Source organism: Stieleria tagensis (genome assembly GCF_024129865.1).
GTDB classification, from domain to species: domain Bacteria; phylum Planctomycetota; class Planctomycetia; order Pirellulales; family Pirellulaceae; genus Stieleria; species Stieleria tagensis.
Genome location: NZ_JAMYFE010000027.1, coordinates 57,672 through 173,014, shown reverse-complemented (window position 1 = coordinate 173,014; position 115,343 = coordinate 57,672). Strand labels below are relative to the sequence as shown.

Here is a 115,343-nt window from a genome sequence, read left to right as displayed (position 1 = left end):
TATGCGATCGCGGGTTGTGATCCGCATCGGATGGGGCTGGGACCGGTCTATGCGACCGCGAAACTGCTACGTCAGACAGGACTGTCGATGAACGATTTTGACTTGATCGAACTCAACGAGGCTTTTGCGGCCCAAGTGATCGCCTGCGAGCGGGCGGCCGAATCAGCCAGCTTCGCCAAGAAGGAGTTGGACCGCGATCGTCCGCTGGGAGAATTTTCTCGCCAGCGAATGAACGAACACGGCGGGGCGATCGCACTGGGACATCCGGTGGGCACAACGGGGACCCGACTGATTTTGACACTGCTGCGCGGACTGCGCCAGAGCGGCAAGCGCCGTGGGCTGGCGACGTTGTGTGTCGGCGGTGGACAAGGCGTTGCAATGGTGGTGGAAACCGACCTGGAGGAATGAAACGATGAACGCGCAAAACTACAAGAACTTTACTTTTGAATGCGACGACAATGGCGTGATTCGCGTGGTGCTGGACGTTCCCGGCCGACCGATGAATGTGCTGGATCATTCGGTGATGACCGAACTGGATCAGATCGTGACCGAATTGGAACATCGACGCGACGCGACGGTGGTCGTGTTTCAAAGTGGCAAAGAAAGTGGGTTCCTCGCAGGCGCCGACGTCGAATCGATCGGTGACATCCAGTCTGATCAGCAAGCGGAGCAGTTACTACTGCAAGGTCAACGTCTGTTCGCCCGAATCGAGCAGTTGCCGATGCTGACGTTGGTGTTGATCCATGGTCCCTGTTTGGGCGGCGGACTGGAACTCTCGCTGGCCTGTGACTACCGCGTTGCCCGCAACAATAGCAGCACACAGACCGGATTGCCGGAAATCAAACTGGGCGTGATCCCAGGCTGGGGAGGCACTCAGCGATTGCCGAAAACGGTTGGCATCCGCAATGCGTTGGACATGATCCTAACGGGCAAGCACCTGTCGGCGCGCGCGGCACTAAAGGTGGGCTTGATCGACCGCGCGATCGCACCAGAGCATTGGAATGACGAAGTTCGCGAGTTGATCCACCAATTGGCTAGCACCGGGTCACTGTCGCGAGCTGGTGGAGGCCGATGGATGCGGTGGTTGGAATCGACGCTGCCGCTGCGGGCATTGATCTTCTCGATGGCTCGTAAGCAGATCATCAAAAAAGCGGTTCACTATCCGGCACTCGAATCCGCGATCGACGCGGTCCAAGACGGCTTTCGCAGCGACGTGGATGGTTACGAAACCGAACGAAGACAGTTCAGTCGACTGATCAACACACCGACTTGCCGTCACTTACTGCGTCTGTTCTTTTCCCGGCAACGTGCCAGAGACCTGACGACTTGGTCCAGTGGCGTGACCGACGTCATTCACCAGGATCCGATCCGCAAGCTGGGTGTGATCGGCGCGGGGGCGATGGGGGCAGGTATCGGTCAAGTCGCAGCGACACGTGGTTACCGGGTGTTTCTAAAAGAAATTGATGCCGGCGCAGCTCAAGCCGGACGCGACCGAATCGACGAGATGGTCCACCAATACGGGACACGAAAGGGATGGAACGAAGTCCGACGGGGTGAGCTGCGAAACTTGATTTCGGTTAGCGACGAAAACGCCTCGCTGGCCAGTTCAGATTGCGTTGTCGAAGCAGTCGTGGAGCGAATGGATGTCAAGAAACAAGTGTTGAGTGAGACCGAGCGAACGATCAGTCACACCGCAATTTTGGCAACCAATACATCCTCATTGTCGGTCAGCCGAATGGCCACCGCACTTGAACGGCCAGAAAATTTTGCCGGGCTGCACTTTTTTAATCCTGTCTATCGGATGGAGTTGGTGGAAGTCGTCCGCGGAGAACAGAGCAGCGAAACGACGATCGCCAAACTGGTGTCGTTCGTCAAAGCTTTAGGAAAGACACCGATCGTCACATCGGATTCACCAGGATTTTTGGTCAACCGGATTCTGTTCCCCTACCTGGGCGAGGCCGTGATCATGTTGCGTGAGGGGTTCAACGTCGCCGAGATTGACCGCGAAGTCCGTCGCTATGGCATGCCGATGGGGCCGTTGGAACTGCTGGATCATGTCGGTTTGGACGTTGCTTTGCACGTCGCGGAAACCATGCGGTCGGTTCTGACCGGGGTCGACGAAGTGATTGAGACGCTCAAGCCGATGGTGTTGCAAAAACAGACCGGTACTAAATCGAAGCTGGGTTTCTACGACTACAGCGGTCGACGAAAGACACCTCGAGCGACGTTGGAAATTGTGGGGCATCTGAAACACGTCCCCGCTGGCGGCGAATTCCTGGCCGATGGCATGACTGATATTCAGCGACGATTGATTTATCCGATGTTGGCCGAAGCGATTCGCTGTGACGAAGAATCGGTGGTCGATCATCCCTGGGCGATTGATTTGGGAATGGTTTTGGGGACCGGATTTGCGCCCCACCGCGGCGGCCCGCTAAGTGTCGTCGATGCGATCGGCGCCGAGACGGTGTTGGAGAATCTAAATCGATTGCACAAGAGCTATGGCGAGCGATTTGCTCCGCCCAAAGAGCTGCAAGACCTGGCGGTCTCGAAGACGGACAGTGGTTTCTATAAAGGAGCGATGCAATGAGTATTGAAATCGATCAAAGCCCTGAAAAACCGGTTGAGTCATTTGCCGAGATCGCGTTGCGATTGGGTGGGGCATCGGCTGATGAAGCCGCACGAACGGGCGTCATCGACACGGCGGACGACCAGGTCGAGGATCTGTTCGCCCAGCAACACCAAACGGTCAACAGCCCGGTCCATGTCGCGGTTTGGGACAGCCGTGTTCCGACCGAGCTGTTCTCGCCTCAACCCTCGCTACCAAGTGAGAAAGTGGTCGGCGTGATCGATCGCTCGTTGGACATCGTTCGCACCCATCGCGATGCAGGCACGCTGCTGAATGACCAATCAAAGATCAGCGACGAAGTGCTGCGCGACTTGGGTGATGCCGGCTATTGGGGGCTGTTGGTCGCCGAACGCTATGGCGGCAGCGGCGCAACGATGCGTGATTTTGCCCGGATGATCACGCAGATGGCAACGTTGGATCCGACGGTCGCGGGACTGGCGTCTGTGCACGGTTGCATCGGCGCAGTGGATCCGGTTCGTGCCTTTGGTAGCGAAGACCAGAAGCAACGCTTTTTACCGGGTTTGGCTGACGGCAGTCGATTGTCCGCATTTGCGTTGACGGAACCCGGTGCCGGCAGCGATTTGACGGCGCTCAAAACGACAGCGGTGCTGGACGGAGACGAATACGTCGTCAACGGCGAAAAACTGTTCATTACCAATGCTACGTTTGGGCGGACGATCGGGTTGGTTTGCAAGATCGATGACGTACCAAGCGTGCTGATTGTCGAGCTGCCAGAACAGGAAACCGAATCCTTTCAAATCAATCGCTATAAAATCTACGCACTGGCACGGGCTCATAACCACGGGTTGGTTTTCAAAAACTTTCGCGTGCCGGCGGCCAACCGATTGATTCCTCCGCGGGGTGACGGGCTGACGATTGCTTACCATGGGTTGAACCTTGGCCGCGTGTCACTGTGCGCCAATGCGGCTGGAGCGATGCGGATGATGTTATCGGAAATGCTGCCCTGGGCCGCTTATCGAGAGACCTATGGACAACCGATCGAACATCGCGAATTGGTTCGGCGGCGAATCGGGCATCTCGCCGGGCTGATCGTCGGCTGTGACGCGCTGACACATTGGTGCGCCAGCTTGCTGGACCAAGGCTATCGCGGCGAGATGGAATGCATCATTGCCAAAATTTTCGGTAGCGAATCGCAGAAGGAAGCGGCGATCGAGTTGTTCATGAAAACCCACGGCGGCCGATCGTTTTTGGCTGGCCATTTATTTGGCGACAACGTGCATGACTTTTTAGCGCCCTGCATCTATGAAGGCGAAGGCGAGATGCTGGGCATGGCGTTTTTCAAATCGTTGGTCAAGCAACACGGCAAACAATTTTTTGAACCGATCGGCCGCACGCTGCATCAACAGGGGATCAAACACCCGAATTTGGCAAATCCCGCGCACCTGTGGGCGCTGCGGGGACCGATGACTGACTATGCCAAATGGTACGGCAAACGAATGCTGGTCGGTTCCCATTGGACGACCACGTCTCGGGTGGCGCGCTCGGCGACGGATCAGCTGAATCAACACGTGGAGTTTGCACAACAATATTTGTCGGCAAGCGGATTCCGTATCAGCGGTACCATGCGGACGTACCAACTGAAACTGGCCGACCGTCAATGTCGGATGTCAGCTCTGTCGCTGCAAATTCAGAACGCAGTCACGATGTTGGTCACGGCGCTTTATGCGGGTCACCAAAACGATCCGATCACACGCGCTGCCGCTGATACCGTTTGCCGCGAATTGAAGCGGCGGATCGTGGGTGATCAGCCCAGTGACGCGGATTTCCGCCAAGTCACCGAGTTGGGTCAGCAAATTGCCGAGCATGGTTGGAACGAATTGAACGGGCTGTCGCCAGGTGCGATTTTGCAGCCTTACAAATAGAACGCGAACGGGTGAAAAGAAAATGGAAACAACCGCGTCAACACATACCCCAACGGTTGGTTGTGTCACTGCGGCGGTCGCTCCGTCGAAGCAATCAAACCAACGCAGCGCCGTCGTGGCGTTGGGCGGTGGCGGTGCAAGAGGTTTGGCGCATTTAGGCGTCATGGAGGCGATCGGCGGGTCGGGAGTTCGAACCGAGCGAATCGTGGGTGTCAGCATCGGCAGTTTGATGGGCGGACTTTGTGCCGTCGATTCAGACATCATGCGGGTGCAGGCCAAAGCGATCGGACTGCTGTACTCGCCGGTCTTTTCAGACAAATGCCGTCAACTGATGGGAACGGCATCACAAGTTTCGTCGCGGCGTTCGGCCAACGGACAGGCCGCGCGCGGTGGGGAATGGTTCACGCAGTGGTACGGGCGATTGGAACAGATCATGCGTCATGGGCACCGGTTGAGTCGGATGATCCGTGGTCCATCGATCTTGTCCAACGAAATCCTGTGCGAGGCAATCGATTGTTTGATTCCCGATATCGATTTACAAGACACCGCGATCCCATTGAACGTGGTTGCGGCGGATTTAGTGAGTGGACATCGAGTGGTATTGGAGCGTGGTTCACTCCGAACAGCCATTTTGGCGTCCGCGGCGATCCCAGGTTTCTTTCCTCCGGTCCCATGGGGCGACATGCTGTTGTGCGACATTGGCGTGTTGGACGCGATGCCGATGTCAACGGCCAGTTCTTATGCCAGCGATCTGACGATTGGTGTCGATGTCGGCGGCACGTTGCAGCGCACCGAGACATTTGGCACAGCGTTCGAAGTGATGATGCGGATGGAGGAGATCGGGGAACGACTGTGTCGTCGGCACGCTCGCAAGTACGCCGACATCTTTGTGCGACCCGACGTCGGTCACAGGACCTGGTACGACTTTACCGCCCCGGAAAACTTGATCGCGGCCGGCCGACAAGCAGGCGAACAAAGTATCCGTGCATTCTTTCAACACATGAAATAGAGTGTGGTGCTGATTCAGACTACGCAGATACGGTCGAGAAATTCTCGCTGATCACGCCAGAATCTCGCTGGCGACGGTACCTGCAACATCGGTCAAGCGAAAATCCCGACCGGCGTAGGGGTAGGTTAAACGCGTGTGATCGATGCCCATCAGGTGTAACAGTGTCGCGTGCAAATCATGAACATGCATTTTGTTCTCGACGGCATAATAACCGTACTCGTCGGTCGCTCCATATTGGATTCCCGTCTTCACGCCGGCACCGGCCATCCACATCGTGAACCCTTCGGGGTTATGGTCGCGACCGTTACGCCCCGCACCCTGGCAGGTCGGTGTGCGACCAAATTCTCCTCCCCACAACACCAGCGTTTCGTCCAACAATCCGCGTGACTTCAGGTCTCGCAACAGACCCGCAATTGGCTTGTCGACTTCGGCTGCGTTTTGTTCGTGGCCCTTTTTCAAATTGCCGTGTTGATCCCATTGGACTTCGGAATTGCTGTGTGTGACCTGAACAAATCGCACACCCCGTTCAAGAAAACGTCGCGCCATCAAACACTGCCTACCAAAATCTGCGGTCGGCTTCTGATCAAGACCGTATGCCCGCTGGGTTTGCTGCGTTTCTTGACCGAGTTCCAATGCCTCGGGCATTTCGGTTTGCATTCGAAAGGCCAATTCAAACGATTCAATTCTGGCTTCCAGTTCCGCATTGGGACCAGTGGTGTCCAAAAAGGAAGTGTTCATCTGTTGAAGGTGATCCAACAGTCCGCGCTGCTGGCGGCGCCCCAACAAAGCGCTTTGCATGTATCGAACACGAGCCTGTTCCGACGATTGGCTGGCGTTGCCCAACGGGACCCCTGCGTGGTTTGCCGGCAGGAAACTGGCACCCCAATTTTTGGTGCCCCCATGAGCAAGCGTCGGACAAATCGTTAGAAAGGCTGGAAGATTCTGGTTTTCGGTTCCAAGACCATAGGACACCCAAGCACCCATACTCGGTCGCACAAAAACGTCACTGCCGGTATGGATTTTCATACAAGCACCACCATGCGCGGGATTGGATCCGTGCAACGAATTCAAGATGCACAGATCGTCGACGCACTGAGCGACGTTTGGAAACAGTTCGCTGACGGCGATCCCGCTTTCCCCATGCCGTTGGAATTTCCAAGGTGACCCCAACAGGTCGCTGGTAGGCGCAAATTGCACACGAGGCTTTTCAAAGGGTAGCGGTTTGCCGTCGTCCTTTTGCAATTGGGGCTTGTAGTCAAACGTGTCCATGTGCGATGGCCCGCCTTTCATGAACAAAAACAAAACTCGTTTCGCGCGTGCTGGAAAATGGGGCGGCGGATTGCTTTGGCCAGGTCCGCTAGCCTGGGCGGATGGATCGGACAGCAGCGATGCCAGTGCAAGCGAACCGAATCCAAGACTGGAGTTCTGCAATAGCTGTCTTCTTGAAAGGTGCATTCACAAGCCTATCGAATGTACAGGAACTCACTGGACGTGATGTGTGCTTGGCACAACATCTGCCAAGCACGAAGAAGATGATCATCGACAGAATCGTTAACGCGGGGATTGGCGTCAGACGCATCGCTACTTGCGTTATTGGTCGGAACATCCTCGACAAACTGCTGCGCCAATTGAGCCTCCTGCGGCGTCGGCAGTCGTCCATAAACCGTTTGAAAAAGGTCCACCAGGCGTTCACGAGAATTTGAATGGCGCTCGAGTAACCGTTTGGCCAGCTGTTCGGATTGCTGGACGACGAAGGGAGAGTTCATCAAAAACAAGGCCTGAGTCGCGATCGTGCTGGTCGGCCGATTTCCCGTCAACACACTCGCATCGTTGTAGTCGAATAGGCGAAACATGTCGAACAAATGATTGCGGATGATCGGTACATAAATCGAGCGCCGTGTTGATGCATAGGTCGACTTGTCTTCGGAGGTGTGATTGAAAACATAGGATCGATTCTCAAGTTCCAGAGTTTTGCCGCCTGATGTGCGATCCAACCGCCCGCTGACTGCCAAGATTCCGTCACGAATGGCCTCGGCATCCAAACGTTGCAGATTGAATCGCCAATAAAGCTGGTTGTTCGGGTCCCGTTGGTGTGCCTCGGCATTGAACTGACTGTTCTGTTGATAGGTGTGCGACATCAGAATCAGACGGTGCATGGCTTTCACGGACCAGCCGTCGGAAACAAACCGCGATGCCAACCAATCGAGCAACAGCGGGTGCGTCGGCGGGGTTCCTTGAATTCCAAAATTGTCGACGGTCGAGACAAGTCCGCGCCCGAAATGACCGTGCCAAATTCGATTGACCATCACCCGTGCGGTCAACGGATGTTTGCCGTCTGTCAGCCAACGAGCGAATTGCAACCGTCCACTTTCGTCGTTGGCAATCGATGGCGGCTGGGCGGAAACAAGCACTTTGGGAAAGCTGCGTGGAACCAGTTCACCGAGCGTCAGATGGCTGCCCCGCAAGTGAATCGGAACATCCGTCACCTGTCCCTCCTGCACACCCATCGCGGAAGGTCGTTCTGGAACAGAGTCCTGAAGCGCTTTGAGTTCGCTGCGTTGATGGTCGAGCGTCTGTTTCGTGGAATCGTCGAAGTGGGATTCGCGCTGATCCAGTTTGAGGTCACGGAATTCAGACGATAATTTTTCGGTCGCTTCGGCAACCAGCTGATCGATCTGTTGTTGTTTCGCTTTCAACGCAGCGGAATGCTGCTCGAATGCAACCGATTCGGCTGGCGTTTCCACATAATTTTCATGCCACTTGGCGACCGTGGCATAGCTGTCCATGGTCTGCGTACTTTTGAAGATCCCGGCCAACCCGTAATAGTCGCTGTGGCTGACAGGATCAAATTTGTGCGTGTGACAACGTGCGCACCCGAGCGTCAAGCCCAGGATGCTGCGACCGACGGTATCGATCTGTTCGTCGATGATGTCCATTTCCATTTTGGTTTCATCTTTCTCGGCGAGGACCTTGGGGCCGAGTACCAAGAAACCGGTTGCGATCAATCGTTGGTGGCGCAATTGGAAATCGTCACCCGAATCCAGCAAGTCACCGGCGAGTTGTTCGACGATGAATTGATCGTACGGTTTGTCTTGATTGAACGCATCGATGACATAGTCGCGATAACGCCAAGCGTTTCCATGGGCGACATTTTCATCTAAACCGTTCGAATCCGCGTAGCGGGCAACGTCCAACCAATGTCGTCCCCAACGTTCGCCATACGCGGATGATGCAAGCAAGCGGTCGACGACTGTTTCAAAAGCGGCTTCGGAGGAATCTTGCAAAAAGTCATCGATCTCTGAAGCCGTGGGCGGCAAACCTGTCAAATCAAACGTGACTCGGCGTAGAAGCACCCGTTTTTCCGCCGGCGGTGATCGTTGCAGCCCTTTTGATTCCAATCGCTGTGCTACGAACGCGTCGATTGGGTTGGCCACCAACGCCGCTGACAACGGTGAGTCCGACGACTGCGGGCCCGCTGCCTGAGAGAAATTAACCGTTGGCGGCTGTGGTGTTTGCACCGGACGAAACGACCAGTGCTCGCGACCTTGCTGGTAGTCGACTTCGCTGGAAGATCGGACCGACGAAATCGAATCGCTCGCTGGGTGGTGGGCGCCCTGACTGACCCACGTCTGTAGATCATTGATCTGTTGTTGCGAGAGTCGGTAATCGGGCGGCATTTGCAATGTGTTGTCGCGGTAGCCAACCGCAGTCACCAACAGACTGCTGGACGGTTTCCCGGGCACCAGCGCAGGCCCCGCAAGGCCGCCTTGCAGCATTGAGTCCAGACGATCCACGCGCAGTTCCGATTCCTGAGCGTCAGCCCCATGACACTCGTAACAATGTTCAGCCAGCAGCGGACGAATTTTGTTTTCGAAAAACCGAATCTGCTGGGCGTCGGATGCACTCGTGCCGGTGGAGTTCGTGCCGGTGGGTTTGGCTAGATCATCCCCGGCCACCACGGCGGACGTGGCAATCGAGATTGATACCAAGAATGCAGCCGCAATCTGGACAAAGCATGCCATGGCAGGGTGGAGGGCAAGCAGGGAGGAAGGGAGGCGGGGGTAACACAGCGGTGTCAGTCGCCACGTGTTACTCGGTCCATTCTAAACCATCTGAACCCTGCGGTGAGGTTGCTTTGGCGTCCGCTGGCGAGAAATTAACGCGTCGAAGGTGCCCCCAGAGAACGATTGAGGGGGTTGGAAGGCCAAGCGGCATGCCAAGAAAATTTCTTGCTAGACGTGCGCCTGCTCAAAATGGAATATAGTCGCAGCGAAACAAGAGCACTGCGCCACCAGCACTGGGGCACCCGCAGTGATGTATTTTCACGGTGCGAAAGACGCTACCAAGAACACTCACAGCCTGAGGGCGTTTGATGCACTCCAATGAACTCTTAGTCACGTTCACCAGCGCCGCTGCGCTGGGAGTCTGCTTGTTTGCGTTGGCATACTACCTGCGTGTCTCTGCGATCGCTGTTCTCTTGATCGGTGGTGTTTTGGCAGGACCACAAGGGATCGGGTTGGTGCATCCCGATTCGCTGGGTGATGGACTGGGGACGCTGATCTCGCTGGCCGTCGCGATCATCTTGTTCGAGGGTGGATTGACGCTGGATTTGAAGGGCTATCGTTCGGCCAGCAAAGAAATCATCAGCGTTCTAACGATCGGTGTGGTCGTAACGTGGTTGGGTTCGGCGGCATTGCTGCGGATGATGTTTGGGTTTGAGATCGCGTTCTGTTTGCTCGCCGCGAGCCTGATCATCGTGACCGGGCCGACCGTGATCGGGCCCTTGCTGCATCGCATTCGCGTTCGCGAAAAATTGGGACACATCTTGCACTGGGAGGGCGTCTTGATCGATCCGATCGGCGTCTTCATTGCGCTGCTGTGCTACGAATTTTATCTCAGCACCGACGGTACCCACCAGTCGGTGTTGACTGATTTCTTGCTGCGATTTGCAACCGGGGGGGCGATCGGCGTCGCATTCGGATTCCTATTGGACTTTGTGCTGCGACGGGAGTTGATTCGCAAACAACACACCAACAACTTTGTCGTCGCGATGGCAATGCTGAATTTTGCGATCGCGCATTTGGTGATCGCCGAGAGCGGGTTGTTGAGCGTGACGATCGCTGGATTGGTTTTAGGAAGCCGCAATACACCTCAATTGCGAGAAATTGTCACCTACAAAGTCGAGCTCAAAGATTTCCTGATCGGGCTGTTGTTTGTCTTATTGGCAGCCAACCTCGATCTGATGCCTTTCTTTGACTTCGGCTGGCGATTGGTTGCCGTCGTCGCGGGGATCATGTTGCTGATCCGACCGATCAATATTTTTCTTTCGATGCGTTCGAGTTCACTTAGTCGGAACGAGAAACTGTTCCTCAGCTGGATTGCTCCGCGAGGAATCGTTGCGGCGTCGATGGCATCGGTCTTTACGCTGGAGTTGAAACAGCGTGGGATCGTCAACGCCGGCTTTTTGGAAACGTTCACGTATTCGGTGATCGTGGGCACCGTGATTGTGCAAGGATTCTCGGCCGGATTGGTCGCCAGACGCTTGGGAGTGGTGCGTCCTGTATCAACTGGCTGGGTCATTGTGGGCGCCAATTTGATCGGCCGTCAGGTCGCCCAGTTCTTTGCTGACCACGGCGTGGAGGTTGTCTTGATCGACACCAACGCTCGGGAAGTTCGGAGTGCACAACGCGCCGGATTGGTCGCGATCAGTGAGGATGCGATGTTGTTGAATCCAAAGAGTCACGTGGAACTGTTTGGCTGTGGGAATTTGCTCGCATTGACGCCCAATGCGGACCTGAATCGAATGCTCTGCCAGCGTTGGTCTGAAATACTAGAAGGCAGTGTGTACCGTTGGGAGCAAACGGGACACGAGACACAGGAAAACCGACACCTATTCGTTGGGCAGCGAATCTGGGACACACTTCCGCTGAACCGCTGGATGCAACCCAACACCACCGCGTCGCCGCTGCGAGTGATGCGATCCGGACTTGGAAAGCCGCCACGACCAATCGATGTCATGATGACAGCCCGCGGTGAAGGGGTTTTTCCGGGAACCCCAGCAGAGTTGCAGGACGAGGATCAGCAATGGCTGGTTTACGATGCACAGCACAGTGGGCACACGATCGCATTGCCATTGGTACCGAAAAACGTACTTTTCAGCAGTCAAACCGACCTGAAAGAGCTTTATCGCGAAATGCTGGTTCATCTCCAGCGTCAGCTACCCAACATCGATCCGGATCGACTGGTGACGGAGATGTGGAAGCGAGAAGAGGACTACACCAGTCTGCTGGGGCACGGAATTGCACTGCCACATGCCTGGACCAATCAAGTCACCCAAGCCACACTGGTGGTTGCCCGTCCAGAAAATGCGATTTGTTGCCCGCTGACAGATTGTCCGATTGATATTGTTTTTATGTTGCTCAGTCCGCTTGGACAGCCAGACGAACATTTGCGACACCTTTCGTACATTGCACGTTTGGTGGGGACGGAATCGAAGCGTGCCGGCTTGCAACAGGCAACTGATTCGAACGAGTTGTACCACACGATTGCAGCTAGCTAGCACAGACGTTCGGGCAGCCTGCAAAAACCTACCCGTGGATTGGTTGTAGAAATAGACTCATGAACAAATCTTCCGATACCTATCCGGATTGGTTTTTGTGGATCGCCAGCAAAGGTTTGGCCGGTTTTTTGCTGGTGATGTTGGGAATCGTCGTCGTTGTGGGTGCGGCAGCTTACTATCTGGACCGGCGTCTGGATGCCATCGAAGACAACCTGGTGGTCAATCCGCCGCGTGAGTACCAAGCCCCAGATTTGGCCGCGCACACGGTGTCGGATTTTGACATGGCGGATGTCGTACAACAGGCCACGGTTTACGTTCCGATCTACTCACACGTTTACCACAACGGGGGACGACCGTTTCTGTTGGAATCCACACTCAGCGTTCGCAACGCCGACGCCCGGCGGCCGATCTATTTGAATTCGGTTCGCTACTACAACACGTCCGGCGAGCTTGCCAAGACCTATGTCGAACAGGTGATCAAACTGGCCCCATTGGAAACGATCGAATTTCTGGTGGAACAGCATGACACCAGCGGCGGTTCAGGCGCTAATTTCATGGTCCAATGGCTGGCGACTGAGCCGATAGAAGATCCGATTATCGAAGCGGTGATGTTCGGCACGGCCGGCGCCCAGGCGATCGCATTTCGATCCCCGGGAACGCCGCTACAGCACGCCGCCCAATGATTCGATGGCTTGATGAATCACCGACGCACTTTTGTCGAGCGCCAGTTGTTCGCTGTTGTCGAGCGTCATTGGAATCGCACTGAGAACGCCGTCGCCACCGAGCAAATGCGGCATCGAGATCGTTAAATCGGCAAACTCTCCCACTTCGCTGATCCGGGAACAGACCGTCATGATCGCGCGCTGGTCATGCAGCAAAACGTCCACAATCCGTGCCAGCGCGCTACCGATGCCAAAATAGGTCGCGCCCTTGCCTTCGATGATCTGGTAGGCCGCGCCTCGCACCTGTCGGTCAATCTGCTGCTTGGTATCGGACCCCAGTTCGATTCCACAGACTTGGCTGTACTCGTCTAGCGGTAATCCTGCAATCGTTGCCAGCGACCACGTCAGCACTTCGGAATCCCCATGCTCGCCAATCACGTGAGCGTGGACATGGCGTGAATCGACTCCAAAATGCTGCCCCAACAGTGTGCGAAAGCGTGCGGTGTCCAGCGTCGTACCAGATCCGAGCACACGATGCGTGGGGACCCCGCATTCGGCGGCGATGCAAGTGGTGACGTGTGTCATGATGTCGACGGGATTGGATGCAACCAACAAGATAGCGTCCGGCGCATGACGAACGACTTGGGGGATGACCTCGCGAAATACATCCGCGTTCCGCTGTAGCAATTCCAACCGGGTCTCGCCAGGTTTTTGCCCGACTCCGCAGGACAGGATGACGACGCGACTGCCAGCCACATCGCCGTAGTCGCCAGCTCGAATCGTCAATGGACTCGCAAACGGCACGGCGTGCCCGATGTCACTGGCCTCGGCAACCGCTCGAGACTTCTTGTAGTCCACCATTACGATCTCCCGACCGATCCCCTGCATCACCATCGCATAGGCCGCGGTCGATCCGACCATGCCGCTGCCAATCACACTGACTTTCATTTTCGATTCCTTGAGAGCAACGCTGAACGGAGAGTAACGCACGAGCGTCCTGTCCCCACACCGGGTGAATCGCAAGCTGGAAGCTTACGCCACGAATCATTGACCCGAGATCTAATCCGGTTGATTCCAGCTTGCTGCGACGTTACGTCCTGGTGAAACAACGCCCGCAACCACTTGCAGTTTTGTGTGGATGCGATTGAATGAACAGACGACCTGTGGAACAAACCGAATCATACCGATTGGGAACAAAACGATGAAGCATTCTTTCCGTCTGGCAATCAGACCCGCTTTGATCGGCATTGTCTTGTCCACTATTGGTGGTGTGGGGCTGAATCAACCCTCCATCGCCCAGCAACCGAAGCCAACAGCCGAGATCGATCCTCCGCCCGTTCCGGCCGATATCAACGCAAACTTCAAAGACCCCGAATTAGATGTCGCCCAATGGCTGGGGCGGTTCGAAGTGGAAAGTCGCGAAGTTTATGCGGCGCGTGAACAGGTTTTAAAGGCCTGTGAGATTCAACCAGGCGAATCCATCGCTGACATCGGGGCGGGAACGGGATTCTATAGCCGACTGTTCGCCCGCCAGACCGGATGGGACGGCTGGGTTTACAGTGTTGATATCTCGACGAAATTTCTACAGCACATCGCCAAACGCGCCACGGACGATGGGATTGAAAACCTGACGACCGTGTTGGGCACAGACGTCTCGGTACGCTTGCCCACTGAATCGGTGGACCTGGTTTTCATCTGCGACACCTATCACCATTTTGAAAGTCCGACGCTCTCATTGGCATCGATTTATCGGGCTTTGAAACCCGGTGGACGAATGGTTCTGATCGATTTTGAACGAATTCCTGGACAGTCTCGAGAATTCATTTTAGGACATGTCCGCGCCGGCAAAGATGTTTTTCGACAGGAGATTGAAGCGGCTGGATTTGAATGGGTCGACGAAGTCAAACTGGATTCGTTTGAGGAAAACTATCTGCTTCGGTTTCGCAAACCCGATGCCGTACTGGAAGTGCCGCCAGGTGATTTGGGTGACCTGATCCGACTCGGCGAAGAACTGGTTCAAAACACCAATGTTCATCCACTGACCACGCCTTGGATCGGAAATTCATTGAACTGTACTTCGTGCCATTTGGATGCCGGCAAACACCGCCACGCTGCTTCGTTCATCGCTGTCGCCGCCGCCTACCCCGCCTGGTCACCACGTGAAAACCAAGTGATCACGCTTGAATCACGAATTTCTAACTGCTTCCTTCGCAGCCAGAATGGCACACGTCCACCCGAGGGCAGCCAAGTTTGCGTCGCCATTGCGTCGTACATCACGTGGTTGTCAGAGGGAACAGCGATCAAGATGAATCCAAACGTCCCACTGGGACCGAACCATGTTCCCCAGTTGAAGCCAGCCGAGAATGAACCGAGCTTGTCGCGTGGCGAGATTTTGTATGCCGATCGCTGCGCAGACTGCCATGGTGACGATGGCGGTGGCGGAGACGACGGCCCGGCAGTCTGGGGAGCCGACTCATTTAATGACGGTGCCGGACTTTCAAAAACAAACAAGATGGCGTCGTGGTTAAAAGTCGCCATGCCACTGGATGACACCGATTTGAGCGACCAAGAGGCCTATGACATTGCCGCCTATGTGAACTCACACCCGCGTCCCAAGTTCACTGACCCAAACGAATCCGCGAAGAAAAAGTAATCGCAAACCAGACGCAGCGCTTGGGTTGTCATCGTCCCCATTCCATGGAAAAGCTACTGTTCAGTATCCCTGCATTTTCAACCGACTGAACCCTGGCGGGATCAGCCACGATCGCGGTCGAACGATTGGCGCGTCACTCGTCGTATTGAACAGTGATCCATTTCCATTGCGTTAAATCCGCCAAATCGACATCGGTGCTTTCAAGTCCGAATCCGCTGTTGCCTACCCCGCCAAACGGAACATGTGGTTCCTCTTGAATCGTTGCCCCGTTGATGTGAACCATCCCGGCCTGCACCTGCTGGGCAAATTGCATTGCCGACTGCAGATCCGACGTGAAAATCGACGCGCACAAGCCATAGGGCGACGCATTGGCCAGTCGTAATGCTTCGTGGACGGAATCAATCGGGTACACCGCGGTCACCGGGCCAAACGTTTCCTCGCCAAACAGCGTGGCGTCTTCACTGACATCGGTCAGCACCGTCGGTTGATAGCGGTGGCCTTCCCAATCACCGCCGACTCGTAGGGCGGCACCCTTTGTGACAGCGTCATTGACGTGCTGTTGGATGCGATTGCGTTGCCGTGAACTGATAATCGGACCAATCATCGTCTTTGGGTCGCGTAGATCACCGCGCCCCAATCCACTCGCGGCGGCACACAGTCGATCGACGAAGGTGTCGTACACGGGGCGTTCGACATAGATCCGACTGGATGCCATACAGATCTGGCCTTGGTACAAGAACGACCCCAGCACACTGGCGGATAGGGCCTTGTCCAAATCAGCGTCTTTGAGCACGACCAAGGGATTCTTGCCGCCCATTTCAAGTGTCACGCGTTTGCCGTGTTGACCGCACAGCGCATGAATCCGATTGCCGACGGTCGTTGATCCGGTGAACCCGACCAGCTTGACGTCAGGGTGACTGACCAGTGTGTCGCCAATTTCGTATCCATTGCCGGTGATCACGTTGAAGGCGCCGTCTGGGATCCCCGCATCGGAAAACAGTTTTGCAATCCGCAACGTGGTCAACGGTGCCAACTCGGACGGCAACAGAACCACAGTGTTACCGGTTGCCAGCGGCATTGCGGAATGTTTGATGCCTTTGATCAAGGGCACGTTAAACGGCGTGATCCCGGCAATCACCCCCAATGGTTGCCGGGTGCTGATGCTGATTCGTCCTGGCACGTTGGTGGGAAGTGTCTTGCCGGACAACTGTCGTGTGGCTCCCGCCGCAGCACGTAGCAAACCGACCGAAGTCGAGATTTCTTTGCGCGCCTTGCTGATCGGCGAACCGACTTCGTCAATTAACAATGCCACAAATTCATCCGACTGTGCGATCAACAGTTCGGCGGCGCGGATCAACCAGCCCTCGCGGTCCGATGGTAGAGAGTTTCGGTAGGATTCAAACGCGGTCTGTGCGGCACAAACCGCCGAATCGACATCCTGAGCGTTCGCTTTGCTGAGCGTCGCATAGAGAGAGTCGTCGATAGGATTCAGATCGTCAAACCACTCGCCTGATGATGCCGGGACTGACTGACCACCAATCCAAAGCAGATGTGGATCGCTGTTCATGCATCATCCAGTTTGGCAAAACGAACAACGCGTGTGTCTTTTTCCAGGCCACTGGGGGTAGCGATCAAACCATACAAATCCGGACGACGTGATTGCAGCCACCGCCGGCCCGTGCTGGACGCTTGGATGCTGGGATCCAATGTGGCGACCACAATCTGGTCGTCGGCTTTCCAAGTTTCCGCGAGTGTTTCGCCGTAGGGATCCAGGATCATCGAATTCCCCGTGCGCACTTCGTCGTCGTCCACACCCACTCCGTTACTGAAAATCAGAAACAAGCCGTTATCGTGAGCGCGGGCTGGCAACCACCGCCGCAACCATTCACGGCCCTTGGGACCGCGAAACTCCGCCTCGATGGTCTCGGGATCTTCCTGTCGGCGGTGCCACAACTCCGGATCGATCTTGCCCATACAACCAGGACTCGGTGAATCACAACCGCCGGTTTGATGCGGTGCGAGCAGAATTTCTGCACCCATCAAAGCGTTCATGCGCGCATTTTCACCAATGTTGTTGTCATAACAAATCAGCACTCCGACCCGCGCACCTTGGGGGATATCAAACACGGTGTATTGATTTCCCGATGCCAGATGCGGGCTGATGAAACAATGCAATTTACGATGCACTGCAAATTGGCCATCGGGCATCGCAACGACGTAACTGTTGTAGAGCTGGCCGTCGTCAGCCAACTCGATCAGACCGGCGCCGATCGTCATCTGGTGCTGCTTGGCTAGATCAAGCAGTGCGGCGGTCATCGCCCCACCTTGGATCGGTTCGGCCAATTCGCGAACCTGTTGCTCGCACAAATTGCGGACATGCCAATAACCGGTCAGACACATTTCTGGAAACACCGCTAAATCAACGTCGCGCTGTGCAGCTTGGCCGACCAACTGCTGCACACGCTGCAGGTTAAATGCTTTGTCACCCGGGCGGTGCGTGAACTGTATCGCAGCGACGGTCAATGGATTCATGGCTGAACGCTAAACGAAAGGGTGGAAAGCAATGGTGGAAGGGGAATTCTCCGGTGTCTGCCAGTGCCTAGCTGACGGTCGGATAGGTCCAGGGTGCGCGGTAATCGCGTTTTAGCAACGCGGTGGCTTGGGGATCATCAATGATCTGTTCCGCATCCCCATCCCAACGAACGCTGCGTCCGAGTTTCAATGACAGCATGCCCAGTAAACTGAGCGTCGTGGCTTGGTGGCCGATTTGGATATCGGCAACCGGTCGGCGGCCGGATTCAATCGACTGCAAAAAATCTGCCCACAACTCTTTCATGTTGTGACCGTCCGGTTCTTGCAGCTGAGCGTCTTGATGAACCACCGGCTTTTTATCATCGTCCGGGTAGAACGTCCAACCGTCGCGCCAGCCCATGTGAAATGTGCCTTTGGATCCATAAAAATTGCAACCGACGGTCGAGCGCTCGGGGCCTTTACCGCCAAACCGACGGTGCTCCCAAACGGCGTTAAAGTCGTCAAAGTGATAGGTCGCGATCTGGCTGTCCGGGGCGTCCGTGGTTTGCTCGTTGTCGTTCAAAACCGCTTTCCCACGTACCGGACGACCACCGGTCGAGTACACGCTGTGCGGTGATTGTTGATCGGACCACCAAAGCATTTGATCCAACCAATGAACGCCCCAATCACCCAATGTTCCGTTGGCAAAATCCAGATAGTTTCGAAACCCGCCGGGATGAATCCGGCGATTGTAAGGCCGCAGTGGCGCCGGGCCGCAGTACATGTCCCAGTCTAAATTCTCGGGCGGCTCGCTGTTGCGGGTTGGTTTTTCGGTGCCGCCGCTACTGTGCACGAACATTTTGACCAAACCAATGTCGCCTGCGCCGCCCTCCTTCAGAAACTTCATTCCGGAAACATGATGTGGTCCAATGCGTCGATGCAGGCCAACTTGAACAACCCGGTTGGCTGCTCGGGACGCCGCGACAATCGCCTGGCTTTCGCCGATCGTGTGTCCGGTGGGTTTTTCGATAAACAGATGGGCGCCCGATTCGATCGCCGCCAACGCGTTGAGCGCGTGCCAATGATCGGGCGTCGCGATGATCGCAATCTCCACCTGCTCTTTCTCAAACAGTTCGCGATAATCCGAATAGGCATGCGGTTGGTCGCCACAGAGATCCAGGACCTCTTCGCCGGCAATTTCCAATTTGTCGCTGTCGACATCACACAGGGCAACGACCTTGGTTTGCCCTGCGGCCAAGGCTTCGCGCAGGATATTCATCCCCCACCAACCGGTGCCGATCAGCGCGGTTCGATATTTTTTGTCTTTGGAAGCCGCATGGATTTTCCCGGCGGAAACAAGTGCCGTGGCCGCTGCGGTGCCGGCCAAAAACGTTCGACGTTGAACTGTCATTGGAAATCGATCCAAAAGGCTTGGTAGAAAATGAACTACAAAAACGACGCCATCTTACTTGCGACAATCCACACAGGCGACGTCACCATCGATACTGCGACAGTACACCCGGCCATTGGATAACACAGGTGCGGTCCAGCACTTTCCGTCCAGGACTTTGCCGCTGGCGATCGGATTCCAACCTTCCGGCGATGCCGGTGCCACCATCAATTCGCCGGCTTCGGTCAACAACAGCAATCGGCCACCTGCCAACGCCAGCCCACCAGGACGCAAATCATCGACTGACCAGACCACTTCACCGTTGGCCCATTTCAGGCACTTGACCCGTGCTCCTTCTTCCATGTCTCCGTCAATGCCATACAAGTGATCGTTGTAGAGCAGACAGGTGTGCAACTGGTTCTTCATCTCCTTGGATTTCCAGACCAGTTCCGGTTCGCGATCAACCAATTTGAATTTTGCCGCGCCGCGGTTGTAGCCCGACGACAGAAAAATTTCTCCGTCGTGAACAATTGCGTCGGCTGCGTTGCAGTTAAAGCTGGTCAACCACCGCTCACTCCACAGTGCTTCTCCGGAACTTAAATCGACTCCCACGTAGGCACGGCCGGATGCAAAGATAGCGGTTGGGGGATCACTGCCGGGAATCAACACCGTTCCACCGTAACCACATTCACGATCCCGCGAGCTCCAGATCAGTTCGCCGTTGTGCTTGTTCACCGCGGCGCCGGCTTCGCCCATGTTCAACAACAATTGATCGCTGACGACCAGTGGTGCGGCGGAGAATCCCCATCCGGGCAAGCGGACTTCCGCCGCGTCTGCGATCTGCACCTGCCACAACTTGTCGCCAGTCGAAGTCTGTAGGCAGTACAGATTTCCAGCTCGGCTGAACACATACACGTGGTCCCCATCGATGGTCGGCGTCGATGTCGGTCCGCCTTCAAAATCCCGATCATCCAATGCGGCCGGATAGCTGAACTTCCAAACCACGTCTCCGTCAGTCACGTCAGTGCAGTAGACGGTGTCATGTTCATCGCGATGCCCGATCGTGAACGCGTGATTGTCTTGCACAACGATCGACGAAAATCCGGTGCCGACCGAACAGGTCCATGCCACGTCGGGATTTCCATCCGCCCAATCCGCCGTCCAATCCGTTTCAGTAGAAATCCCATCCAATCGCGGTCCCCGCCAACGGTACCAGTCCTCTGCCGTTGCCGGCGCAACCAACGCCGCTAACAAACCAATCGCCAAAGAAAATTGACAGGTCAATCGAAACAGATCGCGTCGACCGTTTCGGTGTGTGAAAAATGTGCTGGGCAATGGATTGATTGGATGCATCGTAGTGTTCATAGGCATCCCAGATTACACGCTCGGCAGCGGGCAATCTACCGGACCGCCGGGCAATCACCGCGGCCGCGAATTTGCGTGCACACGCATCGCATCGACGCCCCGCCGTTGCAGTACAATAGTCCACCGCGTCATTTTCATGACATCGCAGCGCAGTGCTGTCAGGCCCGCCCCATCCCACCGTTCTTTCACTGGATCCATTGTGAATCGATTCTCACTTCGCCCGCTCGGGTGCGTTCTCATCGGCTGTGCTGTGTTGCTGGCATCCACAACTGCGGTGTCCGCCCAAGAACAATCGTCCGACAATCCTGGGGGACGTCCCAATGTGCTGATGATTGCGATCGACGATTTGAATGACTGGATTGAACCGTTGGGCGGCCACCCGCAGGTCAAAACACCGGCGATGGCCCGTCTAGCAGCCCGAGGCGTGACATTCACCAACGCCCATTGCCAGGCGCCACTGTGTAACCCCAGCCGAACATCGATCATGACCGCACGGCGTCCCACCAGCACGGGTGTCTACGGACTGGCACCATGGATCCGAGATGTCGACGGGATTTCAGAACTCGTCACGATGCCACAGTATTTCAGCCAACACGGTTACAAGAGCTTGATCGGAGGCAAGATTCACCATGGCGGAAACGGACGCAACTCCAAAGCGGAAGCTGACGTCTGGGGGCCAGCGGCAAAGGTCGGTGTGCGTCCAAAGCAAAAATTGATCGGGCCTACGCCGCAGGGTGACAACCCACTGATGGACTGGGGAACGTTCCCACACAAAGACGAACAAAAGGGCGATTGGGAAGTTGCCAGTTGGGCTGTGAATCAGTTGAGTGAACTCGCCAAAACGCCTGACCAACCGTTCTTTCTAGCCACCGGGTTCTTTCTGCCACACGTGCCCTGCTACGTGACGCAAAAATGGTACGACATGTACCCCGAAGAATCGTTGATCCTGCCGCCGATCTTGGCAGGCGATCGCGACGATACGCCTGAATCGTCTTGGTACATCCATTGGTATCTGCCGGAGCCGCGAACGAGTTGGCTGCGGGAGAATCATCAGCTGAAGAATCTGACACGGTCGTATCTGGCATCGATCAGCTTTGTCGACAGCCAAGTCGGACGGGTATTGGACGAACTGGATTCATCCGGACTCGCTGACAACACGATTGTGGTGTTGTGGAGTGACCACGGGTACCACCTGGGCGAGAAAGCGGTTTCGGGAAAGAACACGTTGTGGCGTCACAGCACAAGAGTGCCGTTGATCATCTCGGTTCCCGACGGTTTGACCGCAATCGATGTGCCTGAAAATACTCGCTGTGATCAACCGGCGGAATTGCTGGACTTGTACGCGACGCTCTCACAATTAGTCGGATTGCCTGCACCAGTCGGCCAAGAGGGATTGAGTCTGGTGCCGCAACTGGCCGACCCGACGATGCCGCGAGAACGACCGGCGATCTGTACACACAACGCCGGCAATCATTCCGTCTGTGACACCCGCTGGCGCTATGTGGTGTACGCCGATGGAGGCCAGGAATTGTATGACACCCAAGCCGATCCATTGGAACACCATAACTTGATCGCCGGAACCAATGCCAACGACAACAAGGATCTCGATGCAAGTTATCGCGAGGTAGTCGAGCGGTTGTCGGCCTATCTACCAAAGCATGAATCCGCATTGGCGCCGGGTAGCGCGCATCGCATCTTGGAGAAGCGCGCCGATGGATTCTATTGGCAGGAAACGAAAATAGTTCCCGCAGACAAAGTCGAGTGATCTCGGGTCGAACGGAAGATTATGCGGCCACCCAAGTTTTGGCGGCAGCGGATTCAGCCGCCTCGAAATACTTGGTTTCCGCGTTCACAAACTTGGACATCACCTTACGCGCCAGTTTCTGCCAATTCTTGTCGCCGATCACGGCAACTTTTTCCGGCGCACGGTAGTGTTCTCGCACGATCGAAAGGTGATCGCCGAGCGCCGCCAATCCGGTCCAGCCATCGAACTCGCGCAAATCCAACAGTAGTCGTAGGTGGTTGGTACGTCCCATTAAATTGCTGATCTCGTCGTTGACGCCGTGATAGGCACTCGGTTCCAGTTTGCCCAACAATTTCACCGTGACCACGTCGCCGGCTTGGTCCAGATGAATAGATCCCAACGATTCTTCGAGCCAGCGTTTCGCTTCATCGACCTGATCGTCCCCGAACAGTTCCACCGGACAGCGAACCAAGACGCCCATCGCGCCGACACAGGTGCGAATCCAACGCAAATCGGTGACCACAGCGACCCGCTCGAACCCGCTCCAGTGACGAAGCCCTAATTTGGCGTCATCCCACGCCGCCGCCAGGCTATAGCCTTCGAATTCAGTGCCGAATTGGCACAGCAGCTTGATCTGATCGTGTTCCAAAATGGCTTGATCGATCGCCGGAGTCAACACCGACTCGTAGTCGCTGCTTTCCACCTTTCCTGTGAACCGAAACCCCAGAGTGGCTGGTGGCAGATCCTTGATTTGTTCAATCATTGTTCACTCCTGCGCGAGATTGAAAGGCGATCCTGGAGAAACAGAACGACCAGGACCAAGCCTGGTTCATCGTACCACCGCTGCTGTTAACGGTGGGTGCTCGAGGCTGTACGTCAGCCGGAATTAAAAACCGCCAGGTTGCACCTGGCCTACTGATTGGGCATCTGAACCACGAATCGGTTACACTTGACCGTCGGGACTGCAATCGTGCCTGCCGCCAACAGTGACCTTATGTCGTGCCTGAGAATCGTCTGATGTCAAAGCAACTCGCGCTCGTTTTCGTCGGTCTGATCGGATGCCTAATGCTCACCCAGCAGATCTCGGCTGACGAATCTCAATCGAAAATCGCTCCGACGGAGAACCCACCACAGATCTTGGTGGCTTCGTCGATTGATGCCGACGAGCAACTGGTACTTGTCTCGTATCATTCGATCTTCATCGGCTTTGACGGCAGCTCTTACAACGAGCGATTGACTCAGAAAGTGTCACTCAAAGCGGTCAAAATCACGTCCGCTGACGGGGTGCAACAATCCGTTGATCAGGCGCGGAAAACGATTTCGGAGAATGACACACCGATCCTGGTGACGTCATACAAGAAGCCATTGCCCAAGTTTTATAAAACGCTGTTCTCTCCGGACACATTGCATTTTGCGTTCCCGTCGAAGGCTCCTCAGTGGAAACCGATCCAATCCCCTGGTGCGCCGGTGCAATGAGTGTTTGACACGCGCTCAAGCGTAAACTCCAACGGTGACTGGCTTGGCACACGCTGGGGGCGGATGGGGGTATATTCTGTCGACTTGAGACTCCCTCCATCATTCCTATCTGGCAAACTAATGAACATGCAGACGAAACTCCTTGTGCCTCTTCTCGGTCTGGCAATTTGCCTCGGTTGCCAGAAGGACGACGGAAACAGCGCCAATCAACCTGTCACCGTTATCGAAAGCATGACGGAACCTGATCCGGTCGCTGACTCCGCGGCGGTGGACAAATCTGAAATGGTCGCAGAATCCGATCCGGTCGTTGAAACCGAGCCGCCTGTCGCAGCGGACGAACAATCGGACGTTGGCGAGGGAACCGCGGAGTCGAGCCCGAAGGAAACGATCAAGCAAGCGATCGCTGTTCTAGAGGCTGAGGAGTACGCGGAATTCTTGGAAACCTACGTCGTGCCATCCGAGTATGCAAAAATCAAAGAACGCGGCGTGGCATTGGTCGTTGTGCACTTTGCGAAATCAAATGCCCCAGAAATGCTGGCCGTCATGAAAGAGATCATTTCCAAAGACCTGGTTCCGGAAATGAGCGAAGACGGCAAGACAGCGTTCTACGACGTCGAGCAACGGATTGCGAGTCGCAACACATTTGCGCTCGTCAATATTGACGAGCGATGGTACATCCCCAACAAGCCGCCGGAGAGAAACTAGACGGTCGACTAGCGGATCGGCTCTTGCTTCAACCAGGCATTCACTGAAGGAGCCTGTTCGGTTTCGGCTGCCTTGGGAGCGAAGAGATTGCTAAAGAATCCGCCTTCCTTTTTGGGGGCGGGTGTCGTTTGGCTGTTCTGTTTGAACCCGGCTGGAATCAGCTTCATCGGATTCAATGTTTCTTTGGTTCGAGTCCAACTCTTTTTAGCCGTGTCCGAGACCTCGGTCACCAAGCCGTCTTTTTTCGTGATCACGCGATCTTTTTCTTGACGCGTGGGCAAGAATTGATCCATGGTCGGCATCTTCATTTTTGGCATTTGCCAGTTGGCTGGATTCAACCCGCTCATCATGCGTGTCAGCGAATTTCCCGGCAACGGTGGATCTTCCGCGGGTTCCTGAGCAACGACGGACAGTGGCAGGACAATTGTGCCAAGCAATGCGAGCAAGGCAAACGATGCGAGTGACTGAGGGAATCGTTTGGTATTCATCGCGCTGAATCGTCTCCTGGGAGCGAAGCAATCCGAGGTTTCTTGGGGGTTGGCTGAGGCACTATGCCAGATCTATTGCAAAACCCTGCATTCAATGGCAAGGTCAATTGCAGTCTCGCTGTGTCGCGACCAAATCTGTTTTCCCCGTTGAAATCAAGGCAAACAGGACTTGTTAATCTCTACATCGGGCAGATAGCATCGAACACTCCAATCCATCTTTACCGGCAGATCCGGAAAAATCGTTCGCATGTTTCCACTCGAACGAACGCCAGAGGAAAGGTAGCTGGCCTCTGTGAGATCGGTAGAACAGCGAGACTCGCAGCTCCTGCTGACAAATTGCCCACCCCCAGACCACCTGAAGACATTCTTCACACGATGCCGAAACTTGAATTGACTTGGCCTGGGGAATTGCCACCAGTTCTGTTGGTGGGCGCCGGGGTGGTCGGCCAAGCGATCGCCGAAGCTCATTTGGAGCGGGCGGTGCCGTTTGTGCTGGGCGACCAAAGTGCCTTGGCGGTGCGGGCCGCTGCAGAACGATGGTCCGGTCAAGGAATTCCCGTGGCGGGAGTGTCGTTGCCAATCCAAGGGATGTCCGCCGTGGTCGTCGGCAACCGCGCGACGGAAACAGAAGCTGCGAACCAGAAACAACCGATCGATCCGATCCCGATTGTGATCGAGTCCATCGTTGAACAAGTTCAGGCCAAGCGTGACCTGTTTGTCGCGTTGCAACAAGCGTTCGGAACAGCGCCCGTGCTGTGCAGTAATACGTCGACGTTAAAAATTGAACAGATCGCCGATGCGGGGCTTGCTGCTGCGGGTCGGGTTTGCGGGATGCATTTTTTCATGCCGGTTCACGCGCGTGCGGCAGTCGAAGTCGTCGCGACCAGCCGTAGCGATCAAGACGCAATCGATCGCGTGGTCGACCACGCGGGCCGAATTGGCAAACGCCCGATTCGTTGCCAGGACGGGCCTGGGTTCATCGTCAATCGAATGCTTTCACCCTACTTGAATCAGGCTTTGTTGTTGTTGTGCCGTGGTGCGACGGAGAGCCAAATTCAACGAGCGGCACTCGCCTATGGCATGCCAATGTCACCGCTGGAGTTGATCGATTGGATCGGAGCGCCAACGATGTTTCATGCCGGCCGCGCGTTCGTCAACGCCTTTCCAACCCGTATCGATGCGTCGCCAGTGGTTCCGGCACTGGTCAAACGAAAACGCATGGGACGTGCCGTCGGCGCCGGACTGTATGACTACACCGACGGAGTCCGATCATCGGAGCTCGCCCCGGAATCAAAAGAACTGATCGAGATGTATCGAACGTCCCGGCAAGCGTTCACCGACGGTGATGTGCTGCGACTACTGGCGATCCCGATGTGGATCGAAGCCGGCAGTTTGCTGGCCGAAGGAGTCGCGGAGTCGATGAACACCGTCGATCAGGCAATGGCAGGCGGTCTCGGGTTTACGGCACACTCGAACTGGTCCGAATTTTTTAATGAGCTAGGTCAAACGCAAATCGATTCCGCGATGAACCGCTGGGGCCAGAGTTTTCGATCGATGAACGCCTGAGATGAAAGACCAATCAAAACCTATCGATTCCTTCTTTGTCTATGGAACGCTCAAACGCGGGCAGTGCCGCGAAGCGATGTGGCCCCGCCAACCCCTGCAAGTCCAACCGGCGCGCTGCCAGGGCATGCTATGGGGGCGCCAAGATTATCCCGCGATGATGCCCGGCCAACATCAAGTTCTCGGCGAGTTATGGACATTTGCGATCTCCCAGCTGGCAACCGTCCGAGCCGCTTTGGATCGGATCGAAGGAACCACAAATAACGCAGCCGATGATCTGTACCACTGCCACCCAGTCACCGTGGTCCGTTTGGCTGACGAATCAACCCACCAAGCGTACGCCTATTTCTACAATCGCAATCCAGCGGCCGACGGTTTTCAAGCGATCGAGCCGATTGACGATTGTCAGCAGTGGAAAGCCAATGCGTGACTTTTGGAGCCTCGTTATTATCGCCAGCGTGAAGTGTTAGCGAGGGATTCAGGGTGTTAACGGGATCCCTCGCTAACGTTTCGGGTTACCAAAAACCAATGTCCCACGCAAAAACCCAACTTCAACGGCGCTGGTGTGGAGGATTTATCCGACTCGGGTGCGGGTTCTCTGCAAAGAATCTAGACGGTCGGATAAATCCTCCACACCAACCAATGGCTGACGCGAAAGCCCAACTTCAAATTCGTCTCGATTGAGTTACAATCGTGCGACTGTCGGACTCGTCCGGTCCCCACCCATTGCCCCTTTTTTTCAAAGGCCCGCCTGATGCAAGACCCCACCTCCAATCGCAATCGTCGATCCTTCATCAAAACCGGCGCAGCCGCCGGAGCCGCTGCAGCGGTGATTCCGGCTGCCGGTCGTGCCAATGCGGCAGCCAAAGCAAACGAGCGAATGCGGATCGGATTCATCGGCCCGGGCGGTCGCGGATTTGGTGCACACGTCAAAACGCTGTGCGAACTGCACGGTGAAGGCCGCCTGATTGACTTGGTCGGCGTCGCCGAGGTCTATGAGACGCAGCGTGAAAAGGTGGGCGACTACATCAAAGAAAAAACCGGTACCGCGCCGGCGCTCTATGTCGACTACAACGACATGATCGCCAAAGAAAACTTGGATGCGGTTTGCATCGGTACCCCAGATCACTGGCACCATAAACAGGTGATCGATTCGCTGGCCGCCGGTTTGAACGTGTACTGCGAAAAACCGATGACCAAGACTGTCGAAGAAGCCTTTGACGTCGAAGCCAAATGGAAAGCATCGGGTAAGGTCATGCAGGTGGGCGTGCAATCGACCAGTTTGAAAGTCTGGGATGAAATCCGAGCGCTGTTGCAAGACGGCAAACTCGGCAAGGTTCTGGGTTTCCAAACCGAATACTTCCGCAACAGCAACGTCGGCCAATGGCGTTATTACAAATTGGTCGAAGACATGAACCCCAAAAAGATCGATTGGGATCGCTGGTTGGGAAAATCTGAAGGCCTGGCGCCGGACATGCCCTTTGACCGCGCGGTCTACAAACAGTGGCGACGATTTTGGCCCTTCGGAAGCGGCATGTTCACCGACCTGTTCGTGCACCGCACGACATCCATGCTGAAAGCGACGGGTTTACGCATTCCCGGCCGAGTCGTCGGCGCCGGCGGAATTTTTATGGAATACGACGGACGTGATGTGCCAGACGTGGCCACTGTTGTTGCCGACTTCAACGAAGGCGTGCAGGGTTTGGTGACCGCAACGATGTGCAATGAAGCCTCGCGCGTCAACCAATTGATTCGCGGTCACTACGGTACATTCGAACTGGGTAACGGAGAAGGATTCGACGGGTTCGATTTTGTCCCCGAACGACGTCAAGTCACTTCCGAAGGCGATTCGCCAAAACGTTCGTTTGAAACCGAACGAATCGCAACCGAGCCGGTTAAGAACACCACCAAGGCGCACTTCGCAAACTTCCTGGATGCCTGCGAAGCCGGCGAGCCACAATTGTGTAACAACCCGCCAGACCTGGGCGCATCGGCAATGGCCGTTGTTAACTTGGGCGCACAGAGCTATCGCAAGGGCGAAGTCTACTTTGTCGATCCCGATAGCCGCCAAATCTCGACGAAAGATCCAGGTTGGGCCAAGAAATGGGAAGCCAAGTCGGAAGCACGTGAGTCACCGAACCACATCGCCGGATGGAAAGCCGGCGATTTCGGCAGCAAGCTAGACGAGCCGACCTACATGAACCTGGCCGGCCCCTGGATTGACGGCAAAGACCCCGCCTGATCGCTTTGACGTTAGGCTTTTTGCGATTCACTCGCCCGCCCGCCCCGCGGGCGAGTGATTGAATCCTCACAGGTAAGTTAGCGTGGCAATCATAACCCGACGCGTCAGCGAGGGATCCCGTTAACAGCCAAAATCCCTCGCTCAGGCGTCAGGTTGTGATGAATAGCGCAACTTCAATACTGACGCGCCGGGTTATCAAAAACCAATGCCTGACGCGAAAGCCCTGGCTTTCAAACAAAACCGCTTTCACATCTGATCCACAATAAACACCTGCAGTTTGCGACAACCGTGCGCACCTAACACCAGCGACTGTTCAATGTCCGCTGTTTTGCTGGGTCCGGAAACAAAAATTCCGAACCGGCCGTCAAAACCTTCGATCCGTTGATAGGCGTGGTGCATGGTGGCTACGATTTCAGACTTGGGAACAACGATTGCCAAGTATTGGGCGATGAACAACAGCACACGATGCGGCAATGTGTTTCCGTCGACCCAAATGGATCCATTTTCGGCGACCAGAAACTCTCCCCGTGCGATGGTCCAGTCGACGTCGGATAATGTGTGCGGATCATGAATGGCTGCGGTGTCGACGGTGCCCCGGATACATTCGGGAACCAGCGAAACAATCTGACTAGCATCACGGAAGACAGGAATCTGATCCATGATCGGTTTGACATCGTTCACCGAATCGACCATGTGGGCCTGTCCACCGACTGAAACCAATGACTGTGCAAATCGATCCAACGGGTCGTCAAAGGACTGAACACGCTGGAAATCGATTGTTGGCAACGGAGCGCTGTGAACCTGTTTGGTGCGAATCCGATCCAGAATCGATTGTCGTGCGGAGACGTCGGCCTGAGGGGTGTCGGTCATAGCAAGTGTCGGGACAAACCAAGAAAGTGTGACGGAGAGGGTGATAGCGAGATCGGACAAACGTCGGATCGGATCTATTTTGAACGGTGTTTGCGGTGCCACTGACGAAAGCTTTCGTTGGGCGGCAACGGCAATTCACGAGCAATCGTCCATTTGTTGAACCGATTGTGCGTCGCCCAGCGTGGCAAAATCCGTAACGCCGCACGTCCGATTTTGCCCGACAGCGCGAACATCCGCGGTGACCGAAACAGTAGCGACGCCATCGCCATCGACCACCGTTTGCTGCGCGGCAAAAGTTTCTTGCCGACCAACTCGCCACGCCAGGCTAGGAGTTGGTGGTGCAACGGAATCTTGACCGGGCAAACGTCGCTGCATGACCCACACAGACTGCATGCGTAAGGCAAACTTTTGTAAGTGTTGGCATCACGCGTCGGTGACAACACACTGCCGATCGGACCGGGAACCGTTGCCCGATAACTGTGACCGCCGCTGCGTCGGTACACCGGACAGGTATTCATGCAGGCGCCGCAGCGAATGCAGTGCATCGCAGCACGAAACGTCTCGCTCTCGCGCAGCTTCGTTCGTCCGTTATCAACCAAGACAATGTGCAGTTCACTGTTCTCGTCGCGGGGACCGTTGAAATGGGAGGTGTAACTGGTGATCGGTTGCCCGGTGGCGGAACGCGCCAACAATCGTGTGAAGACGCCTAAGTCTTGCTGGCGAGGCAGCAGTTTTTCGATCCCCATGCAGGCGATATGAACGCGAGGCAGTGAGGTTCCCAAGTCCGCATTGCCTTCGTTGGTACAGATGACAAATCCACCTGTTTCTGCAATCGCAAAGTTGACGCCGGTGATTCCGACTTCGCCCGCCAAGAATTTGTCTCGCAAATCACCGCGTGCTGCTTCGGCTAGGTATTTTGGGTCGGATGCCCCCTCGTCGGTCCCCAGATGCTTGTGGAACGTGTCTCCCACTTCTTCTTTTTTGATGTGGATCGCCGGCAACACGATATGGCTGGGCGTTTCCCCACGCAGTTGCACGATTCGTTCCCCCAAATCGGTGTCGACGACATCAATGCCATTGTCTTCCAGGTAGTGGTTCAGACCACATTCCTCGGTCAGCATCGATTTGCTTTTGACGATCCGATGTGCCCGATGTTGTTGAAGAATCTTCAACACGATCTGGTTGTGATGTTCCCCGTCACGAGCCCAGTGAACGATCGCGCCACGCGCTGTCGCATTGCGTTCGAATTGTTCTAAGTAGTCCCCCAGATTAGCGATCGTGTGCGTTTTAATTGCCGACGCGGTTTCTCGCAGATATTCCCATTCTGGGATCGATCCGGCCTGGAGATCGCGTTTGCTGCGCACAAACCACAACGCTTGGTCGTGCCAACGAGAGCGGTTTGGGTCGGTAACAAACGCTTTGGCAGCGGCCGGATGCTCGACAATGGGCAGCATGAAGTCAAATCGGAAAGAGAACGCGTGGAGTGACAATTGCACCGGCACAGCCCGGTACCTGGTCTCACTCAAAAAGTGAAAAGTGATCGTTCGCTTGGAAGCGTAACCCATCCTAAAAGCTAGCCGTAGCAAAGCACTAGGGGGGATAACGCTCGCAAGAACATCTGCATTGTACTCGCCAGGCGATTCGCCTGTGCAGAAGCCGGCACGGATGCCGTGACGATCGATTGAGCCCCCCCCGGGATCTTCTAATTCATGGGGATCATCTGTTCGAAAGCCGCTTTGCCGACTGAGCGTTTGCCGGCAAACGCGTCACGCAAAGCAATTTCCCAGCGAGATTGCATGTCGAGTTGCGACAGCAATTCTGGCGAGACGTGCTGGGAGACATCGACACCACCCTGATAACGTCGTCCGGCCAAAAACTGCGATTCCAGGCCCCGCCAATGATGTTCCGCCTTGGCCGTATCCGGCAAATTGACTTGGTCTAGGAATTCCTGATCAAACTCGTCAGCTTCGTCACCATCCGCGGGCGGCACGGTGGCACGATTGGTCGATTCAACCGACACCCCGGTGATTTTTGAGAAAGCTGTTGCGGCGGCAATGGCGCTGCGAACGTCTTCCGATTTCATCGCTTTGATCAGGATTGGCACAGTCGCTGGATCGCCAAATGACCCCAGCAATTCCAAACGCGATGGTCCCAACGTTTCGCATCCGGCCACTTCGACCAGCACGTTTCGTTCACTCGGGCCACCCAATACGGCCAGCATGTAAAGCGTGTCAAATTGGTCCGGTGTCGGATTCTTCGCGACGTTACGACAATGATCCAACAGCCACGGTTGTCCGCTGAGTGCTGCCGCATCCAACGCGGCGCGGCGAACCTCGCGATCGGCATCCTCCAACGCCTCTTGGAACGGGTAACTGCCCGTGGGCGCGGCTTGTCGTCCGATCGGCGCAGTGCCACCAAGTTGGACGGCAAAGCGAGTCTGGCCGGCTTGCACCGTATCGCCGCTGGCCAGCGTCGTCACGGACACGGCGACGCCATTAACCCGCGTTCCCGCCGTGCTACCCAAATCCTTCAGTTGCCAGCCGGTCCCGGCACTGGAAATGGAAAAATGCTGCGCCGACATGCTGGGATCTGAGATCACAAAATCGGATCGGTCCGTGCGTCCTACGGTCAGCGACTGTCCGGGACGTAGCAGCGATTTGCGTCCCTGCATGTGATCGGAAATGATTTCGATCGCAGCACCACGAGACTTCCGCGGCGTAGACGGCGTCCGCGTGGAATCCGGTGTCGCAACTGGATGGGTCTGCCGCAGAACCGTCTCTACAGCCAGCGGTTTGGAGTCGTCAGGGCTAGCGGTTGTTTTGCTCTCTGGCAATCGACTCGCATCAAACGACTTTGTACGCCGTTGTTGCATCACGATCTGAAACACCGATTCACCCGCCGTCACTTCGTCGCCACTAACGACGTCCGCCGATTCAATTCGTTGGCCGCCGACGAATGTTCCGTTGGTGCTGTTCAGGTCAACAACACGACAACCATGCTGATCACAGCTGAGCTTGAAGTGCAGCGATGAGAGCGAAGCATCTGCGGGAATTGAAAAATCCGACTGTTCGGTGCGTCCGACGGTCAACACACAGGGAACGCGCAGCAATTGCGTTCGGCCTTTGGCGGCGCCCTGGGTGACCTTCAATGTGATGCGCATAAATTTTTCAGTTGAAGTAGCACCCGATCAAACAGTGTCGGATTGTAGTGCGACGATCGTCCAACCTCGGCGACGGACACTGGGGTCATCATCGCAGAGAAGCTGTTCCAAACGGTTTCCTGGTAGCGCTTGACCGTGAGCGGCCAGCGGGACGCCCACCGCCGAGGCAACTTGCGGAGAATCGTTTTCGTAGATTTGCGTCAACTGGTCGGCGATCGAATCGATCGGTCCTTGGCAGAGTGCGTCACTAACGCCGGCCAAATTCGATTGGGCGATGGAATCCAGAATGACCGAACCCGCATCAAGATGCAACAGCGACCAGGCACCGGCAAACGCGATGTCTGGATCATCATCCGTTAGCATTTCTGACGCCAATGCGATTGCCTGCTCGCCACCGACTCGGACCCCTTCCAAATGAGCTGCCAGGCGCGATTCGATCTCTTGGACTTCGTGGCGCTGATATTCGACCGACCGCAGCGCCGCCTGACGCTGCGTCCAAAGGAATTCAATTTCTTCCAGATGTTCGACCAGAATATCTTGCATCACCGACATGGTAAATCGATCCGTTGTGGGAAGCTCTGTTTCAATTGATTGCTACCGAACCGCCCTTGATCCGTTGTGTCCGTTTAGCGCGTGTCAGCACATCGACACCGCGAATCATCAATTTCCCGTCTTTGCGCAAATCAACCGAACAGTCGCCGCACTTCAGCGTCAATTCATCAGTCGCCTCGATCACCACCTGACGTGGCGTCGGGTCGTTTGACAAAGACGTCGACAGCGATGACACCGGCGGAACAGGTTCCTTATAGCGACCAATCAACCCCAACACACACCCACAGTCTTGGCGGGTCAGGGGACTGAGTGCCAACACCATGTCGCCGACGTTTAATTTCACATCGCGACCAAAAGCCGACTGCAACACATCGCTGCGGAAGGGCTGGACATCATCACTCTCGTCACCCGCGATCATCAACTGGCCGTTAGCCAGGATCGAATGAATGGTGCCGCGGACGATCTGGGCGGCTTGCTGACCCGCTGTCTGATTGACCGCGAGAATGGTTTCCAAAACGGAACCGGTGGATTGGCTTTCGATCATGGGACTATTGGTTGGTCAATTTGTCAGGGTCGATAAACTGCAGCGTGTCAAAACCCGCGGCTTGCAAATGGTCTTTTACTTTCTCATGGACCAAGATTCGAAACGTCGATTCCTTTAGACGAAAGAGCAGGGCTTCGCGTGCAGCCGATTCGTCCAATGCTAACTTATCGAACCAATGGATATCCGCTTCATAAACCGATTTGGCATGATCAGTCGCAGCGACGATGCCAACGATATTGAATGCGACATAGTTGTCGTGCGCTTTGCCAGTGTTCAGATCCAGCAACGTCGCTTCATAGTCGTCGATGTTTGCGACGCCGGCTTCGCGTAGGCCGGCAAGCAAGCGTTTGGTCATCAAACAGATCGGCGCTTCCCACATTTCTTTGAGCGCGCCTTCGCCGCTTTCCAGAATCTTGACCTCGACCGGCGTCGGCGGCTCCCGTTTGTGAGGACGCGCGTTGGCATCAGTGCTGAACTTGACACCAGTATCCCATAACCGCCGCACGTCGTCGGGCGTGTAAGTCAACTGGGCCGGATGAGCTTGTTTCGGTCCGAACGGACACTTCATGATGTAATACATGGTTCAGCTAACCCGGCGAATTGGAATCTGCGAATAAGATCTTGGTCATGTAGGAATGCATCCAGCGAGACGTGTACAGTTCGGCGTGCCAGCCACTGGCGTTTAAATACGCCATCAGCTTCTTTGACAGCTTGTTTAGCTTTGTCACCAGTGCATAATCCGTTGGCACCCCCGCGCCGTCGCTGGTGAAATGCTCACTGCGCTCTTTACATTTGTCGCATTCACCTTCATAGGCGGCATCTTCAAAGTGCAGTAAGTCTTGTCCGATCGCAGACAACAACTGCAACACAACGTCGCTGTACGGTTCATGTCGATCATGGAACTGGCCTTTGCCCACATCGATGGCGCCCTTGACGTATTGCCAACAGGTGTTGGACTGTTCGAGCGGATGGTCCGGTGTGCCTGTTAACCAGTCAGCGTCTTGAGCAACCTCTTCGGCTTCGCCTTCCGAGTCGTCACTTTCTTGTGGGTGCCATGCTTTCAATCCGCCCCGTCCACCGCCGACGGCATAGTTGCCCGGCAAGAAGATCCCGTTTTGTAAACCGTTGACGTCATAGCCGACATTCGACCAGACAATCCCCGCTGAAAAATCAGACTCGCCTTTGCCGGTTTTCAAACCTGCAGATTCACCCTTCTTGACCATGAAACCCAGCAGGATGTTGCAGCGTTTAAGTGCCTCCTGCGCGGGAATGCAATGGTGGGCGGCAACACTCAGTGGATAATCGATCTCCACATCCTGCGGTGTTCCCGCGGCAGATGTCGACGCACCGGGAAAACGAACTTTCACCGGCTTGTTGGGCTTTTTCAGATCACCTTCTTTTCGAGGGTTGGGGATTCGATCCGCCTCGCCCAACTGGTTGTCCGCTTTCAGTTTCTCGTACAGGTACGTCCCATCGGGAGACTTCTTTGACATCTTGCTGGACAGCTTGCTACCCACGCCCACCAAATCATTTTTCACCGTTGGCGGTTCATCCAGGTCATGATCAAACGGGCAAGGCACATCCTCTTCCAAGATCATGCCGATATTGATGGTTTCTAATAATTCAGTCATGACATTATCCGCAGATGTTTTTCTTGTTGTGCCAAAGCGGATCACCCATCCGACAGACGTTTTTGCCTTCGACCATGACGTTGAACGAGTACATCAGGAATTCGCAATTCTGTTTAAATGTACTGCTCAGCACACCGCCGGCGGTGCCCGGTTCGTCACCGGTGCTCATCATGTATTTGGCGCCTTTGTTCATGATCATTTGTCCGTCCGCTTTGACCTTTTTGGTGCCCTGTGACGTGTCCGATGACTTGCCCAAATTGGGATAGGGAATCGGAACAGGACCGCCTGGCGTGGGTGTCTTGCAAACGTCGGGAAAAACGATGCTCATCCCACCGCTTCCCTTGTGCGCGAAACCTTGAATGTTGTGGACGGTGGTACCCATCAATTCTCTCCGGGGGACACAGACGAAAGCACCACGGCGGCACGTTGGCCGTAGTCGGACGATCCATAAACAAGCGTGTCAGCCGACGATCTCTGTCGCGACATTCGATGGGCTGCCAAACCGATCATGATCGCACCGCCGGCGGCTCCCATGTCACCGCAGCATTCGGCCGGGTGTTCCATTTGGCAGTTGTCATCGAAACGTTTTTTGTGACGCAACATGGCCACACTGAACTCCTTGGCCCAGTAGCGTTCGCCGTTGAAACTGGCATAGACGCAATCCACCAGCCGAGATTCATCGGTCGCCGACAAACAATTCCGGAAGGCATCGGTCAATCCGTCACCCAGATACGGTTTCTCGCTATAGAAATGCCCGGGTTCGCTGCCCGCCCCGCAACCTTCGATCGTCGCGAGCACCGGTAAACCCCATTGAGACGCCGTTTCCGATCGTGTCATCAACACAAAACCCGCACCCTCACCAGGGGCAAATCCATCGGCATTGCGATCGGTGCGAATGCGTTTTTGCATTTCCAACACGCCTAACAGGTACAGATCGATGAACGAGTCGACACCGCCGACGACGGCAAATTCAGATTGCCCGCTGGAAAGATCCGCAGCCGCCTGTTGAATTCCCATCAATCCGGCGGCGCGGCCGTAGGGCAACGCTTTCGCTGTTGCCGCGGACTGATCGAGTTCCGCCTGGACATAGATCTGGTCAATCAATCGCTGGGGATTGATCGGCAATGTCGTCTGATGTTCCGGCAAACCCAAATACACCGCCGGCGGCGCGGCCGACGCAGGCACCTTGGCGATCAAGCGTTGCAGTGGCCCAGCGGCCAAACGGATCATCCGCCGATCACGATCGCTGATCGCAACCTGATGCAGCGCGGGACAGAGCTGCGGCAGATGTTCCTGCGGTACCACGCCGACGCGAAAACCAGTGTGATAGTAATCACAGTATTCGATTTCAGTGACACGCATCACACGCGCGAGTGTGGACGCTGAAACCTCCGCGACGCTCAAACCGACCGAGGAACTCATTTCAGCGGCAACGATGACCAATCGGTTTTGATTCATCACGCAGCCTTCAATTTTGGATACTGCGGACAAATATTCGCCAACGATTTCAACTGCAACAGATTTTTGTCGACTGGTTGGCACGAACGCCACAAGATGGTGACTTGTTTTTGATCCGGTCGAATCACGATGGTGTCCATCGCCGCCGGATAGCTGTGCACCTGGCCGTTAAAATCGTAGGCATGAATGACTTCGATTTCCGGCAACTCGATTGTCAGCGAACCTTCACGGGTGACGCCGATCGCGTCAATGGTCTGTCCGCCTGACAGGATCTGTTGGCCAGACAGCTGGGGGCTGGTGCAATTAAAAAACCGGGAATCAAAATCAATCGGCAGGTAAGGCGCGCGGCTGGTTTGCCAGGTTTCGTCGTAGGTTCCGGCAAACGTTTTCCGTGGGTCCCAATGCGGTGCGATCGGCGCAAAACAGGCCGGTTCGGGGCGATCACTGGTCGAGCGAATCAGTTGTTGGTCGGATTCCAAATTAGGCAATCGAATCTCAGTCGGACGCGTGCGGCTGTTTTTTGGCACCAACCCGGCGCCGATCGGATTGCGTGCAACAAAATCAATTTGATCTGGGTCGCGCGGTTGTGTATCGGTTCCTCCGAAAGCCCGTTCAAAAACCAGGGGCAGCGTTTCGAACGTTTCCGGATCAGACGGTTTGCATCCAAACACGCCTTCCTTCCAGACGCGATCGCCGAACACACGAATTGATTTCTCGAATTCACCGACTCGCAGTGAAACCAACATCTCTTTGGCGGCACCCTGAGGGGCGTAGGCTGAACCGCAGAGGACAATATCCGTGTACGGCTTGCTGAGAGTGATTTCGCCGGTGGATGCCAAACTGCTTTTGGTCGGATCGCCCGAAAATTGGTCGACCGGCTGGATCGGTGCCGCTTCGGCAGCGGGCAACAATCGCCCCGCTCGAATGTCGAACACAGCCTTGGTCACTCCGTAGGCCGATTCGACTCCACCGGGATCGTTGAAAACACCCATCGAGGCGGCGAAGATCGATTCGTTTTTTAGCTGCAACATCGTTTTAGTTTTCCGTGATCTTGCTGCCCTTCAACATCATCTTGCCCGAGGCCTTCATGCCGATTTTCCCGGACCCGGAGATCGTGATGTTTTTGCCTTTGATTTGAATGTCACCATTCTTTTTCATCAGGATGCTTGCGCTACCGGTTTGAAGCAGGATTTCGTCGGCTGCGACCAGGGCAAACTTTTTGCCGACCTGCAGTTGGTCGTCGTCTCCGATCGTCTGCATCCGGCTTTGGCCGATCGTGACCTGGACCTCTTTGCCGATCGTTTCGGTTCGATTGCCACCGACATCGATCGTTTCGTCTTTCCCAACGCTTTGGCTGTGATTTTCGCCGACACTAAGCGATTCGTTTTTGCCCACATCGGTGTCACGATTTTGACCGATGCTGATGCTTTCGTTGCGAGTAACATTTTCAGTCCGGTCATTGCCGATCGCAATGTTTTCATCGTGGCCGACACTTTCGGTGCGGTCTTTGCCGATGCCGACACGTTCGTTGCGATCAACTTGTTTCTTGCGATCGCGACCGACCCAGTGTGATTCATCATTTTCGACTTCGATGTCTTGATTCTTTTCGGCGTGAATCCAAAGCTGTTCCTCGCCCTTCAGATCTTCAAAACGAATTGCGTTGGCGTTGTCTTTACCACCGTCTTTGCTGCTGCGCGATAAGTAACCGCTTTGCGTCTTATTGGCCGGCAACTCCCACGGCGGCATGTTTTGAGCGTGGTAGACGCGACCAGTAATCAGTGGTCGGTCGGGATCGCCTTCAAGAAAACTGACCACCACCTCTTGATCGATCCGAGGGATGTCAATGCCGCCGAATCCTGATCCGGCATGCACCTGCGAAACACGGATCCAGCAACTGCTATTGTCATCTTTTTGCCCATACCGATCCCAGTGAAATTGGCATTTCACCCGGCCAAATTCATCCGGATAGATTTCTTCCCCCGGTGGTCCCGTGACGACTGCGGTTTGAATGCCGCTGATGGTTGGTTTGATTGTGGAACGTGTCGGGCGAAACACACGCGACGAGGGCAAACAAGTGATTTCGTTGTGGTACGCCAGATCGTTGTCGCCTCCGGTTTCATAGGCCATGGGTTCTTTGGCGCTGTGGCGGATCTTAGTGATCACCACCTCGGCGCCCTCTTCATCGCTGTCACGATGCTGGCCGACGGAAAAGCGTCCCCCGGACTGGAATGTTTTGCACAGACTGGAGGCATTGACGATGTCATGCCTGGCTTCTTCGGCTTCGATTCGCAATCGGGTTTCCCCACTGCCGACTCCCTTGTCCGCATATTCGCCGGGATAGTCGTACAGTTCGTAATCTGCGACATCAGGCAGATCGACGACGGTGCCGGTGTCCGTTTGCAGATCGTCGGTGGGAGTTTTGAAATTGTAATCACGCTGAGCAAACTTGCCGGGAACAAATTGGAAACGTCGTTCCCAACTGGTCAGGTGGTCTTCGATCGCACGGCCACCGGTGTCACCCGGGAAATCGACCGTTGATTCTGGCAGGCTGGAATAGCCGTCTTTGTGGTCGGTGATCACCATCTTGTGAGCACCGTCAGTGTGTTGGAAGTAATAAAAAATGCCTTCGTGTTCCATCAACCGCGACAGAAAGTTGAAGTCGGTTTCGCGGTACTGGACGCAGTATTCCCAATCTTTGTGGTCGAGTTGAAAATCCGGTTGGTAGTCGGCAAAACCGTAGTCCGACAACACCGCGTCGATGATGCTGGGGACGTTGGTTTCCTGAAAGATTTTGCAGTCACTGGTCTGCGTTAAAAACCATAACCAAGGCACGACTTCGACGCGATAGTTGCGACGTCCGTTCAAATCCACGTCGCCGCGTGACAGGCTACTGACGAATCCATGCCAGTGACGTCGGGACTGATCCGCCAATTCGATGCTCCAACCGACTGCCGTGCCGACAATATCTTGCGGCTTGATTTTGGCGTCGTCGCTGATCATATCCAACTGGTAGTGGAAAAGACGCCCCATTTCTTCGCTGCCAGAAAACGAGGTCAGCAGCAGCACGTCATCGCCGAGAACCGTGGTCAGGTTCAGCAATCGATTTTGTTGTTTCAGTGCCATCGCTCGTCAACTTGTCTGGATGTTTATTGGGAAGAAACGCAAGCGAGTCCGTTCACCCCTATCGGCGAACGGACTTCGCGATTTGCGAGAACAGGAATCGGATCAAGACTCGCCTTCTTCGACTTTCCAGCTGTACTCGACATTGCCCTTCTTTTTGCCTTTGGAATCATTCTCGGTGTAGGTCACTTTGATCTCTTCAAAGTTCAGCGAGAAGTCTTCCATTGGCACCGATTCGCTTTGTCCAGAGCCGCCGATGTTGTAGCTGCTGACCAGCACGTTGGTCAGTTCGTAGCGGTAGTAGGTCACGCGTCCGGCGTCGGTGTACGATGCGGTGACATCGATCTCGACCTTCGGATAGACCTTGCCCTTGCAAACCGATTCGGCGATTTTGGGACTGGATTTGTCCAATTCCTTGGAGCAAGCGATGTCATCCAAGATGACGTCGCCGCGGCGACGTGTGGCACCGGTGGCTCCGCCGCCGGGTTGATGGATCGCCTGACCGAACGATGCCAAATCGCTCCATCCCTTGTGATCCTTGTCCTTGCATTCTCCATCGACGCCATCAAATTTGATGTAAGCAGCCATTGTTTTTTCCTAGTCTGAAAGCTTGAAAAGGGAACGTTTCTTTGCCTGGGCGAAGTCTCTCGCCGCGATGCACACTACCGTTCTCGGCGCGTCGTCGGATTTGTTGCGTGGATCACAAAAGAATTTTCAGAAAAGCGACCGACATCACAAAATCACTCTTCGGCGGCGTCTAAATCCAGCGACAAAGGTTTGGATTTGTTGGCTGTGACATCCGCTTTTAATCCAGGCCAGGAAAGTGATTTCAATTTATTGCTGATAGCGCCCTTGAATTTCAATGTGTATTCACCTTCCGGCACAGGACCGAAATTAAAACGACGGTCCTGTCCAAGGATAGACTTGGATTTGCTGTTGGCCGTGTTGGGAGCCGCATCCAACGTCAGTGTGCCGCTGATCCCCGCGCGGGTGTTGATCACACCATGCAACCATCCCATTTTCGGTTCGGCGGCTGGTTTGCCACCGTTCATTGCCGCTGGGTCGACCGGGGTCGGTTTGACAATCGGTTTCGGTTTTTCGAAATCGAGCGGGTATTGCGTGGTGCTTTCGTTGCCGGACGCATCGATCGCCGTAGCAATCACCGCGTAGCGTCCGGCCACCTGAAATTGGAACTCCGACGTGTCCGCAGCGACGACCGCAGTGCTTACCGGCGGTGAAAACGTTTGCGTCTTTCGCTGGGTATCCGGTTTGCCGTCTTGCTTGGTATCCAAACCCAACACAATTTGCGCGATCCCCGCCGCATCGCGACCCGAATCGTTAGCGGAAACAGAAAACCCTAATTTTCCCGGAGCCAAGTACGGTGCAAATCGTTTCGGGGACAGGGTGATTGAATCGGGAGGCGTTGAATCCAACACAGCGGTGATAGTCTGCGAAGTCACTTCGCGGCCTTGGACCATCAACGTCGATGTGATCGGAATGCGGTCGTCCGCCCGCTGTCCTTGCTGCAGTTGGGCCTGCAGATCGTCGACCGATGTCAACAATGTCAGCACCCCGTCATCACTGATTTCTGTCGCCTGTGTGCGGATCAAACGATCGGTTCGATACACCGAATCAGGGCGACTTTCAACTTCCAAGCGAATCTCAGGCTGGCTGTTTCGATTAAATGTTCCCACTGCAAAATCCGATTGCAAGGTCGCAATCAACTGCAGCCCGTTGCCGCGAAAGTAGACCTCACTTTCGGGCCAATAGTAGGCTTGGGGCGGCGGAGAGGCGTCGGCGATCTTGCGAAACGTCAGTGCCAACGATTCGAATGTCACTTGGTCTTTCAATTTCGGTTGTCCCAGACTGCCCCGTTGATGATCCACCACTTGTTGAATGGCCCGTGGCCAACCATCAACCTCTAACCGGGCCCAGGTCTGACGTCGTCGCGGTGGCACGTCGACTTTGATGTAGCCGACGGACTGACCGGCCTGCTGACGCAATTCCATGACGCGCTGGTCGGGTGGATTGCTGGTTTCAGGCTGAAAGGAGTCCCACTGGTTGTCTTCCAACCAACGGACAACGACCGGACGCTTTTCGATCTCGGGAATTTCATCCTTGACCGAATCGCCATCAATTCGCTCCGCCAATTCGCTGTCGACAACGACTTCACCGTCGTCGTAACGCACCTTCGCCGACACGTAGTCTTTGGGAGCCCAAGGTTTGGCAACCAAAACGATCACTTGGTCGTCTTCCGGCAGCGGATTGCCTTGGTCATCGATCAATCGGCAAACCAATGCCATTCCATGGCTGACGTCGTTGGCGACGGCGCTGGCGGGACTTGCCGCCGCAGGTGATGCGACCGCTGCAGCACCCTCGGTCTTGGCGGGCTCGGGCGGCTTGAAATTCAGCTTCACTCTGCCCGCGGCCCCGGGAACCGAAACTGTGGCCGGCCCTTTCAGAATTCGGTCGGCTCGCAAGTATTCCCGGCGAATTCGTCCGCTCAATAACATTCCGCCAACTGGATTGGAATACAAATCAGCCGCAAAGTCAGGCCAATAACCGTTGACGTCGGGCATCGGGTTGGGCAACTTGATCAGCCAAACCGTCGCCTGACAGGGCTTGCCGGACTCGTTGAACAATTCCAATTGAAACGGGGTCTTGCGTTGATTAAACGTCCGCAACCAGATACCGCCGGGCAGCCCGCCGTCGTCACTGATCATTGGTTTGGAACAACCGATGCCGCGGTAGGACGACGCGACGACACGCAATTGATTCTTCCGTGGCAACTCGACCGGCAATCGATGAACGCCAACGATCTGTTTGATTTGATCCGATTGACGATCACCGTTGATCATGAACTCGAACACCAACTGTTGACCTGGTTCCGCCACTGCCGTGGGGCGGATCTCCAATGAAAGATCCCGGGTTGCTTCGGCGGCGATCGTGACCGGAATCGGATCTCGCGGACCGGCCGACGCATGGCCGTCCACTTTCCATTTCACCGCCACCGGCGATTCGCCGCTTTCAGCGCCGTTGGATCGCAATTGATAGCTGACCAATAGGCGGGTTTCCTGATCACGGTCCGGACGCAGACGCAGCGTCAGCGAAGTGGTGTCCTGCAGACTCTCCATGCGAATCACAGCGGACTCGGCCAGCGAGTTGCCAGCGGAATCGAGGATCGTGATCCCCGGGCGTCGGACTTTGGGCAGTGCCGTGATCCGGTGAATGATCGGGATCTGGCCGACCGTTGGCAGATGAACGCGTGGATCAATTCGCAATTCGGTGGCAAAACGATCGGCAAACGAGACGGATCCCTGACGCGTCTGCTGTAACCAATCGATCCAGTTCGCATCACCTCGCCCACTCGCGATGCCGGAGTCAAAATCTTGGAAACCATTCCATTTCGCGCGCAGCGCCGCAACGGCCTGCTGGGGGCGTGTCGCCGGCAGTGGTGAAGCGAAAACCAAGTGTTTCGGGTCAATCACATCGCTGGAGTTGCTAGCCGTATCCGGTTGCGGCCAGATTTTGGCGGTGGCAATGATCGCCGCATACAGGTCGCGACGTTGGCCGGCAGTGGGCAGGGGACTGCGCAGCCAACTCCATCCGGCACGGCTCAGTTCCCAGCCACGCTGGGGATCGCCGCGATCGAATTCCGTCAACAGTCCGCTGACCGCTGTGTCGATATCCCGATCAAACAAAGCAATCGCGTTGTTTAGATCGGTCAGCCGAGCTTCCATTTCGATTTGACTGGGCGTTTGATCCGCTTGGCCGCTGGCCAAGGTTCGCTCGGCGGCCAAAGTCACCGAATCGAGTCTGTTTTCGGGGACGCCGGTATCCGACGAAATCGATTGGCATTGGAACTCCAACTGGGACCACAGCCGACATCGGGCGATGGCGATGGCGTGCTGCAGGGCGTCGGCCGTGTTCAATCGTCGGTCGATTCGCGAGTTTTGTCGGTCGCGTTGTTGTTTCTGCACCACCCGCAACAGTTCTGTGACGATGTCGTCACTGACCACCGCAGAAGGCTGATCCCCCGAGAGTACCCGCTCCAGCTGTCGCAAGTCGTTGGTGATTTGTTCGCTCGTGGTCGAAGTCGAACCTGGATCAAACTGTGCAATCTGTGCCCCCAAGACTTTTAGAATCAACTGACGCCACAATTGCGGCGCGAGCGCGATGGGACTGGTTCTTTGCTGAGATTCGTCGACGGGAACGAACGATTCCAAACGGTCACGTAGATCCCAGAACGATTCTACTGGGACAGCGCTTCCAGAAGCATTGACAGGGGCTGTGTCGGGCGGATGAGTGATGTCCGCCGCAGGCTGGTCATCGGAGGGCTGGTTGATTTCCGGCGAATCGCCATCGGTGGGTGAGTCCGGCGTGGGTGGGGCGTCTGATTGGTTGCGCTCGGTTGACTGCAGCGAGACCGACGTGACTTCGACGTCCGCAGCGTTTTGCTGGTCGCCGTTTGCGGGTGGTTCGACGGATGAGGATGGTTCGACGGGGTCGGGTGCGTCGACTCGGGCCAACCAGACATCCAGGTCACCGCTGCTGGCCATCTTTTCATCGACCAACCCGTGACCTCCGCGGAGCAACAGGATGCGTGGTTTGTCAGTGTCTTGCTTGCGGGGCAACCGTTCGTAGCGATCGGTCAGAAACGCACACAATTCGTCCAGCTCGACCATCCTGTCTTGGTTTAAATCCGCTTTGCCGCCAAAACCCTGCAACAACATTTGCGTCGACAGTGGCAGTTTGGTGCTTTGATCCCAGCCAACGTTTTGCAAGGGGCCGCGGGTGACCAGCAGCCACAGTCGATCGGCAGCCGCCCCAGGCAACTGTTTCATGGTTTCGTCGAGTGTGGCGAACACATCGTCATTCCATTGCCCGAGCGACGGTTGCGCGGCAAGCGGTTCGATATCCAACACGACCAATCGCGCGCCGGCGAATGAATCAGGCGTGTTTGATGAGAGTGGATTTAGAATCTCAGTCAGCGGCAACAACCCGCCGGGCTGCTCGGGCGTCGGACCGATCGACAAATCGGTGCATGCAAGTGCCGGGCGGCGTTGCTGGTCAAGCATCAGATAGCCGCGCAGCACGACCATCACCGTGTCGTCTTTGTCGGCCAAATATTTGGAAATGCTGTCGGTCGTGTGGAAACTGCTGCGGATCGAATCTTGATCACCGTACAAAACCGATGCGCCGAGTTGCTGTTCGAATTGTGCGCGAACGTTGTCGGCGAACATCGGCGGGGTGATCAGACCGATGTCGTAGGAGTTGGAAACCAACAGGGTGTGCAGATTCCGATCCGGCGTGGGACGTAAAACCAGGTACAGAAAAATTGCCGTCAACAACAGCGAGATCACCGTCAGCACGGTCTTGGTGGTTCGACGTTTGCCCACCTGCCCGGCGTCTTTACGCCGCCACGATTGCCGTTCACCGTATTTGCCAGATGTGCTCATCAGATAACGGTCCCAACGAATGAAGTGTGTTTCCATTCAAAAGTTTACCCAGTGGGCCGGTCCGCCGACACCTGCTAGATTAGGGTCCCCCAACGGAGACGAACGCCTTTTAGATACACCCCGGGTCCCGGCCAGGAGATCATCGCTACGATGCATAACGAGAGTGTTGCTTGGTTAGAGGGGATGTTTTTACGGCCGCATCACATGCAGGCTGCCGAGCGGAGCATCGGTGAGAACTCGCGCCAGCAAGTGGCTCTGGATCACGGGTACAACTATGGCATCAAGCACATCAGTTTCAGCCGCGATGCGATCGCCAACGGTCAATTTGAACTGAGCGAATGCCAGGCGCGATTGCGTGACGGCACGGTGATTTGGATTGACAGCGGGCAACAGCCTGATCGCGTCGATCTAGCCAAAGCGGGGCCTGCGGCGAAGCGCAGTCTGTCCGACGCGTTTGACAAAATGGAATCAATTGACGTGTTTTTGGCGGTGCCAAAACTGCGTCTCGGCCGCGCCAACACTCAAGCCGAAAGCGGTGGTCAACATCGGTTCATCGGTTTGCCGGGAACCGTTGCCGACGAAAACGCCGGCGGCAACGAGCAAGAAATCTCGCTGCGTGCGCTGAACGTACAACTGTTGCTTGGCAGCGACAATCTGGCGGGATACGAGACGTTGCCGATCGCCCGCATCAAACGTTCTGGCGCGGCCGAATCGGCACCGGAATTGGATGACGAGTACATTCCTCCGGTACTCGGCTGCGATGCCTGGCCGGAACTGGCGCGCGACTATGTGCGTGCGGTGTACGACATCATCGGTCAAAAACTAGACGTGCTCAGCTCGCAAGTGAATACGCGTGGCATTATGCAGGGGGCGCCCGAAGCCGGCGACATCAATCGCTTGCTGATGCTGACGGCACTCAACAGCGGTTTTGCCTCGCTGCGCTCGCTGGCGTTTGCCAATGGTGTTCACCCACACAGTGCTTACACCGAGCTATGCCGCATCGTCGGTTCGTTATCGATTTTTCGCGCCGATCGTCGTCCCGGTGACATTCCGGTTTACGACCATGACGATTTGGCTCGTATTTTTCGTTGGGTCCGAGAAGAGATTCGGTCGCTGATCACGGAAGTCCAAGAATATAAATTCGAGCGGCGTGATTTCATTGGTGCCGGACGCGGCCAAGAAGTTTCCTTGGACCAGAAATGGATGGGGCAGGGTTGGGAGTGGTACATTGGGGTGCAATACGATCGAATCACTTCCAAACAATGCCGTGATTTCCTGGTGCCGGGCCGGCTGGATTGGAAGCTTGGTAAGAGCGAAAAGGTGGACTTTATGTTTCGCTATCGCCAGGAGGGATTAAAGATCGCAGAAGCCAAACCGCCGCGTGCGCTGCCGCAAAGTGACAACTGGCTGTTTTACAGTGTGAACAAAAGCGGACCGGCGTGGGAAGAACTGCGTGCGGACGATTCGCCGCGACTGGGCGTTCGCTTCAAAGAATCGCTGATCACGAACTTGGAAAGTCTGCAAGGAAAGAAGGAATTGCAGATCAACGTCGATGGGATCGAGGGCACGCTGCGTCTGAGTCTGTTTGCCGTGCCCAACACGGAATGACTCCTTCGATCATCTGATTTCCGACCAACGTACACCATTGCCTTTGATCTCCCTCGACGTCCGACATGTCGCCTGAATTTGCCTCCGCCGTTGACCCGATCTTCATGTACGTTTCGTCAATCGTTGACGCGATCGAAGCGAACAAGAATCCTGCCGCCGAGGACGTGAATACGACGGTCCGTGGTTTGATCGATAGCGCGGAAACCCGATTGGGTCAGCGACCGGATTGGGAATTGGCCAAGTATGCCCTGGCCGCCTGGGTCGACGATCTGTTGATCGAAGCGGCCTGGGACGGCAGCAGTTGGTGGGAACAGAATCGATTGGAGTTTCAGTTGTTTCGCACCGCTGATGCGTTCCAAAAATTTTATGTGCAAAGCCAGAAGGCGATGGAGTTGCCACAAAAGGATGCGTTGGAGGTGTTTTACGTCTGCATCGTGCTGGGATTCCGAGGTCTTTACGGTGACCCCGAAGCCACCGCCCATGCCGACCATTTCGGATTGCCCGCTTCGTTGGATGAATGGGCGCGGCGAACGGGCATGGCCATCCAGCTCGGCCAAGGCAGACCGCCGATTTTGGAACAGGGGCGTCCGGGCCCCGGCGCACCGCCACTGGAAGGCAAGTATCTGATGATCAGTTCGGTGATCTGTTTTGTTTTGTTGGCGGCGATCACCATTGGCATTGCCAAGATGGTGTTGATGCCATGATGACTCGATTTTTGACGGTGTTTTGCCGGAGACGATTCGATGGGTAGCGCGATACGAAGTTTTATCGATGCGATTCTGTATCCGTTCCGCTTGTTGGCTCGGATCCCCAGCAACGTGATCAGTTCCCCGCGTCGTGTGATGGGTTTGTCGCTGCAGGCGCGTGCGGCCCTGTTGTTGTTCATTGGCTTGTTGCTGATCGCCATTGTCTGGGCGGTGCTACGGGCGATGATGAACGAACGCGAACAGATTGAAGGCTTCTATTGGCAAGAATTGCCGATCGTGTTCGTCTTGGTGTTTGCCATTCCCGTCGTCGTCTGGTTCGCACTCAAGTTGTGGTTGGAGGGCGAACCGTCTGCGTTCCCGGACATCGATCGTGCCTGGGAAACGGCGATGGATGCGATGAACGAACAATCAATCGATCCCTCGGAAACGCCGCTGTTCTTGCTGGTCGGTCCAGGTACCGTGGAATCGGTCAATGCGTTTATGGCGACATCCAATATCCAGTTTCCAGTCCGCTCTCCATTGGGCCCCGCGCCGCTGCATGTGTTTGCCAACCAGCAAGCGATCTATGTGGTTTGTACGGAATGTTGTCAGTTGGGCAAACTGTTGGGATCTCCACGCGATTCGACGATCGTGCCCGACCAGATGCCTGGGGCGGCCGCACCGTTTTCACCGGACCGGACGATGGACATCAGCGCAATGAGCGGCGCGATGGCGCAAGCGCCCAGCCACGCTGCTCCGCCGCCACCACCGACTGCAAATGCGTCGTCGTATTCGGCCGAGGTTCGCAATACGATCGCGGGATTGAACATCCCCTTGCCGCCTCAGGCCGCGGCGGCCGACATGCGAGGCACGATGATGGTCGGCGACATGAACGCCGGAGCCGCCAACCCGATGCAACCCCAAGGCGGCGGAATCGCCCGCGCGATGCTGTCGCCGAGTGAATCCAGCGAAGCCACCGCGAGGATGGCGCATCTGTGTCGATTGATTCGTCGCTTGCGCGACCCTCTGTGCCCGATCAACGGCGTGATCGTTTCGACGCCCTTCCGCTATTTGGCCGACGGATCACAAGATGTGGTCAATCAGATCCTGGTGGCTTTGAAAGCCGACCTGGCCTGCTTGCGCGGCGCGATGCGGATTCGTTGCAGCGTGACGCATGTGGTCGACGCAATGGAAATGGAAACCGGTTTCCGGGAATTGGTGCGACGTGTGGGCAGCGAGCGAGCATCGATTCAGCGGTTTGGCAAAGGATACGGGTTGTGGAACCTGCCGACGGCTCCCCAGTTGGATGCCGTCGTCAAACATGCCTGCGGCGCGTTTGAAGATTGGTCGTACCTGTTGTTTCGCGAAGGCGATGGGCTTAGCAAACCCGGCAACCGCCATCTCTATTCCCTGTTGTGTCGCATTCGATCGACGTTCCAACCGCGACTCGCGCACTTGATCCAGTCGGCCTATTCGATCAACAGCAATGGGACGCAGTTGAGCGAGCGAGAGCCGATGTTGTTCAGTGGTTGTTACTTCGTCGCCAGCGGCGCGATGCCAGACCGCCAAGCGTTCTTGGCCAGTGTCTTTAAAAAGGCGACCAACGAGGAAGAAGAGTTGGAGTGGGGCAGTGAAGCCCTGGAGGATGAGGATCGGATGCAGGCGGGCGTTCGCGTCTTGATGGTGCTCAACGGCGCCTTGGTGGCGTCGATTGTGGGACTGTTGATCTATCACTACAAATTCGCCTGAGCCCACGCCGATGTTTGCCCAACCCAACCAGCCGCGCCGAGCGACAACCGACCATGGCGATGCAAATCCGGCGCAGCAACCGTCGTCGCAGTTTCTGTTGGAACAGGTGCTGAGCGAGACTCTGGTTCGTAGCCAAGAGAATTCGACGCATCTAAGTGATGCCTTGCGACATTGGCGTCAGGAGAATCCAGCCTACCCGTTTGACGAAACCCTGTTTGCGCCGTTGGTGCGACAAGTCTTGGCGCATCGTTTGGGCGAGCAAGCCAAACGTTTGCCAGACGACTTGTTTGCCGAAGTCGGCCGGGCGTTGTGGGAAAACGAACACAGTCGCCAGCGTGTACTGCGGCTTTGGAACTCACTCGAGACGGGGCCATGAGCGACTCACAGCGGCGCGATGATGGCTTGTCCGATGGTGATACACCGGCGGAATTGATCAACGAAGCCCAGGGACTGGTCCGCTCGTTGGCGTTGCGGATCCATCGTTCGCTACCGATCCCAATGGACTTAGACGATTTGATCGCATACGGACAACTGGGACTGGCCGAAGCCGCACAGAAGTATGATCCCGATGCCGGGGTTCGCTTCACCACGTTTGCCTATCATCGCGTCCGCGGCGCGATCTATGACGGCGTGTCCAAAATGAATTGGACCAGTCGATCGCGAATACGACGCATGCGTTTTCGCGAAATGGCGGACGACGTCCTCCAGGCCGATTCGAAACCTGATGAGGCCGGCACCGATGGTTCGGGTTCCGCTGATGATGCCGATTGGTTGGGGCGGATGACCGAGCGGCTGGCGATCGTGTACCTGGCCGGTGGTGACGATGATTCCAATTCGAACGCTTTGGCCCAGGCTCCCGATGAGCATGAAATTCCCAGCAAAGTCGTTGCCAACCGCGAATTACAAGCCACCCTGCGTAAACTCGTGGAAGAACTTCCGGCTGATGCAAAACGTCTGATCAGCAATATTTATTTCGAAGGCTATTCGTTGACCGAAGCGGCTGAGAGAGCTGGGATCAGTAAAAGCTGGGCCAGTCGAGTTCATGCGAAAAGCCTGGATCAACTGGCACAACACCTGCGCCGCACGGGCAATGATTGAAAGCTATTGTTAATCGATGCGTTCCTCGCCAGACCAAAGTAACCGAACCGACTGAGAGTTCAGAATGGCCGATTCGCCCACACTCGATTTCGAAACCCTGTTGGCCCCGATCTCTGACGAGGCACCCAGCGGCAGCTATTTGCGGCGAACGGATTTCGAGCGTTTCCAAACTGCCAAAGACGCGCGCGCCGCGGCGGTCAACGCCGAGCGCAAAATCCGTGAATACGCATTGTTCGATGATGACGAATTGGCTGCTCTGAATGACCAGGGGCAAGGCGTTGAAATCCCCAGCTCACCGGACTGGCGGTCCGTCTTGGATCTGTGTTGCGAGATCATCGCCAATCACTCCAAAGATTTGTGGGTAGCGTCTTGGTTGATCGAAGCCAACACGCGCTGCAACGGATTTGCCGGTGCGCGGGATGGGTTCCAACTGGTCAGCCAACTGTGTGACCAATACTGGGACGGTATTTATCCACCGCATGACGAAGACGACGGCTACCTGGACACCGCATCCCAATTAGCCAGTTTGAACGGCATGGATGGGCCTGGCACTCTGATCGCGCCGCTGGAAGAACTCCCGTTGGTGCCCGATCACGATGCGCTGACCTTTGCCGCCTATCGCCAAGCCACTGAACAAGGCGGCGGTGACGTCAACGAAAGCGACTTCCACGCGGCCGCCAGAGCGATCAACGCCGATTCACTGCAAGCCTATGGTCTGGAAATCCAAAGCACGGTTGCCGCCTTTGCGACGCTCACCGATGTTTTGGAGTCAAAGTTCCGTGTGGATGGCGAAGACGATTGCACACCGCCTAGCAGTCAGATCCGGCGGACGCTGGAGACGATCCAACAAACGTTCACCAGTTTGACGCGGGACCTGCTGGAGAGTGACTCTGCATCGTCAAGCGATGATGAGGGCGCAGCCGACACCGACACATCGACGACCGGGATGACACACAACGGGGCATCAAACATCGACTTGGCCCAGGCCCAAGTGAACAACCGCGAAGATGCGTTCAAGATGTTGATCAAAGCCAGTGAATTTTTCCGCAAGACTGAACCGCATTCACCGGTCAGCTACATGCTGCAACAAGCCGTCGAATTCGGGCGAATGGATTTGCCAACCCTGTTGGGCACTCTGATTCGCGACGAAGACGTGCTCAAGAATTTCGCCGAACGCGTTGGGATCCCGGTCAAACCGGACCACGACGACGAGGATTGATCTGGGCTCGACCGGGATCATCGTCACCGTAAGTGCTTTTACGGCTTTCTTGACGGATAGCCGCCTGCCAAAGCTTGCGTGGGGGGCGGCCAGGATTTACAACCGGGTGGTTGGGGGTTCCGTTTGCCCCGTGCAATTTGCGTGTCTGGAGAATTCGAGATGGCTGAAAGCCAACAACAGAAGTTGAATCGTGTTCGTAAACCTCGGGTACACATCACCTATGAGGTGGAGACCGAAGGTGCACAGCTCGTCAAAGAGTTGCCATTTGTGGTCGGTGTGATGGGTGATTTTTCGGGCGATCCGACATCCAAGTTGAAGCCGTTGAAAGATCGCAAATTCATCCAAATCGATCGCGACAATTTCAACGACGTGCTTCAGCGTATGACGCCTGGTTTGAACATGCGCGTCGAAAACACGCTGGCCGGTGACGGCACCGAAATGTCGGTCAATTTGGAATTCAAATCCATGGACGACTTCGCGCCAGCCAATGTGGTGGAAAAGGTCGATCCGCTCAAAAAACTGATGGAAACACGCGACAAGTTGCGTGACTTGGCGACCAAGATTGATCGCAGCGACGATCTGGAAAATGTTCTTGAGCAAGTGCTCAGCAATAGCGATCAACTCAAGCAGCTCTCCGGTGAACTGGGTGTGGAAACGGACGAGTAGTCCGCCGCCGGTACGGATGCGTTTTCTTTCAATCTGATTCAACCAACCGCTTGTTAGGAGTCACCTCGCCATGAGTTCCGGTGAGACGCAAGGCCAAGCCGCCGAGCAAACCACGACCGAGAATAGCACCAGTTTATTGGAGACCGCGATCGCGGCGACCAAAAAGACCGAGCGTTCCCGCGCCGAAGAATTGATCAAGACCCTGACCGAGGAAGCTCTGAAAGGAACCGTCACGTTTGACAAGGACGTGATGCGTTCGATCAATGCCGCAATCGATGCGATCGATGCGAAAATGAGCACTCAGTTGGCTGCGATCATGCACAACGAAAAATTCCAGAAATTGGAAGGTTCGTGGCGTGGTCTCCAACATTTGGTGATGAACAGCGAAACCGGCGATTCGTTGAAAATCCGAGTCCTCAATTGCGACAAGCGTGAACTGTTCAAGGACATGGATCGAGCGATCGAGTTCGATCAAAGCCAATTGTTCAAAAAGATCTACGAAGACGAATTTGGGACTCCCGGTGGCGCCCCCTACGGCGCGCTGATCGGTGATTATGAATTCACCAATCATCCCGAAGACATCGATCTATTGACCAACGTCAGTGGCATTGCCGCGTCGGCGTTCTGCCCCTTCATCTCCGCGACCGCGCCACAACTGTTTGGCTTCGATGAATGGACGGAATTGTCCAAACCACGTGATTTGGCGCGGATCTTTGATTCCGCTGAATACACCAAATGGAAAAGCTTTCGAGAGAGCGAAGACAGCCGATTCTGCGTGCTCACCATGCCTCGCACGCTGGCCCGATTGCCTTACGGTGCGAACACCAAAACGATTGATGAATTCGCCTATGAAGAAGTCCCCGTGGGCAAAAAAGGTGAATCAGTTCACGTCGCGCACGATGAATTCTGTTGGATGAACACGGCCTATGTACTCGGTACAAAATTGACCGATGCGTTTGCCAAGACAGGGTTTTGTACCGCGATCCGTGGCGTCGAAAATGGTGGCAAGGTCGAAGGATTGCCGTCCTACATTTTCAAAGCCGATGACGGCGACATGGATTTGAAGTGTCCCACCGAAATCGCCATCACCGACCGCCGCGAAAAAGAACTCAGCGATCTTGGTTTTCTGCCCCTGTGCCATTTTAAGAACACCGACTATTCCGTGTTCTTCGGTGCCCAAACGGCGCAAAAACCGAAATTGTACGATCGTCCGGAAGCCACCGCCAACGCTGCGATCAGCGCTCGATTGCCTTACATGATGGCGACCAGTCGGTTTTCGCATTACCTGAAGGTGCTCGGTCGCGACAAAATCGGATCGTTCATGGAGGCCAGCGACTGCGAAGCTTGGTTGGATCGCTGGATTCACAACTATGTAACCAGCGACCCCAATCCGCCCGGCGACGTGCGTGCCCGATACCCGTTGGCCGACGCTCGCGTGGAAGTCAAAGAGATTCCAGGCAAGCCCGGTTCGTACAACGCAGTCGCCTGGATGCGACCTTGGCTACAAATGGAAGAATTGACAACCAGCATGCGGATGGTCGCCAGTATTCCTAAGCTTGGTGGTTAAAAGTACCAAGCCACGATGTCGCGTGCCGAGTTTCAATCTAACGACGCGTCGCCGACCGCTGCTCCGCTCGCCGACGCTTTGCTGCAGCGGGTGCTTGAGGCGGACCCGACGACGTCTATCGAGTCATCGACCTCGGCCGGTACCACAGGCCGACCCACGGCCTCGCTGAGTGCTTTTTTGTCCGCAACAACCGTGGCCGATTCGCTCGGTCATTGGCTCGGTGCCGAGTGGCGTGACGATGATCGACTAAGCGAAAAAGAATCCCTGTTGGCTCGATTGGCGATGGACATCGCCGAGATCGATCGATTGCTGTGCGATCAGGTCAACGCAATCCTGCATCATCCGAAATTCCAACGCCTGGAATCGTCTTGGCGTGGATTAGCGTTCCTGGTGCATCGGGCGGATCTGGAAAGTGACCCGATGATTCGCGTGCGGGTCCTGTCGGCACGCTGGAAAGAACTGGAAAAAGACTTTGAACGCTCGGTTGAGTTTGACCAAAGTTCGGTCTTCAAGAAAGTCTACGAAGAAGAGTTCGGTTCCCCCGGCGGAGAACCATTCGGCGTTCTCGTCGGTGACTACGACGTGCATCCGCGCGTTTCGGCCGAGCGTCCCACCGATGATTTGTCGGTGCTGCGTTCACTGGCCGGTGTCGCGGCCAGTTCATTCTGCCCCATCCTGTTGGCCGCCAGTCCCGAGTTACTGGATTTGGAAAGTTTTGCCGAACTGCAAATCACACGGGATCACGCAGCCCGGTTGTCGCGTCCGGATTATTTAAAATGGAATGCCTTGCGAGACGACGAAGATTCTCGTTTCCTCGCGATGGTGCTGCCACGGATCTTAATGCGCGGCCCCTACGAAGATGACGGCAGTCGCATTGACCGATTTGTCTTTCAGGAAGATGTCAGCCGGCCTGATGGCAATGCTTATCTTTGGGGCAATCCCGGATATGCCTATGCTGCGGTGCTGATGCGCTCGTTTGCTGACAGCGGTTGGCTGGCCGACGTCCGCGGTTTACGCCAAGACGTCGACGGTGGCGGATTGGTGTCCGATTTGCCGGCACTCAGTTTCCCGACTGATGCGCGAGGTGTGATCCCACGACCGATCACCGAAGTCACCGTGACCGATAGCTTGGAACGCCAGCTAAGTGATCTGGGGTTGTTGCCCCTGTGTGATTGCAAAGACACGCCAATGGCTGTGTTTGCCAGCGGGCAATCATTACAACGTCCAAAAACGTACGACACCGCTGATGCAAACACCAATGCCAAAATCAGTGCGATGCTGCCCTATATGTTGACCGTGTCACGGTTCGCTCATTACGTCAAAGTCATTGCCCGGACCAAGACAGGGTCGTTTTCGACCGCCGATGATTTACAACGCATTTTATACGACTGGATCATCGACTACGTCACCGCCGATCGCGAAGCCAGCGCCGATGTCAAAAGTCGTAAACCGCTGCGCGAAGCCAACATCACGGTCCAGCCCGACCCCGGAAACCCCGGTTCATTTTTCTGTGTGATGCGGCTCGCCCCGCACTATGAACTGGACGAAATGGTCGGAAGCGTACGTTTACAAACGCGAATCGGCCGAACGTAAAATCCCTCGATAATCAACCACCCCCAGAACGCGGTTTCGATCATGACAAGCACTCCGATGGAGTTGTATCAAGCAGGGCAAATCGACGATGCCGTCGATTCTGCGTTGGCGCAGGTGAAAGCCAAACCAGCCGATGTCGGATTGCGATTTCGTTTGGCAGAACTCTCATGCATCGCTGGCAATTTGGATCGCGCCGATCGACAACTGGACACTGTCAGCAATCAAGACGCGCAAGCGGCGTTGGGTGCCGCGTTGTGGCGTCAATTGATTCGCGGGGAATTGGCCCGACGTGAGTGTTTTTACCAAGGCCGGGTGCCGGAATTCCTGGGACAGCCGTCCGAGAAGCTGCAAGCGCATCTACAAGCACTGACCCTCGTTCGCAGCGGCGACTCGACCGCAGCGGCCAAGGTGCTTTCACCGTTGATGGACACTCCCAATCTGAACACGACCGTCACAGTCAACGGCCAGGCGATTGACGAGTTGCGTGATCTGGATGATCTACTGTCACCAGTGTTGGAAGTGTTCACAACAACCGGCAAATATTTTTGGGTCGACTGGAATCAGATTTTAACACTGGAGATGCAGCCGCCCAAACGCCCCTTGGATCTTTTGTGGCGGCAAGCGACGTTGTCGATTGAATCGGGCCCGGACGGTGAAGTCTACGTGCCGGCAATTTATCTCGATCCCGATCCGAACCAGTCGTCCGACGCAAATCTGCGGCTCGGGCGTGGCACCGATTGGGTGCAAACCGACTCGGAAATCGTTCGTGGCCGCGGTCAGAAAACGCTGTTGGTTGGCGACCAAGACATGCCCATCATGCAACTCCAGTCCATCGAACGGAAAGAGTAAACGAACTTTCATGTCGCGTCTGCCCAATGACCGTCCGTTGATTCCCAGTGTGCTGGATCGCTTGATCGATCTGGAGCCGCACCGGCGCACGGAATCACCGATGAATCGGACTCAGGTTCTGCAGCAGATGAAGGAGAGCGTGGGACGCGATCTGCAAGCACTACTCAATACGCGCTGCCGTGCAACGAGTTGGCCGCCTGACTTAACAGAGCTCGATCAATCCTTGTTTGCCTACGGCATTCCCGATTGCGTCGGTATCAACACCGGATCCCGCCAACAGCAGGAAACGTTGCGGCGTCTGTTGACCCGTGCGATTGAGACCTTCGAACCGCGATTGACAAAAATTCGTGTCGCCTTGGCCGACACCAATGATCCCACCGATCGAGCGTTACGATTTCGAATCGATGCGATGTTGAAAATAGACCCGGCGCCCGAACCGGTCATTTATGACAGCAAGCTAGATGCAACCAGCGGAGATTTCTCGGTCAAAGGAGTACGAAGATGACGGACCGATTGCTCCCCTATTACAACGATGAACTGCAATATCTGCGTCGTTTCGGCGCTGAATTTGCCCAGGAGCATCCAAAGATCGCCTCCCGATTGCGATTGGGCGACGATTTATCAGAAGATCCGCATGTGTCGCGAATCATCGAGTCGTTTGCGCTGTTAGCCGCTCGCACTCGAATGAAACTGGACGATGATTTCCCCGAAATCACGCACGCCTTGCTAGGCGTCTTGTATCCGCACTATTTGGCGCCCGTTCCATCGACCGCCATCGTTGAATTCGCGCTCGATCGACGTCAGGCGGATCTGGTTGGGGGATACGAGATCGCTGCCGGAGAGAGTCTGCAGACCGAATCGACCGAAGACGGATCATGCCAGTATCGAACGGTTTATCCGATTCAGTTGTTTCCACTATCGGTGGCCAACGCAACCTACAAATGCCAGCCCTTTCAGTGTCCGCCGTCACCGCTATTGGCCAAGGCCGAATCGGTTTTGCACGTGCAACTTGATAGCTTTCGAGACGGCATCAAAGTGGAATCGATGGAGATTGATCATCTGCGATTTTTCATTCGCGGAATTTCCTACGCCGCGATGGACTTGTACGAACTGGTCAACAACGATGCCATTGAAGTGCTCTTGGCGCGGTCGGTGAATGATCCCAACCCGATCCGATTGAGTCCCCAGTCAATCGCGGCACTCGGATTCGAAGCCGACGAATGTCTGTTTCCGGATCAACCGAGAACCTTCAGTGGCTATCGGCTGTTGACCGAATATTTTGCCGCACCCGAAAAATTCATGTTCTTCGACGTACGTGGAATTCAGGCACAGCAGTTGTCCGGGTTTGATCAATCACTGCATCTATTTGTGCTGTTGAAACGACACGTCGGCGCGGTCGAGCAGTTTGTTGATCGGGACACAATTCGAACGGGTTGCACACCGGTCGTCAACTTATTTGAACATCGATGTGAACCGATCCGTGTCACCCATGCGACGCCAGAGTATCGGGTGGTCCCGGATGCTCGCCAACCACGGGCATTCGAAGTTCATGGAATTTCAAGTGTGACAGCGATTGATTCGCAGCGTGATGAAAAGGTGTACCACCCATTTTATTCGATTCGTCACGCGGGAGAACAACGCCAGCGCCGAGGGTTTTATCACCAACACCGACGCCCATCAGAACTCAGCAGTGGCGCGCACGACATCGCCACAGAAATGTATTTGTCGTTGGTCGATTTGGATTTCCACCCAGACCAAAGCGACGGCACGGTGTTGGACGTTCGCGCTTTATGCACCAGTCGCAATCTTCCCCAACGATTGGAGTTTGGCGGCGGTCGGCCCAAGCTTCAACTCGTTCGTGGCGGACCTTTGGAACCGCCCAAGTGCGTCACTCAACCACGAGTCACGCAGCGCCCGTCGCTTGGAAAAGGCACGTATTGGCGATTGATCAGCCATCTGTCATTGGGCCATGTTTCATTATTCAATTCGGGCGAAGGTGCCGCGGCGATCCGCGAGATTTTAGGCCTGTATGATTTTATCGGACAGGGTGACACGCAGCAGCGGATCGATTCCATCCGTTCGGTGGTTAGCCGTCCCGGCGTCGCCCGATGTCAGACGCCTTCGGGTGGATCAACACTCTGTCGCGGATTGGACATCGACCTTTTGATCGATGAAGAACGCCTTAGCAGCGGCGGCGCCTATCTGCTGGGATCAGTCCTGGAGCGATTTCTGTCGCTCTATGCTTCCATCAACTCATTTACCCGAACAACACTTCGCAGCAGTTTGCGTGAGCAAGAGATTGCACGATGGCCGGCTCGATCAGGAAGACAAACGTTTCTGTGAGTGATCGGCTCGCCGACGAGCCGTTTCGATTCACGTTCTTTCAAGCAGTGCGATTGTTGCTCTCTCGCGCCTCGGCTGGCGATCCGAATTCCCGCACCTCACAAAACGGGATTGCGTTGCGAACCGGCCGACTGGGAACGGTCTGTAATATTGCCGAAGAACCGGTTCGGTTTCGCATGCAAGCCGCGCTCGGTTTTGCGCCGGCGGAAATTGTTTCGCTGCAACCAGCGAGCAGTCGTGTGGTCGAAGGCCACGATAGGGACGACGTTCCGGTGCAGTTGGAGGTAGCATTTTGGGGCATCACCGGACCAGCCGGTGCATTGCCGAACCATTACACGCAACGTGTGATCGACCGAGTTCATGCCAAAGATTACGCGATGCGTGACTTTTACGACATGTTCTCCCACCGACAACTGTCGTTCTTTTATCGCGCGTGGGAGAAGTACTTTCTACCGGCCGGCTGCGAAAACAGTCGTCGTGAGAACGATCCACGCAGCGATTTGATTCGTGAAACCTTGCTCAGTTTGGTCGGCCGCGGCACCACCCTGGTCCGCAACCGCTTGGAGGCGACAGACGACGCCTGCGTTTACTACGGAGGTTTGTTCGTTGATCGCCCGACAGCCGAATCACTCGCTGCAATGGTCAATGACTACCTGGAACTTCCCGTCAAAGTCCTCTCCCTGTTCGGGCAATGGTTGGTGCTACCGCCGTCAGAACGCTCTCGCTTGGGCGCGGTCGATGGGCATAGCCGAATGGGGATCGACACCATTCTGGGCGGCCGTACATGGGATCCCGGTTCCAAATTCCGAATTCAGATTGGCCCTGTCACTTGGCCACAATTTGCACGTCTGATGCCGACCGGTGATTCATTGGTACGGATTTGTCAATTCATCCGCAGCTATGTCGGTCTGGAGTTTGACTTCGATTTGCAAGTGATCTTGATGGCAGATCAAATCCCCCGCTGTCAACTCGCTTCCCCTGATCCCGCGCACGCGGCGCAACCCGCCGCCGAACCAATCTGTCCACCACATCTGGGATGGAACACTTGGCTTTGCAGCACGCCGCCTCAACGAGACAGTGACGATGCCGTGTTTCATCACGACGGCGCCCCAACGCGTTAACCCCTCTTTCTTCTCACAATCGACTCACGACGTTTGATTCAATCATGGCACAAATCAATCTCAAAGAACTGGTCGGAAAACTAAACGACACCTGCCGAACGGCTTTGGAATCGGCCGCGGGACTGTGTCTGTCGCGAACAAACTACAACATCGAAGTCGAGCATTGGTTGTTAAAACTGTTGGAAAACCAACGCTGCGATTTGACGATCGCAGCCAAATCATCCGGCGTCGATCTGGCCGCTCTGACGGCCGACTTGAATCGCGCAATCGACCGATTCAAAACGGGAAACGGACGCCCCCCCGCACTCTCGCCTAACGTCGTGGATCTGATTCGTGAATCTTGGCTGTTCGGCTCGGTCGACCACAATGTCGCCCAGATTCGTTCCGGTCACCTGCTGATTGCACTCCTGACATCGACCGCACTACGCCCGCTCGCACGTGACGCATCGGATGAATTTGATTCCATCAATGGCGATGCGTTGATCAAAGATTTTGGGACGCTGTTTGCCGACAGCGATGAATCTCATGTGCCAATGGCAAGCGGTGCCGCCGGTGCGTCAGCGTCCGGTTCAGGGAAACCCAAAACCGGACCTACCAAAACACCGTCGCTCGACCAGTTCACGATTGACCTAACCGCCCGCGCCGCAGCCGGTGAAATCGATCCGGTTCTCGGACGTGACCCCGAGATCCGCCAAATCATCGACATCCTGACCCGACGTCGCCAAAACAACCCGATTTTGACCGGCGAAGCAGGCGTGGGAAAGACCGCTGTGGTGGAAGGGTTTGCTCTGCGCGTCGCTGCCGGTGATGTTCCCGACGCGATCCAGGGCGTAAGCGTTCGCACACTCGACTTGGGCCTGCTTCAAGCCGGGGCGGGAATGAAGGGCGAATTTGAGAATCGGCTGCGTGGCGTGATCGATGAGGTCAAGGGTTCCCCGACTCCCATCATTTTGTTCATTGACGAAGCCCACACCATGATCGGTGCGGGAGGACAAGCCGGGCAAGGCGACGCGGCAAATCTGCTAAAACCGGCGTTGGCGCGCGGCGAACTTCGGACGATCGCGGCGACGACCTGGGCCGAATATAAAAAGTACTTTGAAAAGGATGCTGCCCTGGCACGGCGATTTCAGGTCGTCAAAGTCGAAGAACCAGATGAACCGACTGCGATCGAAATGATGCGAGGCCTGGTGGAAACACTGGAGAAACACCATGGCGTCATCATCATGAACGAAGCGGTGGTGGAAGCGGTCAAGTTGTCCAATCGCTACATCAGTGGGCGTCAATTGCCCGATAAAGCTGTCAGTCTGCTCGATACCGCGTGCGCTCGAATCCAATTGAGTCAGTCATCGACACCGCCGGCGATCGAAGACGCCCAGCGAAGACGCGACCAATTGGACGTTGCACTGCGAATTCTGAATCGGGAACAGCAAACCGGTGCCGACCACGCGGATGCGATCGCCACGGCCGAAGAAGCAAAGGTGGAAAACCAAGCCACGCTCAAGTCACTCGACGCACAATGGGAGACCGAAAAATCGCTTGTCGCATCGATTAAAGATCTGCGAGCCTGCTTGGCCGGCGATCCATTGACCGGTGACACTTTGGAAACACCGCCTGCCGATGCCGAAGCGGCACCGCAAGTTGCTGAACCACCGACGGAGGAACAGATTGCCCAGTGGAAAACAGAACTGGCCGCTGCGGAAAAGGAATTGAAACAGGTGCAAGGCGATCAACCGTTGATGTTCCCTTGTGTCGACGCGGGAGCCATCGCTCAAACCGTTGCCGCCTGGACCGGAATTCCCGTCGGACGGATGGTCAGTAATGAGATTAAAACCGTATTGAATCTAAAGCAACTGATGGAACGTTCGATCGTCGGACAATCTCATGCGTTGGAACGCATTGCGCAAAGTATTCGAACCAGCCGAGCCCAATTGCGAGACCCACGCACGCCGATCGGCGTGTTTTTGTTAGCCGGGACTAGTGGCGTCGGAAAAACAGAAACCGCCATCACGCTTGCCAATTTGCTCTACGGCGGCGAACAAAACATGACAACGATCAACATGTCCGAGTTCAAAGAAGAACACAAAGTGTCGCTATTGATGGGATCGCCCCCCGGCTATGTCGGCTATGGCGAAGGCGGTGTGTTGACCGAAGCCGTCCGCCGTAAACCTTACTCGGTCGTGTTGTTGGACGAGATGGAAAAAGCTCATGGCGGAGTTCAAGATGTGTTCTATCAAGTGTTCGACAAGGGACAAATGAAAGACGGGGAGGGGCGTGACATTGATTTCAAAAATACCGTGATCATCATGACCACCAACGCTGGAACCGACTTGATCAAAAGCTTGTGTGCCGACGAAGACACGATGCCGGATCCGGACGGCTTCATCGAAGCGGTCTTCCCCGAGTTGCTCAAGACGTTTAAGCCGGCATTTCTTGGCCGCTTGAGCATCATTCCCTATTACCCCCTCAGCGACGAAGTGATGGAAAGTATCATTCGTCTGAAATTGGGCAAAGTCTGTCGCCGAGTGTCGGAAAGCTACGGCGCCGAGTTCACGTTCACCGATGCCGTGGTTGATGCCATTCGCAATCGGTGCACCGAAGTCGATACGGGAGCACGCAACGTCGATCACATCTTGAACCGATCCCTATTGCCCGAATTGTCGGCTCAGGTGTTGGCGCAGCTCGCCGAAGGCAAAACGATCTCCAAGATCGCAATCGACATGCAAGATGACCAATTCGTTTACGACATTACCACCGAAGAACTCGTCGCCTAGCAGCATCTGCCATGACGACGTCCGATGCAACGTTTCAAGCTGCTTTCTTAACGCAACCCGACGCTACCCAACGGCCATTTTTGTTAGCAGCAGGACGCAAGCCCTTTGGTATTTCAAACTGCTTTTCGACTAACAACACCGGACGGCTTGCGCCGTGCCGCTACGAGTTAGATGCCATTGGGCGTGCGCTGCGGGCATACATCTTGTCGCCCGCTGGGCTTTAGAAGCCTCAACGTCAAAAGCTACCACTTGGCGTTTGGATTCACCAATCAGATGCGCCAGGTTGCACCTGGCCTACTGGTGAGTCTATTCGCGTCGATGAATTCGGTCGGGTATGATAACGCGATGTGTCAATCCGGTTTGTCAAGAAACAAGGCGTTGAGATTCGTTCGTGATTAAATTTCGCAGCCCTTTGGGCCATTGTTTCCATTCTTCTCTAGCTGGCTGGACCTTGCTTCTAGCGATCGGTCTGTTGGTCACTCCTGCGGCAAGCGCTGAACCGAGCCCTGCACAAGATCTGGTCCGCAGTTTCTGTTTTGACTGTCACGGCGATGGAGGCGACGAAGGAGATTTTTCCTTCGAGGAAGCCTTCGAGATCACCGCCGCGCGGCAACATCCAGAATTGTGGTGGAAGGTGCTCAAGAATCTTCGCTCGGGCGTGATGCCTCCGCCTGGTGAATCACGCCCCAGCACTGCGCAAATCGAATCGATCGCAAGCTGGGTGAAATCGGATGTATTTTTGATCGATTCCGATGATCCTGACCCCGGACGACTGCCCGTTCGTCGACTCAACCGCACGGAATACGAAAACACGATCAACGATTTGATGGGGATTTCGTTTAATGCCAAACTTTCCTTTCCTGCCGACGATTCCGGGCATGGGTTTGACAATATCGGCGACGCACTCTCGTTTTCTCCGTTGCTGATGGAAAAGTATCTTGCGGCGGCGCGCGAGATTGTTTCCGAAGCCGTACCCACGCAAACAAAAATCGTTCCCGTTCTGACATTCGAGACAGAAGACTTTGTCGATCGATCAGGAAGTCCGATCAAGAACACGGTCAGCGGCACCAAACCACAGCGGATTAAATGTGACTTCACCGTTGACGAAGCGGGACACTACGGAATTGATTTGGATATCAGTCTACAAGGATCCTTCGATTTTGATCCCGCTCGCTATACGCTGCGTTTTTTTATCGATCGCGAGCAGAGTTTCTTGCAAGAGTGCGGTTGGGAATCTGGCAAGCATTTGCGGTTTCACTACGACAAGACATTGCAGCCAGGAAAGCATGAACTGGCATTCGAAGTCAAACCGATGCGACCTCAAGAGCGTCCCAAGGAGAAATCGGAGCGTTCAACGTCGGTGCGGTTTGATATCGTATCGATCCATGTCGAGGGACCAGCCGAAACCGACCGACTGGTACATCCGCCGAACTACGCTCGATTCTTCCCCCGAGATTCACCCCCGGTCGACCCAACCGAGCGTCAGGAATATGCAAGAGAAGTTCTCCGGCAATTCGCAGAGAGGGCGTTTCGTAGCGAGGTGTCCTCCGCGACGATCGATCGCTTGGTGCAGATTGCCGAACTGGAGTATTCATCGCCCCAACGCTCCTTTGAACAAGGCATCGGGCAAGCCATGGTGGCGGTGCTGAGTTCGCCACGGTTCTTGTTTCACTTGGAAACTACAAAGACGTCATCAACCAGGCCCTGGGGTCCGATCAGCGAATTAGCGTTGGCATCACGACTGTCCTACTTTCTATGGTCAACCATGCCGGATGATGAACTGGTTGACCTGGCCAGTTCGGGCCAGTTGCGGAAACGACTTCCCGAACAGATCCGGCGAATGACGGCCGACCGGCGGAGCGATGCGTTGTTAGAAAATTTTGTGGGCCAGTGGTTGCAGACCCGAGATGTGATCAAGGTCCAGATTGATCCGTTGGTCGTGATGGGAGTCAGAGAGGAATACGACAGCCTGCGCAGTCGACGACGAGTGCTACAGTCGACCGATCAAGACGACGAGGCCAATCCCGAGTGGACGCAATTGCAGAAACGCTATCGAGAGCTCCGCGCAATTGCCGATCAGTTCAGTAGCCCGATGAAGGAGGCGATGAAGCAGGAAACAGAAATGTTCGTCGAATCGCTGTTTCGCGAAGATCGAAGCCTGTTGGAATTGATCGACAGCGATTACACATTCCTGAACCAAGATTTGGCGGAGCACTATGGGATCGACGGAGTTGACGGAGACAAAATGCGATCGGTCACGCTGCCCCCTAACAGCCCCCGTGGTGGCCTGTTGACTCAGGCATCCATGTTGATTGTGACGTCGAATCCGACACGCACATCACCCGTTAAACGCGGATTGTTTATCCTGGAGAACTTGCTGGGGACACCCGCCGCACCGGCCCCGCCCGGAGTTCCCGATCTGAACGATTCGGCCGACCGATTTGGCGACCGCGAACCAACCCTGCGAGAACTGCTGGCGGCGCACCGCGAGTCATCGTTGTGTGCATCGTGTCATGCGCGGATGGATCCACCTGGGTTTGCGCTCGAAAACTTTAACGCTTTGGGAATTTGGCGGGAAACGGATAACGGTCACCCTATCGATCCATCCGGCGAATTGATCACCGGCGAAAAATTCCGAGACATCCGCCAGCTCAAACGCATCCTCGCCGAAAACCATGCCAGCGAAATCTATCGTTGTATTACGGAGAAGATGCTGACCTATGCACTCGGGCGTGGAGTCGAGTATTCCGACCAACAAGCGATTGATTTGATTGTCGATTCGCTGGAACAAAACGGCGGCAGGTTTAGTATTTTGTTGCAGGGCATTGTCCAATCCGCACCATTTCAAAAACAACGTTTTCAACTGACAACCACGGACATCCACCCATGAAGATCAATCGACGACGGCTTTTGAAAGGAACGGGTGTCACGGTCGCGCTGCCGGCACTGTCATCCCTGATCCCGCGACATGCATCCGCAGAAATTCCGAACAGTCGTCCGGGCCAGGCGACCACTGCCAATGGAACGCCACTGCGAATGGCGTTCATGAGTATTCCCAATGGTGTGCAACAGGATCATTGGTTCCCAACGGATCAGTTTGAGTTGAGTGAGACGCTGCAACCGTTGCAGTCGGTCAAGGAACATTTTCAAGTGATCGGGGGGCTCGATCACTTCAACGCAACCTCCGGGGCCGATGGCGGTGGTGACCACGCCCGTGCCAACGCCACCTTCCTGACTGGCATGCGAGCAAGAAAGACCGCTGGCAGTGACATTCACTTAGGTGTCTCGATCGACCAGCGTGCGGCGCAGATATGGGGCCACCAGACTCGCCTTCCCAGTCTGGAACTGACGTCCGATGTGATCCGAAAATCGGGCAACTGTGATTCTGGCTACGCATGCGCCTACCAATACAACATCTCCTGGAGTTCGTCGACGACGCCCGTTGCGGCGGAATCCCGACCACGCCAAGTGTTCGAACGATTGTTCGGATCCGGGACGAGAAAGCAGCGCCAGCAGAACTACCTGATGCGTCAGGCATCGGATCGTAGCGTGCTAGATTTTGTCATGGAGGAAACTCGTTCGGTTGAAAAACAACTTGGAGCCTATGATCGATCCAAGTTTGAACAATACACCGAAGTCATCCGCGAGATGGAACGGCGACTGAAAGCGGCAGAGCGGTTTCGCCGTCCACCGACGACCGATGCTGCCACTCCTGCCGCGAGTATCCCGCAGGACTTTGCCGAACACATGGACATGATGTACGACATGTTGATCCTGGCCTTTCAGACCGATGCGACTCGAATCGGCACGTTGTTGTTAGCCCATGACGGAAGCAATCGCAGTTTTCCATCGTTGGGAATCGCAGAAGGCCATCACTACATGACTCACAACCAACGCAAGCCAGAGTTTGCCAAGAAAGTGGCGGCCATCGATCGATACTACGCGCAATCCTTCGCCCGATTCTTAGAGCGAATGGAACAGATTCAGGACATTGACGGAAATTCGCTGTTACACAATTCAATGATTGTTTACGGCGGAGCGATCGCCGATGGAAACCGTCACACGCACGACAACCTTCCGGTCGTACTGGCAGGACATGCCGGCGGGGCCCTGCAGACCGGACGCTATCTGCAAGCTGCCAAGCAACCGATGTCAAACCTGTTCGTCAGCATGCTCAACCAATTCGGTGTTCAGACCGATCGATTCGGAGACTCCACCGGCCCATTGAGCGAGTTGACGTAGTCGCGATCACTCACCCACGCGTCGGGTTGCGATCCACCTCCCACGTCAACTCCCCTCTAGCGTGCGCCCAACCGTTTCAGAAACTCGGTGCGGTCTTTGGAACGGTTGCGCTCGTTGGCATCAAAATCAAAGATGCTGTTGAAGTCTCCTTGCGTATAAAAGTCCATGAATTGCTGGTTGTCAGTGCTATCGACGTCACCATCACCGTCGGCGTCACCGAACAGTCGGAAGAAGTCGTCGACCGCTGCAACACCAAAATCCGATCCGTTGGCATCCAGGTTTAACTTGGCTCCATCGATCGTGAATCGGTATTGGCCGTCGATCAACATCGCCTGCTCGCCCTGTTTCTTTCGTGACACCGATTCGATCAGATCTTTGCCGGTGAATTTCAGTACCACGATTTGTTTGCCGGCCACCAATTCAGATTGAATCACCTCCAGCCCCACTCGCGTTCCGGTCGTTTGCCCCTCGATTGATTCGACTAAGAAGCTATCGTCGTTGACGGCTCCCAAGGGAACCGAGACAGGGCCACTGAAAACGACTTGGATACGGCGGATGATCGAACGCTGACCGCTGGCGTCCAAGCTGAAGTTCATCTCGTCGTCCGGATCCTGATTGAAGTACACCACCTGTTCCACATGTGGTGTCGGCCCCGCGGTGTCATCGTTGCGAATGATCCCGGTCGCTGAACTTTCTACACCGACGATGTAACCGCTTCCTGGCTCGATCGCCAACTCAACCGTTTCATCGGGTTCCACCACGGCGTCGGCGGTGGGATCAACGGTCACTGTGACCGTACTTTCACCGACTGGAAATTCAATCGAATCGTATTGACTGGCGACGTAGTCCAGTCCCGACGTGGCGGAACCGACATGCGAGAAAGGCACGGTCAACGCTGGCGAATAAGCATCCGTGTTGCTACGTGTAAATGTAAACACAAACAAACCAGTCGCATTTTCATCGATTTCGTCTGGAGACACACTGACGGTCACAACCGTGGGCTGAATTTCAAAGGCACCGATATCAACTCGCGATCCCACTTGTCGCTGGAATCCCTGCCCCCGCTGGTCAAACGACAGCGGGGAACTTGTTGCCGCTGCATCACGTCCAGGACTGTTGGACAACAGAGCGTGAGTGAACGTCGGCCCGCCATTGTCGGCGAGTGGGGCTAGTCCCGGATCCGTGACCCCGGTTTGATCCGATGATTGGTCAAATGATTCAAGCGTGTTCCCGGTACCGATCAAATTGAATCCCAAACTGTTTAACGCGTGGCCAAACGTTCCCGAGAATCGTTCCACATCGGGACCGATGTTGCCGGACAAAATCGTTCCGTACAGAATCGTTGTGCCGGGGTCGCCAAAGGTCGGCATCACCAATCCCGCTCCGGTGCCAGAAACGTTGGCTGTGATCGTTGATTGTTCAATCGTCACCGTCCCGCCTTGGTTGGCAATGCCACCGCCAAGTCCGGCTTGGTTTCCCGACAGCGTCGAGTTGCGAACGATCGCGCTGACCGAATCACCACCGGATTCGAACAAAACGCCTCCACCGGACAGCCCGGTTGAGTTGCTGGAAACTGTGCTGCCGCTGATTTCCAGATCGCCGCGTTTGACGAGGATGCCACCGCCGTCGGTGGACATGCCGGTGTTGCTATTGTTGGAAATGGTACTGTTGGTGATCACCAACGAACCTCGATGGGTGGAAATCCCACCACCACCAATGCTCGACCCCGCGGTCTGGTTCCCGTCGATCAAGCTGCTGAGGATTGTGACATCACTGTTCACCGCCATGATCCCGCCACCAGAGAAGAGGTTACCGGAGACGGAGTTATCGAAAACCACCGAGTCGACCAGAGTCAATGATCCACCGCTCTGATAGATCCCCCCACCCAAGCCATCGGTGATTTGGTTGGCTGTGACGACGCTATTGCGAAGCTCCAGATTGCCTTGCGAAAAAATACCGCCGCCATGTTGGCCGGACAGATTGCCGTCACTGATCGTCAACCCATCGATGACAACATCGGCTCCGCCACCAACTCGCAACACTCGCTGACCTGCGCTGCCGCTGAGCGTCAATTGCGATGCGCCCGGCCCCGACAAATTCAAATCACCGGTGATGTTTAAATGCGTCCCGCCCAGGACGATGGTTTGACCCAAAAGAGCGGGTGAGAACTCGATCGCATCAAGACCGGGGCGATCGTTGGCCAACTCGATCGCTTCCCGCAAAGAAAAATCGCCTGACGAATAATCCCCGTCCGATTCATCGACCAATGTGTCGACCACAAACGGATCTGCCCCCACAAGACGAACAAGATGGTCTTCGACTTCGCCATCGGGCGCAGCGCCTGTCACAGAAAGTCCACCGGCGGTACTCAAGCGGAACCTTGCAAACGTCGTTCCGCTGACAACGTTGGATCCGGTGTCCTGGGGGACCGTAAACGGCAGCGATTGAAAGCCGTTGGCTGTGCCAAGATCAAAACTGTTGAAGATCTGTTCGCCACTGTCATCCCAGTCGCCATCGCGGTTGAAATCGATCCAAGCGTCCAACCGATTCGATGCCGAATCTGCGTTTTGCAAGTTCACGCCGACCATTCCAGTCGACGATGCCGTGGCGGAAGTGAAGAGTGCGGTCGTGAACGTCACACCGTCTTCATCGTCGTTCGCACCTGTCAAATCGTCGGCATCAGCCAGTGCGGATGCCACTGCGTCACTCTCTGTATCCAAGTTCGGTCCCAGTCGTGGCCCTGTGGGGCTGGTGCTATGGCGTGCCCCGTCTTCGGCCAGAGTGACTGGGTAGCTAGACGCAAAACCGGACTGCGGCGCGGATGGTGCGTCACCAAAATCCAACTCAGGGGCGGCAATCAGTTGCACGGATTGCAGGGCGTTGGAGAGTTGAAAACGGGTTAGGAATCCATCGGTCCCGCCTTGATTCACCAAGTTCTCTGTGCCGGCGGTTGGGTCATAGTCACCCGATCCAGTGAATTGCCCGGCGGAGTAGACGTTCATCTGGTCGTCGACCACCACGGCAAAGGGCGTGTTCGAATCCGATGCATGTCCGAAGGCGGTCGCGTGCAGAAAGTCACCATTGGGGTTCAGACCCCAGATCGCGGCGTCAAAGACGCCATTAGGCGTGCGGCTAACAATTCCCTCGGAGGGATCAAAATCGACGGTGCCAGCGAACTGAATGCCCAGATGGACGTTTTGGTTCGTATCGATATCGATGCCTCGCCCCTGATCAACGCCGCTGGTCCCCACTCCGTGAGCCCAGAGGAAGTTGCCGGAGGAATCCAATTTCGAAACAAACGCATCCCAGCCACCGGCATTGGTCAATTGCGTGACACCGGGGCCGGGGTCAAAGTCGACCAATCCGCCACCGGTCAATTTGTAGTACCCCGTGGTGTAAACATTTCCAGAATCGTCCACCGCGATGTCCTGTCCCGTATCAAACTCATTCTCGCCCCAGTGACGAGCCCACTGGAAATCGCCATTGCTATCGAGCTTCAGAACGTAGATGTCTAAATCAAACGCATTGGTGGTAGCCGTTGACAGCGTTGTTTCACCAGCACCGGGATCCATGTCGATGGTGCCATTCATGTCGCCCACGACGAACACATTGCCGGTCGAATCGGTAGCGATGCCGTTGGCCCAGGCACCACGACCACTGACCGTACGAATGGATTTAGCCCAACCAAAATTCAGCTGATCGTCCAACTTCAAGACGAAGCTGTCGACTGCGCCCGTCGTACTGGTTAACGTCGTCTGACCTGGCCCGGGATCAAAATCCTGAGTTCCCCCGAAAGGCCCAGTGACAAACACATCGCCGCTCTCGGCCAACACGTTGTAGGGAATCCCGCCGATCGAGCCAGCGTTCAAAAATTGACCGTCGCTATCGAGTTTCAATACAAACCCTTCATCCACACCAATCGCTGTCAGGTTCGCAGTTCCGGGGCCCGGATCAAAATCGATCGTTTCCGCGAAGGTTCCAACGACATACACGTTGCCCTCCTCGTCAACGGAGATCGCGTGGCCTTTATCGTTTTGGTTGTTTCCAAAACGATGTACCCATCGCAGTGACCCGTCGGGGTCATAACTGGCGACAAAGATATCGTCTCGGCTCGCGATCACACTCGTCCTCTCGACGACTCCCGGTCCTGGATCAAAGTCTACAGTCTGTTGAAAGAAACCAGTGACGTAAACATTCCCCTGGGAATCGATGTCGATCGAACTCGCTTGATCGTAGCCGATGCCACCGAGCCCGAATGCAAATCCGAATTGCACCTGTTGATTGACCGTTCTGCTAACTCCTCCATCGCCATCGTCCACGATGACCGCAATCTGTCGTGGCAAAAGCGTTGGGTTGGAAGCCGTGTTCTGATACGTCAAATTGCGCACCAGTGCCTGAACAGCCGGCTGCGAAGCCGCTGCGTTTAAGTCGACCACCAAGGCGGCGCCGTCGATCCCACCGCTGACGGTTCCAATCATGGTGCCCCCGAAGGTCACACTCGAACCCGAAACACCGATTTCGCCCGCAGCGGTGCCTTGGTTGCGTATCGACAACTGCTCGCCGATTGCTGCTCCGGTGACCCAATCCACCGTCAGTGATCCGCCATCCAAATCGATTGAGTCAACGTCGGTGACCGTGGCGAGAGGATCCACCAACAGCGGTGCATCGCCTTCGTTAACGATCAGCGGCGGTGATGGAAGATCGACGACTGGGCCGACATTTGGGGCAACATCATCGTTTTCAATCAGCCCCTCTGCCATGGCATTGGTGATCACCGCATCAACACTCGGGTCACTCAGCGTCACCGTGAACCCTTCGTCGGATTCGACCAGGATGTCACCGCTGACGTCGATCGTGATGATCTGGCTAGATTCACCGTCGGCAAAATTGACGACGCCGGTCGGTAGCGAGCCACCAAAGTCGTCGGCGTCGGCCGGATCGCCGCCGGTTCCAGTCACCGAATAGGCGACGTTGTCAGCCCCGTTCGTGTCACCGGTTCGAGTGACCGTGAATGTGAACGCGGTTGTACCAGCGTTTCCTTCCAGCTTGACGGCGTCCGTAGCAGCAATCGAAAGCTGCGCATCCTGTTCCAATTCAAAAGCACCGATGTCGACACGCGAACCGACCAGGCGTGGGAACCCCGGTCCTCGCTGGTCCAACGACAACGTTGCTGTGGTGTCACCGGCGTCGATTGCCGGACTGCCGGTTTGCAACGCATGGGTTTGCGTCGGTCCGCCATTGTCAGCGAGTGCAGCCAGCCCGGGATCACTGACTGCGGTTTGATCGCTGCCCCCGATGAACGCGGACGCTGCATTTCCGTCGCCGATCAGGTTGAAATCACCGCTCGAAATCGTTGCCGCACCGCCGCCGACGATGATATTGTCAACGTCGCTGTTGGCGTTCCCGGCCACGATCGTCGAGATCAATACGGTGTCACTGATCGCCGTCCCGTCGCTGTAACTTGCGACCCCGCTGCCTCGGCCCTGCGGAGCCGAATTGGCGGTCACCGTCGAATGCAGGATACTGACAGCACCCTGATAAATTAACAAACCGCCCCCATCACCATCGACCGCGCTATTTCCAGAAATCGTCGAATTGGAGATCGTGGCGGTTTGTGGGTTCGCTCCAAAGTAGACGCCTCCGCCGCTGCCGGTCGACGAGTTATTGGAGACGGTGCTATCGACTAGATTCAAGCTGCCAGCGGAAACGACCAGACCGCCGCCGACCGATCCAACCCCTAAATTGACATTGTTGGCAATCGTGCTCTGCTCAATCGTGGCATCCCCAAAAATAACGACCACACCGCCCCCGACACCAACATTTGTTCCCGCGTCGATCGAGTTGCCCTCGATCGTTGACCGCACCAGTTCCACCGATCCGCTGTTTGCGCTGATTCCTCCACCAAATGAACTTTGCCCGGTCGTGCTATTGTTGCTGACCACGGAATCAATGACGGTTAGCGATCCGCCGACTTGATAAATCCCACCGCCATCAGCTGAACCACCGATCGTTGCGTTCCCCGTGATCACACTCTCACGCACTTCCAAGTTTCCGGTCGATCGAATCCCACCACCGGCTTGTCCCGGAACCGCAGTCAGACCATCGGCAATGGTCAAACCCTGCAACGTAACATCCGGCGCCAACTGAAGATCCAAGACGCGGAACGCGTTGTTGCCGCTGATCGTTAAATCCGCCGCACCCGGGCCGATGATGGATAGATCATCGTTGACCAGCAACTGATCGAGTGTCAATGTGATCGTGCCACCACTGAGCGACGGTGAGAACTGGATCTCGTCAGCCCCCACGCGAGCATTGGCCAACTCGATGGCTTCACGAAGCGAAAAATCGCCTGGCGAGTAGTCGCCGTCGCTTTCATCGGTCAGCGTGTCGACCACAAACGGGTCCGCAGAAACCAACGTCACAGCGTGATCCTCGATCTCGCCATCCGACGCCGCCCCGGTCACCCCCAGTCCGCCGGCGCTGCTGACGCGGAACCGCGCGTACGTGTCGCCGGATACAATGTTCGGCCCCAGATCCTGTGGAATCGTGAAGTCCAGGATCTGTTGGCCGTTGGCAGTGCCCAGGTCAAAATTTGCAAAGATCTGTTCACCGGCGTCAACCCAATCACCGTCACGGTTGAAGTCGATCCAGGCATCCAAGCGGTTGGAACTGGGGTTGGCGTTCTGTAGTTCCACGACCACCGACGCGGTAGACGACTGCGTCCCAGACGCGACCAACTGGCCGACAAAGACAACGCCGTCTTCATCGTCTGATCCGTTGTTGTCATCGAACACCGCCCCGGCTGAATTCACCCCGGCAACATCGGCTTCGGCAAGCGGTCCTAGAGTCGGGCCACCGGCCGACAGGTTGTGACTTGCTGTGCCCACGACGGGATAACTAAAGGCAAATCCGGATTGCGCCGCGCTGGGGGCGTCACCGAAATCCAAGGTGCTCGATCCGTCATCGTCGCTGACGTCGACGTCGTCTGAGCCGCTGAACGGGATCACGCCTAGGGCGAGTGCAAAAATCCGTATGTCCGAATCGTTGCCGGCCAACAGGTGCAAGCGTCCTGACGCATCCAGCGCCGATCCCAATGCCCGTTGATCAGTACTGGTTCCGAAACCGCGGGTGTAGGTGCCGTCGCCAAAAAAGCTGTTGTCTAAACTGCCGTCGACATTAAAACGCGCCAGAGCGAGCTCGTCGGAAGAGAATCCGTCGGTGTGACCGATGGCAACGATCTTGCCGTCCACCTGAATTTGCAGCGATGAAACGTAGTCCCATGGGCTACCGTCGATGTCGGCAAATGCAAATCCGTCGACTGCAAAATTGGTATCGGTCGATCCGTCGGCACTCAATCTCACCACGACAAAGTCACGCTGGAAATTCTCAAGTGCCGTTCCCGCCATCACGATGCTTCCATCGGCCGCTAGTTGCATCGCTTCAAACGTGATCTCCGCCGTGGGGTGGTACACGCTGGTAACGCCCTGGTTTCCGAAGTTCGGATCCAAACTGCCGTCGGACTGCATGCGGAGAATTGTTGCGTCGAATCCACTGTTTCCCAACAGCAAGACATCACCGTCTGGCAGCGATTTCAGATCAACCGCATCAGCCGACAAATGGGCGTAGTCCGCGACTGCGTTTTGGCCAAAGGACAGATCGAGCCGACCATCTGCGTTGACGCGCATCACTCCGAATAAGTTCGAGTTCGTGGAACTGACCGCCGCGACGACTTTGCCGTCGGGTGTCACGTCCAAAGCTTCGATCGCGAGCGAACCCGCGGAGTCAATCAGCGCCAAACCTGAATTGCCGTAGCTGGTGTCCAGACTACCGTTGGGATTCAGTCGCACCAGGAACGACGCCAACACGCCGGAAGCAAACACGCCGCCAACAAGAATCTTTCCGTCCGGCTGAACCACCATCGCGGTTGGAATGGGGTTGTTGGCTCCGATCACTCGGTGCAGCAACCCGTTCGGACCAAACGCAGTGTCCAACGTCCCGTCGGCTAGGGTACGGGACAAGCGGATTTCGTTGGAATTTGCTCCTTCGGATGCGGCCAGGACTTTGCCATCTGGCAGCACAGCAATCGCTGCCTGGGGAGGTTGGTACAGGGTTTCCAACTGCAACGGGACTTGACCAAAGAACCCAAAGGTATCGTCGGGTTCGGCTACGCCGTAGGAAATGGATCCGCCGAGTGCCGAAGCCGTGATCGTGACCGTTTGCGTGCCATCGGCGGCAGAGTCATCGACGGCATCAATGTCGACGGTGACCGATGCTTGGCCGGCGGGGATGGTGGCCGACGTTTGCACGACCGCTTCGCTACCGTCACTGCTGGTCAAGACGACATCCAAAGCAGCGGACGTGTCGGTGTTGCGAGTGATCGTGACCGTCGTCGCAGCATCGCCGTCGGCTTCCGAAAACTCAGAGTCAGCGATTTGGACTGTCAGTGCTGGCCGACCATCGTTGTCAAGGATCGAAGCAGAGGCTGTTGTGACGCCCAACGCAATCGCGGCGTCACTCGGATTCGAGATCTGCACGTCGACCGTTTCGATCGACTCCTCGTCGCCATCGTCGATCACAGTAACAGTCAGCGAGCCCGATGTTTGCCCGTTAGCGACACTGATTTGGGCTGATCCCGCGATCGCGGTGTAATCGGATCCGGCCGTTGCCGTGCCCGTTCCCAAATCGTCGAGGTCAAAAGTGATTGCGGATCCTGATGTATTCGGCTGATCCAGGGTGACCGTGTAAACGATGTGCTCGGGACCGGACTCACTTCCATTGCTGGTAACCGATAAATTTGCCGTGACCGGTGGTGCCGCAGCGATCTCTTGAATCGCAGCACCGCTGAGCACAGCATATTGACCACCGGCGTCTGCAAAAACTGTAATCTGGATTTCGCCGAATGAGTCCGACGTCGCATGTACAGCATCGTCAACCAGCATCCGCGCCGGGTCCGCTGCGCTATCGTTGACCAGAAGAACGCCGGGAGCATGCGGCATCGAAAACGGAGACTGCCCCGCTGCGGCACCGGAAATCGTTACTGTTTGAGCAGTTGGATTTGCGTAGGGCCACGCAGCGAACAGCCAAACGTTGAACTCTGTGTTCGGCGTCAAATCACTCCATGTCAACGTCATACCTTCATTGCGGTACCATCCGCCAGAAAGCTCTGCGAGCGACGGTGAGTGATCGGGTAAGGTACTGATCGCAGAACTGTCGTAGGCTGCGACGCCACCGCTGCCGGGAAACGTCACGTCCAAATCAATCGAAGTCGAATTGCCTGATTCGTTAACCAGATTTTCGTAAGGCCCAAAGAAAGGTGCGTCGACCAAGTTCCAGTTTTGCGGGGAAAAATTGGGTTGACTATTCCATTCAAAATCCACACCGATCAACGGCAAGAATTCGTTGTCTTGGTTCAGCGCGTCCAGCATGCGATCGCCCACCAAGTCGTAAACGGGATCTGTCGTCAGGCCGGTATCGATCGCAAAAAGAAGGGTTAGTGATGTCGGTCCATCTCCATCACTGTCATCCACTCCTGTGACAGTGACCGCTTGCGGGATGTTCCAGTTGCTGCTGTTGAAACTCAGTGCGTTCGGGGAAGTGATTGCTTCGCCGTTGTCACTGCTGCTGATATCGATCACCACGGTTCCCGTGGGCGGAGTCTTCAGCACCACGTCGATCGTGTCGGTGGTTCCGTTTTCCGAAACCTGGGTCGAACCTCCGCTTTGAATCACGCTGAATCCTGCGACGTCAGGGCCGACTTGCTGGATGGCCGCGCCGGCGAGCATGGCGAAGCTATCTGCGATCCCAGTCACCGCAATTCGAATTTCTCCGTTGGCATCTGCTTGAGCAATCACCGCATCGGATTCCAGCGGTTTGGCCGAATCGGCAAGCCCGCTATTGACCAACAATCCATTGCCGATCGCGCTAGTGTCCTGTGTGAAGGGCGCCGGATAGACCGCCCCATTAATCACCAACTGTTGTTGGACCGAGTCGCTAAAATTTTCCGTCTCCAGTAAGTACAAGTTGTAGTCTTCGCCGGCGTTTAACCCGGTCCAAGTCAACGTGAGGGATTCCGCAGCCAAGTGATTGCCGTCAATGCCGGCTAACGAAGGCGAATGAAAGGGGACGTTCGAGGGCGATGAAAGATTGAGTCCAGTGGAGCCCTCCACTTCTAAGACCAACCCAACACCCGTAATCAGTCCATCTTCGCGGATCAAATCTGACGTGGTACCGCCAAACACCTCAGACAGCCGCGTCCAATTCTGAGGCGATGTTTGGTTTTCCCTATCAAAATCCACGCCAATCACCGGTTGTAACTCGTCATCGGCGATCGAGACCGAGACCGGGTTGATCAGCGTTCCCACTGGATAGTTCGGATCGCTGCTGGCCGTGACCGATTGTGTGATCGCACCAGAATGGATGCCTTCGGCCAGCGTGTCATCCAAACCACGGATGAAAACGGTGGAACTTGATATGTCGCTCTTATTGATCACGACACTGGAGGCGAAAGCGACCCCGTCCAGGCTGACTTCCGTTTGCCCGTCGGCAACCACCGTGATTTCTACCGATCCAGAGGGGGGCGTGTTGAGTGCCAGCGTGTACGAATCGCTGCCCGCACCGCCGATCACCCCGTCTTCACTGACCGAAGTGCTACCGTCGGATTCGCTGATACTGATCCCCGCGCCCCCGGCATTGGCGGTGATCGTGAAGTTTGCGTCGCTGATGTCAAAGAAGACATTCCCGTTGGCGCGGACTCGCAATCGTGCTTCGGTTGCATCAATGTTCGGTACATTCAATGTGTACGAACCATCGTTTGGCGTGGCAGGATCCAAAACAAATGGATAGGTCACGCCGCCGTCGAGCGACAAATCGATGCCAACGGTTGCCACGTTGATACTGCCGGCGTTGGTGCCGGCAACCGACCAGACGATCGTTTGACTGGTACCGCCACTCCAGTTGACCGCGGTGTTGGGTGATGTGATGGCGAACGGGGTGCCGGTGTCGACCACCGAAATCAGAACGTCGTCTGAGTTCACGCCACCTTGGCTGTCACGCACGCTGGCGCGAAAATTGAGATCGCGGGTGGTCGTCGGCAGCGCTTCGCCGATCGCAGCAGTGTTCACGTTGTCGGCCAAGTCGCTTAGTCGCGGAAAGACGCGCGTCGGGCTTTCACTCGGCAAGAACGATCGAAACAACGGACTACTGCCGTTGTCGGTGATCGGCAGACTCATCGCCGGCCCCAAATCCAGCTGTTCCCAAGTGTAAGTCAGCGTATCGCCGGCATCCGCATCGCTACCGGCTGCGGTTAACTGAAAGGGTGTGCCCGCGGGAATGGTGTAGTCCGCTCCACCATCAATCGTTGGCACGCCATTGCTGATTGGCGTGGTTGAAAACGGTGTCGCGACACTGGCGATGTGCTGCTGGATGTCTTCGAAACTCGCAGCGTGAAAATAGGAATCCGGGCTGCTTTGTAGATTGTCATTTCCGCTCGAATCACCCGCGATCCCCGCGTAACTCATCAACGTCGAACCGCTGGCCGGCTCATAGGCGTTGGCCGCATTGCGACTGCCCGATGTGGATCCAAAAGCGTTGGCGTTGAACGTGTGGTTCGCGTCAAATTGGTGTCCAAATTCGTGGGCCACCAAATTCACCCAACTGGGCCCTTGGGGATTGGACGAGATCGAAGCGCCGCGGCCTTTGAAGGACCCGTTGCCCGCCGAACCGAGTGTCGCCAGCCCCTGACCGCCGCTCATTGCGCTCCCAAACACGTGGCCGATGTCATAGCCGCTGTTGCCCAGGATCCCATCCAGAATGGCCGTGTTTTGATTCAGCATGTCGCCGACGTTGCCGTTGGTGTAACCATCGGTCGACGAATCGGTGAAGATTGTGTTGGTGCCGGACACCAAATCGAAGTGGATCGACAGCTCCGGTTCAAAGATTTCGTTGACTTGGTCGACAAAGGTTTCGATCGCCGTCAACGCCTGAGCTTGCCCGCCCATCAGCGCCGTGTACTCGGCGGTCGCAGCGATCGCCAAACGGAAATTCTGCATTTCCGAACCGACGGCAGTGTTGTTGCCGATCGTCGCGGACAACACGATCCGTCGCTCCAGCGCCTCGGTGGTCAACTTCCGGCGGCGAATCGGCTGCCGGGTGGGGTTGTGTTTCCAACGACGGTTAAACGATTTTCCAGCCATGCAATCTTCTCCGGCGAATCAGAAGCGTCAGACCTGGCAACTTGTATACCGCCAGAACCGCTAACGAATTTAACTTCTGAATCAATTGCAATGGCGTCTACCCGCCCCCAAAGCCTGCTATTTGTCCAATTTAGTTCCCCCTAATCACTCGATTTCACGAAAGTTATTCGTCAATCGTTGCTTGCGTTGCCAGATTGGCCAGCTAGACTCGTTTGCTAGGCTAACGAATTAAATTGGGATGAGGTTTGGGAACGGATTTCGTGCGAGACTACGACTTTGACGACAGTATCGGCTATTGGATTTGTTCCACGTCACACCTGTACCAACGCAGCTTGGACAAAGCGTTGTTGCCACACGGCGTGACGTTTCGCCAGTTCCAAGTGCTGGCCTGGCTGGTTTTTGCCGGTCCTCAAAGTCAAGCGGACTTGGCCGAGCGAATGATGATCGAACCTCCCACGCTGGTTGGCATCTTAGATCGCATGCAATCCCAGCGACTGGTCCAGCGCGTCACCAGCCAGATCGATCGCCGCTGCAAGCACGTGCAAATTGCCGAGGGTGCCCAACCGGTCTGGGACCAGGTGGTCGATTGCTTGACTCGGACCCGAGACCAAGCCACAGCGAATATGAGCGATGCGGAAGTGGCGACTTTGAAAGATCTGCTGCGCCGCGTCCAAGAAAACCTAATGCCCCCAATCCCTGAAATCGCATCGCCCGCGCAACACACCGTGTTGCCTGCGCAAAACCAGGATCTTGCAACATGAACCAGCACTGGCAAACGAATTGCACACGCAGCTTTGCGAGTCTGATCACGATGATCTGTTTAGCCGGTTCCAGCGCTCAGGCGCAGCGGCCAGATTCCCGGATCGTCGCGGCTCCCGTGATCCGCTGCAGCATCACCGCAGACCAAACCTTTGTCGCCTCGGTTCGGCCCACCCGCATTGCGGTGATCGGCAGTGCGGCCAGTGGTCGCGTCGCCGAATGCCTGTACGACGAAGGCCAACGTGTTGAGAGCATGGAACCACTGGTCAATTTGTTGACCGAAACAATTGATTCGGAAATCGAAGCCGCCGCGGCTGAATTGGATTTGCGGATGAGCGAATTGGAAGAGTTGCAAAACGGGACCCGAGTCGAGGAATTGGAACAGGCGAGGGTACGGATGTTGGCAGCGGAAGCCCGGCATCAGTTCAACGCGATGCGCCGCGCTCGAACCGATCAACTGTTTCGCCAAGGAGGATCGTCAATCAACGAACGCGACGAAGCGGTGACGTTGGATACAGAAACAGCGAACGAATATCTGGTTGCCAAAGCGGCATACGAACTGGCCGAACATGGACCGCGGCCGGAAAAAATCGCTCAAGCCAAAGCGGCGGCAGACATGCAAGCCGCGGTGTTACAGAAACTGAAAGATCAAAAACGCAAACACACGATCATCTCGCGATTTGCCGGATATGTGGTCAAGGAACACACCGAGGTCGGGGCCTGGGTCAACACGGGTGATTTGGTCTATGAAATCGCGGCGTTGGATGAAGTCGATGTGGAGGCCTTTGTGACCGAGCGGAATGTCCCACACATCCGAGTCGGGATGACCGTCAACATCGAAATCCCAGCGCTCGATGGACGTGTGTTTACGGGCGTGGTCAACCAAGTCGTTCCCCAGGCGGATCTAAGAACGAGAACCTTTCCGGTTCGCGTCCGCGTCAAAAACGAAATCACTGACGGACAACCGTTGATCAAGGCCGGGATGTTGGCGCGTGTGAACCTGCCGATCGGCAGCCTGCAGCAAGCGAATCTGGTTCCCAAGGATGCCATCGTTTACGCCGGGCCCATGGCCAGCTTGATCGTGATCGCAACTGACCAAGCCGATTCCAAGAAGGGAACGGTACAAAAAGTGCCAGTCCAACTGGGGGTCGAACGTGCCGGATGGACGCAGGTAACCGGTGACATACAACCTGGTCAATTGGTGGTCGCCGAAGGCAACGAACGATTGCGTCCCGGACAAGCGGTCGTGATTGCTGAGTTCGTTTCGCCGCCACCTGCACTTGTCGATCGATCAGACGCTGCTGCCGCAGCCACCAACGATCCAAAGGGGCTGGTGCAATGAATCTGATCCAAGCGATGATTCAAAACCCGATCAAGGTCGCGGTCGGCGTTCTGCTGGTGACTTTGTTCGGCATCGTTGCACTGTTGCGGATGCCGATGCAACTGACGCCGGAGGTGCAAACACCGACGATCACTGTGACAACCCGCTGGCCGGGTGCCAGTCCGCAAGAGGTCGAACAGGAGATCATTGTTGAGCAAGAGGAGCAACTCAAGAGCGTCGAAGGCATCACCAAGATGTCGTCCGAATCGGCTGATTCCCAAGGCACGATCACGCTGGAATTTCTGGTCGGCACCAACATGGAGGAAGCGCTACTGAAGGTGAACAGCCGATTGCAACAGGTCCCGGAGTATCCCGAGGACGCAGACCAGCCGATCATCACCACCGCGAACTCGTCCGACAGCCCGATCGCCTGGTTTATCCTCAGCGCTCGGATGCCGACCAACGAAGCGATCAATGAGTTTGCGGATTCTCACCCGCAATTGGCCGACGAACTGGGACCGGTTTTAAACGCCTCCAACGTTGGTGTGGCAATGCTTCGGTTGCGGATGTTGGCCAAGGATCACCCCGAGGTCAAACAGCTGTTGCCGCCGGAATCGTTGGACGTGACGAAACTGCGACGGTTCTGCGAAGACGAGATCGAAGCTCGGTTTGAACGCGTCTCGGGTGTTTCCCAGTCCAACGTGATCGGCGGATTGGAGCAAGAGGTTCAAGTCGTCGTTGACCCCCAACGCCTGGCATCGCGGCAACTGACATTGACCACCGTTCGCCAAGCCCTGCGCGGTCAAAACGCGGATACCTCGGCCGGCGATTTCTGGGAAGGCAAACGGCGGATGGTGGTCCGAACATTGGGCCAATTCCGGTCGACCGAACAAGTCGAAAACCAGTTACTGGACGTTCAAAACGGCGCACCGATTTTTATTCGCGACGTCGCCGAAGTCCGCTTGGGGTACAAAAAGGCTGACGGATTGGTCCGCCGATTTGGTGAATCCAGTGTTGCGATCAACTGTTTGCGCGAAACCGGCGCGAACGTGTTGGACGTAATGCAAGGTCTGCAAGAAGTCGCCAAAGAGCTGGACGAAGGCTTGCTAAAAAGCCGAGGGATGCAGCTGACTCAAGTCTACGATGAAACCGAGTACATTTATTCCTCGATCGACTTAGTCCAGCAGAACATTTTCATCGGCGGTGCGCTGACGATGACGGTGCTGATGCTGTTCCTGCACCTAAGCGTCCGAACGTTGGTGGCAATCCCGTTCATCCTTGCCAGTGCGATCGCAGCGGCCTATGTCTCGCCCTGGTTCTTCGTGGTTTGTTTGGCATTGTTGTTGATCGTCGGATTCTGGTTTGCACGCGGTGCGTTGGTGGTGGGTTTGGCGATTCCAACCAGCATCATCGGCACGTTCCTGGTACTGGGCATCTTGGGCCGTTCATTGAACGTGATCAGTTTGGCCGGTTTGGCGTTTGCGGTCGGGATGTTGGTCGACAACGCGGTGGTGGTACTAGAGAACATTTACCAACATGCCGCGCGAGGCAAAAATGCGTTTCAAGCGGCCGCCGCGGCAACCTCAGAAGTTCTCGGCGCGGTGGTCGCCTCGACGCTAACGACCGTTGCCGTTTTCCTGCCCGTTGTCTTTGTCCAAGAGGAATCGGGGCAACTGTTTCGTGACATCGCCTTGGCGATTAGTGCTTCGGTCGCATTGTCTCTGCTGGTCTCGATGACTTTGATTCCGACACTGTCGGCGCGGCTGTATCGCAACCCAGATCGCGATGCATCCCCACCTCATCACGGAAAACTCCGAACCTCGCTCAATCGGTTCGGAAACTGGATCGAACGCTCGATCGAAGGATTTGGTAAACGGTTTGTTTCCTTGATCGTCGGAATCAACGCTTGGTTACAACGCGGTGTACTACGGCGGTTGGTCGTGGTCGTCGGAATGACGTTGATGGCGGGACTGTTGAGCTATCAATTTTGGCCCAAAGTCGAATACCTGCCCAGCGGCAACCGTAATTTGGTGTTCGGGATCCTGTTGCCGCCGCCGGGGTACAACCTGGACAAACTGATGACGATGGGGGAACAGGTCGAACGCGATTTACGCCCCTATTGGGACGTTGATCCAGACAGTGAGGAAGCGAAGGACCTCAAGTACCCGGTCATCCAAGACTTCTTCTTTGTCGCCCGCGGACGTCAAGTTTTCATGGGGCTGCGTGCCGTCGACGAAACCCGTGCCAGTGAACTGGTGCCGCTGGTGCAAGAGGTCGGCAGCCGGTTGTACACCACATTCGCGGTTGCCAAACAATCCAGCCTGTTCGAACAGGGGTTGACCGCTGGGCGCACGATCGACGTCGAAATCACCGGTCCAGACCTGCAAAAGCTGGTGCAAATGGGCGGCCAAGTACTCGGCCAGGTGATGGGAATGATGCCCACCGCCCAAGCCCGCCCGGTGCCGTCACTGGATTTATCCAGCCCCGAAATCCATATCACCCCCAAGCCATTACAGGCCGCGGCGATGGGCGTCAGCAATTCCGACTTGGGGTTCTTGACCAATGCATTGATCGATGGCGCTTATGTCGGTGACTATTTCTTAGACGGCAAAAAAATTGATTTGTCGTTGCGGGGTGAAGACCAATACGCAACATCAACGGCGGATTTGAAAGCGTTGCCGATTGCCACGCCCGAAGGACGCTTAATCCCACTCGCTGCCGTCGCGGATGTTCAGAATCGAAGCGGGCCGGAACAGATCAATCACCGCGAACGGGTTCGTAGTATCACCATCGAAGTGTCGCCTCCGCCGGAGATCGCTTTGGAAGATGCGATGGCTCAGATCAATGCTGAAATTTTGGAACCGATGCGTGCCAAGGGTCAACTCGAAGGCGGCTATCAAGTCAATCTAGCCGGAACGGCAGACAAGCTACGTGACACCTGGAACGCCTTGCGAATGAATATCGCATTGGCTTTGCTGATCACCTATCTGTTGATGGCCGCACTGTTTGAATCCTGGCTGTATCCACTGGTCATTATTTTCAGCGTCCCGCTCGGCGCGGTCGGCGGCATCTTGGCGCTCAGCGTGTTGAATTTGTTCATCATTCAATCGCTGGACGTGCTGACGATGTTAGGGTTCGTGATTTTGATCGGCACCGTGGTGAACAATCCCATCCTGATTGTGCACCAATCGTTGACGCACATGCGCGAGGATGCCATGGGCGTTGGCGAAGCGACGTTGCAAAGCGTTCGCTCGCGAATTCGCCCGATCTTTATGACCACGACAACGACCGTCTTGGGACTGATGCCACTGGTGTTGTTTCCCGGTGCAGGCAGTGAATTGTACCGTGGACTGGGCAGCGTGGTGTTGGGCGGATTGTTGATCTCAACAATCTTCACCGTCGTCTTTGTCCCCTCGCTATTCACGCTCGCATTGCAAACGCGGCATTGGATTCGCCAACGTTTGTTTGGCAAAGACGATCAATGGACCGAAGATCACGCGTCGACGCCAACCACAGAACCGACCAACACACAGCCCGAGTTGATCGAAGCATAAACTCCATCGGTGATTGCAGCGCATGCAGCGCTGGTGTGGAGGATTTATCCGACTCGGCCCAGGACGTCAGTTGATCGAGTTGCGGAGCGACGGGAGTCGATAGCCTGGTGGCGTCAGCCCCAGGCCATGATCGTTAAGAACAACAACGAGCCCCGGAGGGGCGGTAGAGAATGTCGTCGCTCCGCGACTGCGCGGTTTGTCGTCGCTCAATCCAGGGGTTTCACCCCTGGCTAACGAATGACATCGCTCCGCGATTGAGAGCTGGGGGGAACACGGGTGATTGAGTCGCGGAGCGACGGGAGTCGATAGCCTGGTGGCGTCAGCCCCAGGCCTTGACCGTCAAAGAACATCAACGAGCCCCGGAGGGGCGGTAGAGAATGTCGTCGCTCCGCGACTGCGCGGTATGTCGTCGCTCAATCCAGGGGTTTCACCCCTGGCTAACGAATGACATCGCTCCGCGATTGAGAGCGCCCGATCGTCTCCGCGATTGAGAGGCAGCGGGGAACATGCGTGATTGAGTCGCGGAGCGACGGCAGTCGATAGCCTGGTGGCGTCAGCCCCAGGCGTTGATCGTCAAAGAACATCAACGAGCCCCGGGTGAAATCCGTCAGAAATGCAATCGACGTCCCGTGAGGCCGCTCGGAACACTGCACCAAGACAAATCGGCACGCTGAAGCGTGAACTCCAACGGTGACTGGAGGTCATGCAGCGACGGTGTGGAGGATTCAGTGCAGCGAAATCGCTTCTTGTAGAGGTCGCAGAACCGAACCAACGAGGTACTCATCGACCAGATCGCAGCACAGGCGTGCCAGGCGTTCAAATTCTTTGTCGAATGATTCCTCAGGCCCCAAACTGTCGTAGCGACGGACCGTCAGGTAAACACTCAACTGATCTTCACCGTATTCGCCGGTGCGAACTTGATAGGCAGTCGTCCGGGATTCAAAGCTGATCCGACATTGGGTGCGACATTCCTCGTCCAACGCGAATTGGATCGACGGTTCATTGGACAGCAGTTTGCCGTAGGGCAGCGTACTGAACCGTTCCAACCCCGGTGCGATACCGATGGCTTGGGTCAGGATTTCGTTGTGATTGCCGCGATAGTTGAAATCGAAACCGGCCATCACACTAAGCGCTTCACAGTCCAGCGGGGTGATCGACAATTCATAAGGAACCAATTCCAGCACCGATCGATGTTGCTCGATCGCTGACTCAAACGTCTCGGGATTGACGGCACCGCTATTGAGCCGCCTCGGTTCGATCGAAACCCAACGATAAGCGCCTTGTTCCTTTTCTTCCTCGAGCACAAACTCCGATTTTTCGCGGGAGTAAAAATTCAGCATCTGCGGGTAGCGTCGCCGAACCTGTTCAAAATAGTGCAAGACCGACTCGCGGTTTTGTGGCAAATCCATTTCGGTTGCCAAGTTCATGTTGAGATAAAAATCATCGCTGAACATTGCGTACCCGCTCATCCGTAGCACACTCCCTCTCTCTCGATGTAGGCATCCCCGCCGGGGCGAATGCCACTGACTAGTTTTGGTCGCTGTTGCGTTTGTGTCGGTATCACTTGGCAGTGATCACGACGTCATCAAAGGCGTTCAGGTCGTCAAACGAACCGATCCCGATTCGTCCTTTCGTGAACGTTTTGTCGACCACTTTCATGTGGGGTGTTTCCATGTCGTCAAAGTAGATGGCGATCAAGCCTGATTCGACATCTCGCACCAATTTGACGTTGTGCCATTGGTCATCCCATGGCGTTTTGGTTTCGTTTTTGGTCAGTGCCAACCGGGGCGCTTCATTGACAATCATGATTTGCCCGCTGTGTGGATCCGGAACGGCGCCCAAGTGCACGTAATAAAAGTGCTGGTCATCGGTGTAATTGAAAAACACGCAGCAATCACGGTGATTACCCGTGTCTTTGGTGCTTTTAACACGAAATTGAATTTCGAAACTGCCCAATTCCAGTCCTTTGATCAGTGCCACATGCAAGGGGCTGCGAACCGGCGGTGCGTATTCGCTTTTCCGATCCGTGATCTCGATCACGTTGGATCCGTCGCGCAGTCCATGTTTCCAGGTGGCCGGATCTAACATTTCCCAACGATCGGTGCCGTTTTCAAAATCGTCGGCAAAGACCGGTTTTTCAGCAGAGGCCGGCCGTAAATCGGCGGCGGCAATCGCGAGGACACAGAACAGGAAAACTGGCAGCGTTGGAGACGTACGCAATGAAGTCGCTGGGACGCCTGGAACGTGTGTCATGTATGGCATATGGTCGTAAAGATCAGTTTGTCAGGACGGAATGCAGGCGGACGGCAGCCGGCGAGTGCGGCCCATCACAATGTCACTGCCGTCGCACAGTATAGCCGACTGAGACACTGGCTGCTATCGGCGAAACTCGCCCCAAACCACGCAGCTTATTCAGGCTTTTGAGTGGGTTTGGCGGGGGCTTGGCGATCGATTTCCTGAACAAAAACCGTATACTTTTCAGCCAATTCAAGCTTTCGACGCGCACCCACACGGACTGACCAATGACGGCGCCCCATGCGGAACAGGAATCGCTGCTCTCTCGATTCGGCTTGAACGAGTTTCGCCCCGGGCAGCGCGACGTGATCGAAGCGATCGCCAACGGCGAGGACGTGATGTGCGTGATGCCGACCGGTGGCGGCAAAAGTCTGTGTTATCAGCTGCCGTCATTGGCACGCGAGGGCACCACCATCGTTGTGTCGCCTTTGATCGCGCTGATGAAAGATCAAGTCGACGCACTCCAGCAATTGGGCATCCCGGCCAAACTGATCAATTCCACCCTCAACCTGCGCGAACAGGAAGACGTGATGGAATCGATGGTTCGCGGCGAATTAAAATTGATCTATGTCGCCCCCGAACGGCTGCGCAATGGCCGTTTCCTGGAAACCATCGAGCGCAGCAATGTGTCGCTGCTGGCGGTCGACGAAGCCCATTGTGTCAGCGAGTGGGGCCACGATTTCAGGCCCGACTATGCACGGCTGGGAACCGTTCGCCAGCGTTACCTGGGCGGATTGCAGACGATCGCATTGACCGCAACCGCCACGCCCACCGTTCGAGACGATATCTGCGCCCTGCTGGGACTGAAACAACCTCGCGTGTTTGTCACCGGGTTCGCCCGCACCAATCTGCACTTCGGCGTTTCACATAGCAAAACCGACAGCGAAAAAGAAACACAGCTGACCGAGTTTGTGAAAAAGCAGCCGGGGGCCGGAATCGTTTACGCGGCAACACGCAAAGCATGCGAATCGATCGGGCAGTGGTTGCCGGAAAAAACGCGGCGGCCGATCGGTGTTTACCACGGCGGGATGGAACCAGAGCATCGCCGGATCGTTCAGGAAAAATTCATGTCGGGCGATCTTGCGGCGATTGTTGCCACCAACGCATTTGGGATGGGCATCGACAAGTCCGACATCCGCTTTGTCGCACACTACAACATGCCAGGCACCTTGGAAGCCTATTACCAGGAAGCCGGTCGCGCCGGGCGAGACGGTAACGAGAGTGACTGCCAGCTGTTTTTTTCCTATCAAGACCGCTACATCCAAGAGTTCTTTATCGAGAACCGGTATCCCTCGCGCGAGATCGTGGCCAAAGTCTACGACTACCTGCTGAGCCGTCCGGAAGACCCGATCGAATTGACACTTGAACAAGTGCGTGACGCGATCAAAGGCGACAGTGCCGAAGCGGTCGGGACCGCGGAAACCTTGCTGGCCAAAGCCGGTGTGCTGCGACGATTGGACAGCAGCCAAAACCAAATGTTGGTGCGAATCGATAGCGATGCGCCGACGATGTTGGACTTTTTGCCCCGCGAGGCCAAACTGCGTCGGCGGGTGATGACCGCCATCGAACGCGTCATCGGTCGCCGCCGCAATGACGATGTTTTCGTCCGCCCGAATCGGCTGATGGAATTGGCCGATGTCGAGCGTGAGCAATTGATGCGGACGCTGCGCGAATTGAGTCGATTGAGTGCGTTCGATTATGTGCCGCCGTTTCGTGGGCGTGCGGTTCATGTCACCCAGCGCGATACCCCCTTTGACCAACTGCAGATTGATTTTGACGAATTGGCGCGACGCAAGGCCGCGGAGTACGAAAAATTGGAATCCGTAATCGGCTTCGCACGGACCGGCGGTTGTCGCCAACGTGTGATCCTGGACTATTTCGGAGATCCGGAAAGCAAGAACTGTGACAAATGCGATCGCTGTGTGTCGCAGCAAGACATCGCAGAAGACGAATGCCTGTTGACCAAGGGCATGACCGATGGCGATGCCAAATCAATGCTATGTGGACTGAGAGTGATTCTGAGCGGGATCACGCGGATGCATGGCCGATTCGGCAAGAACTTGGTGGCACAAATGCTGTGCGGTTCGCAAAATAAACGTATCTCGCAGTGGAAACTACAGCGGCTGAGTACCTACGGGATGCTTTCGGCATTGAAACAGAGTCAGCTGTCAAAAATCATCGACGCGATGATTGATCATGGCATGGTGGAACAGCGCGAGGTCGATCAACGACGCCCGACGATCGAGATCAGTGAGCTGGGCAAAGCGGTGATGCATTTAAAAGCGCCCATTCCAGGTGCGTTCGTGTTGAACAAGGGGCTGGCCAAATCGCTGGCGGCTGCAGCCCGGCACATCGAATCCACCGATGTCTCCACCAGCGACTCGGCCGCCGTCACCGCCGTCACCGCCCCCACCGACAGCCCGACCGACGGCGACAATGGCAATCAGAGTGTCCCGGACGCGGCGACACAGCCGCAGCAGCCAAGCGGCGACCCGGGCGCTGACTCGGCTTGGCAGAACGGCCAACCGGACCAAGCGATCACTGTCAGTCTGGACAATTTGACCAGCCCGCTGCAAAAGCTGATGGACCAAGTCCGTGACGCTCTCAAAAGCTGGCGTCGTCGGACTTCCGCTGCACTGGGAATTCCGGCCTACCGTGTGCTGTCCAATTCCACAATCGACCGACTGGCGGAGATCCGACCTCAAACCAGTTCGGAACTGGAGTCGATCAACGGGATCGGACCGGCGACCATGGAACAGCACGGCTACGATATTTTGGAGGTGATTCGCGACAGTGGTCACAAGCATGCGGACGGCCTGGCCACTGACCCGGCGGGCGTTGAGCCCCAAAAATCAGCTGACGAAACCGTTTTGACAGACCAGACGGATGCCCCAGCCGCGCTGGCGGTCGATTCGCCCGCGGACCCAATCGGTGACCCGAGCCACCCTCAGATCAGCGAACGAGATGCCTATTGGACCTGGCGCCTGTTCAGCGACGGATTTGCGATGGACGAAGTTTGCCAAATTCGCAGGCTTTCGCGACGAGAAATTGTGGGACACCTCCAGGCCGCAGCCGATCGCGGCCGTACAGTGTCGCCAAGTTGGCAGTCCTGAAGCCCTGCATCCCAATTTTGCGCAGGACTGCTACAATCCGCCCCCACCGAGACACCCCAATTCGATTTGTCCATGAGATGGGCCCCGCCCCAGCGCCACTTTTGGGGAATGCTTTGACACCGGCTTAATATTTCATCAGCGGTATTTCCGCGCTGAAATTGGTGTGAGTGGCATCCCGTTTGCTCACCGACTGACGGCGGCCTTTGGACTGACACCGTTTGGCCACGACGTCGGACTCTCCTTCTGATAACTATCGCCTGTTTTCAGGCCAGCAACATTCGATCTAGATACGACCATGGAAAATCGTCGCGAAGACACTGACGCTAAAGACACGCCTCCGCGTCGAAACAACGGAATGCTGATTGCAATTGTGCTTGCAATTGCCTTTGCGATTCTGTTTTGGCGGACCGAGGATCCGGGGTCGACGATCACCGCGAGTTTCTTCCGCGAGCAACTCAACAGAGACAACATTGAACGGGTCAGTATCGGCGAACGCCAGGTGGTCGGCACGTTCAAGACCGAGCCCGCTGCGCCACCGACACTGGAAAATGGCACCGAGACCGAGCAAAAGGATGAAGACGGCAACCCCGTCAAACTGAAAAAGAAATTCAACTTCAACATCTCGCTGGATCCGCAATCCTCGGCGCGCCTCGAGGGCGAATTAATCGACGCCAAGGTGCCCTACGATTTCCAGGCCCCGGACAACACACGAGAGTTGGTCAACCTGCTGATCTTTATCGGTTTGCCACTGGCGGTGTTTCTGTTCGTGTTCATGATGATCCGACGGACCCGCAACGACATGATGGGGGGCGGGTTCCTGTCGGGATTTGGCAAAAGCCCGGCCAAACGATTCGAAGCCAACGAGAAAACGGTCACGTTTAACGATGTCGCCGGGCTGCAGGGTGTGAAAGCCGATCTGCAAGAGATCGTCGACTATCTGAAGACGCCAGACAAATTCCAAAAACTGGGCGGCCGCGTCCCCAAAGGCGTGTTGTTAAACGGACCGCCCGGAACCGGTAAAACCCTGCTCGCGCGTGCGGTTGCCGGCGAAGCCGAGGTGCCGTTCTATTCCGTCAACGGCAGCGAGTTCATCCAAATGTTTGTTGGTGTCGGAGCCAGTCGCGTCCGCGATCTGTTCCAAACCGCCAAGCAACATAGCCCGGCGATTATCTTCATCGATGAAATTGACGCTGTCGGACGCCAACGCGGCGCCGGACTGGGTGGCGGACATGATGAACGCGAACAAACTCTGAACCAGATTCTCGGTGAGATGGACGGGTTCACCCCCAGCCAAGCGGTGATCGTGATCGCAGCGACAAACCGTCCCGATGTCTTGGACCCCGCGCTGCTACGTCCGGGCCGGTTCGACCGCCACATCGCCGTCAATCGACCGACGATGAAGGGCCGCGAAGAAATTTTCAAAGTCCACGTGCGTGATGTTCCACTCGCCGATGACGTCCGCCTGGACCGGCTTGCCGCTGGAACCATCGGACTGACCGGAGCCGACATTCAGAACATGGTCAACGAAGCTGCGTTGTGGGCGGCCCGCAACGACAAAAAAGAAGTCGACATGAGCGACTTCGATTACGCCCGTGACAAAATCCTGATGGGCGCCAAACGCGAAGAAGTGTTGCGTGGTATCGAAAAGGAAAAAACGGCCTACCACGAAGCCGGTCACACGTTGACCGCCTGGCACCTCGATGGCGCACACACCGTGCACAAAGTCACGATCGTGCCGCGCGGACGCGCCTTGGGCGTCACGCAGTACGTTCCCAATGAAGACCGATTGAACGTCAGCAAACGAGAACTGGAACACCAACTGGTCGTGTTGCTCGGTGGCCGTGCGGCGGAACGAATTGTCTATGACGAACCCACCGTTGGCGCGGAAAATGACCTCGAACGAGCGACCAGCATCGCGCGGCGAATGGTCACCCAGTGGGGCATGAGTCCCAAACTAGGACCGGTTTGTTACAAGACCAGTGACGAAGACCCGTTCTTGGGCCGTGAAATGCACCAGTCGCGTCAGTTCAGTGAACACACGCAGGAGTTGATCGACGAAGAAGTCTCGCGAATCTTGATGGAGGCCGATCAGAGGGCCGAGCAATTATTGCGTGAACACCGCGAAGACCTGGAAAAGATCACTCGCTCGTTGATGGAAGAAGAAGAATTGGATGAACAGCAATTGACTGATCTGATCGGACAATCCATTCAACAAAAAAGGAAAACGGAAGGCGAATCCGTCGAAGGCACCGTTTCATCGCCAAACGTCACCGATCCAGGTGGCGGTGTGTCCGATCCAGTTATCAATCGCGACGAATGATGTCAGATTCATCGGGCAACAAATCGCATCTCCGCAAAGCACAGAAGAAAGCCGATAACCTAGGCTTTAACGATGCCGCGTTCACACTGGTCATTTGCATGGATCGCAAGACCGGCAAGTGCTGCGGCGGCAGCCAAATGAATCAAGCTTGGCGGCATCTGAAACAACGCAGCAAACAGTGGCAGCGTGACGGGAACGGACCGCTGCTGCGAATCAAAACCGCTTGTCTGGATGTCTGTAAGTCCGGCCCCATTATCGGTGTGATGCCCGATGGAGTGTGGTACGGCGACTGCACCCCGGATGTCATCGACCGCATCTTCACCGAGCACCTCGCCGGCGGGAAGGTTGTCCAACAACATGTGATCGCCATGTCACCGACAAAGACCGTTTGAAGGAGCGTTTTTATCACAAGTGCGACGCGTGAGCGAGGAATTGAGCGTGTTAACGGAATCCCTCGCTGACCGGGCTGTTGATTTAATGAGCCGGTCGCATGTTGGTGTGGAGGATTTATCCGACCGGCTTTCTTCTTCGCAGAAGACCCTCACTCGAGTCGGATAAATCCTCCACACCAGCGCCGTTGAAGTTGCGCGTTCGCGTCACGCGTCGGGTTAGGAAAAACTAAGACCAAAGCACTACTCGGTTGCGGACATCAGCGGTGCGGTGACGATTGATGACACGGAAGACCTGTGCACGAGAACAAAATGACTGGATGTGTCGTTGGAATTGACTTGGGTGGAACAGCGATCAAAGCAGCCGTTGCAGATGTGAATGGCAACGTGCTGGCGCAAGGATCAATCGACACACAATCTCATGACGGACCGTCCAGGGTGCTGCAGCGCATCGCTGATCACGTGATCCAACTCCGCCGCCGTTGCTCTGACGGCGGTGTCAACATCACTTCGGTCGGCATGGGAGTCCCGGGATTGGTCGATGTTCAATCCGGGGTCAGCAAATTTCTACCTAACTTTCCCACCCAATGGCGTGACATCCCGATCACAGCCCAGCTGAGCGATTCTCTGGGATGCCCGGTCAACATTCTGAACGACGTCCGCACCGCCACCTTGGGTGAACTGCGATTCGGCCGTGGCCGTGGACGCCGCAATTTGTCGATGGCCTTTTTTTCGCTGGGCACCGGCGTCGGCGGTGGCGTGGTGATCGACGGCCGGCTGCGGTTGGGGCCGCTTGGTGCCGCCGGTGAACTGGGACACCAAACCATGCAGCCCAACGGCCGGCGTTGTGGCTGTGGCAATCACGGATGCTTGGAAACGATCGCCAGCGGACCTGCGATCGCTGCCGAAGGCGTGCGATTGATGCGGATGGGGTTGGCACCACGGTTATACGAATTGGTCGATGGCGATTCGGGCCTGGTCACGACACAGCAGATGTCGATTGCAGCAAACGACGATCCCTTGATTCGCCAGGCCATCGAACAAGCTGCGAATTACATCGGCATTGCCGCTTCCAATGTGGTCACGATCCTGCACCCTGAAATGATCGTACTCGGTGGCGGCGTCGCACAGATCGGTGCGTTGTTGGTCGACACCGTGCGAAAAGTGATCACGGAGCGAGTCGGCATGTTTCCGACCGACGGCGTCACCGTGCTGGCATCGGAGCTGGGCGACCAAGCCGGCGTGCTGGGGGCCATCGCACTGGCTGATACGACACTGACTGATACAACCCTGGCTGAGAGTACACTGGGCGCCATTGCCCTGGGACGCGATCCTCTGGGGCCTACCAATACGTGACACAACCCTTTCACATGAACTCTTTGGGGAACGAGCCTTCGATGACTGATTTCAACTACCAAGACGTTGCCAAAATGATTGACCACTCCCTGCTGAATCCGACATTGTCTGACAAAGACATGATCGCGGGGATCGAACTTGCATTGGCCTATGACGTCGCCAGCGTGTGCATTCAACCCTATTTCCTAAAACGCACAGCCGAAATGCTCTCGGGCAGCACGGTCAAAGCATCCACGACAATCGGATTTCCCCACGGTGGAAACACGACCGCGATCAAGCGAGCTGAAGCGGAACAAGCGATCGCCGATGGCTGTGAAGAATTGGACATGGTCGTGAATATTTCCAAGGTCATCAGTGGTGATTGGGACTATGTCAAACAGGACATCGCCGCAGTGATTGAAGTCGCACATGCGGCCGGCCAGAAAGTGAAGGTTATTTTTGAAAATTGTTACCTCGATCAGGCTCAAAAGATCCAGCTCTGTGAAATCTGCACCGAACTCGGTGCGGACTGGGTCAAAACGTCAACGGGATACGGCACCGGTGGTGCGACCCACGACGATCTGAAACTGATGCGAAAGCACTCGGGTGACCAAGTTCAGGTGAAGGCTGCCGGCGGTGTTCGCGACATCGATGCGTTGCTGGCCGTTCGTGAGATTGGTGTGACACGTTGCGGCGCCAGCCGAACCGCCGAAATTCTGGGTGAGGCCAGGGAGCGGTTGGGACTGTCCCCCATCACCGCCACCGCGTCGGGCAACGCAGGCTATTAATCGCAGGCAAATCGCAGGCAAATCGCCGCACGATAAATGGTGACGCTGTTGCTTGTTCAGCGCTAGACCACCTATTACACTCTAGCCTAAGCCGGTTTGTTGGCCGTGCGGCGCGTGCGCCCACGGCCAGAACATCCAGTCGATAACAATCTTTTCAACCGGTTTGACCCGAAACCATGTGGGATCTCACTATGTACGGCTTCCGGCAACCCTGTGCTACCGCGTTGCTCACTGTTTGTCTGCCACTCGCCTGGGGTATTTTCCCGCCGTCGGCAGCAGCACAGAACGCTTACTTTGGCTATTCCAATAACCGTGCATCGACGGTTGCCGAAGGATACGCACGCGGGCTCTCGGACGTGATCCGCTCCCGAGCCGATGCGCGTGCGATGGATGCTCAGACCGCGACCGAACTGCAAAACACGCGCGCTCAATATTATCAGAACCGCGTCTTGGCCGCGCAAACCTTTGTCGAGCAAAAACGCCTTCAAGACGAGTATCAGAACGAACAGCGCGCGACGGACCGATACAAATTGTCGGCTTACTTGGAAACGAAGAAACTCAATCCGCTGGGAGATTCGGAATTCGACGAAAGCTCTGGCCAGATCAACTGGCCCCCGATCTTGGATCAGCCTCAAGACGAATCGACGCGGCAGTTGATCAACGACGTGTTCGCCAAACGAGCAAAACAAGGCTCACTTAGCAGCCAAGATTATTTGCAGGGGACGGCGACAATCAAAAAGTGGCGGCAAGAACTAGTCGCTTACAAAGACTTGTTCCCCAAACCGGATCTGCAGGAAGCGGCGAGGTTTTTAAATCGCTTGGATGGCACTTTGAAAGGTGACCTTCGCTAGTTCCCTCTGCCACTCGTACCGCTGCCTGCTCTCTCCTCTGTCCACCAGTCGATTGCTCGATCATGAAACGAAACACACTCCTGCGCCAATTGATGGTGCCAACTCTGTCTCTCGGCGTCTCTCTGGCAACGCTTCTCGGGGCTCACACCGGTGTCGCACAAGACGCAACCGCTGTGGCAACCGGCAGTGATCAAACAAAATCGCTCGACGAAAAAATTGCGGCCATCGTCGTCAAACTCAAAAGCGACGATCCCCAACAACGCTGGAACGCAGCTCGCCAACTCGGACGCATCGGGCCGCCGGCCGCTGCCACGGTCAACGATTTGATCGTCGCGTTGGACGACGAAAATGCAGGCGTTCGTCACAACGCAGCGTTGGCCCTCGGGAAATTGGGTGACAGCAGCGCCAATGTGCTGACGGCACTGATCAAAACGGTGGGCGATGAAGAACTAGACAACCGGTTGGCTGCGGTACAATCGCTCAATGCTCTCAAAACCGACCCGGCCACGCTGGTGCCGATGGCCGCTGAGCTGATGGCCGACGAAGACCAGTTGTTGGCAAGCCGCGCCGTCGAAACGCTGGTGGCCCGTGGCGAAAAAGCGGTTCCCTTTCTGGTGGAAGCGCTCAAGAACGAACGAGCCGCCTATTGGGCGTGCCTGGCGATTGATCAAATCGGCGCCCCAGCGGCTCCGGCCGTCGATGGGCTGCAGAAGTTGATCCGTGACACCAAAGACGAAGGCTTGAAAGTCCAGGCCATCATCGCACTGGCCGCCATCGGCCCCGCCGCTGCCAAGGCCGAAGGTGTCGTGGTGGATCAAATGAAGGCCGACCAATCGCCCGAAGTACAGACCGCACTTGCTTATGCAGCGGGCATCCTGGGTTTTCAATCCGCCGGTAACGCACTGCAAAAGGAAGTCGACTCCGACGACAAAATGCTGTCGATGGTCTCCATTTGGGCCCTGGCAAAAATCAACCCCGATGACGCCGCTCGCGCCGAGGCAGCCACCGATGTCTTGATCGCCGGAATGGCGGATGACGATCCGGCGATTCGCTTGACGGCTGCCGAATGCCTGCACGCGATGAATCTACAATCCGGCCAGGCAGCGTCGAAACTGGTGAAATTGCTGAACGAGAAAGATCCGGTGGTCGCACACAATGTGGTCGACGCGATCGCCAGTCTTGGCCAGCCGGTTGCCGAGCGTGTCGGTGACGCATTGGAATCGGAACAGATGCGTGATTTGGCAGTCTCCGTGCTCGAACGCTTGGGTGCCGATGCCGCCCCCGCCGTTCCAAAGTTGGTTCAGGTGCTGGCAAACACCACGGGCGAGTTCCGTGCCCGACTGCAAACTGCAATCGGCAGTGTCGGGCCAGCTGCTGCGGATGCGGTGCCGGAATTGACCAATTCATTGACCTCGGAAAGTGCCGCTGTTCGCATCACCGCCATTCTGGCGCTGGGAAACATCGGCCCCGCTGCCAAGTCATCAGCCGCCGCGCTGCAGAACGATGTGGCCAGCAGCGACGGCAAACTGGAATCGATCGCCGCCGCCTGGGCGTTGGTCAAAGTCGCTGCGGACGACTCAGAATCGGTAGCGGCCGCCGTCCCAGTCCTGGTTGCTGGTTTGTCCGCTGAAAATCCGCTGGTTCAATACGAAGCCGCATCGGCGCTGGGTGAGCTGGGGAAATCAGCAGGCAGCGCTGCAACCGCGTTGAAAGCTCTGGCCAGTGATCCCACCGCCAGTGTCGGTGTTCGCCAAGCCGCCGCATCAGCCTTGGAAAACATCCAGTGATCCGAGCGTTATGCGGCCGTCCATTTCAATCCGACGATCGCAACGATTAATAGCAGCAGGAACAACAACCGCAATGCTGAAGCGGGTTCACCAAGGTAAACGATCCCAAACAGCGCGGTTCCCGCTGCTCCAATCCCAACCCAAACGGGATACGCGGTGCCGATCGGCAGTTCTCGGACGGCGGCTGCCAGCAGCACCATGCTGGCGATCAACGCGACCACCGTCATCACGCTTGGCCAAAACCGGGTGAACCCGTCGGTGTATTTCAAACCGACGGCCCAGATCGTTTCCAAAAAACCAGCGATCAATAACAAAACCCAGGCTTTCATTTGGTTATTCCGACGGCGTCACGTGTTGGGTCACCAAATAACTGCGATTACCGCGGGTCACATAGATCGCGTCTTCCTTGAGTCGCTGACACAGTTCGACCAGAAACTCAATGATTCGATCAAACTCGGCTTCATGATTGAACGAGACTTCAAAACGCTCCATCACGTCATGCGAGATCTGGGACGCTTGGTCGATCCAGTAGCCTTTCACCGGCGTCGGTGATTGGGTGTAGGCCCGATAACGGTGCATCAAAAATTCGTGAATCGCCGAACGAGCCGTCTGCGTTCCGTGATAGAAACGCGGATCGTCCAATTTGTGAGACGGAATGTAAAACACCGTCATCGTTCCCAATGCCAGGATGTGTGGCGAGTTTTTGGTGCCCATCAGCTGAACTGTTTCTGCATCGCATCGAGGAACGCTTGAAATTGATCGGCCGGCAACTGATTGATCCCCGCAGCTGCCTTGCGGCCGCCCCCGGTGGGGAACTGACGGCACAAATCATCGGCGCCCACTTTCGTCTCTAGCGGCGCCCGAACACTGACCAGGTAGTCACCCGATGGCAGCAGACTGGCCAATGCGTGAGCGCGCTGCGGGTTGTCACGTGCCAATTGGTTGCTGTACACGCCACTGACCCGACGCGAAAACGCTTCGTTGGGAAACGAGAATGCCGCACAGTGGGCTGTTTCCAACACAGGGTCCACCTGCTGTGCCCGTGTCATGTCACTCTGAAATCCGTCGCTCAGTTGCTGAAAGGTCTGGTCGGCAGCGATGAATTCGAATGGATCAGCATAGGGCTGTAGTTTGCGGTACAGCTGGTCCGGCGGAAAATACAGATCATCCAATGTGCTGCCGTAACCGTTGTAGTTCAACAGAGTGCCCAGCGTTTCGAGCTGGTTCAATTGATCGGCATCAAGATTCAAGGGCGCGGCAGATTGCCGAGCGGTATCGTGCAGATTGTCGCCGAACAGAGCGGTCACTGCCCAAGGCAGAAACGCGCCCTTCAAATGATGGTTGACGATCAATCCGGTACAAACGTCACCGGCCAGGTCAATTTGAGCGTTCAAATGTGGCGAATCTGGGATCTCACCCGCAAAGTGGTGATCGAAGTAGTCGACTTGGACGCCGCGATCGAGCAACCGCACTAGCCCATCGCGGTTTTTGTCCAGCGAAATATCCAGCACCGTCACGCGATCACCGGATTGTGCGTCGACCCGCTGCAACAAATTGATGTCGCGTTTGACACCGGTGACCAAATGACTCTCACGTGGCTCTGCCAAGCGGAGTTGGTGCAGTGCGCAGATGCCGTCTGCGTCACCGTTAAAGACATCGAAATCGGCCACAAACGGTCTCCTGTTGATGGGCTGCAAAGAACATGAAATGTAACGTTCTCGGCACAATCAGGAAACCGTTTCCTATCCAGTGCGTCTACTTGCCCACTGGTTTGACGTGCCAAATTTCGTCGGCGTATTGCTGAATCGTACGATCACTTGAAAACCAGCCGCTGTTGGCGGTATTCAAGATGCTCATGCGATCCCACAGTTCAGGATCTTCATAGGTTTCGGCCACTTTGACCTGAGCGTCAATGAAGCTACGTAGATCGGCGATCGTCAACCATTGATCACCAGGGTTTCGCAATCCCGACGTCAATTCACCAAACACGCCGGGTTGATTGCCGTTGAATTGGCCGCTTTCGAGCAACTCCATGACCCGTGAAATCGCAGGATCCGCTGCAATGATCGCGTTGGGATCATAGTTCTGACGCGTCGCCACCGCTTCGGCAGCGTCCAGACCGAACAGGAAGAAATTCTCCGCGCCGGCTTTTTCGCGAATCTCGATATTGGCACCGTCTAGCGTCCCGATGGTCAACGCACCGTTCATCATGAACTTCATGTTGCCGGTTCCAGAGGCTTCTTTGCCAGCCGTGGAGATCTGTTCGGACAATTCCGTGCCCGGGCAGATAACTTCCATTGCGGAAACACGATAGTTGGGGAAGAACACCAGACGCAGCCAGTTTTTCGCCAGCGGATCTTTGTTGATCACTTCCGCCACGCTATTGGTTAGCCTGACGATCAGTTTTGCAATGTGGTATCCCGGCGCGGCTTTGCCGCCGATCAACACGCAGCGTGGCACCATTCCCGCAGTTTCGCCACGGCGGATGCGGTCGTACAAATGGATGACGTGCAGGACGTTCATCAATTGACGCTTGTATTCGTGGATCCGTTTGACCTGAACATCGAACAACGCATCGGATGGAAAATCAACGCCGGTGTGCTGCTGGACATAGTCGGCCAAGCGATTCTTGTTTCCCAATTTGACGGCTCGCCAACGCTTGCGAAACTCTGCGTCATCAGCCAGTGGGACCAGCGCCGTCATTTCTTCCAGATCCGCTTCCCATTTGGTTCCGATCGATTCGTTCAAAAGATCGCGGAGCGCCGGATTACAGTGAGACAACCAGCGTCGTTGCGTGACACCGTTGGTCTTGTTGTTGATCTTGCCAGGATAGATTCGATCAAAATCTGAGAACAAGCCGGACTTCAAGAGATCCGTGTGAAGTTGTGCCACACCGTTGACAGAAAAACTGCCAACGATCGACAGGTATGCCATGCGGATATGCGGATTGTGCCCCTCTTCGATCAAAGCCACTCGCTTCAGCAATTCCGGATCATCCGGGAACTCGGCAGCAACGTACGACAAAAAACGCTCGTTGATTTCGTTGACGATTTCCATCACACGCGGCAGCAACGTGCCGAACAATCCGACCGACCAGCGTTCCAACGCTTCCGGCAACAGCGTGTGGTTTGTGTACGCCATGCATTCGGTGGTGATTTTCCACGCTTCGTCCCATTCCAGTTGATGCGCATCCATCAACAACCGCATCAATTCGGGAACGGCGCATGCCGGATGGGTATCGTTCAGCTGGAAACAGTTCTTCTTGCCGAACTCCGTAAAGTCATCGCCATTATTCTTAACCCAATCCGCCAACACATCTTGCAGACTTGCCGACACCAAAAAGTACTGTTGCTTCAGTCGTAGCTCTTTTCCGTTTTCGCTTGCATCGTTGGGATACAACACCATCGAAATTTGTTCGGCATTGTTCTTTTCCGCAACCGACTCGGTATAGCTGCCTGCGTTAAACTCATTCAAATCAAATGCGTCAGTCGCAGTGGCTTTCCACAATCGCAACGTGTTGATGGTTCCATTGCGGTACCCGGGAATTGGCATGTCGTAAGGAACCGCCAAGATATCGTGCGTTCCAACCCATCGACTGTGCGGCTTGCCGTCGGCGTCGAGGTAGCGTTCGGTGTGTCCATACATCTGAATCGTCTTGGTATCTTCCGGGCGCTCGATCTCCCAGGGGTTGCCATCACGCAACCAGTGATCCGGCGCTTCGACTTGCCGCCCCTCCTCGATCAGTTGGTGGAACATCCCGTACTCATATCGGATTCCATATCCGGCAACGGGCAATTGCAGGTTAGCGCAGCTATCCAGGAAACAAGCGGCCAAGCGTCCCAAGCCACCATTACCCAAACCCGCGTCTTGTTCCTGTTCAACGACCTCTTCCCACTGCACGCCCAATTGCTGCAATGCCTCGCGCATGTCGTCGTCCAAATCCATGTTCAAGACGGCGTTGTTTAGCGAGCGTCCGAGCAAAAATTCGAGCGAGAGGTAGTGCACGCGACGACTGTTTGCGGCATCGACCTGTTCGCGGGTGCTGCGCCAATCACGGCTGATACGGTCGCGAACGGCGATCGCTGCGGCACGAAAACAATAATTGGGATCCGAATCGATCTCGTCACGCCCGAGCGTGAACAATAGATGACGTCTTAATTCTCGCGAAAGTGAGCCCAAGAGGACGTGGCCAGTGTCGCCAGATGTAAGAGCGTTTGGTTCTAAAGTCTTTTGCATCGGTGTAGTTGTTGTTGGCAATGGGTACCGAATAGTTAGACGCTCAACAAATGAGCGTGGCGGAAAAGTCAACGCAACCGTTCTAAGTGCTACGCTAGGCCGCTGACAAGTGATGTGTTTCTGCGGAAAAATTGACGCCCGCAACACAGTAAAAGGCCCTATTCAGACACGTCGACCTAATCGGGCAAAGCGCTTCTTTCGCACTAATCGTCCGCTCAGATCAGTCCGGCTAGTCAAATTACAGCGTTTGGCGAGACCATCGACGCGCCAAGCCCAACAATCCGCACGACCCTGCAACGCCGTAGCTGGACCGGCCACGGTTCAGACCACTCACAATCCAGACCGTTGGAACCCTGGCGTTGATCCGCTACGGATCCAGCACCATGATTTCAACACTTTGGAAATCACAGGGGTGACTTTCCGACTGCAGCGAAATCGTGCCTTTGTCCAACAATATTCCACCTTGCTTTTCGGCCAGCATCGCAGCGTGCGGATCCCGCTTGTCTAACTGCGGCTGGGTGTACTGCAACACTGGCTGGCCATTGACCTTGTGACGGATGACGTCAGAACCATTCACTTCGACTTCGACCGTGACCCATTGCTCCCCAGCATACGTCTGCGAACTGGAACTGGTGCAGTGCGGTGTGAATAGAGTGCCATCTTTGACCACGTTGGTCCCGGGCGTACACAGATTGGCGGTCGTTCGATCGTCGGTTCCATTGCCGCCCAACAGTTGGACTTCAATCGAGGCGGGGAAATCCTGATCGATGTCCATCGTCTGGGGCGATTCCCCGTGCAGCATCAGTCCGCTGTTGCGCAGCGCCCATCCAGGTCCTCCGGCATTCTGCTCTCCAACGAACCGATAGACCACTCGCAGCCGATAGTGTGAAAATGGTTGGTTGAAAAACAGATGACCAAACCGTTCGTCGAACTGCGGGTAGGCAGCACTGTCGTACCGAACTTTCAACAATCCGTCTTCCACTCGAAACGTATCGCCATAATTTTCGCCCACCGCGTGATGACGAATTTTGGGCGTCCAGCCCTCTAGGTCTTTGCCATTGAACAATGCGGTCCATTGCGGGGTCTTGTCGGCTAAACCGGCCAACAGCGACTCGGATTCATGATCATCAATTTGCCGCACAAAAATGTTTCGCCAACGGATTTCTCCGCCATGCGTTTGCAACATCAGAGGGCCCATCGCCGGCAATGGCTGACTACGATCCCAGTAGTTTTCCATGATCGCGGCCTCGACGACAGCGATACCGTTTAGCCAAACCCAAGTGCGATCTCCAACCTGACGTATCTTGACCGAGTTCCATTGGCCGAAGGCTTTGTCCGCTTTTTCTAGTGGATCACGACCATACGCACTCGGTGAATTGTTGAACAATCCGCCCGACCCCAACTCCGGTCGACGCGTGGGTCGTTTGGAATCAAAGCTCTGGTTGCTGTCCCAGATTTGGACCTGTGGCGTTCCCCGCAGATAAATTCCGCTGTCGGCCCTGGCAACCGTTTTGTACTCCAACATCAATTCAATGTTGCCGTACTCCTGATCGGTTGTCGCGTAAGGACCGTGACCATCATTGACCAGTTCGCCATTTTCGACGCGCCAATGATCCGCGAATTCCGCCCGTTGCTGTTTCCGATTTGCCTCGCGTTTTTCCTCGGGCAACTTGACGACTAAGTGCGGGTTCAGCCCGTGCCAACCCGTCAGATCTTGGCCGTTAAAAATCGCTTCGAACCCTTTGGGCGGATCGGACTGGGCGGCGGCAGGCATCAGCGGTGCCAGCGCAACGGCCAGAACCAACAATCGCACTGCCAATCGTGCGGGTAATCGAATCATCAAATTTGAGTCCATGGTGTTCAGTTTTGTCAGTGAGTAAACAGTGTGTCGATCGGTCGATTTCAAACATCCAGTGTACCAACCAGCCAAGCCAACCATTGCCCCCGCACCCATGATTCGGGTTACACTGTCCGCCCCCTCACTCCCACTCGCCAACGCCCCGTCCGGGATCACTCCGCAATCATTCGGATCAATCCCAGGTGACCTTCGGCACTCTATCCCCACCAAATCGATGCACCGCTTCCTACCCACCTGCGCGCTGACAGCACTTGTTGCTTTTTCCTGGCTGGTTGCCATCCCTCCAGCTCTCCGCGCCGAGCATCAGGGAAATCTTCAGATCCTGTTATTGGGCGACAGCACCACCGAAGGCAGTGTGCCACGCCGACTGCAACCAGACGGACCGCATTTGGAACAGATGATCCAGCAGCTGTTGGCTGCCGACCAGAGTTTGCCGCCATGCACCGTGATCAATTCCAGCCGCGGTGGCGAATACATTCGACGTTTGATTGATAGCGGCCGCTACCAGCGTGACGCCAGCGAACTGCCGGGGATCGATTACGTGTTGATCCGCTACGGAATCAATGACCACGCCAAACGCGAAAATTTCGCCGACGGCTTTCCCGACGACTATCGAGAACTGATCGGGCTGCTACGACGCGACCATCCGGACGCAAAAATTGTTCTCTGCACGAACATTCCTTTTTCGTCAGAAGCGAAAACAACGCAGATGAACCAACTCGTTCGCCAAGTCGCCGAAAGCGAATCGCTACCGCTGTTCGATCTCCATGCGGGCTATGCGGCTGCGCTCAAGTCCGGACCAAACATGCTGAACTACCGTCGTTTCCCGATCGAAAACATTCCCGCGGCGCATCATGATTGGCTGCAACCGCGCGTTCACGACGGGCGGTTGGAAGTGATGGACAACGAACTGGATGCCCTGTTCGGCGAACGACCGGGCTGGTTTTCGGATCGGCATCCGAATTTGGCTGGATACAACGTGATCGCAGTCGAAACCGCCAACTACCTAAAACCGTTGTTAAAGTCAGACACATCTGCGTCAATCGATCAGCCGCTTCAAGTCGCATTGAAATTGATGCCGTCGGTCGACAACCCTCGTAACAGCGAAGGTGACTTCGTCACGTTAAATGATGGACGAATGCTGTTTGTCTACACGCGTTTCAGTGGCGGCGGCAGTGATCACGACCAAGCCGTGTTGGCCAGTCGAACGTCTCGTGATCAAGGTCAGACGTGGTCGGCGGATGATCAGATCGTAGTTGCAAACGAAGGCGACATGAACGTGATGTCGGTGTCGTTGCTGCGATTGGCGGACGGTCGTTTGGGACTGTTCTATTTGGTCAAGAATTCACTGACCGATTGCCGGCCCGTGGTGCGATTTTCCAATGACGAAGCGGTGACTTGGAGCGATCCGGTGTCAATCATTCCCGATTCCCAGATCGGCTACTACGTGATGAACAATGATCGCGTCATTCAACTCCAAGGCGGTCGCCTGCTGGCTCCCGTCGCCTTGCATAGGACCGCTGATCAGCAATCGATGGACTGGAAAGGTCAAATCACCTGCTACCTTTCCGATGATGGCGGATTGAATTGGCACCGCAGTGCAACCACGCAGCGCGCCACGGATGCTGACGGAAATCGAATCGCTGCCCAGGAACCAGGCGTGGTCGAATTGCAGGACGGACGTGTGATGCTGTGGTGTCGCAGCGATTCCGGCCAGCAATTGCGCTGCGAGTCCAGCGATGGAGGGCAACATTGGACGTCGCTGCAGCCGATGGGAATCGCTTCGCCCAATTCCCCGGCATCGATCCAGCGAATTCCAGGCAGCAACGACTTATTATTGGTCTGGAACGATCACAGCGAGCTTCCTGTTTCCGAGCGAACGCTGCGAACGCCGCTGACCACCGCGATCTCGCACGATGAAGGAGTGACCTGGGAGAATGTCAAAGTCTTGTACGACGATCCAGATGGTTGGTATTGCTACACGGCGATTGCGTTTGCCAACGACCACGTGCTGCTGGCACACTGCGCCGGCCAAGGTCGATCCGCGGGACTCAACACCACCCAAATCACCCGGCTACCAATCCGCTGGCTGTACGAATCCAGCAAATAGCTCGCCGCCAAAGCCGCAGTCCGACAAGTTTCTAGGCGGCAGTGTCGGTCAGCGCGTTGCGTTTCCCCTCCAGGCCGGAGGCCGATACAACCCTAGGCGGTGGCGTCAGTCACTGCGTTGCTCCAGGCCGGAGGCCGATACAACCTTAGGCGGTGGTGTCAGCCACCGTCACCGGGGTCGATGCTGACAGCAAGCCCAGCGGGCGACACAACCATTGTTCAGGCGATTTGATGTGTCGCCCGCTGGGCTGAGGAAGTCAAACACTTCGCACCCGTGGCCTGACGGCCACGGCAGTGGATCTGTCGGCCTCCGGCCTACAAGTATTGCTCCAGGCCGGCGGGCCGATACAACCATAGGTGGTGGTGTCAGCCGCTGCATTGGCTCCAGGCCGGAGGCCAGTACAACCTTAGGCGGTGGCGTCAGCCGCTGCATTGGCTCCAGGCCGGAGGCCGGTACAACCCTAGGCGGTGGCGTCAGCCACCGTCACCGGGGTCGATGCTGACAGCAAGCCCAGCGGGCGACACAACCATTGTTCAGGCGATTTGATGTGTCGCCCGCTGGGCTGAGGAAGTCAAACACTTCGCACCCGTGGCCTGACGGCCACGGCAGTGGATCTGTCGGCCTCAGCCACCGTCACCGGGGTCGATGCTGACAGCTAGCCCAGCGGGCGACACAACCGTTGTCCGGACGATTTGATGTGTCGCCAGCCGGGCTGAGGAAGTCAAACACTCCGCACCCGTGGCCTGACGGCCACGGCAGTGGATCTGTCGGCCTCCGGCCTACAAGCATTGGCGCCGACTTGCGAAGCACCGGTTGCAAGCAGTGCGCACAAAAAAGCCTCGCTGCAACTGATTGCAACGAGGCCTAATGGAGATGATTCAATCTTGTTCGCGGATCAACTCACGCGTCGACGTCGTCGCGAAGCAACCCCGCAAAGTCCCAACGCTGCAAAGATTGCAAACGAAGAGGGTTCGGGCACCATTCCTGGAGGATCTCCAGTCGGAGGATCAGTTGGAGGACCACCTAGAATTTTATCCGAGCCCCCACCAGGATTGATTGCCTTGAAGCGCACCGCTGTCCGGAGGCTTCCGTCAGCAAAGCCGGCGCGAAACATGGCTTCGATGTCAGTTGGAGAAGGAGAAGTATCCACCGCCCCAGTTTCGAAAACCGGATAGAATGTAAACTCAATGCTGACGGTTATCGTGTCTCCCATCGCTAATCCATCGATTGGTTGTCCGCCACCCTGGATATTCGAACCGTCCGTAAATGCAATGTCAAACTCAGGTGCCCCGCCCGCAGTGAATGGGTTGAATGCTACATCCGGTGAAACCACATTTCCCAGTTCGGATGTCCCGACGTACGAAGAGTTATCGAACACGACTGAGCTTTCTCCAAAAGCCGGGGTGTCGAACGCAAGTCCCGTTAAAAACGAACTCGTCAAGGGCACATTGGTAAGGCTTTCGGAAGTGTTCGAGATGGTGACCTCGATGCTCCGCCTGCCAACTTCGTCAGGTGTGGCTAATCCAAAATTGAAAAACGCTGTCGCGGACGCTCCAGAAAGCGTGCTATCTGTGGAATTACCGGCATAGGTAATCATAAATCCAGCCTGCGCTTGTGCGCAGTGCATCAAAGCAATACACGTTACCGCAACAAGCGTAGACCTAAACGTTCGGTTCATATCACAAATCCCTAATCGTAATTTCTTAAATTGTTTCTTTCACGCGTCAGAACAACGACACGTGCAGAGATAGGAACCTTCAGCAACCTTCTGGGAACTACTTCAGCAACTCTCCGTCGCTCAAACTGCATCCGATAGCGCACGGCAAGCGGCAACTCAATCGAACAAATACCTTCGATTGCAAAATCAACTCTGTCTTGGCCAACGGATATCTGGCCGAATCCGCCGGCGGTGTTTCCGGATTCAGGAATCAACATCGGCGACTGCTGATCCGCTGGCGATTGAGCGTTAGAGGGCGAACAGCTAGCGGCGCTCGATTCAATCGCCAAGTCCTGCATCCCTATCACGCCGCCATCAACTGATCCTGCACATGCAAAGATCAACAGCAAGGCAAAGCATGCGTGAGGGTGGAAAAAGTTCATTGAACGGTCCTGGTAACGCAGCCACAGCGAACGTGCCTGCTGACGATTTGACGCCATCACCCTTTACGATACAGACGGACACCCCCCCCGGGCAATGGTTTGCGAACCGTAAAACAGAATTTTCAAGCAGAAACTGATATTTCGTACATCTCTCCTTGGGGGCGACTTCTGTTGGATCGCCCCACAACATGTTGCTTTTGCGAGGAAACTTGGCAGGCGTTTGGCTCTTCACCCAGCAATTTCCCTTCTCGTTCGATACCGGTGATGGTGAGGCTGCAATACCAGGCACCCCCTCTCGTGAGACAGTCAGCCGCGTCCGACCGCGCTGACTTAAGTCATCTCCCAGCAACAAGATGCGTCACTAGTATCGCGTCCAAACCCAAGTCGTCAGTAATGTCTATTTCTTTGCCCCAACTTGCCCAATCCATCTCGAATCCTGCCGGTCGTGGTGCTACACATGCCGGCTGCCGGAGTGGCTTTTCGGGGGTCCAGATCCGACTGATTCTGGCTGGAAGCCGGATCTCCGGCGACTTTTCACTTTCCCACTTTTTCCTTGTCACGGAATTGCGTTATGCCGCTGTCTTTCTCTCGATCTGCTCGCATTGTCCGACGTACCTCCGCGGCCAGAGTTGGGCGTCGTCGCAATCTGAAAATGGAAGTGATGGAACAGCGGGTGGTGATGAGTGCTAACCCGCTCGTCTACGGTGACGCGGAAGCCCCGATCGAAACCAAGCCCCACTTCACTGACGCCTATGAACTGCACGCGATGACCGCATTGCCCAACCAGGCTGCGGATCCAGTCAATCCGGAGGACAGACTTTCCACCGAAACCCCGGCCTCATTGTCAGAAACGTTTGCACTACACAGCAATCCGGGTGCCAGTAAGACCATCTACTTAGACTTTGACGGCCATGTCACGTCTGGAACGATCTGGAACAGCAACTACAACGGGGGAGCCGATATTGTCACTCCGGCCTATGATTTTGACGGTGACGCCAGTTCCTTCAGCGATGGAGAACTCCAGCGAATTCAATGGATCTGGGAGCGAGTGGCCGAAGACTTCATCCCGTTTGATGTCGACGTCACGACTGAGGATCCCGGCGTCGGTGCGTTGGTCAAAAGCGGGTCGTCGGATACACAATGGGGCACCCGAGCTGTCATCGGAGGCAGCAGCAGCGATTGGTGGGGCTCTGCCGCCGGCGGCGTCGCCTATGTCGGATCCTTCAATTGGTCCTACGATAGCCCGGCATTTGTGTTCGAAGCCCAACTAGGTAATGGCAACGAGAAATACACAGCGGAAGCGATCAGCCATGAAGTGGGGCATGCTTTGGGACTGAGCCATGATGGCCGAACCAGTCCGTCGGAAGAGTACTTCAAGGGGCAGGGGAGCGGTGAAACCGGTTGGGCTCCGATCATGGGCAGTAGTTACTATCAAAACGTGACCCAGTGGAGTCGGGGTGAATATTCAGCCGCCAGTCAATCACAAGACGACTTGGCGATTATCACCAGCAACAATGGCTTCTCATATCGCACCGACGACCACGGTAGCGTTGATGCAAACGCATCACCTCTCGCGACCGTCAACGACGTCATCAGCGATTGGGGGATTATTGAACGATCAAATGATGTCGACGTGTTTGCGTTTTCGACCGACAGCGGATCAATTCAAATTGACGTTTCGCCGCTTGATCGCGGCCCCAATCTGGATGTCCTGCTAGAACTCTACGACGCATCCAGCCAACTAGTTGCCAGTTCCAATCCAATCGAGACGTTGTCGGCGGGAATTCAACTGGCGGCGACCGCCGGTCAATATTTCTTGCATATCAGTGGAACAGGCAACGGCAATCCGGCAACCGATGGGTATAGCGACTACGCCAGCCTGGGGCAGTATTTCATTAGCGGCAGCGTCGTTCCCACGGATACGGAGTTCGTGGCTGTTTCGGCGCAAAACGCGAATTTGGTCGAAGGAAATTCGGGATCTCGCACACACTCTTTTGTCGTCAGCCGATCGGGAAATACAACGCGATCAACAACGCTGGACTATACAGTTGCCGGAGTCGGTCAGCACCCTGCCGATCGTCAAGACTTCGCGATTGGCGATTACCCAAGTGGCTCAGTCTCGTTCGGCCCAGGTGAAGTCTCGAAAACAATCTTGGTCGATGTGGCGGGCGATACGGAAGTCGAATTTGACGAGCGTTTCGCAGTCAGCCTATCCGGTGCGACGGAAACCACGGTGATCACAGGATCAACCGCGGAGGGTGTCATTGTCAACGATGATGTGATCGTTGCGCCTGGCATCTCAGTCTCGCCGACCAGCGGTCTGACCACGCGGGAAAATGGCAACTCGGATTCCTTTTCAGTCGTGCTTGATTCCCGCCCGTCGGCCGAAGTTACGATTTCTGTGACATCGCTCGACGCCACCGAGGGATTGGTGAGCACCGGGCTATTGCGATTCACCTCAGACAATTGGGACCAGCCGCAATCAGTCATCGTGATTCCAGTCGATGACAGCGATCGTGATGGCAATGTTGATTACACAATCGCACTCTCGAACGCACAAAGTGCCGATCCATCCTACGCTGGTCTACCGGTCGACGATGTCCAAGTAAACAACCAGGACGATGAAAAGGGCCGAGGCAATGGAAAAGGAAAGAAGGGCAATGACGCAAAAGCACCTTCTGGGGGCGACCTTATTTTTGTCAGCGATGACACGATTCAATTTTCGGCTTTCTTTTCGGTCCTATGGAAAGATGGTGCCGGATCACAACAATCTCATCGCAGTGGTCACGCAGAGGACGGTCTTGTCATCGGGCAAGACGCCCGAGCTGAACTCATCTCCCGTCTGAAACCCAACGGACAGACCGTTCTCAATCCAACCGTGTTGGACAGAGTGCATCGATTGACGAGTCAATCAATCGCTGATTCGGACTCACAAGACGACAGCGAACTGTCTCGGGTCAGAGGACTCGACGCGCTGATCGCAACGATCGTCTGCGAGAAATAAGTTTCAACGCATTTCTCTAGCGAGCACCATCCTTCGTCGGTCACTACCGTTTCCTGACCTCCCATGAAACGGTACTGAGGTGCCGACGGCCAACCAGGTGGATCGTGGCCAGCGGAGCGACCATCCAGGGGCCCCACTGAGTCGGGGGCAGATTCAGTAGTTTGCCAGCCATGGCGGCGATTGGCCCGCTGTGTGACACCGCGATGATCGGCCCAGGTTGGTCGCCGCTGGACCGTGTGACAAGATCGTCCAGCCAGTCGACCATGCGGTCTTGCATCTCTGTCGTCGTTTCTCCGCCGGGCGGACGGTAGCTATCGGGTCGCTCAATCAGACCGTCAAAGTTCTCTGGATCACTGGCGTAGGCGTCATCCCAGCTGAGTCCTTGCCAGCGACCATAGTTGCGTTCGCGCAATCGCATGTCATCGATGACGGGCAACGGGTCTGGCCCAAGTCGAGCGATTTGGTCAGCCATGTAACGCGTCCGCGACAGCCCGCTGTGAAAGATCGCTTGTGGAGCAACGGACGTGAGAATCTGCTGAGCAACGCGCTGCGAATCCAGACGTCCCTGGTCGCTCAGATCGATGTCCATCGCCCCGTAGCAGATCTTTTTCATTCTCGGATCGATCTCACCGTGGCGGACCAACAAAATCTCGATCGAATCACTCATTGTGCCGACGCACCAACCAAAATCACACCTTGAATCAAAAACCCGCTGCAACCGAGCAGGTCGCCGGTTGTGCCGCCGACCCGCTGAATGATTTTGCGGCGAAACCAAACCAGTACCAGCAAACTTGCCAACAGCGAACATCCAGCCACAACCGGCAACGTCACAGGCCACATGATCCAAAACGGCAAACTGATCAACGCCGCGGTGAGTGCACGCTTGATCGTTTGACTGCCAGAGATGTCTTTGGCTTGTGAATTGCGATCTTGGATCGGATCCGTGGTGGCCATCATCAGCACAATCGCAGCGCGTCCCAAACTTGCCGCAGCCACGATCACAATCGCCGCGGTCATCATGTTCGCTGCGCCGATGGCTGCCATCGCAGCGGCCCGCGTACCGACACCGATGATCAATCCGACCGAGCCGTAGGTTCCCAATCGGCTGTCTTTCATGATTTCCAACACTTGATCGCGAGTCCATCCGCCGCCCAATGCATCGCAGGTATCCGCCAACGCATCTTCATGAAAAGCCCCGGTCAACAAAGCTTCCGCGCCGAGTGAAATCAAGGCTGCGACCAAGGGCGTGAATCCGATCCACAGGCCACCCACAAACAATGCCGCCGTCCAACAACCCACCAGTCCGCCGACGATCGGAAAGAAAATCACTGCGCGGCGCAATAGCTCTCTATATTGATCGGCTGTGATCCCAGAGAGTCCCGGCATCGGAACCCGCGTCAAGAATTGGATCGCGACCGCCAGGGTTCTGCACAGATTCCTTTCGGCGCGAGGCGTGTCCGCCGCTGAAGGATTCATCACAACTCCAGTTCGTCCAAGGTTGCCATGTCGTTGATCATTGCCGCCGCCAAGTCGATCAGTGGCAGCGCAGCCAACGCGCCTGTCGCTTCGCCCAGTCGCATCTGTAGATCCAACACCGGCACCAAGTCTAAACTCGCAAGCGCCGCGGTTTGCCCCGGTTCGGTCGAGCGGTGGCCGGCGATCATTTGATCCGAGGTTCCCGGGTGCATCCGCTGGGCCAACAGTGCAGCTGCGGTCGCGATCAATCCATCGACGACGACCGTCCTGCCCCGCTGGGCGGCGTGCTGAAAAAACCCGGCAAGCGCCACGATCTCGAATCCTCCGACCTGACAAGCGAGCTGGTCAGGTGATTGAATCCCAAGCCCGCGGACGCGATCGACCGCGGCTCGCACCACTTGGCGCTTGTGCTGCAATTGTTGATCGTCGATCCCAGCACCAGGTCCCACCAACGTTTCGACTGACTCGGTAGCAACCAATTCGTTGTCACACAAAAGCGCAATCAAACAGCTGGCCGACGTGGTGTTGCCGATTCCCATTTCGCCGCCCATCAAAATCTGATTGCCCGCATCACAAGCGATCTGCGCACGCTCAACCCCGGCCTGCCAGGCATGGCTGAATTCTGCTTCGTCCATCGCCGGTTCGCGCATCAGGTTTCCCGTTCCACGCCGACCGGATCGATCGACCAACCGACCACCGGTCGACCCGCATGGCGACAACAATCCAACGTCGACCACTTCATAGCTGCACCCGAGTGATCCGGCAAAGACTCCGCTGGCAGTTCGTCCTTGCTGCATCAGATTGACCACCGCCCCCGTCACCGAACTCGGCCACGCGGTGACGCCTTCGCAAGTCACGCCATGGTCGGCCGCAAACACGGTGACATGGCGCGGTCGCGTTTTCGGCCGACACGTGCGTTGGGTCATGCACAGCCGGGCGGCGATCGATTCGATCATCCCCAAGCTGCCGGGCGGTTTGCACAATCCATCAAGCCGTTGTTGCATCGCTTCGACATCCCACGGCTCGGCGGCCTCAGAGAATTCTCTCATGATTGCTGCCCCTGGCTTTTGGAAAGGCGCCGATATTGTAGGAATCCACCCATCAGCAGCACGCAGCCCAAGATCACAACCGCCATCAATGTTCGCCGTTGCGGTTGCTGGCCCACAACATCCGGCTGTGATACCGGCCGCATCTCTTGGCCACGGACAAACTCGGGCGCATCAGCACTCGGTGTCGTTGTTTGTCTCGGTGTCGCATTCGGTGCCGCTGTCACTGGATCGACTGGCAGCTCGGCACTGTTCGCCACCGAGGGGTCGGGCTTTAGCGCAGGCTTGGATTTCAATTGGACACTGACGAATTGCTGGACCTGGCGATTGCTTTCGATCAATTCGCTTTGACGCATCATCTGGTCATAGGAATCTAACAATTTCTCACGCGTTTCCAGATCGGGCTGCCAATAGTCCAAACGCACCGCGTCCACCATCCGCTCCAAAATCTGAGCCAGTGCCTGCGGGTTGTCCTCCTGCAGCCACTCACGAGTCCCAAGTTCGTATTCATCGTTGACATAAACATCCATCATCGATTGCCATTGATCTTCACGAATCGTTTCCGGCGCGGTGACTTGCCAGCCCCACAGGAACTGGGTTGCTTTCAGCACTTGCAGTGTCCCGCTGTATCCTTCAGCCTGCTGTGATCGAATCCACTGCGGGTGCAGATAGCGCGTTTGCATTTCTTTCGCGATCGACCCGGCTGCGCTATCGACGATCACTTCCGACTCGTCGCGCAGGTTCTGAACATACAACTCCGGCGCGTCGGCTCCGGCGGCTCGCGCGGCAAGCGAAAAACCGCCCAAATAGGCGAAGGGGTCATCGCTGGTCAGCACACCGTACGTGTTCGAAGATCGCGATAGAAAGGCAGCATCGACACTGGCAATTTGTTTGGCGAACAATGATTTGGCGGCAACACCCTCCAGTCCATCGCCATAGGCGTACCCCATGCGACTGGTGAATAGATCTGCCATTTCCGCATCACCACCGCCATGGTTTTGTCGCTCCCACAAGTCGCTGGCGTAGGCCGCATCGTTCAAACCCGTCCCATAGCCGCCAGGTTCGTTGGAAAACACGCGTGCGGTGGATTGGCGTGCCGCATCGGCCGGTGCAACGCCGGCGGATTCCAATTCGTCACGGAGGGCATTCACGTGTTCGGCAACATAGTTGGCCTGTGATGCTGAACCGGACGGTGTATCGGCGACTGGATCATCCAACTGGGACACCGCCACCACGGCTTGATCGATCCATTGCATCAAATGCGGGAACTGGTCGCGATACGATCCGGTCACACTCAACAGCACATCGATGCGAGGACGATCGAGTTCGTTGCTGGGAACGACATCAAATCCGGTCATCCGGCCAGAATCATTCCAGTGCGGACGGACTCCCAAGGCGTGAAAGATTTGTGATTCGATGACACCTTGATGCCGCATCGTCTCGCCCGCCCACATCGTGAAAGCGATCTGCTGTGGGAAATCTCCATCGTGGCGATCTCGATAGGTTTGAATCCATTCCTCCAGCACGCCGGCGCCGATCTGCCAGGCCTGTTCGGTGGGGACACGCGTGGGATCGAATCCGTATAGATTTTGACCGGTGGGCAGACTTTCGGGGTTTCGCACCGGATC

General features: G+C 55.9%; 77 protein-coding genes (2 of these 77 cut by a window edge). 41 read left to right on the top strand and 36 right to left on the bottom strand.

Annotation, left to right across the window (positions count from 1 at the left end):
* The 4 genes in view from NHH03_RS05250 to NHH03_RS05235 are tightly spaced (at most 22 nt apart) and all read left to right on the top strand, a layout consistent with a single transcriptional unit that may run on beyond the window.
* Positions 1-408, top strand: partial view of a thiolase family protein gene (locus NHH03_RS05250; protein WP_253154700.1) — the 3' end only. The gene continues 900 nt to the left of window position 1, outside the view; only the last 408 of its 1,308 coding nucleotides appear in the window; its start codon lies beyond the left edge, outside the window; the stop codon is at positions 406-408.
* A gap of 4 nt (positions 409-412) precedes the next feature.
* Positions 413-2,587, top strand: coding sequence for a 3-hydroxyacyl-CoA dehydrogenase NAD-binding domain-containing protein (locus NHH03_RS05245; protein WP_253154699.1), 2,175 nt, complete (start codon positions 413-415; stop codon positions 2,585-2,587).
* A complete protein-coding gene (locus tag NHH03_RS05240; protein ID WP_253154698.1) occupies positions 2,584-4,509 on the top strand; it encodes an acyl-CoA dehydrogenase family protein in 1,926 nt (641 codons plus the stop codon). Before NHH03_RS05245 ends, NHH03_RS05240 begins: the two co-directional genes overlap by 4 nt.
* A 22-nt stretch (positions 4,510-4,531) precedes the next feature.
* Positions 4,532-5,518: a patatin-like phospholipase family protein gene (locus NHH03_RS05235; RefSeq protein WP_253154697.1), complete on the top strand. Its 987-nt coding sequence runs from the start codon at positions 4,532-4,534 to the stop codon at positions 5,516-5,518.
* Positions 5,519-5,569: 51 nt separating this feature from the next.
* On the opposite strand, the gene NHH03_RS05230 is transcribed toward NHH03_RS05235, so the two are convergent.
* Both NHH03_RS05230 and NHH03_RS05225 read right to left on the bottom strand, forming a co-directional pair.
* Positions 5,570-6,973, bottom strand: coding sequence for a DUF1501 domain-containing protein (locus NHH03_RS05230; RefSeq protein WP_253154696.1), 1,404 nt, complete (start codon positions 6,971-6,973; stop codon positions 5,570-5,572).
* A gap of 8 nt (positions 6,974-6,981) precedes the next feature.
* The gene (locus NHH03_RS05225) at positions 6,982-9,540 is read right to left on the bottom strand and encodes a PSD1 and planctomycete cytochrome C domain-containing protein (protein WP_253154695.1); all 2,559 of its coding nucleotides are present in this window, start codon (positions 9,538-9,540) and stop codon (positions 6,982-6,984) included.
* A 350-nt stretch (positions 9,541-9,890) separates the two neighbouring features.
* Between NHH03_RS05225 and NHH03_RS05220 the strand changes: the two genes are divergently transcribed.
* Positions 9,891-12,077: a cation:proton antiporter domain-containing protein gene (locus NHH03_RS05220; RefSeq protein WP_253154694.1), complete on the top strand. Its 2,187-nt coding sequence runs from the start codon at positions 9,891-9,893 to the stop codon at positions 12,075-12,077.
* A 59-nt stretch (positions 12,078-12,136) separates the two neighbouring features.
* Entirely contained in the window at positions 12,137-12,760 is a 624-nt protein-coding gene (locus tag NHH03_RS05215; protein ID WP_253154693.1) for a DUF3124 domain-containing protein, read from the top strand.
* On the opposite strand, the gene NHH03_RS05210 is transcribed toward NHH03_RS05215, so the two are convergent.
* Positions 12,740-13,687 carry an L-lactate dehydrogenase gene (locus tag NHH03_RS05210; RefSeq protein WP_253154692.1) on the bottom strand — a complete coding sequence of 316 codons (948 nt, stop codon included), beginning with the start codon at positions 13,685-13,687 and terminating at the stop codon, positions 12,740-12,742. The two genes, NHH03_RS05215 and NHH03_RS05210, sit on opposite strands and share 21 nt — an antisense overlap.
* Before the next feature lie 253 nt (positions 13,688-13,940).
* Between NHH03_RS05210 and NHH03_RS28115 the strand changes: the two genes are divergently transcribed.
* Positions 13,941-15,392, top strand: coding sequence for a methyltransferase domain-containing protein (locus NHH03_RS28115; RefSeq protein WP_315861423.1), 1,452 nt, complete (start codon positions 13,941-13,943; stop codon positions 15,390-15,392).
* Positions 15,393-15,525: 133 nt separating this feature from the next.
* On the opposite strand, the gene NHH03_RS05195 is transcribed toward NHH03_RS28115, so the two are convergent.
* The 4 genes from NHH03_RS05195 to NHH03_RS05180 form a co-directional block, all read right to left on the bottom strand.
* Positions 15,526-16,959 carry an aldehyde dehydrogenase family protein gene (locus NHH03_RS05195; RefSeq protein WP_253154691.1) on the bottom strand — a complete coding sequence of 478 codons (1,434 nt, stop codon included), beginning with the start codon at positions 16,957-16,959 and terminating at the stop codon, positions 15,526-15,528.
* Positions 16,956-17,924 carry a nitrilase family protein gene (locus NHH03_RS05190; RefSeq protein ID WP_253154690.1) on the bottom strand — a complete coding sequence of 323 codons (969 nt, stop codon included), beginning with the start codon at positions 17,922-17,924 and terminating at the stop codon, positions 16,956-16,958. The genes NHH03_RS05195 and NHH03_RS05190 overlap by 4 nt, the downstream gene beginning before the upstream one ends.
* A gap of 67 nt (positions 17,925-17,991) precedes the next feature.
* Positions 17,992-19,314 (bottom strand): Gfo/Idh/MocA family protein, encoded by a 1,323-nt coding sequence (locus NHH03_RS05185; RefSeq protein WP_253154689.1) that lies wholly within the window; start codon positions 19,312-19,314, stop codon positions 17,992-17,994.
* A gap of 54 nt (positions 19,315-19,368) precedes the next feature.
* Positions 19,369-20,646 carry a PQQ-binding-like beta-propeller repeat protein gene (locus NHH03_RS05180; protein ID WP_253154688.1) on the bottom strand — a complete coding sequence of 426 codons (1,278 nt, stop codon included), beginning with the start codon at positions 20,644-20,646 and terminating at the stop codon, positions 19,369-19,371.
* Between the two features lie 211 nt (positions 20,647-20,857).
* Between NHH03_RS05180 and NHH03_RS05175 the strand changes: the two genes are divergently transcribed.
* Positions 20,858-22,423: a sulfatase gene (locus tag NHH03_RS05175; protein ID WP_253154687.1), complete on the top strand. Its 1,566-nt coding sequence runs from the start codon at positions 20,858-20,860 to the stop codon at positions 22,421-22,423.
* 19 nt (positions 22,424-22,442) lie between these two features.
* On the opposite strand, the gene NHH03_RS05170 is transcribed toward NHH03_RS05175, so the two are convergent.
* Positions 22,443-23,165, bottom strand: coding sequence for a SpoIIAA family protein (locus NHH03_RS05170; RefSeq protein ID WP_253154686.1), 723 nt, complete (start codon positions 23,163-23,165; stop codon positions 22,443-22,445).
* Positions 23,166-23,419: 254 nt separating this feature from the next.
* Here NHH03_RS05170 and NHH03_RS05165 point away from each other — a divergent pair, with 254 nt between their 5' ends.
* Together NHH03_RS05165 and NHH03_RS05160 are read left to right on the top strand one after the other, a co-directional pair.
* Positions 23,420-23,878, top strand: a complete 459-nt coding sequence (locus tag NHH03_RS05165) for a hypothetical protein (RefSeq protein ID WP_253154685.1) — start codon at positions 23,420-23,422, stop codon at positions 23,876-23,878.
* Positions 23,879-24,109: 231 nt separating this feature from the next.
* Positions 24,110-24,583 (top strand): hypothetical protein, encoded by a 474-nt coding sequence (locus NHH03_RS05160; RefSeq protein ID WP_253154684.1) that lies wholly within the window; start codon positions 24,110-24,112, stop codon positions 24,581-24,583.
* A gap of 8 nt (positions 24,584-24,591) precedes the next feature.
* On the opposite strand, the gene NHH03_RS05155 is transcribed toward NHH03_RS05160, so the two are convergent.
* Positions 24,592-25,071, bottom strand: coding sequence for a hypothetical protein (locus tag NHH03_RS05155; protein ID WP_253154683.1), 480 nt, complete (start codon positions 25,069-25,071; stop codon positions 24,592-24,594).
* Positions 25,072-25,446: 375 nt separating this feature from the next.
* Between NHH03_RS05155 and NHH03_RS05150 the strand changes: the two genes are divergently transcribed.
* The 3 genes from NHH03_RS05150 (at position 25,447) to NHH03_RS05140 (ending at position 28,876) form a co-directional block, all read left to right on the top strand.
* Positions 25,447-26,637, top strand: coding sequence for a 3-hydroxyacyl-CoA dehydrogenase family protein (locus tag NHH03_RS05150; RefSeq protein ID WP_253154682.1), 1,191 nt, complete (start codon positions 25,447-25,449; stop codon positions 26,635-26,637).
* Position 26,638: 1 nt separating this feature from the next.
* Positions 26,639-27,064, top strand: coding sequence for a gamma-glutamylcyclotransferase family protein (locus tag NHH03_RS05145; protein WP_253154681.1), 426 nt, complete (start codon positions 26,639-26,641; stop codon positions 27,062-27,064).
* A gap of 324 nt (positions 27,065-27,388) precedes the next feature.
* Positions 27,389-28,876 (top strand): Gfo/Idh/MocA family protein, encoded by a 1,488-nt coding sequence (locus tag NHH03_RS05140; protein WP_253154680.1) that lies wholly within the window; start codon positions 27,389-27,391, stop codon positions 28,874-28,876.
* A 246-nt stretch (positions 28,877-29,122) separates the two neighbouring features.
* Here NHH03_RS05140 and NHH03_RS05135 read toward each other — a convergent pair whose 3' ends face one another.
* The 13 genes from NHH03_RS05135 to NHH03_RS05075 all read right to left on the bottom strand — a co-directional run bounded on the left by NHH03_RS05135 (position 29,123) and on the right by NHH03_RS05075 (position 45,670).
* Positions 29,123-29,746: a LutC/YkgG family protein gene (locus tag NHH03_RS05135; protein ID WP_253154679.1), complete on the bottom strand. Its 624-nt coding sequence runs from the start codon at positions 29,744-29,746 to the stop codon at positions 29,123-29,125.
* Between the two features lie 74 nt (positions 29,747-29,820).
* Positions 29,821-31,200: a lactate utilization protein B gene (locus NHH03_RS05130; protein ID WP_253154678.1), complete on the bottom strand. Its 1,380-nt coding sequence runs from the start codon at positions 31,198-31,200 to the stop codon at positions 29,821-29,823.
* Between the two features lie 248 nt (positions 31,201-31,448).
* Positions 31,449-32,906 (bottom strand): FHA domain-containing protein, encoded by a 1,458-nt coding sequence (locus NHH03_RS05125; protein ID WP_253154677.1) that lies wholly within the window; start codon positions 32,904-32,906, stop codon positions 31,449-31,451.
* Between the two features lie 27 nt (positions 32,907-32,933).
* Positions 32,934-33,458, bottom strand: coding sequence for a hypothetical protein (locus tag NHH03_RS05120; RefSeq protein WP_253154676.1), 525 nt, complete (start codon positions 33,456-33,458; stop codon positions 32,934-32,936).
* 31 nt (positions 33,459-33,489) lie between these two features.
* Complete coding sequence (locus tag NHH03_RS05115) at positions 33,490-34,002, bottom strand: hypothetical protein (protein WP_253154675.1); 513 nt, start codon at positions 34,000-34,002, stop codon at positions 33,490-33,492.
* A 4-nt stretch (positions 34,003-34,006) separates the two neighbouring features.
* Positions 34,007-34,570 carry an imm11 family protein gene (locus NHH03_RS05110; protein WP_253154674.1) on the bottom strand — a complete coding sequence of 188 codons (564 nt, stop codon included), beginning with the start codon at positions 34,568-34,570 and terminating at the stop codon, positions 34,007-34,009.
* A 19-nt stretch (positions 34,571-34,589) separates the two neighbouring features.
* Positions 34,590-35,633 carry a hypothetical protein gene (locus NHH03_RS05105; RefSeq protein WP_253154673.1) on the bottom strand — a complete coding sequence of 348 codons (1,044 nt, stop codon included), beginning with the start codon at positions 35,631-35,633 and terminating at the stop codon, positions 34,590-34,592.
* Positions 35,634-35,637: 4 nt separating this feature from the next.
* Entirely contained in the window at positions 35,638-35,961 is a 324-nt protein-coding gene (locus NHH03_RS05100) for a DUF4150 domain-containing protein (RefSeq protein ID WP_253154672.1), read from the bottom strand.
* 53 nt (positions 35,962-36,014) lie between these two features.
* Complete coding sequence (locus NHH03_RS05095; RefSeq protein WP_253154671.1) at positions 36,015-37,091, bottom strand: beta-ketoacyl synthase N-terminal-like domain-containing protein; 1,077 nt, start codon at positions 37,089-37,091, stop codon at positions 36,015-36,017.
* Entirely contained in the window at positions 37,091-38,122 is a 1,032-nt protein-coding gene (locus NHH03_RS05090) for a DUF2169 family type VI secretion system accessory protein (RefSeq protein ID WP_253154670.1), read from the bottom strand. Before NHH03_RS05090 ends, NHH03_RS05095 begins: the two co-directional genes overlap by 1 nt.
* A gap of 4 nt (positions 38,123-38,126) precedes the next feature.
* The gene (locus NHH03_RS05085) at positions 38,127-40,214 is read right to left on the bottom strand and encodes a type VI secretion system Vgr family protein (RefSeq protein WP_253154669.1); all 2,088 of its coding nucleotides are present in this window, start codon (positions 40,212-40,214) and stop codon (positions 38,127-38,129) included.
* Positions 40,215-40,316: 102 nt separating this feature from the next.
* Complete coding sequence (locus NHH03_RS05080) at positions 40,317-40,799, bottom strand: Hcp family type VI secretion system effector (RefSeq protein ID WP_253154668.1); 483 nt, start codon at positions 40,797-40,799, stop codon at positions 40,317-40,319.
* Between the two features lie 152 nt (positions 40,800-40,951).
* Positions 40,952-45,670: a hypothetical protein gene (locus tag NHH03_RS05075; RefSeq protein WP_253154667.1), complete on the bottom strand. Its 4,719-nt coding sequence runs from the start codon at positions 45,668-45,670 to the stop codon at positions 40,952-40,954.
* A 150-nt stretch (positions 45,671-45,820) separates the two neighbouring features.
* Between NHH03_RS05075 and tssK the strand changes: the two genes are divergently transcribed.
* From tssK to NHH03_RS04995, 16 genes are all read left to right on the top strand, one after another.
* Positions 45,821-47,278: a type VI secretion system baseplate subunit TssK gene (gene tssK / locus NHH03_RS05070; RefSeq protein ID WP_253154666.1), complete on the top strand. Its 1,458-nt coding sequence runs from the start codon at positions 45,821-45,823 to the stop codon at positions 47,276-47,278.
* Positions 47,279-47,343: 65 nt separating this feature from the next.
* A complete protein-coding gene (locus NHH03_RS05065) occupies positions 47,344-47,982 on the top strand; it encodes a DotU family type IV/VI secretion system protein (protein ID WP_253154665.1) in 639 nt (212 codons plus the stop codon).
* A 39-nt stretch (positions 47,983-48,021) separates the two neighbouring features.
* Entirely contained in the window at positions 48,022-49,713 is a 1,692-nt protein-coding gene (locus tag NHH03_RS05060; RefSeq protein WP_253154664.1) for a type VI secretion system protein, read from the top strand.
* A gap of 10 nt (positions 49,714-49,723) precedes the next feature.
* Positions 49,724-50,089 carry a hypothetical protein gene (locus NHH03_RS05055; RefSeq protein ID WP_253154663.1) on the top strand — a complete coding sequence of 122 codons (366 nt, stop codon included), beginning with the start codon at positions 49,724-49,726 and terminating at the stop codon, positions 50,087-50,089.
* Positions 50,086-50,811 carry a sigma-70 family RNA polymerase sigma factor gene (locus NHH03_RS05050; RefSeq protein ID WP_253154662.1) on the top strand — a complete coding sequence of 242 codons (726 nt, stop codon included), beginning with the start codon at positions 50,086-50,088 and terminating at the stop codon, positions 50,809-50,811. The genes NHH03_RS05055 and NHH03_RS05050 overlap by 4 nt, the downstream gene beginning before the upstream one ends.
* 64 nt (positions 50,812-50,875) lie before the next feature.
* Positions 50,876-52,030, top strand: coding sequence for a type VI secretion system protein TssA (gene tssA, locus NHH03_RS05045; protein WP_253154661.1), 1,155 nt, complete (start codon positions 50,876-50,878; stop codon positions 52,028-52,030).
* Between the two features lie 159 nt (positions 52,031-52,189).
* On the top strand, positions 52,190-52,696 hold the full coding sequence (gene tssB / locus NHH03_RS05040) for a type VI secretion system contractile sheath small subunit (RefSeq protein ID WP_253154660.1): 507 nt from the start codon (positions 52,190-52,192) through the stop codon (positions 52,694-52,696).
* 70 nt (positions 52,697-52,766) lie between these two features.
* On the top strand, positions 52,767-54,263 hold the full coding sequence (gene tssC / locus NHH03_RS05035; RefSeq protein ID WP_253154659.1) for a type VI secretion system contractile sheath large subunit: 1,497 nt from the start codon (positions 52,767-52,769) through the stop codon (positions 54,261-54,263).
* Positions 54,264-54,278: 15 nt separating this feature from the next.
* Positions 54,279-55,856, top strand: a complete 1,578-nt coding sequence (gene tssC, locus NHH03_RS05030; RefSeq protein ID WP_253154658.1) for a type VI secretion system contractile sheath large subunit — start codon at positions 54,279-54,281, stop codon at positions 55,854-55,856.
* A 42-nt stretch (positions 55,857-55,898) separates the two neighbouring features.
* The gene (locus tag NHH03_RS05025) at positions 55,899-56,705 is read left to right on the top strand and encodes a type VI secretion system accessory protein TagJ (protein WP_253154657.1); all 807 of its coding nucleotides are present in this window, start codon (positions 55,899-55,901) and stop codon (positions 56,703-56,705) included.
* Between the two features lie 10 nt (positions 56,706-56,715).
* The gene (gene tssE / locus NHH03_RS05020; RefSeq protein ID WP_253154656.1) at positions 56,716-57,210 is read left to right on the top strand and encodes a type VI secretion system baseplate subunit TssE; all 495 of its coding nucleotides are present in this window, start codon (positions 56,716-56,718) and stop codon (positions 57,208-57,210) included.
* A complete protein-coding gene (gene tssF / locus NHH03_RS05015; RefSeq protein ID WP_253154655.1) occupies positions 57,207-59,048 on the top strand; it encodes a type VI secretion system baseplate subunit TssF in 1,842 nt (613 codons plus the stop codon). Before tssE ends, tssF begins: the two co-directional genes overlap by 4 nt.
* The gene (gene tssG / locus NHH03_RS05010) at positions 59,045-60,169 is read left to right on the top strand and encodes a type VI secretion system baseplate subunit TssG (RefSeq protein ID WP_253154654.1); all 1,125 of its coding nucleotides are present in this window, start codon (positions 59,045-59,047) and stop codon (positions 60,167-60,169) included. The genes tssF and tssG overlap by 4 nt, the downstream gene beginning before the upstream one ends.
* Positions 60,170-60,213: 44 nt before the next feature.
* Positions 60,214-62,940: a type VI secretion system ATPase TssH gene (gene tssH, locus NHH03_RS05005; protein WP_253154653.1), complete on the top strand. Its 2,727-nt coding sequence runs from the start codon at positions 60,214-60,216 to the stop codon at positions 62,938-62,940.
* 472 nt (positions 62,941-63,412) lie between these two features.
* Positions 63,413-65,830, top strand: coding sequence for a DUF1592 domain-containing protein (locus NHH03_RS05000; RefSeq protein WP_253154652.1), 2,418 nt, complete (start codon positions 63,413-63,415; stop codon positions 65,828-65,830).
* A complete protein-coding gene (locus tag NHH03_RS04995) occupies positions 65,827-67,182 on the top strand; it encodes a DUF1552 domain-containing protein (RefSeq protein WP_253154651.1) in 1,356 nt (451 codons plus the stop codon). The genes NHH03_RS05000 and NHH03_RS04995 overlap by 4 nt, the downstream gene beginning before the upstream one ends.
* Positions 67,183-67,238: 56 nt before the next feature.
* Here NHH03_RS04995 and NHH03_RS04990 read toward each other — a convergent pair whose 3' ends face one another.
* On the bottom strand, positions 67,239-79,373 hold the full coding sequence (locus NHH03_RS04990; RefSeq protein ID WP_253154650.1) for a choice-of-anchor Q domain-containing protein: 12,135 nt from the start codon (positions 79,371-79,373) through the stop codon (positions 67,239-67,241).
* Between the two features lie 260 nt (positions 79,374-79,633).
* Here NHH03_RS04990 and NHH03_RS04985 point away from each other — a divergent pair, with 260 nt between their 5' ends.
* Genes NHH03_RS04985 through NHH03_RS04975 form a run of 3 tightly spaced genes read left to right on the top strand, consistent with a single transcriptional unit; the run spans position 79,634 to position 85,007 of the window.
* Positions 79,634-80,134 carry a MarR family winged helix-turn-helix transcriptional regulator gene (locus NHH03_RS04985; RefSeq protein ID WP_253154649.1) on the top strand — a complete coding sequence of 167 codons (501 nt, stop codon included), beginning with the start codon at positions 79,634-79,636 and terminating at the stop codon, positions 80,132-80,134.
* Entirely contained in the window at positions 80,131-81,474 is a 1,344-nt protein-coding gene (locus NHH03_RS04980) for an efflux RND transporter periplasmic adaptor subunit (RefSeq protein ID WP_253154648.1), read from the top strand. The genes NHH03_RS04985 and NHH03_RS04980 overlap by 4 nt, the downstream gene beginning before the upstream one ends.
* Positions 81,471-85,007: an efflux RND transporter permease subunit gene (locus tag NHH03_RS04975; RefSeq protein WP_253154647.1), complete on the top strand. Its 3,537-nt coding sequence runs from the start codon at positions 81,471-81,473 to the stop codon at positions 85,005-85,007. Before NHH03_RS04980 ends, NHH03_RS04975 begins: the two co-directional genes overlap by 4 nt.
* A 725-nt stretch (positions 85,008-85,732) precedes the next feature.
* Here the strand turns inward: NHH03_RS04975 and NHH03_RS04970 are convergent.
* Both NHH03_RS04970 and NHH03_RS04965 read right to left on the bottom strand, forming a co-directional pair.
* Entirely contained in the window at positions 85,733-86,476 is a 744-nt protein-coding gene (locus NHH03_RS04970) for a hypothetical protein (RefSeq protein WP_253154646.1), read from the bottom strand.
* A 91-nt stretch (positions 86,477-86,567) separates the two neighbouring features.
* The gene (locus tag NHH03_RS04965; RefSeq protein WP_253154705.1) at positions 86,568-87,179 is read right to left on the bottom strand and encodes a hypothetical protein; all 612 of its coding nucleotides are present in this window, start codon (positions 87,177-87,179) and stop codon (positions 86,568-86,570) included.
* Between the two features lie 350 nt (positions 87,180-87,529).
* Between NHH03_RS04965 and NHH03_RS04960 the strand changes: the two genes are divergently transcribed.
* From NHH03_RS04960 to NHH03_RS04930, 7 genes are all read left to right on the top strand, one after another.
* Positions 87,530-90,415: a RecQ family ATP-dependent DNA helicase gene (locus tag NHH03_RS04960; RefSeq protein WP_253154645.1), complete on the top strand. Its 2,886-nt coding sequence runs from the start codon at positions 87,530-87,532 to the stop codon at positions 90,413-90,415.
* 295 nt (positions 90,416-90,710) lie between these two features.
* Positions 90,711-92,735, top strand: a complete 2,025-nt coding sequence (gene ftsH, locus NHH03_RS04955; RefSeq protein WP_253154644.1) for an ATP-dependent zinc metalloprotease FtsH — start codon at positions 90,711-90,713, stop codon at positions 92,733-92,735.
* Positions 92,732-93,127: a (2Fe-2S) ferredoxin domain-containing protein gene (locus NHH03_RS04950; protein WP_253154643.1), complete on the top strand. Its 396-nt coding sequence runs from the start codon at positions 92,732-92,734 to the stop codon at positions 93,125-93,127. Before ftsH ends, NHH03_RS04950 begins: the two co-directional genes overlap by 4 nt.
* Before the next feature lie 309 nt (positions 93,128-93,436).
* Positions 93,437-94,480 (top strand): ROK family protein, encoded by a 1,044-nt coding sequence (locus NHH03_RS04945; RefSeq protein ID WP_253154642.1) that lies wholly within the window; start codon positions 93,437-93,439, stop codon positions 94,478-94,480.
* Between the two features lie 41 nt (positions 94,481-94,521).
* Positions 94,522-95,247, top strand: a complete 726-nt coding sequence (gene deoC, locus NHH03_RS04940; RefSeq protein WP_253154641.1) for a deoxyribose-phosphate aldolase — start codon at positions 94,522-94,524, stop codon at positions 95,245-95,247.
* A gap of 176 nt (positions 95,248-95,423) precedes the next feature.
* Complete coding sequence (locus NHH03_RS04935; RefSeq protein ID WP_253154640.1) at positions 95,424-96,098, top strand: hypothetical protein; 675 nt, start codon at positions 95,424-95,426, stop codon at positions 96,096-96,098.
* A 62-nt stretch (positions 96,099-96,160) separates the two neighbouring features.
* Complete coding sequence (locus NHH03_RS04930) at positions 96,161-97,885, top strand: HEAT repeat domain-containing protein (RefSeq protein WP_253154639.1); 1,725 nt, start codon at positions 96,161-96,163, stop codon at positions 97,883-97,885.
* An 8-nt stretch (positions 97,886-97,893) separates the two neighbouring features.
* On the opposite strand, the gene sugE is transcribed toward NHH03_RS04930, so the two are convergent.
* The 5 genes from sugE to NHH03_RS04905 form a co-directional block, all read right to left on the bottom strand.
* Positions 97,894-98,214, bottom strand: a complete 321-nt coding sequence (sugE, locus tag NHH03_RS04925) for a quaternary ammonium compound efflux SMR transporter SugE (protein WP_253154638.1) — start codon at positions 98,212-98,214, stop codon at positions 97,894-97,896.
* A 4-nt stretch (positions 98,215-98,218) separates the two neighbouring features.
* The gene (locus tag NHH03_RS04920) at positions 98,219-98,599 is read right to left on the bottom strand and encodes a hypothetical protein (RefSeq protein WP_253154637.1); all 381 of its coding nucleotides are present in this window, start codon (positions 98,597-98,599) and stop codon (positions 98,219-98,221) included.
* The gene (locus NHH03_RS04915) at positions 98,599-99,555 is read right to left on the bottom strand and encodes an acetyltransferase (RefSeq protein WP_253154636.1); all 957 of its coding nucleotides are present in this window, start codon (positions 99,553-99,555) and stop codon (positions 98,599-98,601) included. The genes NHH03_RS04920 and NHH03_RS04915 overlap by 1 nt, the downstream gene beginning before the upstream one ends.
* Before the next feature lie 85 nt (positions 99,556-99,640).
* On the bottom strand, positions 99,641-102,121 hold the full coding sequence (locus NHH03_RS04910; protein WP_253154635.1) for a glycogen/starch/alpha-glucan phosphorylase: 2,481 nt from the start codon (positions 102,119-102,121) through the stop codon (positions 99,641-99,643).
* A 367-nt stretch (positions 102,122-102,488) separates the two neighbouring features.
* A complete protein-coding gene (locus NHH03_RS04905; RefSeq protein ID WP_253154634.1) occupies positions 102,489-103,961 on the bottom strand; it encodes a 3-keto-disaccharide hydrolase in 1,473 nt (490 codons plus the stop codon).
* 232 nt (positions 103,962-104,193) lie between these two features.
* Here NHH03_RS04905 and NHH03_RS04900 point away from each other — a divergent pair, with 232 nt between their 5' ends.
* The gene (locus NHH03_RS04900; RefSeq protein WP_253154633.1) at positions 104,194-106,089 is read left to right on the top strand and encodes an exo-alpha-sialidase; all 1,896 of its coding nucleotides are present in this window, start codon (positions 104,194-104,196) and stop codon (positions 106,087-106,089) included.
* 895 nt (positions 106,090-106,984) lie between these two features.
* Here the strand turns inward: NHH03_RS04900 and NHH03_RS04895 are convergent.
* Both NHH03_RS04895 and NHH03_RS04890 read right to left on the bottom strand, forming a co-directional pair.
* Positions 106,985-107,686: a PEP-CTERM sorting domain-containing protein gene (locus NHH03_RS04895; RefSeq protein ID WP_253154632.1), complete on the bottom strand. Its 702-nt coding sequence runs from the start codon at positions 107,684-107,686 to the stop codon at positions 106,985-106,987.
* Between the two features lie 92 nt (positions 107,687-107,778).
* Positions 107,779-108,246 (bottom strand): hypothetical protein, encoded by a 468-nt coding sequence (locus NHH03_RS04890; protein ID WP_253154631.1) that lies wholly within the window; start codon positions 108,244-108,246, stop codon positions 107,779-107,781.
* Positions 108,247-108,760: 514 nt separating this feature from the next.
* On the opposite strand from NHH03_RS04890, the gene NHH03_RS04885 reads away from it, so the two are divergent.
* Entirely contained in the window at positions 108,761-111,193 is a 2,433-nt protein-coding gene (locus NHH03_RS04885; protein ID WP_253154630.1) for a Calx-beta domain-containing protein, read from the top strand.
* A 43-nt stretch (positions 111,194-111,236) separates the two neighbouring features.
* Here the strand turns inward: NHH03_RS04885 and NHH03_RS04880 are convergent, their stop codons facing one another.
* The 4 genes in view from NHH03_RS04880 to cobN are tightly spaced (each overlapping or abutting the next) and all read right to left on the bottom strand, a layout consistent with a single transcriptional unit that may run on beyond the window.
* Positions 111,237-111,860 (bottom strand): histidine phosphatase family protein, encoded by a 624-nt coding sequence (locus NHH03_RS04880; protein WP_261364091.1) that lies wholly within the window; start codon positions 111,858-111,860, stop codon positions 111,237-111,239.
* A complete protein-coding gene (locus NHH03_RS04875; protein ID WP_253154628.1) occupies positions 111,857-112,669 on the bottom strand; it encodes an adenosylcobinamide-GDP ribazoletransferase in 813 nt (270 codons plus the stop codon). Before NHH03_RS04875 ends, NHH03_RS04880 begins: the two co-directional genes overlap by 4 nt.
* The gene (cobT, locus tag NHH03_RS04870) at positions 112,669-113,718 is read right to left on the bottom strand and encodes a nicotinate-nucleotide--dimethylbenzimidazole phosphoribosyltransferase (RefSeq protein ID WP_253154627.1); all 1,050 of its coding nucleotides are present in this window, start codon (positions 113,716-113,718) and stop codon (positions 112,669-112,671) included. The genes NHH03_RS04875 and cobT overlap by 1 nt, the downstream gene beginning before the upstream one ends.
* Positions 113,715-115,343: the final stretch of a cobaltochelatase subunit CobN gene (gene cobN, locus NHH03_RS04865; protein ID WP_253154626.1), read on the bottom strand. It continues 2,637 nt past the right edge of the window; the window shows 1,629 of its 4,266 coding nt (coding positions 2,638-4,266); its start codon lies off the right edge, out of view; the stop codon is at positions 113,715-113,717. The genes cobT and cobN overlap by 4 nt, the downstream gene beginning before the upstream one ends.

Excerpts from the sequence above, each read along its gene's own strand:
- NHH03_RS05100 (WP_253154672.1), bottom strand. The coding sequence starts at position 35,961 with ATGAGCATCGTTTTTCCCGACGTTTGCAAGACACCCACGCCAGGCGGT.
- NHH03_RS04930 (WP_253154639.1), top strand. The coding sequence starts at position 96,161 with ATGAAACGAAACACACTCCTGCGCCAATTGATGGTGCCAACTCTGTCT.
- NHH03_RS05180 (WP_253154688.1), bottom strand. The coding sequence starts at position 20,646 with ATGCATCCAATCAATCCATTGCCCAGCACATTTTTCACACACCGAAAC.
- NHH03_RS05130 (WP_253154678.1), bottom strand. The coding sequence starts at position 31,200 with ATGCTGCCCATTGTCGAGCATCCGGCCGCTGCCAAAGCGTTTGTTACC.
- NHH03_RS05135 (WP_253154679.1), bottom strand. The coding sequence starts at position 29,746 with ATGACCGACACCCCTCAGGCCGACGTCTCCGCACGACAATCGATTCTG.
- NHH03_RS04980 (WP_253154648.1), top strand. The coding sequence starts at position 80,131 with ATGAACCAGCACTGGCAAACGAATTGCACACGCAGCTTTGCGAGTCTG.
- NHH03_RS05165 (WP_253154685.1), top strand. The coding sequence starts at position 23,420 with ATGTCAAAGCAACTCGCGCTCGTTTTCGTCGGTCTGATCGGATGCCTA.
- tssF (WP_253154655.1), top strand. The coding sequence starts at position 57,207 with ATGACGGACCGATTGCTCCCCTATTACAACGATGAACTGCAATATCTG.
- NHH03_RS05025 (WP_253154657.1), top strand. The coding sequence starts at position 55,899 with ATGACAAGCACTCCGATGGAGTTGTATCAAGCAGGGCAAATCGACGAT.
- NHH03_RS05240 (WP_253154698.1), top strand. The coding sequence starts at position 2,584 with ATGAGTATTGAAATCGATCAAAGCCCTGAAAAACCGGTTGAGTCATTT.
- NHH03_RS04875 (WP_253154628.1), bottom strand. The coding sequence starts at position 112,669 with ATGAATCCTTCAGCGGCGGACACGCCTCGCGCCGAAAGGAATCTGTGC.
- tssE (WP_253154656.1), top strand. The coding sequence starts at position 56,716 with ATGTCGCGTCTGCCCAATGACCGTCCGTTGATTCCCAGTGTGCTGGAT.
- NHH03_RS05105 (WP_253154673.1), bottom strand. The coding sequence starts at position 35,633 with ATGACTGAATTATTAGAAACCATCAATATCGGCATGATCTTGGAAGAG.
- deoC (WP_253154641.1), top strand. The coding sequence starts at position 94,522 with ATGACTGATTTCAACTACCAAGACGTTGCCAAAATGATTGACCACTCC.
- NHH03_RS04970 (WP_253154646.1), bottom strand. The coding sequence starts at position 86,476 with ATGAGCGGGTACGCAATGTTCAGCGATGATTTTTATCTCAACATGAAC.
- sugE (WP_253154638.1), bottom strand. The coding sequence starts at position 98,214 with ATGAAAGCCTGGGTTTTGTTATTGATCGCTGGTTTTTTGGAAACGATC.
- NHH03_RS05145 (WP_253154681.1), top strand. The coding sequence starts at position 26,639 with ATGAAAGACCAATCAAAACCTATCGATTCCTTCTTTGTCTATGGAACG.
- NHH03_RS04880 (WP_261364091.1), bottom strand. The coding sequence starts at position 111,860 with ATGAGTGATTCGATCGAGATTTTGTTGGTCCGCCACGGTGAGATCGAT.
- NHH03_RS04920 (WP_253154637.1), bottom strand. The coding sequence starts at position 98,599 with ATGGGCACCAAAAACTCGCCACACATCCTGGCATTGGGAACGATGACG.
- NHH03_RS04950 (WP_253154643.1), top strand. The coding sequence starts at position 92,732 with ATGATGTCAGATTCATCGGGCAACAAATCGCATCTCCGCAAAGCACAG.
- tssA (WP_253154661.1), top strand. The coding sequence starts at position 50,876 with ATGGCCGATTCGCCCACACTCGATTTCGAAACCCTGTTGGCCCCGATC.
- NHH03_RS04935 (WP_253154640.1), top strand. The coding sequence starts at position 95,424 with ATGTGGGATCTCACTATGTACGGCTTCCGGCAACCCTGTGCTACCGCG.
- cobT (WP_253154627.1), bottom strand. The coding sequence starts at position 113,718 with ATGAGAGAATTCTCTGAGGCCGCCGAGCCGTGGGATGTCGAAGCGATG.
- NHH03_RS05075 (WP_253154667.1), bottom strand. The coding sequence starts at position 45,670 with ATGAGCACATCTGGCAAATACGGTGAACGGCAATCGTGGCGGCGTAAA.
- NHH03_RS05245 (WP_253154699.1), top strand. The coding sequence starts at position 413 with ATGAACGCGCAAAACTACAAGAACTTTACTTTTGAATGCGACGACAAT.
- NHH03_RS05125 (WP_253154677.1), bottom strand. The coding sequence starts at position 32,906 with ATGCGCATCACATTGAAGGTCACCCAGGGCGCCGCCAAAGGCCGAACG.
- ftsH (WP_253154644.1), top strand. The coding sequence starts at position 90,711 with ATGGAAAATCGTCGCGAAGACACTGACGCTAAAGACACGCCTCCGCGT.
- NHH03_RS04995 (WP_253154651.1), top strand. The coding sequence starts at position 65,827 with ATGAAGATCAATCGACGACGGCTTTTGAAAGGAACGGGTGTCACGGTC.
- NHH03_RS04905 (WP_253154634.1), bottom strand. The coding sequence starts at position 103,961 with ATGATTCGATTACCCGCACGATTGGCAGTGCGATTGTTGGTTCTGGCC.
- NHH03_RS05080 (WP_253154668.1), bottom strand. The coding sequence starts at position 40,799 with ATGGCTGCTTACATCAAATTTGATGGCGTCGATGGAGAATGCAAGGAC.
- NHH03_RS04895 (WP_253154632.1), bottom strand. The coding sequence starts at position 107,686 with ATGATTACCTATGCCGGTAATTCCACAGATAGCACGCTTTCTGGAGCG.
- NHH03_RS05140 (WP_253154680.1), top strand. The coding sequence starts at position 27,389 with ATGCAAGACCCCACCTCCAATCGCAATCGTCGATCCTTCATCAAAACC.
- NHH03_RS04885 (WP_253154630.1), top strand. The coding sequence starts at position 108,761 with ATGCCGCTGTCTTTCTCTCGATCTGCTCGCATTGTCCGACGTACCTCC.
- NHH03_RS28115 (WP_315861423.1), top strand. The coding sequence starts at position 13,941 with ATGAAGCATTCTTTCCGTCTGGCAATCAGACCCGCTTTGATCGGCATT.
- NHH03_RS04900 (WP_253154633.1), top strand. The coding sequence starts at position 104,194 with ATGCACCGCTTCCTACCCACCTGCGCGCTGACAGCACTTGTTGCTTTT.
- NHH03_RS05190 (WP_253154690.1), bottom strand. The coding sequence starts at position 17,924 with ATGAATCCATTGACCGTCGCTGCGATACAGTTCACGCACCGCCCGGGT.
- NHH03_RS05235 (WP_253154697.1), top strand. The coding sequence starts at position 4,532 with ATGGAAACAACCGCGTCAACACATACCCCAACGGTTGGTTGTGTCACT.
- tssC (WP_253154659.1), top strand. The coding sequence starts at position 52,767 with ATGAGTTCCGGTGAGACGCAAGGCCAAGCCGCCGAGCAAACCACGACC.
- NHH03_RS05085 (WP_253154669.1), bottom strand. The coding sequence starts at position 40,214 with ATGGCACTGAAACAACAAAATCGATTGCTGAACCTGACCACGGTTCTC.
- NHH03_RS05195 (WP_253154691.1), bottom strand. The coding sequence starts at position 16,959 with ATGAACAGCGATCCACATCTGCTTTGGATTGGTGGTCAGTCAGTCCCG.
- NHH03_RS05090 (WP_253154670.1), bottom strand. The coding sequence starts at position 38,122 with ATGTTGCAGCTAAAAAACGAATCGATCTTCGCCGCCTCGATGGGTGTT.
- NHH03_RS05150 (WP_253154682.1), top strand. The coding sequence starts at position 25,447 with ATGCCGAAACTTGAATTGACTTGGCCTGGGGAATTGCCACCAGTTCTG.
- NHH03_RS05110 (WP_253154674.1), bottom strand. The coding sequence starts at position 34,570 with ATGAAGTGTCCGTTCGGACCGAAACAAGCTCATCCGGCCCAGTTGACT.
- NHH03_RS05115 (WP_253154675.1), bottom strand. The coding sequence starts at position 34,002 with ATGATCGAAAGCCAATCCACCGGTTCCGTTTTGGAAACCATTCTCGCG.
- NHH03_RS04990 (WP_253154650.1), bottom strand. The coding sequence starts at position 79,373 with ATGGCTGGAAAATCGTTTAACCGTCGTTGGAAACACAACCCCACCCGG.
- tssB (WP_253154660.1), top strand. The coding sequence starts at position 52,190 with ATGGCTGAAAGCCAACAACAGAAGTTGAATCGTGTTCGTAAACCTCGG.
- NHH03_RS05055 (WP_253154663.1), top strand. The coding sequence starts at position 49,724 with ATGTTTGCCCAACCCAACCAGCCGCGCCGAGCGACAACCGACCATGGC.
- NHH03_RS05170 (WP_253154686.1), bottom strand. The coding sequence starts at position 23,165 with ATGATTGAACAAATCAAGGATCTGCCACCAGCCACTCTGGGGTTTCGG.
- NHH03_RS05050 (WP_253154662.1), top strand. The coding sequence starts at position 50,086 with ATGAGCGACTCACAGCGGCGCGATGATGGCTTGTCCGATGGTGATACA.
- NHH03_RS05160 (WP_253154684.1), top strand. The coding sequence starts at position 24,110 with ATGACGGAACCTGATCCGGTCGCTGACTCCGCGGCGGTGGACAAATCT.
- NHH03_RS05230 (WP_253154696.1), bottom strand. The coding sequence starts at position 6,973 with ATGCACCTTTCAAGAAGACAGCTATTGCAGAACTCCAGTCTTGGATTC.
- tssK (WP_253154666.1), top strand. The coding sequence starts at position 45,821 with ATGCATAACGAGAGTGTTGCTTGGTTAGAGGGGATGTTTTTACGGCCG.
- NHH03_RS04890 (WP_253154631.1), bottom strand. The coding sequence starts at position 108,246 with ATGGCGTCAAATCGTCAGCAGGCACGTTCGCTGTGGCTGCGTTACCAG.
- NHH03_RS05185 (WP_253154689.1), bottom strand. The coding sequence starts at position 19,314 with ATGACAGTTCAACGTCGAACGTTTTTGGCCGGCACCGCAGCGGCCACG.
- NHH03_RS05120 (WP_253154676.1), bottom strand. The coding sequence starts at position 33,458 with ATGTCGGTGATGCAAGATATTCTGGTCGAACATCTGGAAGAAATTGAA.
- NHH03_RS05155 (WP_253154683.1), bottom strand. The coding sequence starts at position 25,071 with ATGAATACCAAACGATTCCCTCAGTCACTCGCATCGTTTGCCTTGCTC.
- NHH03_RS05060 (WP_253154664.1), top strand. The coding sequence starts at position 48,022 with ATGGGTAGCGCGATACGAAGTTTTATCGATGCGATTCTGTATCCGTTC.
- NHH03_RS04910 (WP_253154635.1), bottom strand. The coding sequence starts at position 102,121 with ATGCAAAAGACTTTAGAACCAAACGCTCTTACATCTGGCGACACTGGC.
- tssC (WP_253154658.1), top strand. The coding sequence starts at position 54,279 with ATGTCGCGTGCCGAGTTTCAATCTAACGACGCGTCGCCGACCGCTGCT.
- tssH (WP_253154653.1), top strand. The coding sequence starts at position 60,214 with ATGGCACAAATCAATCTCAAAGAACTGGTCGGAAAACTAAACGACACC.
- NHH03_RS04945 (WP_253154642.1), top strand. The coding sequence starts at position 93,437 with ATGACTGGATGTGTCGTTGGAATTGACTTGGGTGGAACAGCGATCAAA.
- NHH03_RS05225 (WP_253154695.1), bottom strand. The coding sequence starts at position 9,540 with ATGGCATGCTTTGTCCAGATTGCGGCTGCATTCTTGGTATCAATCTCG.
- NHH03_RS04960 (WP_253154645.1), top strand. The coding sequence starts at position 87,530 with ATGACGGCGCCCCATGCGGAACAGGAATCGCTGCTCTCTCGATTCGGC.
- NHH03_RS05220 (WP_253154694.1), top strand. The coding sequence starts at position 9,891 with ATGCACTCCAATGAACTCTTAGTCACGTTCACCAGCGCCGCTGCGCTG.
- NHH03_RS05210 (WP_253154692.1), bottom strand. The coding sequence starts at position 13,687 with ATGAAAGTCAGTGTGATTGGCAGCGGCATGGTCGGATCGACCGCGGCC.
- NHH03_RS05215 (WP_253154693.1), top strand. The coding sequence starts at position 12,137 with ATGAACAAATCTTCCGATACCTATCCGGATTGGTTTTTGTGGATCGCC.
- NHH03_RS05095 (WP_253154671.1), bottom strand. The coding sequence starts at position 37,091 with ATGAATCAAAACCGATTGGTCATCGTTGCCGCTGAAATGAGTTCCTCG.
- NHH03_RS05065 (WP_253154665.1), top strand. The coding sequence starts at position 47,344 with ATGTCGCCTGAATTTGCCTCCGCCGTTGACCCGATCTTCATGTACGTT.
- NHH03_RS04975 (WP_253154647.1), top strand. The coding sequence starts at position 81,471 with ATGAATCTGATCCAAGCGATGATTCAAAACCCGATCAAGGTCGCGGTC.